This is a genomic window from Rhodococcus sp. JCM 9793 (assembly GCF_055380405.1).
In genome coordinates this window covers 2,296,868-2,407,728 of sequence record NZ_AP043721.1, presented here as the reverse complement: position 1 = coordinate 2,407,728, position 110,861 = coordinate 2,296,868, and the positions used below count along the sequence as shown (strand labels likewise).

Annotated in this window: 128 protein-coding genes and 1 pseudogene (2 of these 129 running past the window's edge); 59 read left to right on the top strand and 70 right to left on the bottom strand. The window is 66.1% G+C overall.

Features of this window, described 5'->3' with window-relative positions; genetic code table 11:
• On the top strand, window positions 1-92 hold the end of the coding sequence (locus tag ACZ46K_RS13410; RefSeq protein WP_054805061.1) for a hypothetical protein. It extends 865 nt beyond the left edge of the window; only the last 92 of its 957 coding nucleotides appear in the window; its start codon lies beyond the left edge, outside the window; it ends in the stop codon at window positions 90-92.
• Window positions 85-576, top strand: a complete 492-nt coding sequence (locus ACZ46K_RS13405; RefSeq protein ID WP_054805060.1) for a YajQ family cyclic di-GMP-binding protein — start codon at window positions 85-87, stop codon at window positions 574-576. Before ACZ46K_RS13410 ends, ACZ46K_RS13405 begins: the two co-directional genes overlap by 8 nt.
• Window positions 577-666: 90 nt before the next feature.
• Here the strand turns inward: ACZ46K_RS13405 and htpX are convergent, their stop codons facing one another.
• Both htpX and ACZ46K_RS13395 read right to left on the bottom strand, forming a co-directional pair.
• Window positions 667-1,551: a zinc metalloprotease HtpX gene (gene htpX, locus ACZ46K_RS13400; protein ID WP_464748692.1), complete on the bottom strand. Its 885-nt coding sequence runs from the start codon at window positions 1,549-1,551 to the stop codon at window positions 667-669.
• A gap of 98 nt (window positions 1,552-1,649) precedes the next feature.
• Entirely contained in the window at window positions 1,650-2,699 is a 1,050-nt protein-coding gene (locus ACZ46K_RS13395) for a polyprenyl synthetase family protein (RefSeq protein WP_464748690.1), read from the bottom strand.
• Between the two features lie 144 nt (window positions 2,700-2,843).
• Between ACZ46K_RS13395 and ACZ46K_RS13390 the strand changes: the two genes are divergently transcribed.
• A complete protein-coding gene (locus tag ACZ46K_RS13390; RefSeq protein WP_054805077.1) occupies window positions 2,844-4,067 on the top strand; it encodes a geranylgeranyl reductase family protein in 1,224 nt (407 codons plus the stop codon).
• An 11-nt stretch (window positions 4,068-4,078) separates the two neighbouring features.
• Here the strand turns inward: ACZ46K_RS13390 and ACZ46K_RS13385 are convergent, their stop codons facing one another.
• The 4 genes from ACZ46K_RS13385 to menD form a co-directional block, all read right to left on the bottom strand.
• Complete coding sequence (locus ACZ46K_RS13385; protein ID WP_464748687.1) at window positions 4,079-4,777, bottom strand: demethylmenaquinone methyltransferase; 699 nt, start codon at window positions 4,775-4,777, stop codon at window positions 4,079-4,081.
• Window positions 4,778-4,842: 65 nt separating this feature from the next.
• Window positions 4,843-5,985 carry a glycosyltransferase family 4 protein gene (locus ACZ46K_RS13380; protein WP_464749309.1) on the bottom strand — a complete coding sequence of 381 codons (1,143 nt, stop codon included), beginning with the start codon at window positions 5,983-5,985 and terminating at the stop codon, window positions 4,843-4,845.
• A gap of 97 nt (window positions 5,986-6,082) precedes the next feature.
• Window positions 6,083-6,511 carry a DUF3592 domain-containing protein gene (locus tag ACZ46K_RS13375; RefSeq protein WP_054809500.1) on the bottom strand — a complete coding sequence of 143 codons (429 nt, stop codon included), beginning with the start codon at window positions 6,509-6,511 and terminating at the stop codon, window positions 6,083-6,085.
• A 107-nt stretch (window positions 6,512-6,618) separates the two neighbouring features.
• Complete coding sequence (gene menD, locus ACZ46K_RS13370) at window positions 6,619-8,238, bottom strand: 2-succinyl-5-enolpyruvyl-6-hydroxy-3-cyclohexene-1-carboxylic-acid synthase (RefSeq protein WP_464748684.1); 1,620 nt, start codon at window positions 8,236-8,238, stop codon at window positions 6,619-6,621.
• 85 nt (window positions 8,239-8,323) lie between these two features.
• Between menD and ACZ46K_RS13365 the strand changes: the two genes are divergently transcribed.
• On the top strand, window positions 8,324-8,914 hold the full coding sequence (locus ACZ46K_RS13365; protein ID WP_054805673.1) for a flavin reductase family protein: 591 nt from the start codon (window positions 8,324-8,326) through the stop codon (window positions 8,912-8,914).
• A gap of 25 nt (window positions 8,915-8,939) precedes the next feature.
• Here the strand turns inward: ACZ46K_RS13365 and ACZ46K_RS13360 are convergent, their stop codons facing one another.
• From ACZ46K_RS13360 to ACZ46K_RS13345, 4 genes are all read right to left on the bottom strand, one after another.
• On the bottom strand, window positions 8,940-9,470 hold the full coding sequence (locus ACZ46K_RS13360; RefSeq protein WP_464748682.1) for a nuclear transport factor 2 family protein: 531 nt from the start codon (window positions 9,468-9,470) through the stop codon (window positions 8,940-8,942).
• 153 nt (window positions 9,471-9,623) lie between these two features.
• Complete coding sequence (locus tag ACZ46K_RS13355) at window positions 9,624-10,064, bottom strand: DUF6918 family protein (RefSeq protein WP_464749308.1); 441 nt, start codon at window positions 10,062-10,064, stop codon at window positions 9,624-9,626.
• Window positions 10,065-10,148: 84 nt separating this feature from the next.
• Window positions 10,149-11,135, bottom strand: a complete 987-nt coding sequence (locus ACZ46K_RS13350; RefSeq protein WP_464749307.1) for an o-succinylbenzoate synthase — start codon at window positions 11,133-11,135, stop codon at window positions 10,149-10,151.
• Window positions 11,135-11,773, bottom strand: coding sequence for a PaaI family thioesterase (locus tag ACZ46K_RS13345; RefSeq protein WP_464748680.1), 639 nt, complete (start codon window positions 11,771-11,773; stop codon window positions 11,135-11,137). The genes ACZ46K_RS13350 and ACZ46K_RS13345 overlap by 1 nt, the downstream gene beginning before the upstream one ends.
• Window positions 11,774-11,835: 62 nt before the next feature.
• On the opposite strand from ACZ46K_RS13345, the gene ACZ46K_RS13340 reads away from it, so the two are divergent.
• Window positions 11,836-12,729, top strand: a complete 894-nt coding sequence (locus ACZ46K_RS13340) for a 1,4-dihydroxy-2-naphthoyl-CoA synthase (RefSeq protein WP_464748678.1) — start codon at window positions 11,836-11,838, stop codon at window positions 12,727-12,729.
• A gap of 63 nt (window positions 12,730-12,792) precedes the next feature.
• Here the strand turns inward: ACZ46K_RS13340 and ACZ46K_RS13335 are convergent, their stop codons facing one another.
• Window positions 12,793-13,077 carry a DUF4193 family protein gene (locus ACZ46K_RS13335; protein WP_054805663.1) on the bottom strand — a complete coding sequence of 95 codons (285 nt, stop codon included), beginning with the start codon at window positions 13,075-13,077 and terminating at the stop codon, window positions 12,793-12,795.
• A gap of 248 nt (window positions 13,078-13,325) precedes the next feature.
• Between ACZ46K_RS13335 and ACZ46K_RS13330 the strand changes: the two genes are divergently transcribed.
• The 9 genes from ACZ46K_RS13330 (at window position 13,326) to ACZ46K_RS13290 (ending at window position 19,763) form a co-directional block, all read left to right on the top strand.
• Entirely contained in the window at window positions 13,326-14,522 is a 1,197-nt protein-coding gene (locus ACZ46K_RS13330) for a DUF418 domain-containing protein (protein WP_464748676.1), read from the top strand.
• Complete coding sequence (locus ACZ46K_RS13325; protein ID WP_054805665.1) at window positions 14,519-14,965, top strand: hypothetical protein; 447 nt, start codon at window positions 14,519-14,521, stop codon at window positions 14,963-14,965. The genes ACZ46K_RS13330 and ACZ46K_RS13325 overlap by 4 nt, the downstream gene beginning before the upstream one ends.
• Before the next feature lie 34 nt (window positions 14,966-14,999).
• Entirely contained in the window at window positions 15,000-15,380 is a 381-nt protein-coding gene (locus tag ACZ46K_RS13320) for a VOC family protein (protein WP_464748674.1), read from the top strand.
• Between the two features lie 133 nt (window positions 15,381-15,513).
• Entirely contained in the window at window positions 15,514-16,716 is a 1,203-nt protein-coding gene (locus ACZ46K_RS13315) for an anion permease (protein WP_464748672.1), read from the top strand.
• The gene (locus ACZ46K_RS13310) at window positions 16,713-16,985 is read left to right on the top strand and encodes a hypothetical protein (RefSeq protein ID WP_054805666.1); all 273 of its coding nucleotides are present in this window, start codon (window positions 16,713-16,715) and stop codon (window positions 16,983-16,985) included. Before ACZ46K_RS13315 ends, ACZ46K_RS13310 begins: the two co-directional genes overlap by 4 nt.
• 31 nt (window positions 16,986-17,016) lie before the next feature.
• Window positions 17,017-17,388 (top strand): DUF3349 domain-containing protein, encoded by a 372-nt coding sequence (locus tag ACZ46K_RS13305; RefSeq protein WP_054809501.1) that lies wholly within the window; start codon window positions 17,017-17,019, stop codon window positions 17,386-17,388.
• 12 nt (window positions 17,389-17,400) lie between these two features.
• Window positions 17,401-17,697, top strand: coding sequence for a DUF3349 domain-containing protein (locus ACZ46K_RS13300; protein ID WP_054809502.1), 297 nt, complete (start codon window positions 17,401-17,403; stop codon window positions 17,695-17,697).
• Window positions 17,694-18,842 carry an o-succinylbenzoate--CoA ligase gene (menE, locus tag ACZ46K_RS13295; RefSeq protein WP_464748670.1) on the top strand — a complete coding sequence of 383 codons (1,149 nt, stop codon included), beginning with the start codon at window positions 17,694-17,696 and terminating at the stop codon, window positions 18,840-18,842. Before ACZ46K_RS13300 ends, menE begins: the two co-directional genes overlap by 4 nt.
• A gap of 51 nt (window positions 18,843-18,893) precedes the next feature.
• The gene (locus ACZ46K_RS13290; RefSeq protein WP_464748668.1) at window positions 18,894-19,763 is read left to right on the top strand and encodes a 1,4-dihydroxy-2-naphthoate polyprenyltransferase; all 870 of its coding nucleotides are present in this window, start codon (window positions 18,894-18,896) and stop codon (window positions 19,761-19,763) included.
• A gap of 22 nt (window positions 19,764-19,785) precedes the next feature.
• On the opposite strand, the gene ACZ46K_RS13285 is transcribed toward ACZ46K_RS13290, so the two are convergent.
• The 5 genes from ACZ46K_RS13285 to ACZ46K_RS13265 form a co-directional block, all read right to left on the bottom strand.
• The gene (locus tag ACZ46K_RS13285) at window positions 19,786-20,175 is read right to left on the bottom strand and encodes a phage holin family protein (RefSeq protein WP_054805668.1); all 390 of its coding nucleotides are present in this window, start codon (window positions 20,173-20,175) and stop codon (window positions 19,786-19,788) included.
• A 42-nt stretch (window positions 20,176-20,217) separates the two neighbouring features.
• A complete protein-coding gene (locus tag ACZ46K_RS13280) occupies window positions 20,218-20,799 on the bottom strand; it encodes a Clp protease N-terminal domain-containing protein (RefSeq protein ID WP_054810323.1) in 582 nt (193 codons plus the stop codon).
• A gap of 4 nt (window positions 20,800-20,803) precedes the next feature.
• Complete coding sequence (locus tag ACZ46K_RS13275) at window positions 20,804-21,022, bottom strand: hypothetical protein (RefSeq protein WP_054805669.1); 219 nt, start codon at window positions 21,020-21,022, stop codon at window positions 20,804-20,806.
• 78 nt (window positions 21,023-21,100) lie between these two features.
• Window positions 21,101-22,213 carry an L-cysteine desulfhydrase Cds1 gene (cds1, locus tag ACZ46K_RS13270; RefSeq protein WP_464748666.1) on the bottom strand — a complete coding sequence of 371 codons (1,113 nt, stop codon included), beginning with the start codon at window positions 22,211-22,213 and terminating at the stop codon, window positions 21,101-21,103.
• Window positions 22,210-22,572 carry a DUF4229 domain-containing protein gene (locus ACZ46K_RS13265; RefSeq protein WP_054805674.1) on the bottom strand — a complete coding sequence of 121 codons (363 nt, stop codon included), beginning with the start codon at window positions 22,570-22,572 and terminating at the stop codon, window positions 22,210-22,212. The genes cds1 and ACZ46K_RS13265 overlap by 4 nt, the downstream gene beginning before the upstream one ends.
• Window positions 22,573-22,772: 200 nt before the next feature.
• Here ACZ46K_RS13265 and ACZ46K_RS13260 point away from each other — a divergent pair, with 200 nt between their 5' ends.
• Together ACZ46K_RS13260 and ACZ46K_RS13255 are read left to right on the top strand one after the other, a co-directional pair.
• Window positions 22,773-22,982: a BldC family transcriptional regulator gene (locus ACZ46K_RS13260; protein WP_006552323.1), complete on the top strand. Its 210-nt coding sequence runs from the start codon at window positions 22,773-22,775 to the stop codon at window positions 22,980-22,982.
• Between the two features lie 200 nt (window positions 22,983-23,182).
• Entirely contained in the window at window positions 23,183-23,392 is a 210-nt protein-coding gene (locus ACZ46K_RS13255; RefSeq protein WP_054810324.1) for a hypothetical protein, read from the top strand.
• Here the strand turns inward: ACZ46K_RS13255 and ACZ46K_RS13250 are convergent.
• The 7 genes from ACZ46K_RS13250 to hemL form a co-directional block, all read right to left on the bottom strand.
• Window positions 23,374-24,384: a MinD/ParA family ATP-binding protein gene (locus ACZ46K_RS13250; protein WP_464748664.1), complete on the bottom strand. Its 1,011-nt coding sequence runs from the start codon at window positions 24,382-24,384 to the stop codon at window positions 23,374-23,376. The genes ACZ46K_RS13255 and ACZ46K_RS13250 overlap by 19 nt on opposite strands.
• A gap of 51 nt (window positions 24,385-24,435) precedes the next feature.
• On the bottom strand, window positions 24,436-25,407 hold the full coding sequence (gene ccsB, locus ACZ46K_RS13245; protein WP_464748662.1) for a c-type cytochrome biogenesis protein CcsB: 972 nt from the start codon (window positions 25,405-25,407) through the stop codon (window positions 24,436-24,438).
• Window positions 25,404-27,080 carry a cytochrome c biogenesis protein ResB gene (resB, locus tag ACZ46K_RS13240; protein ID WP_464748661.1) on the bottom strand — a complete coding sequence of 559 codons (1,677 nt, stop codon included), beginning with the start codon at window positions 27,078-27,080 and terminating at the stop codon, window positions 25,404-25,406. Before resB ends, ccsB begins: the two co-directional genes overlap by 4 nt.
• A 238-nt stretch (window positions 27,081-27,318) precedes the next feature.
• Window positions 27,319-28,140, bottom strand: a complete 822-nt coding sequence (locus tag ACZ46K_RS13235; protein ID WP_464748660.1) for a cytochrome c biogenesis CcdA family protein — start codon at window positions 28,138-28,140, stop codon at window positions 27,319-27,321.
• Window positions 28,141-28,142: 2 nt separating this feature from the next.
• Window positions 28,143-28,748, bottom strand: coding sequence for a TlpA disulfide reductase family protein (locus ACZ46K_RS13230; RefSeq protein WP_054805671.1), 606 nt, complete (start codon window positions 28,746-28,748; stop codon window positions 28,143-28,145).
• On the bottom strand, window positions 28,745-29,395 hold the full coding sequence (locus ACZ46K_RS13225) for a histidine phosphatase family protein (RefSeq protein ID WP_054805672.1): 651 nt from the start codon (window positions 29,393-29,395) through the stop codon (window positions 28,745-28,747). The genes ACZ46K_RS13230 and ACZ46K_RS13225 overlap by 4 nt, the downstream gene beginning before the upstream one ends.
• Before the next feature lie 53 nt (window positions 29,396-29,448).
• Window positions 29,449-30,774, bottom strand: coding sequence for a glutamate-1-semialdehyde 2,1-aminomutase (gene hemL / locus ACZ46K_RS13220; RefSeq protein ID WP_464748658.1), 1,326 nt, complete (start codon window positions 30,772-30,774; stop codon window positions 29,449-29,451).
• A 148-nt stretch (window positions 30,775-30,922) separates the two neighbouring features.
• Here hemL and ACZ46K_RS13215 point away from each other — a divergent pair, with 148 nt between their 5' ends.
• Window positions 30,923-32,851 (top strand): acyl-CoA dehydrogenase family protein, encoded by a 1,929-nt coding sequence (locus ACZ46K_RS13215; protein ID WP_464748656.1) that lies wholly within the window; start codon window positions 30,923-30,925, stop codon window positions 32,849-32,851.
• 14 nt (window positions 32,852-32,865) lie between these two features.
• Here the strand turns inward: ACZ46K_RS13215 and ACZ46K_RS13210 are convergent, their stop codons facing one another.
• The 8 genes from ACZ46K_RS13210 to ACZ46K_RS13175 form a co-directional block, all read right to left on the bottom strand.
• Window positions 32,866-33,330 carry a hypothetical protein gene (locus ACZ46K_RS13210; RefSeq protein ID WP_464748655.1) on the bottom strand — a complete coding sequence of 155 codons (465 nt, stop codon included), beginning with the start codon at window positions 33,328-33,330 and terminating at the stop codon, window positions 32,866-32,868.
• 235 nt (window positions 33,331-33,565) lie between these two features.
• Entirely contained in the window at window positions 33,566-34,102 is a 537-nt protein-coding gene (locus ACZ46K_RS13205) for a hypothetical protein (RefSeq protein ID WP_464748653.1), read from the bottom strand.
• Window positions 34,099-35,076, bottom strand: a complete 978-nt coding sequence (hemB, locus tag ACZ46K_RS13200) for a porphobilinogen synthase (RefSeq protein ID WP_464748651.1) — start codon at window positions 35,074-35,076, stop codon at window positions 34,099-34,101. Before hemB ends, ACZ46K_RS13205 begins: the two co-directional genes overlap by 4 nt.
• A gap of 78 nt (window positions 35,077-35,154) precedes the next feature.
• On the bottom strand, window positions 35,155-36,720 hold the full coding sequence (locus ACZ46K_RS13195) for a bifunctional uroporphyrinogen-III C-methyltransferase/uroporphyrinogen-III synthase (protein ID WP_464748649.1): 1,566 nt from the start codon (window positions 36,718-36,720) through the stop codon (window positions 35,155-35,157).
• 60 nt (window positions 36,721-36,780) lie between these two features.
• Window positions 36,781-37,770, bottom strand: coding sequence for a hydroxymethylbilane synthase (hemC, locus tag ACZ46K_RS13190; RefSeq protein ID WP_054810973.1), 990 nt, complete (start codon window positions 37,768-37,770; stop codon window positions 36,781-36,783).
• The gene (locus ACZ46K_RS13185; protein WP_464748647.1) at window positions 37,767-39,191 is read right to left on the bottom strand and encodes a glutamyl-tRNA reductase; all 1,425 of its coding nucleotides are present in this window, start codon (window positions 39,189-39,191) and stop codon (window positions 37,767-37,769) included. Before ACZ46K_RS13185 ends, hemC begins: the two co-directional genes overlap by 4 nt.
• Window positions 39,188-40,078 (bottom strand): redox-sensing transcriptional repressor Rex, encoded by an 891-nt coding sequence (locus ACZ46K_RS13180; RefSeq protein WP_054806829.1) that lies wholly within the window; start codon window positions 40,076-40,078, stop codon window positions 39,188-39,190. Before ACZ46K_RS13180 ends, ACZ46K_RS13185 begins: the two co-directional genes overlap by 4 nt.
• Before the next feature lie 156 nt (window positions 40,079-40,234).
• Complete coding sequence (locus ACZ46K_RS13175) at window positions 40,235-40,525, bottom strand: glutaredoxin family protein (protein ID WP_464748645.1); 291 nt, start codon at window positions 40,523-40,525, stop codon at window positions 40,235-40,237.
• Between the two features lie 196 nt (window positions 40,526-40,721).
• On the opposite strand from ACZ46K_RS13175, the gene ACZ46K_RS13170 reads away from it, so the two are divergent.
• Complete coding sequence (locus ACZ46K_RS13170; RefSeq protein WP_054806831.1) at window positions 40,722-41,693, top strand: HAD-IB family hydrolase; 972 nt, start codon at window positions 40,722-40,724, stop codon at window positions 41,691-41,693.
• Between the two features lie 9 nt (window positions 41,694-41,702).
• Here the strand turns inward: ACZ46K_RS13170 and ACZ46K_RS13165 are convergent, their stop codons facing one another.
• From ACZ46K_RS13165 to ACZ46K_RS13135, 7 genes are all read right to left on the bottom strand, one after another.
• A complete protein-coding gene (locus ACZ46K_RS13165) occupies window positions 41,703-42,710 on the bottom strand; it encodes a lysophospholipid acyltransferase family protein (RefSeq protein WP_464748643.1) in 1,008 nt (335 codons plus the stop codon).
• Window positions 42,707-43,777: an NAD-dependent epimerase/dehydratase family protein gene (locus ACZ46K_RS13160; protein ID WP_464748642.1), complete on the bottom strand. Its 1,071-nt coding sequence runs from the start codon at window positions 43,775-43,777 to the stop codon at window positions 42,707-42,709. The genes ACZ46K_RS13165 and ACZ46K_RS13160 overlap by 4 nt, the downstream gene beginning before the upstream one ends.
• 226 nt (window positions 43,778-44,003) lie before the next feature.
• On the bottom strand, window positions 44,004-44,105 hold the full coding sequence (locus ACZ46K_RS13155; protein WP_003402602.1) for a 30S ribosomal protein bS22: 102 nt from the start codon (window positions 44,103-44,105) through the stop codon (window positions 44,004-44,006).
• A 204-nt stretch (window positions 44,106-44,309) separates the two neighbouring features.
• On the bottom strand, window positions 44,310-44,546 hold the full coding sequence (locus ACZ46K_RS13150) for a helix-turn-helix domain-containing protein (RefSeq protein WP_054719598.1): 237 nt from the start codon (window positions 44,544-44,546) through the stop codon (window positions 44,310-44,312).
• Window positions 44,547-44,717: 171 nt separating this feature from the next.
• Window positions 44,718-45,536 carry a pyrroline-5-carboxylate reductase gene (gene proC / locus ACZ46K_RS13145; protein ID WP_054806833.1) on the bottom strand — a complete coding sequence of 273 codons (819 nt, stop codon included), beginning with the start codon at window positions 45,534-45,536 and terminating at the stop codon, window positions 44,718-44,720.
• A gap of 79 nt (window positions 45,537-45,615) precedes the next feature.
• Window positions 45,616-46,455 carry a thioesterase family protein gene (locus tag ACZ46K_RS13140; RefSeq protein WP_464748640.1) on the bottom strand — a complete coding sequence of 280 codons (840 nt, stop codon included), beginning with the start codon at window positions 46,453-46,455 and terminating at the stop codon, window positions 45,616-45,618.
• The gene (locus ACZ46K_RS13135; RefSeq protein ID WP_464748638.1) at window positions 46,452-47,120 is read right to left on the bottom strand and encodes a MerR family transcriptional regulator; all 669 of its coding nucleotides are present in this window, start codon (window positions 47,118-47,120) and stop codon (window positions 46,452-46,454) included. The genes ACZ46K_RS13140 and ACZ46K_RS13135 overlap by 4 nt, the downstream gene beginning before the upstream one ends.
• A gap of 90 nt (window positions 47,121-47,210) precedes the next feature.
• Here ACZ46K_RS13135 and ACZ46K_RS13130 point away from each other — a divergent pair, with 90 nt between their 5' ends.
• Window positions 47,211-47,627, top strand: a complete 417-nt coding sequence (locus ACZ46K_RS13130) for a hypothetical protein (RefSeq protein WP_054810616.1) — start codon at window positions 47,211-47,213, stop codon at window positions 47,625-47,627.
• Here the strand turns inward: ACZ46K_RS13130 and ACZ46K_RS13125 are convergent.
• From ACZ46K_RS13125 to ACZ46K_RS13115, 3 genes are read right to left on the bottom strand one after another with little or no spacing between them, the layout of a single operon-like run.
• A complete protein-coding gene (locus ACZ46K_RS13125; RefSeq protein WP_054810615.1) occupies window positions 47,586-48,551 on the bottom strand; it encodes a sugar phosphate isomerase/epimerase family protein in 966 nt (321 codons plus the stop codon). The genes ACZ46K_RS13130 and ACZ46K_RS13125 overlap by 42 nt on opposite strands.
• A 10-nt stretch (window positions 48,552-48,561) precedes the next feature.
• Window positions 48,562-49,812: a hypothetical protein gene (locus ACZ46K_RS13120; protein WP_464748636.1), complete on the bottom strand. Its 1,251-nt coding sequence runs from the start codon at window positions 49,810-49,812 to the stop codon at window positions 48,562-48,564.
• Entirely contained in the window at window positions 49,809-50,762 is a 954-nt protein-coding gene (locus ACZ46K_RS13115) for a Ppx/GppA family phosphatase (protein ID WP_464748634.1), read from the bottom strand. Before ACZ46K_RS13115 ends, ACZ46K_RS13120 begins: the two co-directional genes overlap by 4 nt.
• A gap of 45 nt (window positions 50,763-50,807) precedes the next feature.
• Here ACZ46K_RS13115 and ACZ46K_RS13110 point away from each other — a divergent pair, with 45 nt between their 5' ends.
• Window positions 50,808-51,608 carry a DUF3109 family protein gene (locus ACZ46K_RS13110; protein WP_464749306.1) on the top strand — a complete coding sequence of 267 codons (801 nt, stop codon included), beginning with the start codon at window positions 50,808-50,810 and terminating at the stop codon, window positions 51,606-51,608.
• Between the two features lie 85 nt (window positions 51,609-51,693).
• On the opposite strand, the gene ACZ46K_RS13105 is transcribed toward ACZ46K_RS13110, so the two are convergent.
• From ACZ46K_RS13105 to ACZ46K_RS13095, 3 genes are all read right to left on the bottom strand, one after another.
• Window positions 51,694-52,383, bottom strand: a complete 690-nt coding sequence (locus tag ACZ46K_RS13105) for a winged helix-turn-helix domain-containing protein (RefSeq protein ID WP_464749305.1) — start codon at window positions 52,381-52,383, stop codon at window positions 51,694-51,696.
• A gap of 65 nt (window positions 52,384-52,448) precedes the next feature.
• Complete coding sequence (locus tag ACZ46K_RS13100) at window positions 52,449-53,621, bottom strand: sensor histidine kinase (RefSeq protein WP_464748632.1); 1,173 nt, start codon at window positions 53,619-53,621, stop codon at window positions 52,449-52,451.
• A gap of 160 nt (window positions 53,622-53,781) precedes the next feature.
• The gene (locus ACZ46K_RS13095; protein WP_464749304.1) at window positions 53,782-54,537 is read right to left on the bottom strand and encodes a phosphoglyceromutase; all 756 of its coding nucleotides are present in this window, start codon (window positions 54,535-54,537) and stop codon (window positions 53,782-53,784) included.
• Between the two features lie 145 nt (window positions 54,538-54,682).
• On the opposite strand from ACZ46K_RS13095, the gene ACZ46K_RS13090 reads away from it, so the two are divergent.
• Complete coding sequence (locus ACZ46K_RS13090; protein ID WP_464748630.1) at window positions 54,683-56,452, top strand: hydroxysqualene dehydroxylase; 1,770 nt, start codon at window positions 54,683-54,685, stop codon at window positions 56,450-56,452.
• Window positions 56,453-56,543: 91 nt separating this feature from the next.
• On the opposite strand, the pseudogene ACZ46K_RS13085 reads toward ACZ46K_RS13090, so the two are convergent.
• The 5 genes and pseudogenes from ACZ46K_RS13085 to ACZ46K_RS13065 form a co-directional block, all read right to left on the bottom strand.
• A pseudogene (locus tag ACZ46K_RS13085) lies at window positions 56,544-56,870 on the bottom strand (transglycosylase family protein); the annotation flags it as partial.
• Between the two features lie 416 nt (window positions 56,871-57,286).
• On the bottom strand, window positions 57,287-57,814 hold the full coding sequence (locus ACZ46K_RS13080) for a type III secretion system chaperone family protein (RefSeq protein ID WP_464748628.1): 528 nt from the start codon (window positions 57,812-57,814) through the stop codon (window positions 57,287-57,289).
• Entirely contained in the window at window positions 57,811-59,145 is a 1,335-nt protein-coding gene (gene mshA / locus ACZ46K_RS13075; protein WP_464748626.1) for a D-inositol-3-phosphate glycosyltransferase, read from the bottom strand. Before mshA ends, ACZ46K_RS13080 begins: the two co-directional genes overlap by 4 nt.
• A gap of 49 nt (window positions 59,146-59,194) precedes the next feature.
• Window positions 59,195-60,037: an alpha/beta fold hydrolase gene (locus tag ACZ46K_RS13070; RefSeq protein WP_054807005.1), complete on the bottom strand. Its 843-nt coding sequence runs from the start codon at window positions 60,035-60,037 to the stop codon at window positions 59,195-59,197.
• Between the two features lie 5 nt (window positions 60,038-60,042).
• The gene (locus ACZ46K_RS13065) at window positions 60,043-61,236 is read right to left on the bottom strand and encodes an MFS transporter (RefSeq protein WP_054807003.1); all 1,194 of its coding nucleotides are present in this window, start codon (window positions 61,234-61,236) and stop codon (window positions 60,043-60,045) included.
• A gap of 59 nt (window positions 61,237-61,295) precedes the next feature.
• On the opposite strand from ACZ46K_RS13065, the gene ACZ46K_RS13060 reads away from it, so the two are divergent.
• From ACZ46K_RS13060 to ACZ46K_RS13045, 4 genes are all read left to right on the top strand, one after another.
• Window positions 61,296-62,069: a PIG-L deacetylase family protein gene (locus ACZ46K_RS13060; RefSeq protein ID WP_464748624.1), complete on the top strand. Its 774-nt coding sequence runs from the start codon at window positions 61,296-61,298 to the stop codon at window positions 62,067-62,069.
• Window positions 62,070-62,110: 41 nt separating this feature from the next.
• A complete protein-coding gene (locus ACZ46K_RS13055) occupies window positions 62,111-62,572 on the top strand; it encodes an SRPBCC family protein (protein ID WP_054807004.1) in 462 nt (153 codons plus the stop codon).
• Window positions 62,573-62,575: 3 nt separating this feature from the next.
• A complete protein-coding gene (locus tag ACZ46K_RS13050; RefSeq protein ID WP_464748622.1) occupies window positions 62,576-63,607 on the top strand; it encodes a tocopherol cyclase family protein in 1,032 nt (343 codons plus the stop codon).
• A gap of 87 nt (window positions 63,608-63,694) precedes the next feature.
• Window positions 63,695-64,426 carry an LppP/LprE family lipoprotein gene (locus tag ACZ46K_RS13045; protein WP_464748620.1) on the top strand — a complete coding sequence of 244 codons (732 nt, stop codon included), beginning with the start codon at window positions 63,695-63,697 and terminating at the stop codon, window positions 64,424-64,426.
• A 30-nt stretch (window positions 64,427-64,456) separates the two neighbouring features.
• Here ACZ46K_RS13045 and ACZ46K_RS13040 read toward each other — a convergent pair whose 3' ends face one another.
• Window positions 64,457-65,740: an ROK family protein gene (locus tag ACZ46K_RS13040; RefSeq protein WP_464748618.1), complete on the bottom strand. Its 1,284-nt coding sequence runs from the start codon at window positions 65,738-65,740 to the stop codon at window positions 64,457-64,459.
• A gap of 378 nt (window positions 65,741-66,118) precedes the next feature.
• Between ACZ46K_RS13040 and ACZ46K_RS13035 the strand changes: the two genes are divergently transcribed.
• Window positions 66,119-68,119, top strand: a complete 2,001-nt coding sequence (locus tag ACZ46K_RS13035) for an APC family permease (protein WP_464748616.1) — start codon at window positions 66,119-66,121, stop codon at window positions 68,117-68,119.
• Window positions 68,120-68,124: 5 nt separating this feature from the next.
• Here the strand turns inward: ACZ46K_RS13035 and ACZ46K_RS13030 are convergent, their stop codons facing one another.
• Window positions 68,125-68,772: a TetR/AcrR family transcriptional regulator gene (locus ACZ46K_RS13030; RefSeq protein ID WP_464748615.1), complete on the bottom strand. Its 648-nt coding sequence runs from the start codon at window positions 68,770-68,772 to the stop codon at window positions 68,125-68,127.
• A gap of 113 nt (window positions 68,773-68,885) precedes the next feature.
• On the opposite strand from ACZ46K_RS13030, the gene ACZ46K_RS13025 reads away from it, so the two are divergent.
• A complete protein-coding gene (locus ACZ46K_RS13025; protein WP_464748613.1) occupies window positions 68,886-69,635 on the top strand; it encodes an SDR family NAD(P)-dependent oxidoreductase in 750 nt (249 codons plus the stop codon).
• Window positions 69,636-69,666: 31 nt separating this feature from the next.
• On the top strand, window positions 69,667-70,701 hold the full coding sequence (locus ACZ46K_RS13020; RefSeq protein WP_054806775.1) for a DUF2804 domain-containing protein: 1,035 nt from the start codon (window positions 69,667-69,669) through the stop codon (window positions 70,699-70,701).
• Window positions 70,702-70,704: 3 nt separating this feature from the next.
• Here ACZ46K_RS13020 and ACZ46K_RS13015 read toward each other — a convergent pair whose 3' ends face one another.
• Complete coding sequence (locus ACZ46K_RS13015) at window positions 70,705-71,799, bottom strand: UDP-N-acetylmuramate dehydrogenase (RefSeq protein ID WP_464748611.1); 1,095 nt, start codon at window positions 71,797-71,799, stop codon at window positions 70,705-70,707.
• A gap of 23 nt (window positions 71,800-71,822) precedes the next feature.
• Here ACZ46K_RS13015 and ACZ46K_RS13010 point away from each other — a divergent pair, with 23 nt between their 5' ends.
• From ACZ46K_RS13010 to ACZ46K_RS13000, 3 genes are all read left to right on the top strand, one after another.
• Window positions 71,823-72,332: a DUF2505 domain-containing protein gene (locus ACZ46K_RS13010; RefSeq protein ID WP_054806770.1), complete on the top strand. Its 510-nt coding sequence runs from the start codon at window positions 71,823-71,825 to the stop codon at window positions 72,330-72,332.
• Between the two features lie 79 nt (window positions 72,333-72,411).
• Complete coding sequence (locus ACZ46K_RS13005; protein ID WP_054806776.1) at window positions 72,412-72,912, top strand: DUF2505 family protein; 501 nt, start codon at window positions 72,412-72,414, stop codon at window positions 72,910-72,912.
• Between the two features lie 4 nt (window positions 72,913-72,916).
• Window positions 72,917-73,726, top strand: coding sequence for an O-methyltransferase (locus ACZ46K_RS13000; protein ID WP_464748609.1), 810 nt, complete (start codon window positions 72,917-72,919; stop codon window positions 73,724-73,726).
• A gap of 15 nt (window positions 73,727-73,741) precedes the next feature.
• Here ACZ46K_RS13000 and ACZ46K_RS12995 read toward each other — a convergent pair whose 3' ends face one another.
• Complete coding sequence (locus ACZ46K_RS12995) at window positions 73,742-74,359, bottom strand: type IV toxin-antitoxin system AbiEi family antitoxin (RefSeq protein WP_054806771.1); 618 nt, start codon at window positions 74,357-74,359, stop codon at window positions 73,742-73,744.
• Between the two features lie 103 nt (window positions 74,360-74,462).
• On the opposite strand from ACZ46K_RS12995, the gene ACZ46K_RS12990 reads away from it, so the two are divergent.
• From ACZ46K_RS12990 to ACZ46K_RS12930, 13 genes are all read left to right on the top strand, one after another.
• Window positions 74,463-75,212: an LmeA family phospholipid-binding protein gene (locus ACZ46K_RS12990; RefSeq protein WP_054806772.1), complete on the top strand. Its 750-nt coding sequence runs from the start codon at window positions 74,463-74,465 to the stop codon at window positions 75,210-75,212.
• 121 nt (window positions 75,213-75,333) lie between these two features.
• The gene (locus ACZ46K_RS12985) at window positions 75,334-76,413 is read left to right on the top strand and encodes a phosphotransferase (RefSeq protein WP_464748607.1); all 1,080 of its coding nucleotides are present in this window, start codon (window positions 75,334-75,336) and stop codon (window positions 76,411-76,413) included.
• A gap of 149 nt (window positions 76,414-76,562) precedes the next feature.
• Window positions 76,563-78,164, top strand: coding sequence for an AMP-binding protein (locus ACZ46K_RS12980; RefSeq protein ID WP_464748605.1), 1,602 nt, complete (start codon window positions 76,563-76,565; stop codon window positions 78,162-78,164).
• A complete protein-coding gene (locus ACZ46K_RS12975) occupies window positions 78,157-78,384 on the top strand; it encodes a ferredoxin (protein ID WP_054806773.1) in 228 nt (75 codons plus the stop codon). The genes ACZ46K_RS12980 and ACZ46K_RS12975 overlap by 8 nt, the downstream gene beginning before the upstream one ends.
• On the top strand, window positions 78,377-79,609 hold the full coding sequence (locus ACZ46K_RS12970) for a CaiB/BaiF CoA transferase family protein (RefSeq protein ID WP_464748603.1): 1,233 nt from the start codon (window positions 78,377-78,379) through the stop codon (window positions 79,607-79,609). The genes ACZ46K_RS12975 and ACZ46K_RS12970 overlap by 8 nt, the downstream gene beginning before the upstream one ends.
• Window positions 79,606-80,040: a Zn-ribbon domain-containing OB-fold protein gene (locus ACZ46K_RS12965; RefSeq protein ID WP_054810803.1), complete on the top strand. Its 435-nt coding sequence runs from the start codon at window positions 79,606-79,608 to the stop codon at window positions 80,038-80,040. Before ACZ46K_RS12970 ends, ACZ46K_RS12965 begins: the two co-directional genes overlap by 4 nt.
• Window positions 80,037-81,233, top strand: a complete 1,197-nt coding sequence (locus ACZ46K_RS12960) for a thiolase C-terminal domain-containing protein (RefSeq protein WP_054807692.1) — start codon at window positions 80,037-80,039, stop codon at window positions 81,231-81,233. The genes ACZ46K_RS12965 and ACZ46K_RS12960 overlap by 4 nt, the downstream gene beginning before the upstream one ends.
• A gap of 84 nt (window positions 81,234-81,317) precedes the next feature.
• Window positions 81,318-82,787 (top strand): aldehyde dehydrogenase family protein, encoded by a 1,470-nt coding sequence (locus ACZ46K_RS12955; RefSeq protein ID WP_464748601.1) that lies wholly within the window; start codon window positions 81,318-81,320, stop codon window positions 82,785-82,787.
• Window positions 82,784-84,010: an amidohydrolase family protein gene (locus ACZ46K_RS12950; RefSeq protein ID WP_054807080.1), complete on the top strand. Its 1,227-nt coding sequence runs from the start codon at window positions 82,784-82,786 to the stop codon at window positions 84,008-84,010. Before ACZ46K_RS12955 ends, ACZ46K_RS12950 begins: the two co-directional genes overlap by 4 nt.
• 28 nt (window positions 84,011-84,038) lie before the next feature.
• Window positions 84,039-84,824 (top strand): SDR family NAD(P)-dependent oxidoreductase, encoded by a 786-nt coding sequence (locus tag ACZ46K_RS12945; protein ID WP_054807083.1) that lies wholly within the window; start codon window positions 84,039-84,041, stop codon window positions 84,822-84,824.
• The gene (locus ACZ46K_RS12940) at window positions 84,821-86,077 is read left to right on the top strand and encodes a cytochrome P450 (RefSeq protein WP_054807079.1); all 1,257 of its coding nucleotides are present in this window, start codon (window positions 84,821-84,823) and stop codon (window positions 86,075-86,077) included. The genes ACZ46K_RS12945 and ACZ46K_RS12940 overlap by 4 nt, the downstream gene beginning before the upstream one ends.
• Before the next feature lie 7 nt (window positions 86,078-86,084).
• Window positions 86,085-86,519, top strand: coding sequence for a nitroreductase family deazaflavin-dependent oxidoreductase (locus ACZ46K_RS12935; RefSeq protein WP_054807082.1), 435 nt, complete (start codon window positions 86,085-86,087; stop codon window positions 86,517-86,519).
• A 63-nt stretch (window positions 86,520-86,582) separates the two neighbouring features.
• Window positions 86,583-87,182: a TetR/AcrR family transcriptional regulator gene (locus tag ACZ46K_RS12930; RefSeq protein WP_054807081.1), complete on the top strand. Its 600-nt coding sequence runs from the start codon at window positions 86,583-86,585 to the stop codon at window positions 87,180-87,182.
• 88 nt (window positions 87,183-87,270) lie between these two features.
• Here ACZ46K_RS12930 and ACZ46K_RS12925 read toward each other — a convergent pair whose 3' ends face one another.
• Window positions 87,271-87,420: a hypothetical protein gene (locus ACZ46K_RS12925; RefSeq protein WP_464748599.1), complete on the bottom strand. Its 150-nt coding sequence runs from the start codon at window positions 87,418-87,420 to the stop codon at window positions 87,271-87,273.
• Window position 87,421: 1 nt separating this feature from the next.
• Here ACZ46K_RS12925 and ACZ46K_RS12920 point away from each other — a divergent pair, with 1 nt between their 5' ends.
• Window positions 87,422-88,942, top strand: coding sequence for an ABC transporter substrate-binding protein (locus tag ACZ46K_RS12920; RefSeq protein WP_464748597.1), 1,521 nt, complete (start codon window positions 87,422-87,424; stop codon window positions 88,940-88,942).
• A gap of 9 nt (window positions 88,943-88,951) precedes the next feature.
• Here ACZ46K_RS12920 and deoC read toward each other — a convergent pair whose 3' ends face one another.
• Window positions 88,952-89,617: a deoxyribose-phosphate aldolase gene (gene deoC / locus ACZ46K_RS12915; protein WP_054810444.1), complete on the bottom strand. Its 666-nt coding sequence runs from the start codon at window positions 89,615-89,617 to the stop codon at window positions 88,952-88,954.
• 65 nt (window positions 89,618-89,682) lie between these two features.
• Here deoC and ACZ46K_RS12910 point away from each other — a divergent pair, with 65 nt between their 5' ends.
• Genes ACZ46K_RS12910 through purU form a run of 3 tightly spaced genes read left to right on the top strand, consistent with a single transcriptional unit; the run spans window position 89,683 to window position 91,982 of the window.
• Window positions 89,683-90,210 carry a GNAT family N-acetyltransferase gene (locus tag ACZ46K_RS12910; RefSeq protein ID WP_464748595.1) on the top strand — a complete coding sequence of 176 codons (528 nt, stop codon included), beginning with the start codon at window positions 89,683-89,685 and terminating at the stop codon, window positions 90,208-90,210.
• Between the two features lie 9 nt (window positions 90,211-90,219).
• The gene (locus ACZ46K_RS12905; RefSeq protein WP_464748593.1) at window positions 90,220-91,098 is read left to right on the top strand and encodes a class I SAM-dependent methyltransferase; all 879 of its coding nucleotides are present in this window, start codon (window positions 90,220-90,222) and stop codon (window positions 91,096-91,098) included.
• Window positions 91,095-91,982 (top strand): formyltetrahydrofolate deformylase, encoded by an 888-nt coding sequence (purU, locus tag ACZ46K_RS12900; RefSeq protein WP_054805395.1) that lies wholly within the window; start codon window positions 91,095-91,097, stop codon window positions 91,980-91,982. The genes ACZ46K_RS12905 and purU overlap by 4 nt, the downstream gene beginning before the upstream one ends.
• A gap of 2 nt (window positions 91,983-91,984) precedes the next feature.
• Here purU and ACZ46K_RS12895 read toward each other — a convergent pair whose 3' ends face one another.
• The 6 genes from ACZ46K_RS12895 to ACZ46K_RS12870 form a co-directional block, all read right to left on the bottom strand.
• Entirely contained in the window at window positions 91,985-93,028 is a 1,044-nt protein-coding gene (locus ACZ46K_RS12895) for an alpha/beta fold hydrolase (RefSeq protein ID WP_464748591.1), read from the bottom strand.
• A gap of 63 nt (window positions 93,029-93,091) precedes the next feature.
• Window positions 93,092-94,036, bottom strand: a complete 945-nt coding sequence (locus ACZ46K_RS12890) for an AurF N-oxygenase family protein (protein WP_054805396.1) — start codon at window positions 94,034-94,036, stop codon at window positions 93,092-93,094.
• A gap of 107 nt (window positions 94,037-94,143) precedes the next feature.
• Window positions 94,144-94,434, bottom strand: coding sequence for a DUF2516 family protein (locus ACZ46K_RS12885; protein WP_464748588.1), 291 nt, complete (start codon window positions 94,432-94,434; stop codon window positions 94,144-94,146).
• Between the two features lie 87 nt (window positions 94,435-94,521).
• Complete coding sequence (locus ACZ46K_RS12880; protein ID WP_464748585.1) at window positions 94,522-95,400, bottom strand: heparin-binding hemagglutinin; 879 nt, start codon at window positions 95,398-95,400, stop codon at window positions 94,522-94,524.
• Window position 95,401: 1 nt separating this feature from the next.
• On the bottom strand, window positions 95,402-95,947 hold the full coding sequence (locus tag ACZ46K_RS12875) for a helix-turn-helix domain-containing protein (protein WP_464748583.1): 546 nt from the start codon (window positions 95,945-95,947) through the stop codon (window positions 95,402-95,404).
• Between the two features lie 61 nt (window positions 95,948-96,008).
• The gene (locus tag ACZ46K_RS12870; protein WP_464748581.1) at window positions 96,009-97,262 is read right to left on the bottom strand and encodes a DUF445 domain-containing protein; all 1,254 of its coding nucleotides are present in this window, start codon (window positions 97,260-97,262) and stop codon (window positions 96,009-96,011) included.
• A gap of 173 nt (window positions 97,263-97,435) precedes the next feature.
• Between ACZ46K_RS12870 and ACZ46K_RS12865 the strand changes: the two genes are divergently transcribed.
• From ACZ46K_RS12865 to ACZ46K_RS12855, 3 genes are read left to right on the top strand one after another with little or no spacing between them, the layout of a single operon-like run.
• Entirely contained in the window at window positions 97,436-98,143 is a 708-nt protein-coding gene (locus tag ACZ46K_RS12865) for a TetR/AcrR family transcriptional regulator (protein WP_054805397.1), read from the top strand.
• Between the two features lie 40 nt (window positions 98,144-98,183).
• Window positions 98,184-98,540: a DUF4873 domain-containing protein gene (locus ACZ46K_RS12860; RefSeq protein ID WP_054805398.1), complete on the top strand. Its 357-nt coding sequence runs from the start codon at window positions 98,184-98,186 to the stop codon at window positions 98,538-98,540.
• Between the two features lie 29 nt (window positions 98,541-98,569).
• Window positions 98,570-99,427, top strand: coding sequence for a polyphosphate kinase 2 family protein (locus ACZ46K_RS12855; RefSeq protein WP_464748579.1), 858 nt, complete (start codon window positions 98,570-98,572; stop codon window positions 99,425-99,427).
• A gap of 3 nt (window positions 99,428-99,430) precedes the next feature.
• On the opposite strand, the gene ACZ46K_RS12850 is transcribed toward ACZ46K_RS12855, so the two are convergent.
• The 3 genes from ACZ46K_RS12850 to ACZ46K_RS12840 form a co-directional block, all read right to left on the bottom strand.
• On the bottom strand, window positions 99,431-99,652 hold the full coding sequence (locus ACZ46K_RS12850; RefSeq protein ID WP_054805400.1) for a hypothetical protein: 222 nt from the start codon (window positions 99,650-99,652) through the stop codon (window positions 99,431-99,433).
• Window positions 99,653-99,726: 74 nt separating this feature from the next.
• Window positions 99,727-100,290: a dihydrofolate reductase family protein gene (locus ACZ46K_RS12845; protein WP_464748577.1), complete on the bottom strand. Its 564-nt coding sequence runs from the start codon at window positions 100,288-100,290 to the stop codon at window positions 99,727-99,729.
• On the bottom strand, window positions 100,287-101,264 hold the full coding sequence (locus ACZ46K_RS12840; protein ID WP_464748575.1) for a helix-turn-helix domain-containing protein: 978 nt from the start codon (window positions 101,262-101,264) through the stop codon (window positions 100,287-100,289). Before ACZ46K_RS12840 ends, ACZ46K_RS12845 begins: the two co-directional genes overlap by 4 nt.
• Window positions 101,265-101,369: 105 nt before the next feature.
• On the opposite strand from ACZ46K_RS12840, the gene ACZ46K_RS12835 reads away from it, so the two are divergent.
• From ACZ46K_RS12835 to ACZ46K_RS12820, 4 genes are all read left to right on the top strand, one after another.
• Window positions 101,370-101,984, top strand: coding sequence for a flavodoxin family protein (locus tag ACZ46K_RS12835; protein ID WP_054809734.1), 615 nt, complete (start codon window positions 101,370-101,372; stop codon window positions 101,982-101,984).
• A 105-nt stretch (window positions 101,985-102,089) separates the two neighbouring features.
• Window positions 102,090-102,719, top strand: a complete 630-nt coding sequence (locus tag ACZ46K_RS12830) for an FUSC family protein (protein ID WP_464748573.1) — start codon at window positions 102,090-102,092, stop codon at window positions 102,717-102,719.
• Window positions 102,716-103,096 carry a hypothetical protein gene (locus tag ACZ46K_RS12825; RefSeq protein ID WP_464748571.1) on the top strand — a complete coding sequence of 127 codons (381 nt, stop codon included), beginning with the start codon at window positions 102,716-102,718 and terminating at the stop codon, window positions 103,094-103,096. The genes ACZ46K_RS12830 and ACZ46K_RS12825 overlap by 4 nt, the downstream gene beginning before the upstream one ends.
• Window positions 103,093-104,109, top strand: a complete 1,017-nt coding sequence (locus ACZ46K_RS12820) for an iron-containing redox enzyme family protein (RefSeq protein ID WP_464748569.1) — start codon at window positions 103,093-103,095, stop codon at window positions 104,107-104,109. The genes ACZ46K_RS12825 and ACZ46K_RS12820 overlap by 4 nt, the downstream gene beginning before the upstream one ends.
• A gap of 14 nt (window positions 104,110-104,123) precedes the next feature.
• Here the strand turns inward: ACZ46K_RS12820 and ACZ46K_RS12815 are convergent, their stop codons facing one another.
• Complete coding sequence (locus ACZ46K_RS12815; RefSeq protein WP_054805402.1) at window positions 104,124-104,348, bottom strand: hypothetical protein; 225 nt, start codon at window positions 104,346-104,348, stop codon at window positions 104,124-104,126.
• Between the two features lie 85 nt (window positions 104,349-104,433).
• Window positions 104,434-104,973, bottom strand: a complete 540-nt coding sequence (locus ACZ46K_RS12810; protein WP_054805403.1) for a Dps family protein — start codon at window positions 104,971-104,973, stop codon at window positions 104,434-104,436.
• A 147-nt stretch (window positions 104,974-105,120) separates the two neighbouring features.
• Here ACZ46K_RS12810 and ACZ46K_RS12805 point away from each other — a divergent pair, with 147 nt between their 5' ends.
• Complete coding sequence (locus tag ACZ46K_RS12805; protein ID WP_464748567.1) at window positions 105,121-105,798, top strand: DsbA family oxidoreductase; 678 nt, start codon at window positions 105,121-105,123, stop codon at window positions 105,796-105,798.
• A gap of 27 nt (window positions 105,799-105,825) precedes the next feature.
• Here ACZ46K_RS12805 and ACZ46K_RS12800 read toward each other — a convergent pair whose 3' ends face one another.
• Window positions 105,826-106,251, bottom strand: coding sequence for a DUF5709 domain-containing protein (locus ACZ46K_RS12800; protein ID WP_464748565.1), 426 nt, complete (start codon window positions 106,249-106,251; stop codon window positions 105,826-105,828).
• Window positions 106,252-106,404: 153 nt separating this feature from the next.
• Here ACZ46K_RS12800 and ACZ46K_RS12795 point away from each other — a divergent pair, with 153 nt between their 5' ends.
• Complete coding sequence (locus ACZ46K_RS12795) at window positions 106,405-106,560, top strand: DUF6131 family protein (RefSeq protein WP_330134561.1); 156 nt, start codon at window positions 106,405-106,407, stop codon at window positions 106,558-106,560.
• A gap of 34 nt (window positions 106,561-106,594) precedes the next feature.
• Here the strand turns inward: ACZ46K_RS12795 and ACZ46K_RS12790 are convergent, their stop codons facing one another.
• From ACZ46K_RS12790 to ACZ46K_RS12780, 3 genes are all read right to left on the bottom strand, one after another.
• Window positions 106,595-106,813 carry a CDGSH iron-sulfur domain-containing protein gene (locus ACZ46K_RS12790; protein WP_054805405.1) on the bottom strand — a complete coding sequence of 73 codons (219 nt, stop codon included), beginning with the start codon at window positions 106,811-106,813 and terminating at the stop codon, window positions 106,595-106,597.
• Entirely contained in the window at window positions 106,797-107,507 is a 711-nt protein-coding gene (locus ACZ46K_RS12785; RefSeq protein WP_464748562.1) for a HemK2/MTQ2 family protein methyltransferase, read from the bottom strand. The genes ACZ46K_RS12790 and ACZ46K_RS12785 overlap by 17 nt, the downstream gene beginning before the upstream one ends.
• Before the next feature lie 100 nt (window positions 107,508-107,607).
• A complete protein-coding gene (locus tag ACZ46K_RS12780) occupies window positions 107,608-109,227 on the bottom strand; it encodes a phytoene desaturase family protein (RefSeq protein WP_464748561.1) in 1,620 nt (539 codons plus the stop codon).
• Between the two features lie 217 nt (window positions 109,228-109,444).
• On the opposite strand from ACZ46K_RS12780, the gene ACZ46K_RS12775 reads away from it, so the two are divergent.
• A complete protein-coding gene (locus ACZ46K_RS12775) occupies window positions 109,445-110,335 on the top strand; it encodes a PfkB family carbohydrate kinase (protein WP_464748559.1) in 891 nt (296 codons plus the stop codon).
• On the top strand, window positions 110,332-110,861 hold the 5' portion of the coding sequence (surE, locus tag ACZ46K_RS12770; RefSeq protein WP_054805407.1) for a 5'/3'-nucleotidase SurE. 244 nt of this gene lie beyond the right edge of the window; only the first 530 of its 774 coding nucleotides appear in the window; the start codon lies at window positions 110,332-110,334; the stop codon falls past the right edge of the window. Before ACZ46K_RS12775 ends, surE begins: the two co-directional genes overlap by 4 nt.

Genomic DNA, 110,861 nt, shown 5'->3' with positions numbered 1-110,861 from the left:
TGCTCACCAGAAGGCAACGGTTGCGCGAAGCGATACCGTCGGCTGGAAACCCCCTACCGACTGATCCGAAGTGGAGACAACAACGTGGCTGATTCGTCTTTCGATGTGGTGAGCAAGGTCGATCGTCAGGAGGTGGACAACGCCCTGAACCAGGCCGCGAAGGAGATCTCGAATCGCTTCGACTTCCGGAACACCGGTGCATCCATCGTCTGGGCAGGCGAGGAATCCATCACCATCACTGCAGACACCGAAGACCGCGTCATCGCAGCACTCGATGTGTTCAAGGAGAAGCTGATCCGACGCGACCTGTCGCTCAAAGCCTTCGACGCGGGTGAGCCGTCCCAGTCCGGAAAGTCGTACAAGCTCACCGGCTCGCTGGTGGAAGGTATCTCGCAGGAGAACGCGAAGAAGATCTCCAAGCTGATCCGGGATGAGGGCCCCAAGGGCGTCAAGGCCCAGATTCAGGGCGAGGAGCTGCGGGTGAGCAGCAAGAAGCGGGACGATCTGCAGGCAGTGATCTCGCTGCTCAAGAACGCAGATCTCGACATCGCCCTGCAGTTCGTCAACTACCGCTAGGACGTCGATCCGGAACCGAGTCCGGCTTCGTACCGGCAGGGGTGCCGTCCGTGAGAGCTCACGGATGGCACCCCTGTCCGGTCGGCACGCTCAGAACAGGCCCGCCATGCGTTCGAGTCGCTCGATCCGGTCTGCCATGGGCGGGTGGGTCGAGAACAGGCGACCGACCTTCTCACCGGCCCGGAACGGGTTCGCGATCATCATGTGCGACTGAGCGGCCAGCTTGGGTTCGGGAGGCAGCGGCGCGGCCTGAGTGCCGCTTTCGAGCTTGCGCAGCGCCGACGCCAGAGCCAGCGGGTCGCCGGTGAGCTCGGCCCCCGATTGATCGGCCTGGTACTCCCGCGAGCGCGACACGGCCAGTTTGACGACCGAGGCTGCGATAGGCCCGAGCAGCGACACCAGCAGCAACGCGAGGGGGTTGGCACCTCCCCCACGGTTGCCGCCGAACGCGCTCGCGAAGAAGGCGAAGTTCGCCAGGCCGGAGATCACGGCGGCCATTGCACCCGCGACGGACGAGATCAGGATGTCGCGGTTGTACACATGCGACAGCTCGTGACCGAGTACCGCGCGGAGTTCGCGTTCATCGAGTATCTGCAGGATGCCGGAGGTGCAGCAGACAGCGGCATGGCGGGGACTTCGCCCGGTCGCGAACGCGTTGGGCGCGTTCGTCGGGCTGATGTACAGACGCGGCATGGGCTGGTGCGCAGTCGTCGCGAGCTCACGCACGATGCGGTAGATCTGCGGCGCCTGTACCTCGGTGATCGGCTGAGCGTGCATCGCCCGCAGTGCGAGCTTGTCGCTGTTGAAGTACGCGTAGGCGTTCATACCGACCGCCATGACAACCGAGATCACGAGGATCGTGGTGTTCTGGAACAACGCACCGATGAACACGATCAGCGCGGACATCCCGATCAGCAACGCTGCCGTCTTCAGGCGGTTGGCATTTCCGTGCACGTCACGCCTCTTCCCGAACATCGCTCGGGCGGGACAACGTTTCCACTGCCCGACCCTGCGATATCTGTCCCATCTACTTGTCCGTTCAACGGACGAGCAGATCCGGAGGTTCCCGGTGCCTACCCGACGCGAGCGACCGTGAAATCGACCAGCCGTCGGAGTGCCTCGTTGGCAGGGCCCTGTGGCAACGCCTCGAGCTCGGCGTGCGCGTGATCGACGTAGGTCTGCAGGGTCTTCTTGGCTGCATCCATTCCCGACGATCGCTTGAGGAGCTCGAGCGCTTCCGCGACCAGCGCCTCCTCCTCGAGAGGACCGACGAGGAGTTCACGGAGCCGTTCGCCGTCGGGTCCCTCGTCCATCAGTGCGTACAACACCGGCAGGGTGTGGACGCCCTCGCGCAGGTCGGTGCCGGGAGTCTTGCCCGAGTCGGTGGCATCCGAAGCGATGTCGATGATGTCGTCGACGATCTGGAAGGCGACGCCCACCGCATCTCCGAGGCGTTCCAACCGCTCGATCTGCTCGTCGTCGGCACCCGAGAAAGTGCCGCCGAACCGGCCGGCAGCGGCGATCAGCGACCCGGTCTTCTCCCACACCACACGCAGATAGTGCTCGACCGGGTCTTTCTTCTCGCTCGCGCCGATGGTTTCGCGCATCTGGCCGGTGACCAGCTCGGCGAACGTCTTCGCGATGACCTCCACCGCGGACGGCCCGAGTGTGGACGTGAGCCGCGACGCGTGCGCGAACAGGTAGTCGCCGGCGAGGATCGCCACGCTGTTGCCCCATCGCACGTTCGCGCTGGGTGCTCCGCGTCGGACGGTCGCCTCGTCCATGACGTCGTCGTGGTAGAGCGTGGCGAGGTGGACGAGCTCCACCACTGTTGCGGCTGTCACGATCGACGGATCGTTCGGTTGGGGCCCCAACTGCCCGGTGAGCACCGCGAACAGCGGCCGGAATCGCTTCCCTCCGGCCTTCGCGAGGTGCAGTGCCGCTTCGGTCAGGAAGTCCTCACCGTCGGACAGTTCCTCGACCATCAGCGTCTCGACCGCAGCCAACCCGTCCCGCACGTTCTCGGCCAGGACCGGGTCGCCGAGCTCCACACCTGCGACCATGGTGTTCGACACCGTGCCGGCGGCCGGCGCCGTCCCCTCAGTGCTCACAGAAGTACCCATCCTGTCTGTCGGCTCGGCTCCACGGTAGTGAACCTAGCCGCTCGTTTCGTCGCCCACCTCGTCGAGGCGCCGATCCGCGCCTGAGAAGATGGACACGTGGTGGCCGACAATTCCGCGGGAGAACCGCACCGATCCCAGTCCTACATGCCCGACAGTACCGACGTGCTCGTCATCGGCGCTGGTCCGGCCGGGTCATCGGCCGCGACTTGGGCCGCCCGATCCGGACGCGAGGTGCTTCTCGTCGACGCGGCCACGTTCCCGCGCGACAAGACGTGTGGCGACGGTCTGACTCCGCGGGCAGTCGCCGAGCTCGATCGGCTCGGTCTGGGCGAGTGGGTGCGCACCCGCACCGTCAACCGTGGTTTGCGGCTCGAGGGGTTCGGAGGCAGCTTCGAACTTCCGTGGCCGTCCGGGTCGTTCCCGTCGTCGGGCAGTGCGGTCCCCCGTACCGAACTCGACGATCGGATCCGCCGCACCGCAGTGGAGGCCGGCGCACACATGGTCGAGGGCGCGAAAGCTGTCGGCGTGGAGCGCGACGGCGATCGAGTGACCGCTGTGACGTTCCGGACCGACGCCGGTCCGCGCACTGTCTCCTGCCGGCGTCTCGTCGTCGCCGACGGTGTCCGTTCCCCACTCGGCAAGGTGCTCGGCCGGCAGTGGCATCGCGACACCGTCTACGGCGTCGCTGCCCGCGCCTACGCGACCTCCCCCCGCAGCGACGACCCGTGGATCACGTCACACCTCGAGCTTCGGGACGATGCCGGGACCCTCCAAGCCGGATACGGGTGGGTGTTCCCGCTCGGGACAGGCGAGGTCAACCTCGGTGTAGGAACCCTGGCGACCGCCGCGCGCCCCGCGAACGGGTCACTGCGTCCGTTGATCGAGCTGTACGCGACGAAGCGCCGCTCCGAATGGGAACTCGGCGAAGTGACGCGCGTCGCATCCGCGTTGCTCCCGATGGGCGGTGCTGTCTCCGGTGTCGCCGGACGCAACTGGGCACTGATCGGGGATGCCGCGGCCTGTGTGAATCCGCTCAACGGCGAAGGAATCGACTACGGGCTCGAGGGTGGCCGGCTGATCGCCGAGGTCCTCGACCGCGACGACCTCACCGAGATGTGGCCGGCATTACTGCGCGAGCACTACGGCCGGGCGTTCTCCACAGCCCGGCGACTCGCGGGCCTGCTCACGCGACCGAAGTTTCTTCCCTCGACCGGCCCGGTGGGAATGCGCTCACGCACCTTGATGACGGTCGCAGTCCGCGTGATGGGAAATCTCGTCACCGATGAGGACGACGACCTGGTCGCCCGCGTGTGGCGGACCAGTGGACGCGTGTCGATGCGATGGGATCGACAGCCGCTCTTCTCCTGAGAGGTCGGCCGCTACCGGACCGCGTGGTGCAGCACGGTGATACCGCCCGTGAGGTTGCGCCACCGCACGTCGCTCCACCCGGCGGCCTCGATGCGCGCCGCCAGATCTCCCTGCGCGGGCCACGCGCGGATCGATTCGGCCAGGTAGACGTACGCGTCGGGGTTGCTGCTCACCACCCGGGCCACACCCGGAAGCGCCCGCATGACCACTTCCATGTAGACCGAGCGCAACGGCTCGTGCACGGGCGTGGAGAACTCGCACACCACGAGTCGACCACCCGGCTTCGTCACGCGCGCGATCTCGCGCAGTGCCGCATCGGTGTCGGCGACGTTGCGCAGACCGAACGAGATGGTGGCAGCGTCGAACACGGCGTCGGCGAACGGCAGGCGCATCGCATCACCCGCAACCATGGGCACCGTCCGGAACTCACCGGCGTGGAGCATGCCCTTGGAGAAGTCCGTCGCAACGACCCATGCACCGGACCGGCCGAGTTCGACCGTCGAGACGCCTGTTCCGGCGGCGAGGTCGAGTACGCGCTCCCCCGGCTCGAGGTCGAGCGCAGCTCGGGTGGCGCGACGCCACTCCCTGTCGAGCCCGAACGTCAGCACCGTGTTCGTCAGGTCGTAACGCGCGGCGACCCCGTCGAACATGGACGCGACCTCGCGCGGTTCCTTGTCGAGAAATGCGCGCGATCCGTGAGTTTTTGCCACGGTCGAAACGTTACCTTCCCCCGAGACCTTCCCCCGTGCACACCCTTCCCCGACGTCACCCACGGCTAAGCAGTGCGAGGCAGCCTGGAGAGAGCGCCGCCCTGCACATCCGCGTAGTGGTCGAGGAGCTGATCACAGATCACGGGCCAGGTACGACCGAGCACACTGCGACGGGCCGCACGACCGAACTCCGACCGCAGTGGCGCGTCGGCGAGCGCACTGAGCGCACCCGGTAACAGTTCGGCGAAGCGGTCGGTGGGCAGCCGGTACCCATTGCGACAGTGCGCGACCAGATCCCGGGGGCCGCCCGCGTCGGGCACAACGGTCGGCAGGCCGCTGGCCTGTGCTTCCTGAACCGCCTGGCAGAACGTCTCGTGCTCGCCCGGATGGACGAAGACATCGAGGCTCGCATAGGCCCTGGCAAGATCGTCGCCACCCAGCTGCCCGGTGAACACCGCCTCCGGCATCAACGCTTCGAGTCGAGCGCGCTCGGGGCCGTCCCCCACCACGACGAGGCGGAACGCACTGTCCTGTGCCACGCGGACGAGTCGCTCGACGTGCTTCTCCGGCGCGAGGCGACCGACGAATCCGAGGATCGGGCGCCCGTCCGGCGACCACTGTGCGCGAAGTGCGACATCCCTCTTCGAGGGCGCGAACCGGTCGATGTCGACACCGCGACCCCACCGGTGGACACGGGGGATGCCGTGGGCGACCAGCGCGTCGACCGCCGACGACGAAGGTGCGAGAGTTCGGTCACATCCGTTGTGGAGTCGGCGCGTCCACCGCCACGACACGCGCGACGCGAGGCCGAGTCCGTAACTTTCCGCGAACCCTGCAACGTCGGTCTGATAGATCGCGACCGTCGGCACGAGCAACCTCTTCGCCACCGCGAGGCCACCGGCGCCGAGGAAGAACGGCGACGCGAGGTGGATCACGTCGGGACCGAATGCACGCAATACGGTGACCATGTCGAGTTGAGGCACCCCGACGGGCAGCGAACTGACCTTCGGCACCCGCACCGCAGGGACCCTGTGCACAGGAACACCGAGATGCTCCGTCGGCGCGGGAGCACACCCCGCAACGGTGTCCGGTGCCACGATGATCGCTTCGTGACCTGCCCGATCGAGGTGCTCGAGAACCCGCAACACCGAGTTGGTGACGCCGTTGACGTTCGGGAGGAAGGATTCCGCGACGATGGCTACTCGCACCACGCCACCATGAACGCCCCACTGGTCGGTGAGGTGCGCAGGAGTTGACAGGTCGACGAAGACGAAGCGAACGTTTCGCACTCGAGCGGTGTCGCACTCAGTCGAGAGGAGTCGGCTCCGACTCGTTTCGGGAGAGTCTCCGCAGGTACACGAGAAGCCCCCCGGCGATCACCCACGTGGCAACGATCACCGATCCGGCCGGCACGATCGCGATACGCGCATCCCGACCGGTGACCCGGACCAGATCCGGATCGTTGCGCGCGTACTCGACGGCAATGCGCTGCCCTGTGGTGAGGTCCGTGGGGTAGAGCACACCGAGTTCGGGATTGTGCGTCACCCCGTCGGGAGTAACGAAACTCACCGCAGATCGGAGCGACCCCGCAGACAACACTTCGGCTGTGGCGGTGCCCATGTCGGATCGGATCGTGTGATCGTTGCGCCACGCGCCGAGCACCAGGATCACCGACAGCGCGGAGACACCGATGGCGATGACCAGAACGACCCGCCGCGCACGCGCAACTGTCACCGTCCGCCTACCCGCTGCGCGCCCACCTGACCCGTTCCCACCCGCTGCGCGCCCACCTGACCCGTTCCCACCCGCTGCGCGCCCACCTGGGACGCCGGACTCCGTCTTCACAGCTGCGACCGCACCGCCGCGTGAAGTTCGCGCAGCCCCGCACGATCGGTGGTGACCTCGACCACCCGGATGCCCCCGGCCGGCGACGTGACATCGGCGAGCGCGATCGCGAGTCCGTGGAGATCCACGCGGCTGTGCGGAACGCGATACGCCGCGCACAGCGCTGCGAGATCCATCCCGTGAGGAGTACCGAAGACACGTTCGAAGACGCCTGCGTACTGGGGATCACCTTGCTCGAGGAGCTCGAAGATGCCTCCACCGTCGTCGTTGGCGACGACGATCGTCAGGTCGCGTGGGCGGGGTTCCGGTGTACCGACCAGCAGGCCCGACGCGTCGTGCAGGAAGGTGAGGTCGCCCATCAACGCGATGGTGCGGCCCTCTTCGTAGGCGAGCGCTGCACCGACCGCCGTCGACACCGTCCCGTCGATCCCTGCGACGCCCCGGTTGGACATCACCTTCACGCCCGGCTTCGGATAGCTCACGAGCGCCGCGTCGCGCACCGGGTTGGAGGCGCCGAACAACATCTGGTCGCCCTCGCGCAGCGCATCGGTCACGACCGCCGCGACGTGCAGGCCGGTCGCCTCCGGATGCGCGTCGAGTTGGGTTCGCACCGCCTTGTCGGTGTCTGCGGACAATTGGCGGCACCGCTCGAGCCACACCTCGTCCGGTGTACCGGAGATCACGGCGCGGGTCCCGGTGGCAAGAACGTTTCCGGAGACGTCGGGCCAGCGTGGACCGGTCGTCAGCGCGTACACCGCGACATTCGGGTCGGCGAGCAGACGCGACACCGGCCGGTGCAGAGTCGGCCTGCCCGTGATGATGGCCTGCTTCGGTGCTATCTGCGTCAAGGCCAGGGGGTGGAGCGGGAGGCCGTGCAACGGCGCGGTGGGCTCGGCGACAGTCGGCAGGCCCGCAAGTTCGGGCCGGAATGCCGAGCCGTGCCCGGACACCACGACGGTGTCGGGCGTGATGTCGATCTCCACGGGCACATCGAGCGTCGCGTGCACCGTCGTGGTCCAGGCCCGTTCGTCGGGCCGTCCCTCGGGAGCGGCACCCTGCGGGCCCACATCGGGTACCAGCGGTTCACGGAGAGGAATGTCGAAGTGCACGGGCCCGGCGTTTCCGGAACGAGTGCCGCGCGCGGCTGCCAGCACCCGGCAGACGGCCGAGCGCCACTGACTGTTCTGCTCGATGCCTTCGGCGAGGCCGAGGCTGATGGTCGCACGGACCTGGCTACCGAACAATCCGAGTTGCTCGATCGTCTGATTGGCTCCGGAGCCGAGGAGTTCGTACGGCCGGTTGGCGGAGAGCACGACGAGCGGAATCCGCGCGTAGTTCGCTTCGAGTACAGCGGGGCCGAGATTCGCCACGGCCGTGCCCGAGGTCATGACCACGGGCACCGGACGACCGGAGGCGAGCGACAGTCCGATCGCGAGGAATCCGGCGGTCCGTTCGTCGATCCGCATGTGCAGACGTAAACGGCCGACGTTGTCCGCGGCCTGGAGAGCGAAGGCGAGCGGTGCGTTCCGCGAACCGGGGCACAGCACCACGTCCCGTACACCGCCCCGCGCAAGTTCGTCGACGACAGCGGTGGCCTGGGCGATGGACGGGTTCACGGCGTCCAGGGTAGTGCTGCCCGGGCGGGTCACAGATCGCAACCCGGTCGGAGACATCCCGGAGAATGCAGCCGAGAATGGTGCGATGCGCACCGTCTTCGATCCCGCCGACCTCAGTACCGGCAGATTCTATCGCCTGCTCACAGCCACGATCGTGCCTCGCCCCATCGCCTGGGTGTCGACAGTGTCGGCGGACGGTGTCGCCAATGTGGCTCCGTACAGCTTCTTCACTGTGGCGAGCACCTCACCTCCTGTCGTGCAGTTCACGTCGGTGGGGCGGAAGGACAGCCTGCGCAACATCGAGGAGACCGGCGAGTTCGTCATCAACGTCGCGTCGGTGCCTCTGATGGACCAGGTGAATGCCTCGTCGGCCGCGTTTTCGCACGACGTCGACGAGTTCGCGGCGGTCGGGCTTCGTTCCGAGCCGAGCGAACGAGTGCGCCCTCCGAGGGTGGCCCGGTCCCCTGCCTCCATCGAGTGCGTGCTGCACCGCGTGATCGAGGTGGGTGACTGCTTCGTCGTCATGGGCGACGTGCTGGCGATCACCGTGCGTACCGATGTGCTTGCCGGCGACGGTGCTCCGGACTTCGGCCTCCTCGCACCCGCGAGCCGTCTGGGCAGGGCGGAGTGGGGACTGACTCCACAGGTGAGGGAGATCGAGCGACCGGCTCTCTGACGCCGCATCAGTTCGAGATCGGCATTCAGGCGTCCATCTCCGTCGCGCGTACCCACTGCTGGAGCCGGTACAGCGGGTCATCGCGGTCACGGGTGCCGGTCGGTCCCTGTCCTTCCTTGGCCATCAACCGGCCCGCATCGGACCTGGTCCACTCTCGTACGGCCCACCGCTCGGTGATCGCCCACCGGCCGTCCCGGCGTGTCATGTGGTCGACGAACCGGACGCCGCTGGTGAAGTTGACCCGCGGCTCGTCGGCGGGTTCTCCCCAGTGGACCGATGTCCCGTACGTCTCGCTGACGGCGGTGTCGCCGTGTAGTTCGACGAGATGGTTGGCAACGATGTGCATCGTCCCGCCGCGCCTGGCCCGCAGTTTGGGCTCGACCCACGCAAGGTACTCGTCGACAGTTCCGTCGAATCCGGTGTGGTGGTCTACTGCGTCCGGGTGATACGCCGACCTGACGAGGTCGAAATCCAGTCGGTCGATTCCACGGCAATATCTCAGCACGACATCGTGGATCTCTCGGCGATCGGCCCACTCGGCGCTCTGGTCATCCATAGGTCGCGAGTGTGCAGCAATTCACACCGAATCTGCGTCGAGTTCCGCTGTGCGAGACAAGTTGTCGTGATCGATCGATCGTGCGACCCAGGAAACGACGGTGCCGCCGCAGGCTCGAAGCCCGCGGCGGCACCGTCGGTGAAGAATCAGATCCTAACCGGCGTGCTTCTGGATGAGCGCACCCAGACGCGGCAGGGCTTCGACCACGTGCTTCTTCGCCGACGGGCGAAGCGAGTCGTAGACCTTCTTGACGGCGGCCTTGTCGGTTCCCGCGATCTTGTCGTCGGTCACGCCGAGCAGCGCGTCGGCGACCTGCTCACCGCGAGCGGTGAGGTAATCGGCGAACGAGCCGTTGCCCGCGAAGTCGGCCCAGAACGGCTGGAGCCGCGCGACGAAATCGGGCAGGAGGCCTTCGACGGCACCCGGCACGATCGACGGCCCGACCTTCTTCACCGCGGCGTATCCGCCCTTGAGAGCGAGGCCCGACGCGCCCTTCTTGTCCGACACCTCGGCGTCGATGAGAGCTAGGACGTCACTCTGGACCGCCGGGAGTTTATCGGCGCCGAGCAGGGCATCACCGAGAGCTGCAACCACTTCCACTGCCTCCGTTTTGTGAAGAATGTGACTGTTGGGACGCCCGAACGATATACGACGGCACGAACCGCGCCTATTCTGCCGTCATGCAAGTAGCGCGTGGCACCGGCGCAGGCGCTCGCGCCACCATCGCCGACGATCCCCGTCGACGCGGACAGCGTCGAATGCGGCCCGCTCCGGCGCCACCCTACCGACCGCCAGTGCGCCGTTCGACATCTCACGTGCCGTCGCCACATCCGCGGTGAAGAAACCACCCGTGCCGAGCCCGCACGCATAGGGCAGATCCGGCAACGCTGCTGCCGCAGCAAGACCGGCACCCATCCCCACCGCCGAATCGAGAGCACTCGACACCACCACCGGCACATCGTGCTCGGCAAGTTCCTCGGCCAACGTCAGCAATCGTCGTATCCCACCGAGGGGCGCGACCTTGACGATCGCGACATCGGCTCCACCCGCACGAACGACGCGCAGTGGGTCCTCGGCCCGCCGGATGCTCTCGTCCGCTGCGATCCGAATTCCGGGTAACCGTCGTCGGACGTCCACGAGTTCCGGCACGGAGGCACACGGTTGCTCGGCATATTCGAGTGGAGCGTCGGTGGTGAGAGCGGTGAGAGCCGTCACCGCTTCTTCGACACTCCACCCGCCGTTGGCATCGACCCGGACATGCGGCACATGCTCACGCACCGCCCGTACCCGCGCCAGGTCCTGCGCGAGGTCCTGTCCTCGTTCGGCCACCTTCACCTTCGCGGTGCGCGCACCCGGAAACCTCGCCAGCACACCGGGAACCTGCTCCGGATCGACGGCGGGGACCGTCGCGTTGACGGGGACGGTGTCGCGGAGGGCCGGAGGATCGTCGTGCCACGCCGATTCGAGTGCGGAGCGGAGCCATTCGGCCGCTTCGATGTCGGCGTACTCCGGGAACGCACCGAACTCCCCCCACCCGGCCGGACCTTCGACGAGGACGACCTCACGCTCGGTGATACCCCGGAACCGCACCCGCATCGGCAGCGAGACGACGACTGCGCCGGCCAGCACCTCGTCGAGCGGGGGGATTCGACCCCCGTTCTCCATCACGGTTGGCCCGGCAGCAATTCGATCATCAGAGCCTCACAGTCGACGAGCACCGTGCCGTCCAGGTCACGCAGCTCGGCGCTGCAGAACGCCTTTCGCCCGTCGATGCTGTCCACGCGCCCCTCGATGACGAGCTCGGCCTCGATCGGCGTGATCTTGCGATAGTTGATGTGCAGATATCCGGTGCGGGCAATAGGCCGCCCTGATGCGTGGATGACCATCCCGAACAGATCGTCGAACAGCAGCGGCAAGGTGCCGCCGTGCACTGCGCCGTTGCCACCGAGGTGGTAGCGGCGGAACAGACCCCGTTCGCGCACACCTTCCCTGTCGAACTTCTCGATCATGAACGGCGGCAACAGCAGACTTCCGCGCCCGGGGATGTCCACGTTGAAGCCGGCCGGCGACTTACCCTCCCTGACCTTGTACGGCTCGAGCAGGTCCCCGAGCGCTTCTGCCTTCGCAATCGCCTCGTCGACGACATCGTCGGGGGCATGAGTGGAGACCGCGAGATCCTGAAGCCGCCGGAACGCTTCGACGAGACGGCCGAAGTTCGGCCCCGCCTTCACCGGTTCGTACACGGGGAATCCGCCGTGATGCTCGTATGCGTCGTCGCCGGTGCGATCGTTCTGCTCGCTCATGATCCTGCACGTTATCCGGCCGAGACGCGCACGGTGACCGGACCCGGCCTTAAGGTGACGACGTGACCTTCAATCCTGAACTGTGGCGCCCCGTTGCGGGGTTCGAGAACCTCACCGACATCACCTACCACCGTCATGTCACGCAAGGCACCGTCCGCGTCGCATTCGACCGGCCCGAGGTGCGCAATGCGTTCCGCCCGCACACCGTCGACGAGCTGTATGCCGTGCTCGACCACGCGCGGACGACCTCCGACGTGGGTGTGGTGCTGTTGACAGGTAACGGCCCGAGCGCGAAGGACGGCGGCTGGGCATTCTGCTCGGGCGGCGACCAGCGCATCCGCGGACGCAGCGGCTACCAATACGCCAGCGGCGATACCGCTGACACCGTCGACAAGGCCCGCGCGGGGCGTCTGCACATCCTCGAGGTGCAGCGCCTGATCCGATTCATGCCGAAGGTCGTGATCGCGCTCGTCAACGGCTGGGCCGCAGGCGGTGGGCACAGCCTGCACGTGACCTGCGATCTGACGCTCGCGTCGCGCGAGCACGCCCGTTTCAAGCAGACCGACGCCGATGTGGGCAGCTTCGACGGTGGCTACGGCAGCGCCTACCTCGCGAAGATGGTCGGACAGAAGTTCGCCCGCGAGATCTTCTTCCTCGGCGACACGTACACCGCCGAAGACATGCACCACATGGGCGCGGTGAACCGCGTCGTCGACCACGAGGAGCTCGAAAATGTCGCGCTCGAGTGGGCCGAGAAGATCAACGGCAAGTCGCCGCAGGCCCAGCGGATGCTCAAGTACGCGTTCAATCTGCAGGACGACGGCCTCGTCGGCCAACAGCTTTTCGCGGGTGAAGCCACCCGCCTGGCATACATGACCGACGAAGCGGTCGAGGGGCGCGACTCGTTCCTCGAGAAGCGCGACCCCGATTGGTCCCCCTACCCGCATTACTACTGATATTCGGATCGGGCCGAGGGAATCCTCGGCCCGATCGTCACATCCGGGTGGTCGTGCGAACCGTCAGGCGCAGTCGCGACAGTACGGGTCCTCGGTCGGCGCGGAGGCCTTCCTGCTGTGATGCTGAACGAGGAAGCAGCGGTGACAGGTGAACTCGTCCTCCTGGACGGGCACGACGTTCACGCGGAGCTCTTCACCCGACAGATCCGCGCCGGGCAGATCCGGCGATTCGACGACCTCGGCTTCGTCGGCGTCGGCGAGTCCCGTCGGCTTCAGTGCGAGTTCGTCGATCGCAGTGCCGCTGCCGGCGAACTCGTTGGTGCGGCGGACGTCGTAGTCGGTGCTCATCGTGGTCTCCTGGTCTGTGCGGGGCATCGATGTCCCGCCCCTAGGCCGGGGCGTCGGTGCGCGACGGCACCTCGCCGGTAGTCATGTCCAGAAGTGTCCGGTTCCAAACATCGGGATATCGGACATCGGCCCCATCCGACGTGAAGCTCGTCCCGATTCGTTTCGGGCCCGGGTCCTCCGATGTGATGACCCGCAGGTCGTCCCTTTGCCCGACGCACGGACAGCGGCGGTGCAGGAGGGTCGACGGCATGACCACCGTCGGCACCCCCAGGTCGCGCACCCGGATCGCTGCACTCGATGTAGCGCGGGGTATCGCGATCCTGGGCACGCTCGGAACGAACATCTGGATCATCACCGACCCTGCCGGGATCGTCGGCTATCTCGAGACCGCGGGATCGGATCCGTGGCCGCAGCGCATCCTGATGCAGCTCGCACAGGGCAAGTTCCTCGGCCTTCTCAGCCTGATGTTCGGTATCGGGCTGGCGATCCAAGCGGCGTCCGCCCGGCGCGCGGGGCGCGCGTGGCCCGGAAACTACCGAACCCGCGGGTTCCTGCTGTTCGTCGACGGACTCGTGCACTACTTCCTGGTCGCCGAGTTCGATGTGCTGATGGGCTATGCGGTGGTCTCGATGCTCGTATGCGGCGTGGTGGTGACCTCGCGTCGCACACGGATGTGGGTTGCCGGCACCGCGGCCCTCGTGCACATGCTGCTCGTGACAGCCCTCGTGGTCGCGCTCGCGGCAACCCCGGCCTCGGGCAGCTCCTCGGGCGAGCCGACAGACGTCTTCGCGACCGGCAGCTGGTGGGACCTGGTGGTGTTCCGAGCCGAGAATCTCCTCGCCTTCCGCGCCGAAGTGATCTTCCTGGTGCCACTGACGATCGTGATGTTCCTCGTCGGGGCAGCGCTGTTCGATGCGGGCGTCTTCGACGAGCGAGGTGCTCGGCTGCGCCGTCGACTGTTGCTGATCGGCGCTGTCTCTGCACCCGTCGACCTAGCGGTAGGCCTGTTCGGCGGAACCGCGGGACTGTTCGCGGCGCGCTACGCGATCGCGCCGTTCGTCGCCGTAGGGTTGCTGGCGCTGATCGCGCAGTGGTACGAGACCCGCGACCACGTCGGCACCGTCGGCGGGTGGATGCAGGGCATCGGTCGCGCGGCGCTGAGCTGCTACATCCTGCAGAACGTCATCGCGTCCGCGATCTGCTACGGCTGGGGATTCGGCCTCGCCGCCAAGATCGACCCCACGTACCGAACGCAGTTCACCGTCGCCGTGTACATCACCGTGTGTGCGATCCTCGTCGTCGCGGCCCGGCTGTGGCTCCGCCGTTTCCCACAGGGGCCGGTCGAGTGGCTGTGGAAAGCGTCGTTCGAACTGCTCACCCGTGACGGTTCCGACCGTCCGGAGACGAACCGGCAGCGGGTCGGGTCGGGCACACTCGACACATGACCGATCGCGAGCGTCCCGATTCCTCGCACACCCGACCGGACGGCGTCACCGATTCGACGGTCGCGGCGGTGGGGAAGCTGTCCGAGGCACTCGAAACCGTCGAGCGGGCACGCGGGCATCTGTACGGATTCCATCAGCTGATGGGCCACGCCGATCTTCAGGTCGAGCAGGCTGCGACGATGCTTCGGGCCGCGGGCCACTCCGAACTCGCGGCCCGGATCGAGAGCGAACTCGTCGGCCGCAACGTCGCTGAAGGACGCTGGACGTTCCAGCTCGTCGAAGAGTTCGACGACGGTTACTGGACCGAGCTGCGCACCCTCGAGACGGAGGTGCGCGACACTTTGGTCGTCGGCCGCCGACACCTGTTCGAGGCAGAATCGAAAGAGGCGCGCCGCACCCGAGGGCGGCGTGGGCACGAGGCTCGTCCTGTACAGGACGGATAGACGCGGTGAACATGGAGTCGGACAAGATGCAGGTATGGAGATCCTGAGCAGCCGGACGATTCTGCGTCCCCGCGACTACGACACCACACTGCTGTTCTACGGCGAGACGCTCGGCCTCGCCATTGCTCGGGAGTATCCGGGCGGCACCGTGTTCTTCGCAGGTCAAGGATTGATCGAGATCGCCGCGCACGGCGAACGCGACGGCGCTCAACGCTTCCATGGAGCGTTGTGGCTTCAGGTCCGAGACGTGTACGCAGCGCAAACGGAACTCGTGCTGGCGGGTGTCCCGATCACCCAGGCAGCGCAGCAGGAGCCGTGGGGGCTGCACGAGATGTGGATCGACGATCCGGACGGCATCCCCGTGGTTCTGGTGCAGATTCCGGCAGATCACCCGATCCGCCGAGATCTCCGCTGAACCCACCGGCGTGACGTTGCACACGGTCGGATCCGCCGACCTCCCGCTCGAGCGCGAATCCCACTCCGCGCACCCGTGGGAAACCTCCCATTAGCTGTACATTCACTGCCCGTTTACCCCACAATCGGAAGACGTGACCGCAGAGTTCGTTGTCCTATTGGTAGTGGTCGTCACTGCCCTCGCATTCGATTTCACGAACGGCTTCCACGACACGGGCAACGCGATGGCCACATCCATCGCCACCGGGGCGTTGAAGCCGAAGGTGGCTGTCGGCCTGTCGGCCGTACTCAACCTCGTCGGCGCCTTCCTGTCGGTCGAGGTGGCCGCGACCGTCGCCAAAGGTGTGGTGAATCTCGACAACACCGGCGGCTCGGCGCTGTTACTGATCGTGTTCGCCGGACTCGTCGGCGGCATCCTCTGGAACCTCGCGACCTGGCTGTTCGGCCTGCCGTCGAGTTCTTCTCACGCATTGTTCGGCGGCCTGATCGGCGCCGCCATCGCCGCTCTCGGCATGAGTGGCGTGGTGTGGGACGGCGTCCTCGGCAAGGTCATCATCCCCGCGTTGCTCGCACCTGTCGTCGCTGCACTGGTTGCGACGGTCGGCACGTGGTCGGTGCATCGCATGACCCACGACATTCCTGAAGAGACCCGCGGCAAGGGCTTCCGGATCGGCCAGATCGGCACCGCCTCGTTGGTGTCGCTGGCACACGGCACCAACGATGCGCAGAAGACGATGGGCGTGATCTTCCTGGCGCTCGTGGCGTACGGCACCATCACTCCCGACACCGAGATGCCGTTCTGGGTGAAGTTCACGTGCGCCGCCGCGATCGCATTGGGCACGTATCTCGGTGGCTGGCGGATCATCCGCACCCTCGGCAAGGGCCTGGTCGAGATCACACCTCCGCAGGGCATGGCGGCGGAGTCGTCGTCGGCCGCGATCATCCTCACGTCCAGCCATTTCGGGCTGCCGCTGTCGACCACACATGTGGCCACCGGCTCGATCCTCGGCACCGGACTGGGTACGAAGGGCGCCGAGGTGCGCTGGGGCATCGCCGGCCGAATGGCCGTCGCATGGCTCATCACCTTGCCGTGTGCCGGTGTGGTCGGCGCCGTGTGCTGGCTGATCGCCCACCTGATCGGCGGCCTTCCCGGTGTCCTCGTCGTATTCGCGATTCTGTGTGCACTGTCGAGCGTGATGTACCTGCGGTCCCGCTTGCAACCGGTCGATGCCTCCAACGTCAATTCCGAGTGGGAGGGCAGCCCCGATGTCGTTGCCGAGTCCGACGACGTCGACACCATTTCTCAGGGATCCATGTCTCCGGAAGGACGCGCGTGAACCTGTTGGTCTCCACACTCGATTCGCTATGGCAGGTCGTCCTTGTCGGACTCGTCCTTGGCGCAGGTCTGCCGGCCGTCTTCGCGCTGGGAATGCGTTCGCTGTCGCTCGGCCACGATGGAGCCGTCACCGTCGACCCCGGCCGCCGGACACTGGGCCGCATCGGGGCCGTGACGTGTTTCACGATCGTGGTCGTCGCGATCTTTGCTGGGATACTGCTGTTGACTGCCGACTTCCTGTCGAGCAGCCTCGGTATCCACCTGTTCTGATCATCACCGCAGAGAAGGACCAACGATAACCTTGCCTCGGTATTCCCTTCGGTCGGTCTTGGACTGGTTGCGCGCAGGTTACCCGGAGGGAATCCCTCCCAAGGACCATTTCGCGCTTCTGTCCGTGCTCCGGCGCAGGCTGACGGACGAGGACATCTCCGAGATCCTCGACCTGTCGATTGCCACCGCCCACGAGCACCCGCAGCGACACGTCGACTACGACACGCTCCGTGAGATCATCGCCGGGGTACTCCACGAGGAACCGACCGAAGCGGACCTCGAGCGGGTCACCGAGCAGCTCGTCTCAGGAGGCTGGCCGGTGGTCGCCGGGGACGACGAGACCCTCGACGACGAGGATTCCGTCGGCGCGGCACGCGACGATCACGCCACCGAATCGCGCTGAGGCTCATCGGCGATGCTTCCTCCTCTCCTCGCTTCGATCATCGAATGGTTGCGCGCCGGATATCCGGAAGGCGTACCCGAACAGGACTACGTGCCGCTGTTGGCACTCCTGAAACGGCAACTGTCCGACGACGAGGTCGATCAGGTTGCCGATACCCTCATCGAGGAGGGCGACCTGCCGGTCAGCAAGACCGATATCGCCGTCCTCATCACCAAGATCACCAACGAGATGCCGCTCGCGCGCGACATCGACCGAGTCCGCGTGCATCTCGAGGCCGGTGGTTGGCCGCTCATGGGGCACGATCAGTGAGCACGAACCTCACTGTTCTCGAAGTTCCGGCGGGCAACCGGATCCACGACATCGTCCCGGTCCTGCAGCGCATGATCGACGGCCAGGGGCCTCCCCTGCTCCCGGTCCCCGCAGGCGACGACCGGGAGATCCGCCGGCTCACCGATGCACTGCACCCCGGCGAATCGATCGACGACACCGTCGGTCTCGTCCTCGCGACCTCGGGCACCACCGGCACTCCCAAGGGCGCTCAACTCACCCCGGCAGCACTACGCGCCGGCGGAAACGCCACACACGAACGGATCGGCGGCACCGGCACATGGCTCCTCGCGCTGCCGGCGCACCACATCGCCGGGATGCAGGTACTGCTGCGGAGCATCCTGTCGGGTACCGAGCCCGTGATCGTGGATGTGTCGGACGGGTTCGACCCCGCCACCCTGCCTGCCGCGGTCGAGGCGATGCGCGGGCCGCGACGCTACTCGTCGATGGTGCCGACCCAGCTCATCAAGACCCTCGACCATCCGGATGCGCTCGCTGCGCTCGCGGAACTCGACGCGATCCTGCTCGGCGGTGCAGCCACCCCGGAACCGGTGCTGCGTCGGGCACGTGAGGCCGGCGTGAACGTCGTACGCACCTATGGGATGAGCGAGACGTGCGGCGGTTGCGTCTACGACGGTGTGCCGCTGACCGGCGTCGATGTACAGATCGATGCGGACACCCGTGTGTGGCTCGGCGGCTCGGTGCTCGCATCCGGCTACCGCGGACTCCCCGACCATCCGGCGTTCGCCGAACCGGGCTGGTTCCGCACCGACGACGCCGGGCTGGTCGACGACGGCGTCCTCCGCATCCTCGGCCGGCTCGACGAGGCCATCTCGTCCGGCGGGCTCACCGTGGTTCCGCAGGTGGTCGAAGCCGTCCTCATCGAGCACCCCGCAGTCCGGGAGGTCGCGGTGATCGGACTACCCGACGACCGGCTCGGCCGACGAGTGGCAGCGGTGGTCGTCGCAGAGAACGGCATGTCCCCCACACTCGACGAACTACGCGAATGGACAGCCGCCGCTCTGGACGCGACCGCGGCTCCCCGCGAGATGCACCTCCTGGACGCACTGCCCCTGCGGGGACCGGGCAAGATCGATCGTCGCGCTCTGGTCACCAGGTTTTCCTGAGCGTCGGGTCCCACCCCGGACGGCTGCACGCCGAAGTGCGAAGATCGACGAATGGCAACCGCTGGTCAATGGCTCGAAGGGGCTCGTCCCCGCACCCTCCCGAACGCGATCTCTCCCGTCATCGTGGGTACGGGTGCCGCTGCGGCACTCGGTGAGGCAGTGTGGTGGAAAGCGCTGCTGGCCCTGGTGGTGTCGCTCTCGCTCAACATCGGGGTGAACCTTGCCAACGACTACTCCGACGGGATCCGCGGCACCGACGACGAGCGCGTCGGTCCGATGCGACTGGTCGGTTCCGGTGCGGCGTCACCCGCCGCCGTCAAGCGCGCCGCCTTCGCATGTTTCGGGGTCGCCGCAGTCGCGGGCCTCGCACTTGCCCTGACCAGCGCGTGGTGGCTGATCCTAGTGGGCCTCGTGTGCATCGTCGGCGCGTGGTACTACACCGGCGGCCGCACGCCGTACGGCTACAGCGGCCTCGGTGAAGTGGCCGTGTTCGTATTCTTCGGTCTCGTCGCAGTGCTCGGCACATTGTTCGTGCAGGCCGAGCAGGTCACCCTGGCGGGGTTGGCGGGCGCCGTGGCGATGGGCTGTTTCTCGAGCGCAGTGATGGTGACGAACAACCTGCGTGACATCCCGACCGACACCGAGAGCGGTAAGCGCACGCTGGCCGTCCGGTTGGGCGACCCACGCACCCGCACACTGCATCTCGGATTGCTTGCGACGCCGTTCGTCATGTCGCTCGCTCTGGTTGCGGCAACGCCGTGGGCTTTGGTCGGCTTGCTCGCCGCACCTCTCGCGGTGCGCGCGCACGCGCCGGTTCGGTCAGGTGGGCTCGGGCTCGAGCTCCTACCGGCCTTGCGCGACACCGCGCTCGCAATGCTGGTGTGGGCAGTAACGACGGGTATCGCGCTCGCCTTCGGCTGAGCCCCCACGTTCGACCGGTTCGTCAGTCGCCGTCGGGAACGACCAGTCCGAGAACGAAGTTGACGAGCGCGATGATGAGGCCGCCCCAGAACGCCGCCCAGAATCCCGAGATCGTGAGTCCGCCGTCGAAGAAGTCGGCCACCCACGACGTCAGCCACAGCATCAGAGCGTTGATGACGAGCAGGAACAGTCCGAGGCTCAGGATCACCAGCGGGAGCGACAGCAGCTTCACGAGCGGCTTCACCAGAGCGTTGACGACGGTGAAGATCACGGCGAGGATCAGCAACTTGATCGCCGTGTCGGTAGTGAACTCACCCCCGTCGACGCCGACGATGTCGACGCCGGTGACGAGCCGGGCCGCGAGCCACAATCCGATCGCGTTGATGATCAGTCGCAGGATCAGTGAAATCATGCAGCCACTGTGACATACGAGCCCTCGAGAGTCGGGCGTGGCTCAGGCAGCAGCGTCGAGTTGCTCCCTCAGCACCTGCCGGAGGCGGTCGCGAGTGACGTGCGCCTCGATCAGCGAGGTGGTCTCCGCGTCGTCGCTGCGAATCACTCCCAGCATGATGTGTTCTGAGCCGATCGAGCGGTCGCGGTGAGCGATCGCCTCGCGCAGCGACAGTTCGAGAATCTTCTTGGCACTGCGGTCGAACGGGATGTGCCCGCCGAACAGATCCGAGAATCTTCCGCGCCGCTCCTTGCCCGCGTTCTCCGCCGGACTGTCGAGCACACCTTCACCGAAGGTCTCCTCGAGCCGGGCTCGTACGGCGTCGAGGTCGATGCCGATCGCTTCGAGCGCGGCAGCATCGTCCGGCCCCAGCGGATCATCCCGGTTCATCGCTGCGAGATCGGTGCGAACGCCGTCGATGGTCAGGCCGACGTCCGCGAGTGACACACGGAGACGTTCCTCCGCGGTGACGAGCACGCCGAGCAGCACGTGTGCGGGGGTGATCCGATCGGCGTGCAGACCGAGAGCTTCCGCCTGAGCGGCGACGACGGCGGAGCGAGCACTGTCGGAGAAACGTTCGAACATGGATCTACCTGCGCTTCCGGTTGTACTTCTGATGGACGGCCTGTCGGCTCACCTCGAGCGAGTCCGCGATTGCCTGCCATGACCAGCCCTGCCGGCGCGCGCTCTCGACCTGGATGGATTCGAGCCGCTCGAGCAGGCGCCGCAGGGCGACGACAGCGCGCAGCCCCTCTGCGGGATCAGGACTCGCGGCAGATGCGGCGAGCGTGGTGGCTTCGTTGCTCATGATGTCAATATAGGTTGACACCCTGAGTATGTCAACAAAAATTGACAGACCGGTCAGTCAGGCAACTCCGGTGTGCGGTCAGCCGTCTTCGCGCGGCTCCCAGCGACCGGTCGCGGCGAACTTCTCCAGCACCGCGACCCACCCCGACGCCTCGAGCCCTTCCGCGGCCAGCCAGTCGTCGGAATAGTAGGTACCGGCGTAGCGTTCACCGCCGTCACACAACAGAGTCACCACACTGCCTTGACGGCCGGTGGCGAGCATGTCGCCGATCAGACCGAACGCACCCCACAGGTTGGTTCCGGTCGATCCGCCGACACGCCTACCCAGCGCGGCACTGCCGTGGCGCATCGCTGCGATCGACGCAGCGTCGGGTACCCGAACCATCCGGTCGACGACCTGAGGCACGAACGAGGGTTCGACGCGCGGCCGGCCGATTCCCTCGATCCGCGACGGCATTCCCGTCGCATAGTCGGCGACACCGGTTTCGTACGCTCCGAAGAACGCCGAGTTCTCCGGATCTACCACCGCGAGCCGAGTGCTGTGACGGCGGTATCGGATGTAGCGGCCGATCGTCGCACTGGTGCCGCCGGTGCCCGCGCCCACGACGATCCAGTCGGGAACCGGATGCCGTTCGAGTCGCATCTGCTCGAAGATCGATTCGGCGATGTTGTTGTTTCCTCGCCAATCCGTTGCGCGTTCGGCATTGGTGAACTGATCGAGATAACACCCGCCGAGTTCGTCAGCGAGACGTTCGGCCTCGGTGTAGATCTCCGGAGGCAGATCGACGTAATGACATCTCCCCCCATGCGCCTCGATCAACGCAACCTTGGCGGGCGAGGTCCGTCGCGGCACCACCGCGACGAAATCGAGCCCCAGCAGTTGCGCGAAGTACGCCTCGCTCACCGCTGTCGAACCGGATGAGGCCTCGATCACGGTGGTGTTCTCACCGATCGATCCGTTGCACAGCCCGTACAGGAACAGCGATCGGGCGAGCCGATGCTTGAGACTGCCGGTGACGTGGGTCGATTCGTCCTTCAGATAGAGATCGATCCCCCAATTCGCAGGCAATGGATACCGCAGGAGATGCGTATCGGCACTTCGCTGCGCATCCGCCTCGATCAACCGGATCGCGTTGTCGACCCAGGCGCGGGATGCACTGCGATCGACCGCCCCCGGGCCGACATCCGTCACGTCCGTCCTTCGCCACGTAGACGTTCTTCGAGGTCGGCGCGTGTGTTGCGCCGCCGCTCGTCGACCGCAGCGATGCGCTCGTTGACCCGTCGACGCAGGGGCGCGAAGAGGACCAGAGAGAGTGGCAAGGCGATGAGCACCGCGAACAGCACCGCGATGAGCAATGGGATCTCCACGCCGAAAGCCTGCGGGATGTAGAGAACCGCGACCGCAAGGATCACAACGAGAGCAAGCCTGGCCAGCGAGTACAACGCGACATCACGCACGAGCGGGCCGGTGCCCGAATTGGTCGCATTCGGTGTGTTTCGACCCGGTTCGTCCGGGGTATTCGCTGATTCGGTGCGGCGTTCGTCGGTCACTCCACCAGGGTAACCGGCGCTACCGATCTCGCCGCCTCCGGAAGCCTTGACACAAACCGGAAATCCGTCCGTTTTGTCCATTACTTCCGCTTTACCAAACAGTGACCGTTCGAGCAACCGGGGGTCCCAGTGTCAACATGGCGGGGGACAACCCGATCGAACAACCCGATCAAGACAAATCACCCGGGAGGACATTCGCAATGAGCGCACCCACCTTCAACGGCGCCAAGGAATCCCTGCTCACCCCCGGCCAGGTCGCCGCCCTCTTCCATGTCGACCCCAAAACCGTGACCCGCTGGGCACACGCCGGTCGACTCGGTTCGTTGCGCACGCCGGGCGGCCACCGCCGATTCCGCGAATCCGAGGTCCTCGCACTGCTCCGCTCCCTGACCACCGAAGCCACCCGCTGAGGCAATCCGCGCGGCCTCGAACCCCGAGGCCGGGCGGCCCCTTCCGGTACCCGGATCATTCGGACGAAATGCGCACCCGCAAATTTCCCTCCGATGCACCCGCGCCGGTGTCACACTCGGCCAGGCCGCATAGACTGGTGAAAATCGGACAGTACGACGTCGGAGCCGGCGCGACGTCCGCCACGGCCAGGAGGTGCATCGTGCTCTATCTACTCGCACTCATCGGTGTGGTGACGCTCGTCTTCCTGCTGTGGAAGGCATTCGGACCCGATCCGAGCCGCACCCCCACTCGGGGCCTCGGCCCCGACGACGACCCCGAGTTCCTCTGGAAGGTCGACAGAGAGGTTCGCCGGAGGCACACCGACGAATCCGGCCGAGCCGACGGTCCGGGTCAGGACGGCAACGACTGATATCCCGCCCCTGTCGGGTGTCCGAAATCCGACGCCACCTCGGCAGCGAGCAGGAGCAAAGCACGGCGCGTGCGAGGGTTCAGTTGCTCGAGGTCCACTTCGGCCCCCTCCTCCAGGTGAGGGTCGAACGGCAACAGGTGCACGGCGCGGCACCGCTGCTCGAAATGCCCGACCACACGATCGAGGTCCACCTTGCCCGATTTCGGGCGAACGGAATTGACCACCGCGACCGAGCTGCTCACCAGATCGCGATAGCCGTGCGCATCGAGCCAGTCGAGGGTCGCCGACGCACTCCGCGCACCGTCCACCGAACCCGAGCTGATCACCACCAGCGCATCCGTGTTCTCGAGGATCGCGCGCATCGCCGAGTGCATCAGTCCCGTGCCGCAATCGGTGAGGACGATGCTGTAGTAGCGCTCGAGTAGCGCGAGGGTTCGTTCGTAGTCCTGCGCGCTGAACGCTTCGGAGACCGCCGGGTCGCTGTCGGAGGCGAGCACCTCGAGCCGGTGCGTGTTCTGCGAGGTGTAGGCCCGCGCATCGCTGTAACGCTCGATGTGTTCCTCGTCGCGCAGGAGCGTCCGCACAGTGGCCGACGTTTCCGTCGGAACCTTCTGGCTCAGCGTGCCGCGATCGGGATTCGCGTCCACCGCGACGACGCGGTCACCCCTCAGCTCCGCGAACGTCGAACCGAGGGTCACCGTCGTGGTCGTCTTGCCGACACCACCCTTGAGGCTGAGCAGCGCGATGCGATAGCACCCGCGCAGTGGTTGTGCCACCTGGTCGACGAGTTCCCTGCGCCGCTGATCGCGCGCGCTGTCGCCCACGTCGATCCGTCCACCGGTCGCCTGGAAGAGCGCACGACGCCACCCCCGTTCGGGCGCCGGTGTGGCCTTACTGACCAGAAGTGACGAATCGAGATCCCGAGCCGACAGGCTCCCGGTGCCACGGCCCGCCGGGTTCGCCGCCGATTGCTGCCCCGATCCTGCCGTCATCCGCGTTCCCCCCGATCGCAGTTCTACACACCGCCGAGGACGATAGCAGGGTCAGTTCAGGCCGGCGTACGAGTGCAGGCCGGACACCACCATGTTGATGATGAACAGGTTGAACAACATCGCGACGAAGCCCGCGACATTGATCCACGCGGCGCGTGTATTGCGCCAGCCCGACGTCGCGCGGGCGTGGAGGTAGGCGGCATAGATCACCCAGGTGATGAACGAGACGGTTTCCTTCGGGTCCCATCCCCAGAATCGACCCCATGCCGCCTCTGCCCAGATGGCGCCGAGAATGATACCGATGCCGAACAGTGGGAAGCCGACGATCGTGGTCCGGTAGGCGAGGCGGTCGAGCACCTGGGCGTCGGGCAGTCGTGCTGCGATAGCACCGAGCACGCCCTTCTCGGAACCCTTGGGCTGATGGATCCGCAGCAGGAACAGCACGCTCGCGGCCCCGGCGAGCAGGAAGATGCCGCTGCCCACGCTGATGATCGTGACGTGGATCGGCAGCCAGAACGAGCGCAGGGCCGGCACAACGGGTGCGGCGTCGGCGTAGAGCACGGTCGCAGCCACGAACATCAACACCGCTACAGGGGCGAGCACGTACACCCACAGGATGCGGTACGCGGGCTTGCGCAACATCACCAGGCTGAACACGATCGCCGCGGTGCACGCCATGGCCACGAACTCGTACATGTTCCCGAGGGGGAATCGTTCGGTGGCCAGGCCACGCAGCACGATCGAGGCGATCATCAACGCCGCGGCCACCACGACGAGGGCGCGTCCCATGTTGCCGAACCGCTCCGACAGGGTCCTTCCGGTGGTGTTCTCCACGCGCCCCGGAACCGTCTCGGCAGGCGACGATCCGACACCACCGGCAGCAACGAGCTCGCGTTCGGCGACCAGCTTGGAGCGGTAGGTCGCGTACTCGATCACGAGCAGGAGCATGGCCAGCACCACCACGGCGAACGCCGCTTCGAAGCTCCAGTCGCTGTACTTCGCGAGGGTGTCGTTCAACGTCATGCCTTCTCCTCCTGTGCCCCATCGTCGAGCACACGATCGCCTGCCGGGTTCTCACCGAGAAGCCGGGAGACCAACCGATCGAATTCGTCGCCCCACCCGGCCTGATCGGTGCGAGCGAGGCCACCGAGTTCTACTACAGTTCGTCGTTCACCGTCCGATACTGTACCCGCCCGATAGACGCGCACCCATACCCTTCGCCGTTTGATCAGCAGGGACAGCAACAGCCCCGCCATCATCGCGACCGCAGACACCAGCACCCACGACTGGAACGGATCGTGCGAGACCTGCAGGTTGACGAAGTCGACGGCGCCGTCGAACCGCACCTCGGTGCCGTCTTGCAACGTGACGCTCTCCCCCGGCTTCAGATTGACGCGCTCCTGCTTGACCAGGCGGCCCTGGTTGATCAGTTCGGTGTTGAGCGAGAACAGCGACTGCGGGCTCCCGGTGTCGAGGCCGGAGTCGCCCTTGTAGATGTCGACGGCGACGGCGGGATCCATCATTGCCGGGAACGCCGACGACAACAAGGTGCCGTGGAACGCCGCGGTAGGCGCGAAGAGCCCTTCGAGCGCGATCTGGTTCTTTCGTCGTTCGTCGCCGTCGGGGAACATCCCGCCGGGCGGATCGAATCGCATCGCGCCGCTGCTCAGGAACGTCGTCGCGTCCTCGGGTGCCCACTGCATCGTCTCGGTGCGTGTCTCTCCGTTGGGCCAGGTGACCGTGAAGGTCGGCGCGTATCCATGGCCCTGCAGGTAGACACGGTCGCCACCGACCCGCAGCGGGTGGTTGACCTTCAGCTGGGCGTCGCTCCAGATGTTCGCCGCGACGTCATCCCCGTACTGGTACTCGATGTTGGAGGTGAACATCTCGGCCTGACCGTTGTCGAGGTAGTCGGCCGTGAAATCGTGCACCCGCACGCAGATCGGTCGCAGTCCTGTGCCGTCGAGCTCGATGCCCGCAATGAACGAGTCGAACGAGGCGGGCGACGTGGTGCAGAACTCTTCGCCGTTCGCGACCAGGATGCGCTGGCCTTCGTAACCGAAGAGCTTGCCCAGGGCGACGGTGGCGAGCAATGCGACCAACGAGATGTGGAAGACGAGATTGCCCGCCTCGCGCAGGTATCCCTTCTCGGCCGAGAGCGTGAGCTCGCCGTCCCGGCCCTTCGTCGTTCCCTCGCGACGCTCGACGCGCCATCCTCGCAGCTCGCCGCTGATCCGGTCGATGACCACATCGGGTTCGTCGTCGAAGGTGGTCTCGACATGATGTGGCAGGCGAGAGAGGTTGCGTGGTGCATCGACCGGTCGGGCACGCAGAGCGCGGTAGTACTCGGCGCAGCGCGGCAGGATGCAGCCGATGAGCGAGATGAACAGCAGGGCGTAGATCGCGGTGAACCAGAAGCTGCCGAAGACGTCGAACAGCTCGAGCCGGTCCATGAACGGCCCGAGCGTCGGGCGCGCGGCGATGTACTCGTCGACCTTGCCGACGTTGAGACTGCGTTGCGGCAGCAGGGCGCCGGGAATCGCGGCGAGCGCCAGGAGGAACAACAGCACCAACGCGGTGCGCATCGATGTCAGTCCGCGCCACGTGTTGCGCACGAACGCCACGGCGCGCCCGACCGGGCTCTGCTTCGGGGCGCCCGGCCGAGGTGCGGAGGTCTGCGTGTCGGTGGCCGTCATCTATTGTCCGGCGCGAATACGCTCTCGTTCACGAGAGGAAGCGCCGACCTCCTTCCAAAGGGGTGAGGCTGCGTGGAGCAACCGAATCGGGCCGAGTAGGCCTGTCGGTGGGTCTGGCTGTGACAGAGCGTGGCCACACCGGTGTCGACGACGTAGGTCACAGGGATCCGCCTTCTTCGGGTGGTGGTTCGGGTGCGGTCTGAGCTGGGAGTCTCCTGCGTTTTCTGCAGGAGAGACGTTAAATGGGCAGGGTCACTTCCGAGATGAACGAGTCACGCACCCAGGACACGAACAGGTCCCATGCGCCGGTGACGAGGGCGATACCGACGGCCATCAGCATGATGCCGCCGAACAACTGGATGGTGCGGGTATGTTTCCTCAGCCATCCGACTCCCCGCAGCGCCCGGGCCGAGCCGAACGCGAGGACGACGAAGGGCAACCCGAGTCCGATGCAGTACGCCACGATCAGGGTGACCCCACGGGCAGCCGTGGCGCCTTCGGTACCGGCGGCGAGCGAAATCACCCCAGCGAGCGTCGGTCCGAGACACGGGGTCCATCCGAGCGCGAAGACCGCACCGAGCAGCGGTGCACCGGCCAGGCTCGAGATCTGCTTCGGCGCGGTGCGGGTGTCGCGTTGCAGAGCAGGAATCAGGCCGATGAACACCATGCCCATGACGATGGTGACGACACCGCCGATTCGCATCAGCAGTTCACGGTTGACCGACAACACGGAGATCGCCCCGAACACCGAGGCCGTGGCCAGCACGAACACGACGGTGAATCCCGCGACGAACAGCGCTGCCGCCCCCGCGACACGGAGTCGGCCGTCGTCACGAACCGTGGTGGTGCGTGAACCGGCCTGCGCTGCGGTGACCGCCGGTGTCTCGGCTCCGACCACGCCCGCGAGATACGACAGGTATCCGGGCACAAGCGGAACCACGCACGGCGAAGCGAACGACACCAGCCCCGCGAGGAGGCACACGCCGATCCCGAGAAGGAGCGGGCCGGACGCCGCGGCGTTCTGGAAGGTATCGCCGATCCCGGATGCGAGAACTGTCATTGCTACTGGTCCTCGACCGGTTCTGCCGCGACGCGCTCGACCACCGGCTGCAGGTCGCTCGCGAGAAGCTCGGTCAGATAGACCGCCGCGACCCGATGCTCACGGTCGAGGACGACGGTGGTCGGCACCACGGAGGTCGGGTAGCTGCGGCCGAGGGCGAGCAGCGAGCGCATCGCCGGGTCGTAGATCGACGGGTAGCCGATCTGCTGATCCGTCACGAAGTCCTGTGCCTTGTCGCGCTGGTTGTCGCGCACGTTGATGCCCAGGAACGCAACCCCGAGGTCCTTGGTCTCCTCGTAGACCTGTTCGAGGTCGTCTGCTTCGCTACGGCACGGCGCGCACCATTGGCCCCACACGTTGAGGACCACGACCTCGCCCGCGAAGTCATCGAGGGAGATCGTCTCCCCCTCGTTCATGAGGTCCTCCCCCGTCAGTGTGCCGAGGGTGCCGCGATCCGCAGGCGGATCGTAGAAGATTCGAGTCTGACCTCCGGGTGAGACGAAGTCGAACGTACCGCCGGTCGCGACCGCATCGGTGCCCGTCGCGCACGAGGACAGGAGCACGATGCCGCACAGCAACCCGGCGATCGCGTGAAGTGTCTTTCTCATGCGCCGTGGACGTTCGGGTCGGATGCGCCCGCCGGCTCGGAGTAGACCAGGTCGACGAGGGTGTCGCCCTCGTAGACCAGAGACGTGAGGGAGGCGAGGCTGCACTGCCGGTGACGCGGGTCGTGCCACAGGCGTTCGCCTTCGAGGAATCGGCGCAGCGTCCACACCGGCAGCTGATGACTCACGCACACGGCCTCGCGACCGGCCGCAGCGACACGCGCGGCATTGACTGCGGCCAGCATGCGATGTGCGATCTGCAGGTACGGCTCGCCCCAGGACGGAGTGAACGGGTCGCGCAGCTTCCACCAGTGACGCGGCCGGCCGAGTGCACCGTCGCCGACAGCGACCTTGAGCCCCTCGAAATCGTTGCCCGCCTCGATGAGGTTCTCGTCGGTGCGGATCTCGAGGCCGTGCTTCTGCGCGATCGGCGACGCGGTCTGCTGGGCGCGCTCGAGCGGCGAGGCGACGACGTGCGCGATGTCGTGGTCGGCGAGGGAGGCCGCAACGGCGCGTGCCTGTGCTTCGCCGGTGACCGACAACCGGAAACCGGGCAGACGGCCGTAGAGGATGCCGGACGGGTTGTGCACCTCACCGTGCCGCAGCACGTGCACGATGGTGCGGGTCTCGGACGGGGCGGCTTCGGTCACGTGCGTGTTCCTCAGGTCGATGAAAGCGGGTGAGTGTCGGTGGCTCTCGCTGATCAGGGTGCGGTAGCGGCAGCGGCGGCCTTTGCCGCGTGTGGGAGGGCGTCGGCGATCCGGGAGAACGCGGTGTCGTCCAGAACCGCCGAGACGAACCACGTTTCGAATGCGCTCGGAGGTGCGTAGACGCCGTGTTCGAGCAGGGCGTGGAAGAACGCGGGGAATCGCCAGGTCTGTGCGGCTTTCGCCTCGTCGTAGTTCGTGACGGGGTCCTCGGTGAAGAACACGCTGAGCATCGTCCCTGCGTTCTGGATCCGGTTCGGGACACCTTCTGCGGTCAGCGCGTCGCCGAGGAGCCGGCCGAGGGTCGTGGCGTTGCGTTCGAGCGCGGTGTACACGTCGGCGTCGGCCGCGCGCAGGCTCGCGAGACCCGCAGCGACGGCGACGGGATTACCGGACAACGTGCCGGCCTGGTAGACGGCTCCGGACGGCGCGAGGTGCGCCATGACGTCGGCACGACCACCGAACGCGGCGGCGGGCAGGCCACCGCTCATGACCTTTCCGAAGGTCATGAGGTCGCCCGCGACACCGTCGATGCCGTACCAGCCCGCGGCACTCGCGCGGAACCCGGTCATGACCTCGTCCATGATCAGCAGGGCGCCGTGCTCACGGGTCAATGCGCGCAGTCCCTCGTTGAAACCGGGGACGGGCGGGACGGTGCCCATGTTGCCGGCGGCGGCTTCGGTGATCACTGCGGCGATCGCGCCGGGGTGCGCGTCGAATGCCCCGCGCACGGCGTCGAGATCGTTGTAGGGCACGACCAGAGTGTCCTCGGCTTGCGCCCCGGTCACCCCGGGCGAGGTGGGCAGCCCGAATGTCGCGAGTCCGGAACCGGCGTCGGCGAGCAGCGCGTCGACGTGACCGTGATAACAACCCGCAAACTTGATGATCTTCGTGCGTCCGGTGAATCCGCGCGCGAGGCGCACGGCGCTCATCGTGGCCTCGGTACCGGAGTTCACCAGCCGGACCTGCTCGACCGGAGCGATGCGGGCGACGATCTCCTCCGCGAGTTCGACCTCACCGGCGGTCGGTGCGCCGAAGGACAGACCCGATGACGCGGTGGTGCGCACTGCCTCGACGACGGCGGGATGCGCGTGCCCGAGGATCAACGGCCCCCACGAACACACCAGGTCGACGTAGGAATTTCCGTCGACGTCGGTGAGCGTGTATCCGGATCCCGAGGCGATGAAGCGCGGCGTCCCGCCTACCGAACCGAACGCGCGGACCGGGGAATTGACCCCGCCGGGAGTCACCTTCGACGCCCGGGTGAACAGTGCCGCCGAATCGGCGTCGTGGACGGAGGAAGCAGCGGGAGTCGCAGTCACGACGTCCAGTGTCCCAGTTTCCCCCGATTTGCCAAAAAGCCGATCGGTGTGCGATAAGCGCTGTGACGCGGATCTCACAGGGGATTCTAATGTGCCGAGCGGTCGTGAAGCCGCCACCGGACGGCTCTGCGGTCATAGGGTCGGAGCCATGGCGACTACAGGTGAACATCTGAGCAAGGCCCTCGACGGCGCATGGCACAGCGCACGCGAGCGCGCCCGGACGAACATGGCCGACCCGGCATTTGCACCGCACTACACCCCCGACCTCGAACAGGCCCGCGAGATCACTCTGAAGCAGATGCGACTGCTCGCAGAGCACGGTTACGCCGCGTCCGGTTTCTCCGTCGAATCCGGTGGCACCGGCGACGCGGGTGGAGCCGTCGCGTCGATCGAGATGTTGGCGATGTCCGACCTGTCCCTGATGGTCAAGGCCGGGGTGCAGTGGGGATTGTTCGGTGGAGCCATCGAGAACCTCGGCACGAAACGTCATCACGACAAGTACGTCTCGCCCCTGATCGACCTGGATCTGCTCGGCTGTTTCGCCATGACCGAGACCGGTCACGGCAGCGATGTGCAGGCACTCGAAACCACCGCGACGTTCGACCCGGTCACAGACGAGTTCGTCATCCACTCCCCCACGGCATCGGCACGCAAGGACTACATCGGTGGCGCCGCGCAGCACGCGAAGGTCGCCGCGGTGTTCGCTCAGCTGGTGACGAACGGGGAATCGTACGGCGTGCACTGTTTCGTCGTTCCGATCCGCGACGCCGACGGCAACGACCTTCCCGGTGTCACGACCTCCGATTGCGGATACAAGGGCGGGCTGCCGGGTGTAGACAACGGCAGGATCGTCTTCGACAACGTGCGGGTCCCTCGTGAGAACCTGCTCAACCGGTACGCGGACGTCGACGCGGACGGCACCTACGTCTCCGACATCGAGAGCGCGAGCCGCCGCTTCTTCACCATGGTCGGCACCCTGGTACGAGGACGAGTCACGGTCGGCGGATCGGCCGGGGCCGCGGCCCGTGTCGCCCTGTCGATCGCGACGCGGTACGCGCTGCTGCGCCGCCAGTTCGACGCACCGGGCAGCGACGACGAGGTGCTTCTGATGGACTACCTCGTCCACCAGCGGCGACTGCTGCCGCACATCGCGAAGTCGTACGCGCTGGGTTTCGCTCAGAACGAGCTGATCTCGGCGATGCACCGCATCCAGTCGATGCCGGCCACCGAAGTGGATCCGCAGGAACAGCGCGAGCTCGAAGGTCGCGCAGCCGGCCTCAAGGTGGTCAACACCTGGCACGCGGCTCGGGCCATCCAGGAATCGCGCGAAGCGTGCGGCGGCGCCGGTTACATGGCCGAGAACCGGTTGACCTCCCTGCGCGCCGACGTCGACGTGTTCACCACGTTCGAGGGCGACAACCACGTCCTCACACAGCTCGTCGCGAAGGAACTGCTCACGGCGTATGCCGACGAGGTCCGCGGGATGAGCCCGGTCGAGTGGATGCGGTTCGCCGCCGACACGATCTCCGATGTCGTGAAGAAGCGCACCGCGGCGCAGCAGATCATCCAGACGATCCTCGACACGCGTCAGGACAACGAGGAGGACGGCAGCCTCTTCAACCGGGGCACGCAGCTGACGATGTTCGAGGACCGCGAGCAGTATCTGCTTTCGACCGCGGCGAGGCGGCTCCAAGCCGCCACCAAGCGCGAGGACAATCCGTTCGACGCGTTCAACTTCGTGCAGGACCACGTGCTGCACGCCGCGCGGGCCCACATCGACCGTGTCGTCCTGGAGGCGTTCGTCGCCGCCATCGACGACTGCACGGACGAGGCCACGTGCGATCTGCTCTCGGACCTGTGCGATCTGTTCGCGCTCACCGTCATCGACGAGGACAAAGCGTGGTTCATGGAACACCGGCACCTGTCGGTCGAACGCTCCAAGGCGGTGCTTCGCGGGATCAACGAGCGCTGCCGCACATTGCGGCCGCACGTGATGACTCTCGTCGAGGGCCTCGGTGTGCCCGAGTATCTGCTCGGATCGGCCATGCTCGACCGCGAGGGCGCCGCAGGCTCCTGAGCGTGATCAGGCTTTCAGGCGCCGACCAGTTCGTCGAGACTCGCACGGAGCCGGTCGGCGTCCTTGGCCCACGCTCGCACGAACGTCCCTCCCCGTAGCCGCAGCCCGATGGCGGTCCGCCCACGGGGGGTGTTGGCGAGTTCTCCGAGGATGCGGGCTGTCTCCCAGCGCTGCGGTTCGTCCCACGAATCCATCGCGGGTGGCAGCACCGCCTCGATGTCACTGACGTCGAGTTCCTCGGTGCCCTGACGCAACACCGTGCGGGTCAGTTCGACACTGACGTGGCGGCGTGCCGCGGTCACCATGAGATAGGCGAATCCCGCGAGGACGATCGCGACCACCGGCAACGCGACCCAGTGCACGACGGGGCCCGTCGCGAGTTCGACGATCAGGGCCACCGCGCAGAACACGGGTCCGAACGCCACCGTGCGCCACCGGGCGCCCGGTTCGTGGAACAGCGGTTCGCCCTGGCCGGTCAAGCGGTGAGTGCCCCGGGAATCACGATCAGCAGCGTCGTCACGACACCGAGTACGGCAATCAGACCGATCAGCACAAGTTCGCGACGACGGCCGTAGGGCCGGGGTTCCACCTGCATGACGTCCTTACGCTCGACGGAGTGCGGCCAGCGGGCCGACGATGGTGAGCCCACCGTACTCTGTGCTGGACGGTGCACAAATCCGGGCAGGTCGGTGCGTAAATCCGAGTGCTGAGTGGTCAGTTCTCCGGCAGCCGTAGAAAATACGCGTTGGACTCACGCCGATGCATGAGCACGATCGCACCCACTGTCAGCACGGCCTGGACGATGGAGATGATGCCGAGCGCTAGTCCGGATCCACCGGCGCCGGCACCCACACCGAACACCGTCGGTAGCGTCGAGAGGGTCATGAACACGCCGATCATGGTCAGTGCCATGCGCGCCCAGTTCTTCCCCTTGCACATCTTCCGGACGGCGAGATAGAGCAGACCGACGATTGCCAGCCCGAAGACCACGGTGAGGATCACGACCAGTGGGATCACGGCATCGAGGTCCGAGCGGGAGAGTTCCTGCGTCCCCGTGTCGGCCGTCATCTCGGTCATCATGTCGACGAGGTCGGTCCGACCGTTCCAGAGATCGAAGGCTCCGAACAGCAGGGTGACCACGGTGAGCACCAGAACTCCGCACCACAATTGGTAGGCGGTGACGATGTCGTGCGGGATCGGCCGGTCGGCAGGGGTGGACCGGTCCGGGATCGGCGGCAGCGGGAAGCTCACGACAACGTACCCGCCACTTCGGCGGCCCAGTAGGTCAGCACGATGTCGGCTCCCGCGCGCCTGATTCCGAGCAGCGATTCGACGATCGCGGCGTCACGATCGATCCAGCCGTTCGCCGCCGCGGCCGTGATCATCGAGTACTCACCCGAAATCTGGTATGCGGCAACGGGGACCGGCGAGCGGTCCGCCACCTCCCGCAGAATGTCCAGATACGACATGGCCGGCTTGACCATCACCATGTCGGCTCCCTCGGCGAGATCGAGGTCGAGTTCGTACAGTGCCTCACGCCGATTCGCCGGATCCTGCTGATAGGTACGTCGATCGCCTTCGAGCGACGAGCCGACCGCTTGGCGGAAGGGCCCGTAGAACGCGGACGAGTACTTCGCCGTGTACGCGAGCTGCGAGACGTCGACGTGACCGGCCGCGTCGAGCGCCGCCCGGATCGAGGCCACCTGCCCGTCCATCATGCCGCTGGGGCCGAGCACATGGGCGCCCGATTCCGCCTGCGCCACGGCCATTTCCGCGTACCGTTCGAGCGTCGCGTCGTTGTCGACGACACCCGACGCCGTCAGCACCCCGCAGTGCCCGTGATCGGTGAACTCGTCGAGACACGTGTCGGCCATGATCACCGTCGAGTCACCGAGTTCACCGCGCAGGGCAGCGAGGGAGCGGTTGAGCACCCCGTCGGGATCCGTTGCACCCGAACCGCGCGCATCCTTGTCTTCCGGTCGCGGTACACCGAACAGCATGAGGCCACCTACGCCGGCCTCGACGGCAGCGGTCGCGGCAGCGAGCAGCGAGTCGTCGGTGTGCTGGTACACGCCGGGCATCGACGGGATCTCCCACGGCTCGGTGCGGCCGTCTGCGACGAACATCGGAAGCACCAGATGCCGGGGCTCGAGCGAGGTCTCCCCGACCAGGCGACGCATCGCCGCGGTGGTGCGCAATCTGCGGGGACGGATATCGGGGAACATGTCGTCAGGACCCTCATCAGTTCGGGGAGTCGTACGCAGTTCCGGCAGCGGTTACTACCGGAACCACGCACGAGTGGGTCAGCGGCGGGCGCGAGACTTCTTCCGCGGCGGAGGCAGAGCGCCCTCGGCACGCAGTCGCGCTGCGTGCTCGGCGAGTGCCTCCACCAGTGGACCGACCTGCGCGGTCTCGGGTCGCACGTCCACCCGCAGTCCGAATTCGATCGCGGTCTCCGCGGTCTTCGGACCGATACACGCGACGATGGTGCGCGCGTGCGGCTTGCCTGCGATACCGACGAGATTTCGGACCGTCGACGACGAAGTGAAGCACACCGCATCGAAACCACCGGTCTTGATCATCTCGCGGGTCTCCGCCGGCGGCGGCGCGGCCCGGACGGTGCGGTAGGCGGTGACGTCGTCGATCTCCCAGCCGCGCTCACGCAACCCCTCGGCGAGAGTCTCGGTCGCGATGTCCGCGCGGGGCAACAGCACCCGGTTGACCGGGTCGAACACGTCGTCGTACGGCGCGAACTCGGCGAGGAGGCCCTCCGAGGACTGTTCGCCGGTCGGAACGAGTTCGGGAGTGATCCCGAACGAGCGCACCTTCTCGGCGGTCGCCTGACCGACACACGCGATCTTCACGCCGGAGAATGCGCGGGCGTCGAGTCCGAACTCCTCGAACTTCTCCCACACGGCGCGCACCGCATTCGTCGAGGTGAACACCACCCACTGGTAGCGACCGTCGACCAGGCCCTTGACCGCCCGCTCCATCTGGGCGGGACTGCGAGGAGGCTCGACGGAGATCGTCGGCACCTCCATCGGGATGGCGCCGTGTGAGACGAGCCGATCGCTCATCTCACCGGCCTGCTCCTTCGTCCGCGGAACCAGCACGGTCCAGCCGTACAGGGCACGCGATTCCCACCACGACATCTTGTTGCGCTGTGAGACGACCTTGCCGACAGTCACGACCAGCGGCCCGACGAATTCGGAGCCGGCGTCGTTGAGGGTCGCCAGCGTGGCCTCGACGGTGCGCTGCTGACGCGTCGTGCCGCGCACGGTGATGGCGGCGGGGGTCTGCGGCGCGACACCGTGCTCGACGAGCGCGCTCGCGGTCTCGGCGAGATGCCCGGACGTCGCGTGCAGGACCAGTGGGCCGGGGGCAGCGGCCAGCGCTGCCCAGTCGACCTCACCGCGGACATCGGCCTCGGTGTGGGACGAACCGAGCGCCATGCCCGCGTAGCTGGGCACTGCGGAACCGGCGGGCAGTCCGGGCAGCACCTCGAACACCACTTGGGTGCGCGCCACGGCGTTGACCTCGGCGATCACCGAGTCGGTGGTCAGTGGATCGCCCGCAACGAGGCGCACCACGTCGTGGCCGTTCTTCGCTTCCGCGACCAAGGTCTTGGCCACCTCTGCGGGCTCACCCAGGGCGGGACGCACGTCGGCGATCGGCTCGCCCGTTTCGGGGTCGGTGCCGAGGCCCGTTCCGGCCAGAGCGACGACATCCCTGTCGACATCGGGGTCGGTGAAGGCGATCGTGGCACCGGTCAGGACGTCGCGCGCCCGGACGGTGAGCAATGCCGGGTCGCCCGGACCCGACCCCACGAACAGGATCCGTCCGGGAGTGTTCTTACGGACTCGGCTCATCGGTTGTTCTCCAGTGCAATCAAATCTGCGGTAAGGGAAATTCGGGGCTGAATGGAAGTGTCAATCATCGGCGGCCCACTGTTCGTCGTCGACGATCAGTTCTTTCGCACCGAGGTCGAGCAGTTCTCGGGCAAGTGCCCTTCCGAGCTCCTCTGCGTGATCGGGCGAACCGACGATGCTCGCACGGAGCACGTCCGATCCGTCGTGCGCGGCCGCACACCCGCGTACGGACAGTTCCTCGAAGACACGACCGTCGTCGTCGAGCGACTCGACGACCTCTGCGAGCGCACCGACCGGCGCGGTGCACCCCGCTTCCAGCTCGGCGAGCAGTGCACGCTCCGCGACAACTGCCGCGCGACTTGCCGGATCGTCGAGTTCCGCGAGTATCTCGATCAGGGCGGTGTCCTCGGCACGGCACTCGACTGCGAGCGCGCCCTGGGACGGCGCCGGCAGCATCTGTACCGGTTCGAGTGCTTCGGTGACGCGGTCGAGTCGCCCGATCCGCGACAGTCCCGCACGGGCGATGACGATCGCGTCGAGCTCACCGGAATCGACCTTGCCGATGCGGGTGTCGATGTTGCCTCGCAGTGGCTCGAGCTGCAAACCGAGCCCCAGCGCAGCCAGCTGTGCACGACGCCGCGGCGCAGACGTGCCGACCTTCGATCCGGCGGGCAGCTCGCCGAGTACCAGCCCGTCGCGAGCGACGAGAGCATCGCGTGGATCCTCACGGGGAGGAACAGCCGCGATGACCATGCGCGGATCCTGCTGTGTGGGCAGGTCCTTGTACGAATGCACCGCCACGTCCACTTCGTCGGCCAACAGGGCCTCGCGGAGTTCTGCGGTGAACACACCTACACCGATGCGCTGCACGGGCCCGGGCGTGACGTCGCCCTTGGTCGTGATGACCACGAGTTCTGCCGGATGCCCGGCCGCGATCAGAGCGTCGCGAACAGTGCCTGCCTGGGTGGTGGCGAGCACACTGCCGCGGGTACCGATGCGCAATGTGCGCTGTTCGCGCGGTGCGTCGATCCGGGTGGCTTCGGCGCTCATACCTTGCCGTCCTTTCGTGGAGCACGAAGCTCCGTGGTGATGACCGGATCAAGTGCGGCGGACAGATCCGCCGACGTGGTCGGGTCGGTCAGTGACCCCAGTTCTTTCGTGGGGGTCGCAACAGCTTCGACTGCCCCCGGTCGCAGCTCGAACAACTCCCTCAGTGCCTCGGCATACTGGTCGCCGCCGGGTGTCGAGGCAAGCTGCTTCACCCGCACGGTCGGTGCATGCAGCAACTTGTCGACGACACGGCGCACGGTACGCGCGACCTCGTCGCGCTGGCCGTCTCCGAGGTCGGGAAGCCGGGAGTCGAGGCGCATGAGTTCGCCCTCGACGACCTCCGCTGCACGCTGACGCAGTGCGGTGACGGTGGGTGTCACCTCTGCGAGCCGTTGCGTGGTGAGGTAGCCGGCGAGTTCCGAGGCCACGATCGCGCGCGCTGCCTCGGCATCGTCGGAGGCGGCACCCGCGGCGGGGTCGCGCTGCAACGCTTCCATGTCGAACACCGTCACACCGGGAAGTCCCGACACGGCAGGTTCGACGTCACGGGGCAGTCCGAGATCGCAGATCGCCAGCGGGCGTTCACCGCGGTCCGACTGTGCGAGAGCGCGGTGGGCGTCGGCGAGGGTGACGACCGTCCCCACGGCTCCGGTGCAGGTGACGGCGACATCGGCCTGCGCCAGCGCGGCGGCCAGGTCACCGAAATCGACAACCTCGGCGGCGACACCGTTTCCACGGGCCGTTGTGGCGAGGCGCTCGGCACGGTCGCGGGTGCGGTTCGTGAGGATGATCTTGGCGACACCCGACCGGGTCAGATGCGCTACCGCGAGACCGCCCATCGCACCTGCGCCGATGACTGCGGCAGTCCGTCCCTGCAGGCCTTCACCGCCGAACAGCGCCCCTGCCTTGTCGAGTGCAACCGACACGACGGATGCACCGGCCGAGTCGATCCCGGTTTCCGAGTGCACGCGCTTGCCGACACGCAATGCCTGCTGGGCGAGTTCGTGCAGTGCACGACCCGCAGCCTGTTGAGCGTCGGCGGTCGCGTAGGCGGTGCGGATCTGCCCGAGGATCTGCTGCTCACCGACCACCATGGAATCGAGACCACTGGCCACCGAGAACAGATGCTCTGCAGCGGCCTCGCTGTAGCGCACGTAGGCGTGCTTGTGCAGATCCGCGAGGGTGAGTCCGGCGTGTTCCGACAGTAATTCGCTGACCTCGGTGAGCGCACCGTGGAAGGCATCGACGACGGCGTAGATCTCGACCCGGTTGCACGTCGACACGATCATCGCCTCGGAGATGTGATCCGACGCCATCATCTTGTCGGTCAACTTCGGCCGGTCGGTGTCTGCGACAGCCACCTTCTCGAGAATCGACACCGGGGCGCTCCGGTGCGAAATACCAACGAGGAGAACACTCACGGCGCAATCACCGATCCGTTTCTGGTCACGGTCGAACCCAGCGGGCCCGCCTTACCTGTTCTGGATCGCCGAGCCGGACTCGGCGTGGACACCGCAGACCCGAGCGGGCCGCGGGTGGACGGGATACCCGCGGTACTTGTACCCCCGGCTTCCCGGAGAAGTTCGTCGTTTCGCGCGCTGTTGAACGAGAGCACCTGCATCTCGACCGCAAGGTCGACGCGGCGCACCTCGACATGCTCGGGCACGTCGAGCTCGATCGGCGCGAAGCTCAGGACACTGCGAACACCGGAACGCACGAGCAGATCGCAGACGTTCTGCGCGGCGTCCTCGGGTGTGGCCACGACCCCGATGGTGGCGCCCAGTTCACGAGCGTCGGACTCCAACCGGTCGACGCCTCGGACCACGAGGTCGCCCACGGTTGTCCCGACCAGGGCGGGGTCGGCGTCGAACAGTCCCGCGACGGTGAAGCCGCGACGATCGAATCCGGGGTAGCAGGCGAGAGCGCGGCCGAGATTACCCACTCCGACGAGAACCACGCGGTGACCGCGATCGAGCCCGAGTGCATTCTCGATGCGTGACTGAAGGCGCAGGACGTCGTAGCCGACGCCGCGCACTCCGTTGGGTCCGAGGAAGGAGAGGTCCTTGCGGAGCTTCGCCGAACCGACTCCGGCCGCGTTCGCCAATTCCTCGCTCGAGACGATGAGTGTGCCGGCCTCGGAGAGACCTCCGAGGACCCGCAGATAGTTCGCGAGACGCGTCACAGTAGCCTGTGGGATATCCCGATACTGAGCACTCGGAGCAACACCCCCAGAACTGGGAGTGGCACCCTCGCCGGTCCCGGCGGTGCCGCGGGCATCGTTGCCCTGCGGTGGGTGCGGTTGCGTCACGTTCGTGGCTCCTCGTCCGGCCGGTGGACACGTCCGGCCTCACGGTGATCCGGGATTTCGTCCTCACCACGGTAACCGCTTGTGAAGCCATGCACAAAGTTGCTCGAAGGCCGTCGAATGTGCTTCCCACCTGCACCACGGCCGGGTGCCACAGGGTCACCTGGCGAGATCTGCACGCAATCGCGGCTCGTCGACCTCCCAGTAGCTGTGCTCCTTACCGTCGAGGAGCACCACCGGGAGGCGGTCTCCGAACTCTGCCCGCAATTCAGGGTCGGTGGCGGCGGCTTCGTCCACATCGATGCAGGTGACCCGCAACCCGAAGTCGGCGCACACCGCTTCGAGAACGGTGTGTGCAGGTCCGCAACTACCGCACCCTGCACGAACCAGGAGCGTCACCTCGTGAACGGATGCAGGGGTCCCGGCCGGGCCGGAGTGTCGATCGGTCATGACGTCCACTCTGCGACATCGACCCCGGAGACGAAGGTCACACCCATGGATCGGCTGAACGCCGAACCCTGATAACGCGTCCACCACGGGCTACGCTTGCGGCGGGTCGTGCATAGGGGTGTGACGATGGGTCGGCACGACCGTCATGACACGGGAGGTGCGGGTGCCTGAACGTTCGTTGCCATACGGGCGGGGTATGGGTGAGACGTGGGCGCGCATCATTCGCCCCGGCAGACGCCCGTTGTCGCGCAAATTCGGTCCGAGCGAAGAAGAGGTCCGCGCAAATCTCGCCGGTCAGGCGAGCGCCGACGCAGCTCTCGCACTGCACGACGCACGAAGCGAACCGGAAGCGGGAATCGAACCCGATGCCGAAACCGGCGCCCTCGGCGCGACAGACCTGACCGCGGCTGCGTTCTTCGACGTCGACAACACAATGGTGCAGGGCGCGTCGATCATCCACTTCGCCCGCGGCCTCGTTGCACGGAACTACTTCCGCAAGACCGACCTCTTCGAGTTCGCATGGCAGCAGGTGAAGTTCCGGATCACCGGCAAGGAGAACAGCGACGACGTCGCAAGCGGTCGCGACAAGGCCCTCTCGTTCGTACAGGGCAGGTCCACCGCGGAACTCCGCCGACTCGGCGAAGAGGTCTACGACGACATCATCGCCGACAAGATCTGGCCCGGCACCCGCATGCTTGCGCAGATGCATCTCGACGCAGGTCAGCAAGTGTGGCTCGTTACGGCCACCCCGGTCGAACTCGCCGACGTCATCGCCAAACGCCTGGGCCTGACCGGCGCCTTGGGCACCGTCGCGGAGTCGGAGGACGGGGTGTTCACCGGCCGGCTCGTCGGCGACATCCTGCACGGGCTCGGCAAGGCCCACGCGGTGCGCGCCCTCGCGATCCGCGAGGGCCTGAACCTCAAGCGGTGTACCGCATACTCCGACAGCCACAACGACGTGCCGATGTTGTCGCTGGTGGGCACGGCGGTCGCGATCAATCCCGATCCCGATCTGCGGCAGGTCGCGCGCACCCGGGGCTGGGAAGTACGAGACTTCCGCACCGCACGTAGAGCGGCGAAGGTCGGGGTGCCGACGGCGCTCGGACTCGGAGCGGCCGGCGGCGCGGTCGCCATCGTGCTCGGACGACGACGCGACAAGGCCGCCTGACCCGGGCCGTCAGCCGAGGAAGACGTTCCGGCGGCGCGTGAGCAGCTTGTAGAGGGTCTGCTGGATCACCTCACGTACGTGATCGGTGACCTCGAACAGCACCATCGGGTCGTCGGCCTCCACATCGTCGTAGACGTCGGTGGTGATGGGCTTGCCGAACTCGATGTACCACTTCGACGGTAGTGGCACCGCACCGAGCGGGCCGAGCGCAGGGAAGAGCGGCGTGATCGGAAAGTAGGGCAGGCCGAGCAACCGCGCAAGCGAGGAGAAGTCGGCGATGTTCGGGTAGATCTCCTCGGATCCCACGATCGAGCACGGGATGATCGGTGAGTGGGTCTTCAGGGCAGCGGAGACGAAACCGCCACGACCGAAACGCTGCAGCTTGTACCGCTCCTTGAACGGCTTGCCGAGCCCCTTGTACCCCTCTGGGAACACTGCGACGACCTGGTCTTCGGCGAGAAGTCGTTCGGCATCGGGATGGCACGCGAGGGTGTGTCCGGCCTTGCGCGCCACGGTGCCCACGACCGGCATGTCGAAGGCGAGATCGGCCGCGAGCATCCGCAGCGGCCGGTGCGCGCGGTCGTGCACGGCCACGGAGGTCATCAGGGCGTCGACGGGCAAGGTACCCGCGTGATTCGCGACGATGAGTGCGCGACCGTCTGCCGGAATGTTCTCGATCCCCCGAACTTCGACGCGGAACCACGTGTCGAACAGGGGACGCAGCGCGGGCATGAGGATGTTGTCGTTGAAGTGCGGGTCGAAGCCGAAGTCGTCGACCTCGTAGTCCCCGGTGATCCGGCGTCTGAGGAACTCGGCCCCACCGGTGACGTGTCCGATCAGGGCGGTGCGCAGATCGTCGAGGAAACCGTCGACGGCCGTGTGCTGCGGTGGCAGCGGTGCTGCTCCCCCGGCCGAAGGCTCCTGCGACGGGTGCGTGGCGAAAGATTCCGCGGGCCGACCCGCAGCTGTGCGCCGGCCTCCCCCGTGCAGCGGTATGACCTTGGCAACCTGAGTCATCGCACCTCCGTCCGCTCCCCGAGGGCGGAAAGCAGCATCGATTCGGCTTTGTCGACCCATTCGGACTTCACGACGCGGGACATCCCGATTCCACGCGCGAAGTCGTCGAGGGCTTCCTTGGTGGTCCAGCGCGGTTCGAATCCGAGTTCTTCGCGCATGCGTCTCGTGTCGAGGCCGCATCCGAAGTGGAAGTAGTCGAGTTCTTCCTTCGTGAACGACTTCATGACCGATCCCACGAGAGCATGGCCCACATTGCGGAACAGGCTGTAGGGCATCGGCACCGTTAGGCCACCGGCCCGGCGCACGGCCTGCGTCATCGTCACGATGCCGTCGCCGGCCACGTTGTAGGTACCGGACGGCCCGCCGAGCGTCGCGCATTCGAGGGCACCGAGCGCATCTTCCTCGTGCAGCAACTGCAACCGTGCGTCGCGGCCGAGGACGTTGGGCACCAGCGGGGAGGTGAGATAGTTCGAGACCGATCCCGGCAGACGATTACCGACCGTGGGCGCGAGTCGCAGGATCGTGGTGGCCATGTCGCTGCGCCTCCGCCCGAGACCCCGCAGGTAGCCCTCGATCTCGATCATGTCGCGGGCGAACGCACCGGTGGGACGGCGACGCGCGCTCATCTCCTCCGTGAACTTCGCGGGGTCCTTGGCGCTCGAGCCGTAGACGACCGACGACGACCGCAGTACCACCTTGCGTACCGACGGCGACTTCTGGCACACCGCGAACAGCTGCATCGCGCCGAGGACGTTCATGTCTTTCATTGCGGCGCGTGTCCCGGATTTCGGTGCCTTGGTGACCGCCGACGCGTGCACGACAGTGTCGACGTTCATGTTTCTGATGACCTTGCCGATCAGTGGGTTCCTGATGTCGGCGAGAACGAATTCGGCGCGCCCCATGCGGCGGTGCATGTCTTTGGTGGGCGACTGGGTATCGACGGCGATGACGCGTTCGACGTCGGGGTTCTGAGCCAACCGGGTGACCAGGAAGCCACCGAGGAATCGGCTCGCACCCGTCACCAACACGACACGTGGAGGCGCGGTCGGTCGCCCATGTGAAGTCACAGCACCCCCTGCTTTGCAGAACACTCCGTCGTCGGTCCCACCTCGGCCTCAGGACGGTATGCGCTACAACAATACGGTGACATCGGCAACATCGCATGACACCTGGGTAAACGTCGAGTTGCCCGCTGTGCAGAGACGGCGAATGCCCGCCACCATGGGTGACGGGCATTCGCTCGGCAGTACTGCTACCGACAGTGGCTCACTTACCGATACCGGTAGAAGAGTCCTACTTGCCGAGTTTCCTACGCTGCACGCGAGTGCGGCGGAGCAGCTTGCGGTGCTTCTTCTTCGACATGCGCTTGCGGCGCTTCTTGATCACAGACCCCATGTGGGCATCCCTCGCGTTCTTATAGCGTTCCTGCGCACGCCGGTGACGTACGCCTTCTTCTGTCGGACGCTGGGCCCCGTGTTGACGAGTTCAGCGCCTCACGACACCGGCTGACCGGTACGACGAAATGCAATCGTACCGGTGCAGGAACGACCGGATGAAATCGAGGTCCGCTCCGTGCTTCGACAGCCCTTCCGAGTCGGGTTATCCGACGTCGAAATACGATGTCTCGAGATAGTCGTGAACCGCCTTTGCGTGCACGCGGAACGAGCGTCCGACGCGCACAGCGGGCAGTTCACCGCTGTGTACAAGTCTGTACACGGTCATCTTCGACACCCTCATCAACGACGCCACTTCGGCGACCGTCAGGAATTGGGTACCTGCGAGGACCGACTGTCCGTCTTGGGGTTGACCCTTCGACGGTGTATTTCCTGAAACCATTACACACCTCCGGCACGTCCGCGCCGCCGGCTTCCCCTCCGGCGGAACAGACACGCACGTGCTCATTCGAGCTTAGCGTGACGAATGGTTCCTGTGCGACGATGGCGGCCACCAATTTCACTTCCGCCACATTGCTGCGGCGTGTCGCGGGCGCAACGCCGACATGTTCGACTACTCGGAACGAGCGCCGAGCTGCACCGATCGCTGCCGTGCGGCCTCGAGCGCGTCGTAGAACGCCGTGCGAACGCCGCCCCGCTCGAATTCTTTGATCGCTGCAGCCGTCGTGCCCCCCGGCGACGTCACGGCCGCGCGCAGGTCCGCCGCGTTCTCCCCGGACTGCGCAAGCATCGCCGCAGAGCCGGTCATGGTCTGCACCACGAGATCCGTGGCGACTACACGGCTCAGCCCGAGCGCAACACCGGCGTCGATCATCGCCTCGGCGACGAGGAAGAAGTACGCGGGACCGGAGCCCGAGACCGCGGTGACCGCATCCATCTGGGTTTCGGGCACGACCGAGACGGTACCCACCGATCCGAGCATCTCGCGCACGAGACCGAGGTGTTCCCCCTTCGCGTGACGTCCTGCGGCAAGCACACTCGCGCCCTGCCCGACGAGCATCGGAGTATTGGGCATCACTCGGACGACAGGAGAGCCCGCGGGGAGCTTGTTCTCGTAATGGGCGGTCGTGACGCCCGCGACGAGCGAGACGACGATCTGCTCGGTGTCGCTGTCGATATCGGCCGAGGCCACGTCGGCGATCACCGTGTCGACATCGCCGGGCTTGACCGCGACGACGATCACGTCGGCGCCCTCGACCGCATCGGCCGTTCCGTCGGTGACGCGGATCGCATACGCGCGCGCCAGTTCGTCTGCTCGCTCGGGCAGCTTCTCGACCACCACGAGGTCCTTGGTCGCGTAGCCGTTCTGCAGCAGCCCCGAGATCAGTGCCTCACCGATCCTGCCGCCACCGATCACCGCAATTCTCGTCATGGGTGACAGCGTGCCACGGCTCCCGCTGTGGCACGCATCGCAGTCCCGTGGTCGATCGGGTCGCCGGCCGATCGGATCGTCAGCGCGGGATCATCGCGAGTTGACGCGACTGCACCACGACAGCTCCCGTCGAATCGACCACGGTGTGATCCGACTCGAACCAGGTCTGCCCGAGCACGATGCTCTCGTTCGTCAGGCGCAGCCAGCCCGGCGAGGGAAGCGCGCGCAGGTAGGCGGTCAGCTGCACGGTAGGCGCCCACCCGAACATGCCGCGATTCATCGTCACAGGCGCCGAGATGTCCCCCGCCATGAGCGCGAACAGTGCCACCGTGTCGAGGTCCGACTCGTCGGCGGGACGCAGTTTCGTCCACATCGCGATGCGCGGATCGCCCTCCTGGTCGCCGCGCAGGAATCCCGCGGTCGACTCGTCGACTCGCATGTCGACGGAGCCGCACAGGTTCACGATCTGCCCCATCGGGTGAGCAGGGGTGATCACCACCGCGTCCTCGGGCGGCAGTGCGGGCAGCTCGGTGGCCGGATGCGGCACGGCACAGCGCGGCTCGCCGCCGTCGGGCACGCCCAACGTGACGCTCGCGCGCACTGCGACACGGCCGCCCTGCCCGAGTTCGGTCTCCACCACCGAGACCTGCTTGCCCAGCTTTCGAACCACGGTGGTGATCTCGACGTCGCCCGGGTCGGGCGCGGACACGAAGGACGCGCTCACCGCGAGAGGCTGGACCACGGGATCGGCTCCGGCGTCGATCCCGGCGCGGCGGGCTGCAGCGGCGCTCACCGCGAGCATGCATCCACCGTGCACCTTGGGCCCGATGGTCCAGGTGGGCGCGATCTGCGCCGACCAGGCGCCCTCGCCGGTGGCCGTGAGTGCGGTCAGGTCACGGAACGGATGGTCGGTGGTCACTGGGTCTCCTGCGTGTGTCGATCGGGTTCGGTGGGGTCCGGATGGTCGGGGTCGGCTGCATCCGAGAAGATACTGGCGGCGCGGTGCTGGTGCGCGAGGCGACGCATCGCGGCGAGGACGGGTTCGTACAGCGCGGTGCCGAGGACGGCGGCTTCGACGGTCTCCTGCCGGGAGGTCGTCGGGAGTAGGTCGACGTCGAGGTCGGCGATCTCGCGGATGTTCTCGCCGTAGACGTCGATGCGTTGGTCGGACATCGCGAGGCCCGCCGATTCGAGTGCGGCGAGCGCATGTTCGAGCTGGGCGACCGCGGTGAATCGCGGGTCGTACATCTGTCCGAGCCGCGCGAGCAGCGCGCGAGTGCGCGGGTAGTCGGCGTCGGGCGGCTTGTCGACATAGGGCGGGAGCGCCATCACTGCCTTACCCAGGGCGACGAACAGATCCTCGCCCGGATCCTCGGCGAGCATCACGACTGCCTTGATCTTGTCGAGCGGGAGCCCCTGAGCTGCGAGCGCGCGGACCAGTCCGAGTCGCCGCACGTGCGAGTCGTCGTATTGCGCCTGCGTCGCGCTCGTTGCGTGACCGGGCATCAACAGTCCTTCGCGCAGGTAGTACTTCACGGTGGCCAGCGGCACGCCGGTGCGCGCCGCCAATTCCGAGATCCGCATGTTCACCTCCGATTCACCTCTTGACATCAGATACTACAACTATCCAGTATTGGTTACTTGCACTATCCAATCTAGAGACAGGGCCATTCCATGTATCCCGTGCTGGTCATCGTTCTCGGAGCGACCCTGCTGACAGTCGCAGGTATCGCCTTCGGGGGAACCTTTCTACTGCGCGTCGCGAACGGCGGCGTGCCCACCAACGACCTTCAGAAGTCGTTCTTCCGCGCCGGCCATGCACACGCCGGAGTCCTCGTGACGCTCGGGATCCTCGTTGCCGTGACCACCCACGTCACCGGCGTATCACCGGGATGGGCGGCCGCCGGTTCGATCGCCGTCTTGGCCTCCGCGATCCTCATTCCGGCCGGGTTCTTCCTCTCGGTACTGGGCGTGAATCCCACACGACCGAGCCGGATGATGGCATCGGTGTGGCTCGGTGCCGCATCGCTGACCGTCGGCGTCGTGATCTCAGGTGTCGCGGTTCTCGCTGCCGGAATCAGCGCCCTCTGACGCGGGCGCCTCGGAGCCGGGGATTCGGGCGACACCCGCTGCGCGCGGATGCTCGGGACCTGGAGTGATCGCACTCCGCGCTGGGCGATCGAGATGCTTTCGTGCGAACGAGAGCGCACGACCGAGCATCACCGACCGCTCGGATCTGGTCCGCGCGCTCTGTGTACTCACTTCGAGCACGACCTGGCCCGCGAAGTCGCTGTCGGCGAGTTGGCGGCACACCTCGGCGCACGGCTGGTCCCCTGCCCCCGGGATCATGTGTTCGTCCACCGACGACCCTCGACCGTCTGCGAGGTGCAGGTGGTTGAGGCCCTCCCCCATCCGTTCGGCGAGCGCGAGCGCATCCATCCCCGCGGTGGCGGTGTGCGACAGGTCGAGGGTGTAGTGATCGAAGCCTGTGTCGGTGGGATCGAGCGACGGGCTGTAGGCCGACACCGCGGGCCCGGGGCCGCCACGACGCCGCAATCGGTCGGCGCCACGGTCGCGGAACAGCACGTCCGCACGCATCGGATACATGTTCTCGACCGACACCGACACGTGACTGTCCTGCTCGAGGGTCTTCACCTGCTCGACGAAACCCTCGGCGTATCTGCGCTGCCACCGGAAGGGCGGATGCACTACCACGGTCGACGCGCCGAGGATCTCGGCAGCCTCGACCGACCGTGCGAGCTTCGCCACCGGATCCGCGCCCCAGACCCGCTGGGAGATGAGCAGGCATGGCACGTGCACCGCGAGCACGGGAATCCCGTACTTGCGCACGAGCCGCTGAACCGCACCGGGATCTTGGCTCGTGGGGTCGGCCCACACCATGAGTTCGACCCCGTCGTAGTCGAGGTCGGCGGCGAACCGGAAGGCTGCCTCCGTGTTCTCGGGATACACCGAGGCCGTCGACAACCCCACCGGTATACGCCGCGCTGTCACCATGACCGCAGCCTCATCGGTTGGGTAGTAGGAACAGCAGCGGACCGAACGCCACGAACGCGCCCACCCCGACAGCGATCAGCTGGCTGGTGATGTCGTCCGTGCGGCGCAGAACTCTCACCAGCGCCACGAGGCCGACGATCACCAGCAACGCCAGGCCGAACGCCACCCACGGCATCATGTCCCACAGCTTCTCGAAGCCCTTGAACAACAGGCCGCCGACGACGATCGCAGCGATGCTCTCGCCGATGAGCAGCACCCACTGCTTCACGCCGCCCTCGGACCTGCCGGCACCGTCGTCCTCGGTGGTGTCGGGCTTGCCCTTGCCGGAGTTGCTCTTCGACGAAGCACTCGACGACCCGGCCTCGTCCTTCGACGCGGACCTACCGCCCGCGGTGGCCTTGCTCTTCGAGAAGGGCTTGCTCTTCGAGGTCCCCTTACCGCCGTCCTCGTCCTTCGTCACACCGATCGTGTCGGTGTCGTCGCCGTCGTCGTCTGCTCCGGTTCCCTGAAGATCACTTGCGGGTCCGGAGAGCAACCGTGGCTCAGGAACATCCGCTGCCCGCGGCGTCGGTGACGCCGACTGGACCACAGGTACGGACCCGGTCACGTTGCCCAGGTGCGCCCTCGCTCGACGCGGCAGGGCCTCCGGTCGGATGATCTCGGTCGGCGATTCGACCTTGGCGCTGTCCGACACCGTGGTCGGATGGTCCTCCCCGGCGCCTTTGCCGAACGCAGCCTTGGCGATGTCCGGCCTTCCGGCAGCCGGCTTCCGCACTGCCTGGGGCTTGACCGTGGCGGGCTTGACGGTGGCCGGCTCGACGACAGCGGGGGTCACGGTCGTCGCGTCCGCGTAGACCCCCTTCGGGGTGATCGTCGTCAGGTCGTTGGCGGACGGTGGTGCAGGAGTCGACAACGTCGGTATCGCAACTTTGGGGGTCTCGGGAACGACCGGCTCCACCTGCGGGGTCTCGGGAACCGCCGGTTCTACCTTCGGGGTCCTGGGCGTCGCCACCGCGGGCGCCTGCGGACTGCGATCGTCGACGGGCGAACTCCCGGGCTCCGACTTCGCGGCCGGCTCCGGTTCTGCAGGCACCCGAGTGATCGGAATCTCGCCGGTCAGTTCCGCAACCGAGATCCCACCGGTGGTGCCACGACGTCGGCGACCACCGCTGCTGCTGCGCGAACCCACCTTCTTGCCGTTCCGCGCGAGCAGTTCCGCTACCGAAATCTGTCCGGTATCCGTGCCCTTACTGTCGGTCACTTGGATGCCACCACCAGTTCCCCGCCCATCTCAGTGTCGAGCTTCCGAAGAATCAAACCCTCACGCAGCGCCCACGGGCAGATCTCCAGGGTTTCCACCCCGAGCGCCCGCATGCTCGCTTCGGCCACCAATGCACCCGCTACCAGCTGCTGGGACCGATCCGAGCTCACGCCTTCGAGCTCCGCACGGTCCGACGTCGTCATTCGCGAGATGAACGCGATCAGCTGCCTCAAGCCGCTCGCGGTCAGCGTTCGTCGCACACGGATACCCGCCGACGACGGCGCTGCACCCGTCAATCGTGCCAGTGTGCGGAACGTCTTGGAAGTCGCGACGGAAAGGTCGGGGTCACCGGCATGACGCAGATGCTTCGTCGGCTCCGCGAGCTCGGCATCGAGCCAGTCGCGCAACGCCGCGATACGACGCTTGCCGGGAGGGTCCTCCCGGAACCAGTCGCGGGTCAGACGCCCGGCACCGAGCTGCAGTGAGTACGCCAATTCCGGGTCCTCGTCACCGCCGAAGGTCAGCTCGAGCGAGCCACCACCGATGTCGACATTGAGGATGCGGCCGGCGCTCCACCCGTACCAGCGACGCACCGCCAGGAACGTCAGTCGGGCCTCGTCGACGCCTGACAGGACGTCGAGGTTGACCCCTGCCTCGTTCCGGACCCGGGCGAGGACATCCTCCGAGTTCCCGGCGTCGCGGACCGCGGAGGTGGCGAAGGCCATGAGCTCACCGCACCCGGAGGTCGTGGCGATGCTGGCGAACTCCCCTGCCGTCTCCACGAGCCGATCGGCACCGGCCACCGTGAGGTTCCCGTCGTCATCGATGTTCTCGGACAACCGCAAGGTTGCCTTGGTCGAACTCATGGGTGTGGGGTGGCCGCCACGATGGGCGTCCACCACCAGCAGATGAACGGTGTTGCTTCCGACGTCGAGTACCCCTAGGCGCACATGAATACGGTACTGGGTCTACCGTCGGGGGTTGTGACAGCAGGTATGTCCGGAGCTCAGCCCAAGATCGTTCCGGCCCCAGAAGTTTCTCTCGACTTTCCACGCGAGTGGGTCGAGTTCGCCGACCCCGACAACGCCGAACACATCATCACCGCAGACATGACTTGGCTGCTCTCCCGGTGGACTTGCGTGTTCGGGACACCCGCATGCCAAGGCATCATCGCCGAGCGACCCGACGACGGATGCTGCTCGCACGGAGCCTTCCTGACCGACAGCGACGACCGGAAGAAGCTGGCCGGCGCAGTGAAGCATCTCACTTCCGACGACTGGCAATTCATGGAGAAGGGTCTCGGAAAGAAGGGATACCTCGAGGAGGACGAACTCGAGGACGAACCCGCGCTGCGCACCCGCCGGCACAAGGGTGCATGCATCTTCCTGAACCGTCCGGGCTTCGAGGGCGGTGTGGGCTGCGCACTGCACAAGATGGCATTGCGTCGCGGTATCGAGCCGCTCGAGATGAAGCCTGACGTGTGCTGGCAGCTCCCCATCCGCCGCACCCAGGATTGGGTGGAACGACCGGACGGCACCGAGATCCTGCGCACCACGATCACGGAGTACGACCGGCGCGGCTGGGGCGAAGGCGGTCACGACCTCGATTGGTACTGCTCCGGTTCCCCCGATGCGCATGTCGGCACGAGACCGGTGTGGCAGTCGTACGCACCCGAACTGCGCGAGCTCATCGGGAAGCCCGCATACGACGAACTCGCCCGCCTGTGCAGGCGGCGCGAGGGTCTCGGACTGATCGCGATCCATCCCGCGACCGTGGCGTCCGAACACCAGCACTGACCCGTGCGCGGTTCCGGTAGCGCGCTACCGGAACCGGGCGCCTCGCGCGTCAGCCCTCCGGCTTGTATCAGCCCTCCAGCTTGTATCAGCCCTCCAGCTTGTATCCCAGGCCCCGCACCGTCACGAGGTGCCGCGGCTTCGCGGGATCGGCCTCGATCTTCGACCGCAGCCGCTTGACGTGGACATCGAGCGTCTTCGTGTCGCCGACGTAATCGGCTCCCCACACACGGTCGATGAGCTGCCCCCGAGTCAGGACTCGACCCGAATTGCGCAGCAGGTACTCGAGCAGATCGAACTCTTTGAGCGGGAGCGCGACATCCTCGCCGTTGACCTGCACCACATGCCGATCGACATCCATGCGCACCGGACCCGCCGCGAGCACGGCGTCGTCCTGGCCGATCTCGACGTCCGGGTCGGCGCCACGCCGCAGGACCGCGCGGATCCGGGCGATGAGCTCCCGCGCCGAGTACGGCTTGGTGACGTAGTCGTCGGCACCGAGTTCGAGACCGACGACCTTGTCGATTTCGCTGTCACGCGCGGTCACCATGATGACCGGCACACCCGAGCGGCTCCGTAGCTGCTTGCACACGTCGGTGCCGCTCATCCCCGGCAGCATCAGGTCGAGGAGGACGATATCCGCCCCGCCCCGGTCGAACTCTGCAAGCGCCGTGGGTCCGTCGCCCGCGATCGTGGTCTCGAAACCCTCCTTGCGCAGCAGGAATGCGAGCGGATCCGCCAGCGACTCCTCGTCCTCCACGATCAACACACGCGTCACCGTTGCGTCCTCCGTTGCCTTCTCGGTCCAATGCCACCCGAGTGCGGGTGCAGTTCCGGTCGGACTCATTGTCCGACCGCCGTATCGTGCCGCGGTGCGGCAGGGTCGTCGTTCTTCTTCTCGAAATGAACCGGGATGAGCAGGGTGAACGTCGACCCGGTTCCCGGCTTGCTCCACAGCACGATGTCGCCGTGGTGGTTCGCGGCGACGTGCTTGACGATCGCCAGACCCAGGCCTGTACCTCCCGTTGCCCGCGACCGCGCTTTGTCGACGCGGAAGAAACGTTCGAACACACGCTCCTGATCCTGTCGCTCGATCCCGATTCCCCGATCGGTGACCGCGATCGCGACACACCCGTCACGAATGGATCTGCTCACCGTCACCGGGCTGCCCGGCGGGGAGTAGGCGATCGCGTTCTCGATGAGGTTGGTCAGCGCGGTGACCAGCAGAAGATGGTCACCGAGCATCTGGTATCCGGTCTCGCGATCGGTGTTGATCTCGATGTTCGCGTTCTCGGCGGTGAGCCGGGTGCGATCGAGAGCATCCTCGATCACCGTGTCGACGTCGACGTCCTCGAGGTCCGGGAGCTTCTCCGCACCCTGGAGCCGCGACAACGCGATCAACTCGGTGACCATGTTGCCGAGCCGCGTCGCTTCGCTCTGGACCCGTTGCCCGAAGTGCCGCACGCTTTCGGGGTCGTCGATGGATTCGAGCAGGGCCTCCGCGAGCAACGCCATCGCCCCGACCGGTGTCTTGAGTTCGTGGCTGACGTTGGCGACGAAGTCGCGGCGTGTGGCTTCCATACGGACCTGCTCGGAGTCGTCGTAGGCGTAGAGCACCACGAACCGCGGATCGTCCTCGAGCAGTTTCTTGGCTACGCAGCGCACCGCGACACGGTCGCGGCCGTGCGGCATCTTCCGGCTGAGGTCCAGCTCGACGGTGGTGTCGTCCTCGAGAACCCGGGTTGCCGCGATCCACGCGCGTTCGTCGAGGAGCCGGCGGCTGACAAGGCCCAGTTCCTCCGCGCGCGGGTTGTAGAGGATGACGTCGTGGAACTTGTCGACGACGGCGATACCGGTGGACGCGCCGTACACGACACGGTCCAGCACGGTCGCCATCGTGAGCTCGTCGTCGTCGTGACGGTCTCGACGACGACGGGACCCCAACCATGAGGCGGCGAGCAGTGCGCCCAGGATTGCGGCGACTACAGCCACCAGGACGACCTGCAGAACATTCACAATTCGAATCGTAATGACACCCGACCATGCAGCGACAGCGGGTCGCCAACACTCTCTGCACGTCACGAGCCATTTTTCAACGGTTGGCTCGGTGTTCACCCGAAGTTTGCCGGACCCCGCGCGACGACGTGCCGCGCGGGGTCCGGTTTGTCCGATCGAACTACTTGGCGCCCTGGTTCGCGACGGCAGCAGCACCTGCCGCAGCAGCCTCGGGGTCGAGGTAGGTTCCGCCGGGGTTGAGCGGACGCAGATTCTCGTCGAGGTCGTACCGCAGCGGGATGCCGGTCGGGATGTTCAGGCCGGCGATGTCGTCGTCGGAGATCCCGTCGAGGTGCTTGACCAGTGCCCGCAGCGAGTTGCCGTGCGCGGTGACCAGCACGGTCCTACCTGCCAGGAGGTCCTTCGAGATGGTCTCCTCCCAGTACGGGATCAGACGATCGACGACGTCTTTCAAGCACTCGGTCAGCGGCACATCGTCGACGTCCGCGTAACGCGCGTCCTGGTCCTGGCTGTACTTGGTACCGGGCTCGATCGCGGGCGGAGGGGTGTCGTAGCTCCGACGCCAGAGCATGAACTGCTCCTCGCCGAACTCGTCCTTGATCTCGGCCTTGTTCTTTCCCTGCAGAGCACCGTAGTGACGTTCGTTGAGTCGCCAGTCGCGCACGACCGGGATCCAGTGACGGTCGGCGGCGTCGAGAGCGAAGTTCGCGGTGCTGATCGCACGACGCAGCAGCGAGGTGTAGAGGACATCGGGAAGGACGTTCTGCTCGGCGAGCAGGGCGCCTGCGCGCTTGCCCTCGGCGACACCCTTGTCGGTGAGGTGCACGTCCACCCAACCGGTGAACAGGTTCATCGCGTTCCATTCGCTCTCGCCGTGGCGGAGCAGAACAAGTGTTCCGATACTCATGGCTCCAATCCTGACACGATCGCGTTGCCGATTCCCCCACGGGCGCGTCAAATGTCCGCTATATCTGACAACACGCGTTGCCATATATGCCGGGCGCCGCCCGACATCACGAAGCGACCATCGCGAACCGGGGGATGAAGTGACCGAATTCCGCATGACCAGACGTACCGTCCTGACCGCGTTCGGCGCTCTCGGGGCAGCAGCCGCACTACCCGGTACCGCCGGAGCCCGGCCACACTCCCAGTCGGCTCCGCGGTCTCCCGCACTGCGCTCGAACGGCCGCGGCGTCGCGGTCCTCGGTGGCGGGATGGCCGGTCTCACGGCTGCGCACGAACTCATCGAGCGTGGATTCGACGTGACGGTGTACGAACCGACCGCACTCGGCGGCAAGGCCCGCAGCATGCCGTCGCCCGGCACCGCGGCCGGTGGTCGCCTCGACCTTCCGGGCGAGCACGGATTCCGCTTCTTCCCCGGTTTCTATCAGCACATTCCGGATACGATGCGTCGAATCCCCTTCCCGCACAATCCGAACGGAGTGTTCGACAACCTCGTCTCCGGGCCGGCGTTCCGCATGTCGATACCGGGCGGACCGGACCTGACGGCACCGAGTTCGATCGACCGACTCGACGTGTACGACGCCGAGTCGCTGCAACGATCACTCGCCGCTGCATTCTCGCTCGGAGGCGCCATCCCGCCACACGAACTGTCCGTCTTCCTCCGGAAGCTCACGATGTTCCTGACCAGCAGCATCGAGCGCCGAGACAACGAGTGGGAACATCAGACCTGGTCACAAACATTGGAAGCCGACGGAAAGTCCAAGGGATACCACGACATTCTGGTCTCGGCACTGACCCGGCAGCTCGTCGCCGCACGTCCCGACAGGGTCTCGACCCGCACGATCGGCATCATGGGCCAGGCATTCGTCTGGAATGCGATGGGCGTCGTGCCGTCCTACGGACACCTCGATCGACTGCTGTCGGCACCGACCAACGAAGCGTGGATCGATCCGTGGGCGCAGTTACTGCGAGACCGTGGAGTTCGATTCGAAATGGGTTGGGCTGCCGAATCCTTCGACATGTCCGGTGGGAAGATCAGTGGCGTCCGCGTCGTGGATGCGGCAGGCAACCGCGCACAGGTCGACGCCGACTGGTTCGTCGCCGCGATGCCCGTCGAACGTGCGGTGCCGTTGTGGTCACGCGAGATGCTCGTCGCCGAACCACGCCTGGATCTCATGCGCAACCTCGTCACCGATTGGATGGTGGGCATCCAGTACTTCATGCGCAGGCCCACCGAACTCGCCGCCGGGCACGTGGCATATCTCGGAACGCCGTGGGCGCTCACGTCGATCAGCCAGGCACAGTTCTGGCGCGGATCGTTCGCCGACCGGTACGGCGACGGCAGCGCGGTCGACTGCCTCTCGGTCGACATCTCCGATTGGGACACCCCCGGAATCCTCTACGGCAAGACCGCGAAGGAATGCACGGCCGAGGAGATCTCTCGCGAGACATGGGCCCAGATGAAAGCATGTCTCGACGACACCGGCGAGCAGAACCTTCGCGAGGAGGATCTCGTGTCGTGGTTCATCGATCCCGGGGTGCGCTGGAATGCCGCGACGGGTCGCAACACCAACGACACTCCGCTGCTGATCAACACGATGGGATCACACGCGAATCGGCCCGATGCCCGCACCTCGATCCCGAACCTGTTCCTGGCGGGAGACTATGTGCGGACCGACATCGATCTGGCGACCATGGAGTCGGCGAACGAGTCCGCCCGCGCCGCGGTGAGTGCAGTGCTCGACGCCGCCGACTCCCCCGAACCGGCTCCGGCGATGTTCACGCTGCACGAGCCACCCGAGCTGCAGCCGCTCAGGCAGATCGACGCCGATCGCTTTCGCTCCGGTCTACCGCACATGCTGGCGTAACCGGGCCGAGGGACCGTCACGATGCGCGTGTCCCGCGTGCATGGGTATGCACGCGGGACACGTCACGGATTCCGCAGGTGCGGTCGGATCAGAGGTACTGACCGCAGACCGGCCACGCACCGGCGCCCTGGCCGGCGAGGACGTTCTCGGCGACGCGGATCTGCTCTGCCTTCGAAGCGCCGCTGGCGACACCGGTGCCGCCGTAGGCCTCCCAGGTGCTCTGGCTGAACTGGAGACCACCGTAGTAGCCGTTACCGGTGTTGATGGCCCAGTTTCCGCCGCTCTCGCACTGCGCGACGGCATCCCAGTTGCCGGACGCTGCGCTCGCGGTGCCGGTCCCCAGGGCGAAGGGGGTGACGATGAGGGCGGCCGCAGTTGCGACGGTACCCAGGGTGCGCTTGATGTTGAACTGTGCCATGTCTGATGAATCCTCTCGGCTGCTTTGCGGGACCCGGGCCGAAATGTCGGTCGGATGTCGATCGCCGATTGTCGGCGACTCGATTTGTCTCGCACTGCCCCTCGGGTGTGGTTTATCCGGATTTTCCGCGGGGCAGATTCAGCGGCTGCGGGTCCGGCGTAACGACCTGTTCGTTGTCGGTCGGTAACAACGCTAAATGCCAATCACGAAAAGGTCACGGACCTGTTTATTGGCACATTCGTGCAGAAAACACCTTGATCAACAGGGGTTTGACCAGGTGGCGGGATCGAAAGAGGCACATCGAAACGATGAATTACACGCACGTAATGTGGGAATGGTCACAAAACAACCTGATGAAGGCCTCGCAAATCGGACGAAACAAAGCGTCCGAAACTCACTGAACCCGAAGCGTGACGTTATTTGTCGTCGTCGTTCGGCGGTTCGAAATCGGTTCCGGTCTCCTGCTCGATGAGGTGCCGGAACGGCTCGAGATTACGCAGCGATTCACCTCGTGACACGCGCCACTCCCATTCGCGCTTGATCGACGTGATGAATCCGATTCCGAGAATGATGTTGAAATCGTAGTCGGCGGCTTCGAGAACCTGGCCGAGCACGACATCGAGTTCCTCCGCGGTGACGGAGTGCTCCGAGATCCGGCCGACGAGATAGATGTCGCCGATCTTGTCGAGGGTGTACGCCACTCCGTACAGCCGGCGATTACGCCGCAACAGATACTTGTAGACGCCTTCGAAGTTCTCGTCGGGCTTGCGGCACACGAACGCCTCGACGCGGAGTCCGTGCGTGCCGACCGTCAGCAGAGTGGTGGTCTTCAGCTTGTTCTCGCCGGGCAGTTCGACCACGAAGTGGCCGCCCTCCTTACGCGAGAACTCCAACTCCCGATCGCGTAGCGTCGCCTCGATCAGTTCGCTCAGCCGTTCGCTCACGCCTTCACTCCGCTCGTACGACGCAACTTCCACAATCCGCGCTGTCTGCGCAGCGAATGCTCCGTCGAACCGAACGCGCGGTTCCGGCGCATCCCCGCCCGCCGATAGCTCTCGAGCAGCCCCTCCGCGGTGTGCTCCCACGAGAAGTTCTCGGCATGCTTCGGCGCAGCCTCCGCATATGCGGCGAGCCTGCCCGGGTCGGACACGAGCGATCCCAACGCGGCCGCCCAATCATCGATGCGATGCCCGGCGACGAGCACACCGGTCTCGCCGCCCCGAACCGCAACACCGAGCCCGCCGACGTCGGCGGCGACAACAGGTGTCCCGCAGGCCTGCGCTTCGATCGCCACCAGCCCGAAGGACTCCGAATAGCTCGGCACAGCAACAAGATCCGAGGCCCGATACACCTGAGCGAGACGGTCGGACGGCTGCGGAGGCATGAAGGTCACCTGCGCGGCGATCCCGAGATCGCGGGTGAGTTCGATCAGCGAATCCGGCTGTTCGAGACCACTCCCCGACGGCCCGCCGACGACGAGCACCCGCAGCGGAACGTCGGGTGCATCGGCAATCGCCTTCGCTGCAGCGCGCAGCAGCACATCGGGCGCCTTCAACGGTTGGATCCGGCCGACGAACGTCACGATGGTCTCGCGGGGATCGAGCCCCAGCTCGGCCCGCGCGGCGTCCCGGTCGCCCGGGCGGTAGCGCGACAGATCCGCGCCCGGTGCGACGACGTCGATCCGTGACGGATCTGCGCCGTAGATACGTTCGAGCGCGGCAGCCTCGTCGGTGGTGTTCGCGACCATCCGGTCCGACTCCGCGACCACTTGTTGTTCCCCGATCTGCCGCGCGGCAGGTTCGGGCTTGTCGCCTGCTGCGAGCGAGGCGTTCTTCACTGCGGCGAGCGTGTGTGCGGTGTGGACCAGCGGCACCCCCCAGCGATCCCGAGCAAGCCATCCGACCTGACCCGACAGCCAATAGTGCGAGTGCACCAGGTCGTAGTAGCCCTGGGGATGCCGCGCCTCCTCACGCAGCACGCCCGCCGCGAAGGCGCACAGCTGCGTGGGCAGGTCGTGTTTGTCCAGTCCTTCGAACGGTCCTGCTTCGATGTTGCGAACCAGAACACCGGGAGCGGCATGCTGCACGGCCGGATCGGCCGACGACGTCGCGCGCGTGAAGATCTCCACTTCCACGCCGCGACGTGCCAGCTGGATCGCGGTCTGCAGGACGTACACATTCATGCCACCGGCGTCACCGGTTCCGGGCTGCGCCAGCGGCGAGGTGTGAACCGATATCACGGCCACGCGGTGCGGGCGACTGGTCTGGGACGTCACCCCTCCATACTGCCTTGCCCGTTCTTCTCGCGAGGAATCGACCTCCTGCCTATGTCCCCGCCGCCGATGCGTCCACCGACTCGACGAACTTGGTCACCTCGACCACGAACCGCGCAGGATCCTCGACGAACGGACCGTGATCGACACCGTCCCAATAGGAGGTCGACGCGTTGGGCAGCAGCGACTCCGCATGTCGCGCTGCGGAGATGTCGACCACCGAATCCGCGGTGCCGTGCAGGAGCAGGACCGGGATGTCGAGGCCGCGAAGCAGGTCGTCGTTGCCTGCAGCACGGTCGAACAGGGCGCCCCGCACGTGCGGGGCGGTGCTCAGGGAAGCCCCGAACAGCGCCTGCGATACCGCCCCCTTTCCTTCCGGCGGCCCGGTCAACGCGGTACCGAACGAACTGAGCGCCGCGATCGCCTCACGCGGCTTCTCCGACATTGCCGCGGGAATCGCGGCACGCATCGCAGCGCCGACCTTTCCACCCTTCTCGCCGCGTCCGATGCTCGTGATGGCCCCGACGAGCACGACACCGGCCACGTTCGCCGACCCGTGCACCGCGAGATAGTCGCAGATCACCAGGCCGCCGTAGGACCATCCGAGCAGTACCGCGTTGTCGGCGTGTTCGGCGTCCAGCACCGCGTGCACGTCGGCCGCCCAGTTCTCGGAGTTGTCGTAGCCATCTTGCGGGACCCCGCTGTATCCGTGTCCGCGCAGATCCACCGCGATCACCCGGAAGGTGCGAGCGAGATCGCCCAGAACTCCGTCGCCCCAGCACCGCGACGACTGCGCCCAACCGTGCAGGAGGACGAGCGGGCGTGCAGATTCCGGCCCGAACGTGCGGTAGACGATCGGGGTGCCATCACTGCTGAGGACTTCACGCACAGTCATGGCGGTCACTGTAGCCGCGCGCGTAGGTGGATCCCGGCCGCGCACGCGACCGCGATCACCCCGGCCGCGACACCCACTCCGTATCCCGCGACTGCGTCGACCCGGTCGATGACCTGCCCCACGAGAGCGGACCCTGCGGCCACGCCCACGCCGAGACCTGCGACGGTCCAGGTGATGGCCTCGGTGAGCTGACCGGACGGCACGATCTGCTGGGTGAGCGAGGTGGCGACGATCATCGTCGGCGAGATCGCCGAACCGGCGAGCAGGTACAGCACTGCAAGCACGGGTACGGATCCGGCGAGTAACAGAGGCCACAGCAGGAGTGCGACCAGCGCCGTTGCGATCAGCAACTGACGGGTCAACGACGACGTCGTCACCCGGGCGCCGAAGACGATGCCGCTCATCGCCGAAGCGAAGGCGAACAACGCCACCACCACGGTCGCGGCGCCGGGAGCACCGTGTTCCGCGGTGAACGCGACCCCGACGACGTCGATGACCCCGAAGATCACGCCCATCGCGAACATGACGGCGATCAGCGCCACGAGCACCGGCAAGCGCAGCAGGTCGACGTTCGGCGTCTCTGCCGTGCGGGACCGCACCGGCGGCTCCGTTCCGCGCAGTCCGGCGAGAACGAGGGTGCCTACGAGAAGCAGAATCGCGCCCAGCAAGGGGCCTGCCTCGGGGAACAGGGCGATGCTGAGTCCGACGGACAGCACCGGTCCGACGATGAAGCACATCTCGTCGATCACGGCTTCGAGTGCGAACGCGGTGCGTAATTGCGGTGTTCCGCCGTACAGCTGGTTCCAGCGGGAGCGCACCATCGCCCCGATCGTCGGCATCAGGCCGGCCGGGATCGCACACAGGAACAGCAGCGGCACGGGCCACTCGAACCGCACGCCCAGGAGCATCGTGAGGGTCGCGGCTGCACTGATCGCGGCCGCCGCGGGCAACACACGGTACTGACCGAGCCGGTCGACGGCCCGCGACACCAGGGGCGTCAGAAGCGCGTACGACAGCGCGAACACCGCGGACAGTGCGCCGCCGAGCGCGTAGTCGCCGCGGAGCTGCGAGAACATCGTGACGATGCCGATCCCGATCATGGCGATCGGCAAGCGCGCGACGAAACCCGCCGCACAGAACGCGACCGAGCCCGGCGCGATGAAAAGTTCGCGGTAGGAACCGCCCGGTCGCTGGGACACCTCGGTGGGATTTCCTCTCTCGGTACCGCGCGCTGCCGTACCGTGCCAGCATCGAGCGTATGAGCGTTCTGGTCTGCTTTCACGCGCACCCCGACGACGAGGTCTTCACGACGGGTGGAGTCATGCGGCTCGCTGCCGACGCCGGACACCGCGTGGTCCTCGTCGTCGCAACGGACGGCGCCGCCGGCGAACACCCGGCCGGGCTGCTGGGGGCGGGTGAATTGCTCGCGGATCGTCGGATGCGGGAGCTCGAACGATCAGCGGCGGCGCTCGGGGTAGCGCGACTCGTACCGCTCGGATATCCGGATTCCGGGATGGCCGGGACCCCGGAGAACGCCAACCCGGCGGCATTCGCGAATGTGGACGTGGACGCGGCGGCCGCCCGGTTGGCCGCGATCATCGAGTTCGAACGCGCCGACTCGGTCACCATCTACGACGCCAACGGCGGCTACGGCCACCCCGATCACGTGCAGGTCCACCGCGTCGGAGTGCGGGCGGCAGAAGCGACGGGACACGACGCGGTCTACGAATCGGCCATGAACCGCGATCACCTGCGTCGCCTGCTCGCTGCGAATCCCGAGGTGACGAGCGATGCACAACCGCCCGACCTCGACACGTTCGGCCTACCCGAATCCGAACTCACCACCGCGGTCGACGTCACAGGCACCATCGCCGCGAAGGTCGCGGCCATGCGTGCCCACGAGTCTCAGATCGGCGATTTCGGTCCGATGCTCGAAATGCCGGAGGACCAGTTGCGAGCCGCGTTCGGAATCGAATGGTTCCGGCGGCGCGGCGGAGTGCCCGGCCTACAGGAGACGTCGCTGCGATTGTGAACGGGGAATCACCCGATCTGCCCTACGAGAGGCGAGAACCTGTGGAACAACGAATCACCGTCACCCGATCGACCGTTGCGCCGCCGAGCGCGGTGTGGGCGGTCCTGACCGACCTCGACGCCGCAGCGGACGTCCTCCGCGGCGTCACCGCCGTCGAACGCCTCGACGACGGCGAGTACCGGGTCGGAACCCGGTGGCGCGAGACGCGGGTGATGTTCGGCAAGTCCGCGACCGAGGAGTTGCAGGTGACGGAGTCCGTGCCCGAGCAACGCACCGTCGTCACGGCCGAATCCGGCCGCGCGCACTACCGGACGGTCTTCGAGCTCACACCCACCTCGACGGGGACGGATCTGGCGATGGAATTCTCGGGCGACTCCGGCCCCCTCGGTGCCGCAGCGCAACTGCTGATGACGCTCACCGGACCACTTGTGAAGCGCGCGACGGCGAAATCGATGCGACAGGACCTCGAGGACATCGCTGCCGCCGCGGAACGACTGGGATAGGGGATGTCCCTGCTCCGGCGTTACCGCGAAGGTGGTGCGACCCCGCCGTTCGGTGATCTGCTCACCGCGCACGGCGGGGCGATGGAGGGATATTTCTGGAGGTTCACGCAGCCCGATTCCGGGCGGGTGGTCATCGCGCTGTGCGGAATCAACCGGGCTCCCGACGGGAACTGGGCGACACTCGGGCTGGCAGCGCATCCGGGCGGATTCCTCCGCACCGAGGCGCACCCGGAGGGCACCGCACATCCGGGCAGGTTGGGTGCCCTCGCCGGGAGCGCTTTCAGCGGCGGCGCGGACCGCGTGCAGATGGATCTCGGGCGCGACGCACAGCTCGACGTCCGCATCACTCCGATCCTGCCCTGGCCGCGACGCCGATTCGGTGGTTCGAGCGTGTTCCAGTCGGTTCCCGAATTGAATCAGTACTGGCATCCGTGGCTGCTCGGCGGGCGCGCGGAGGGTCGCGCCGTTCTGGGCGATGAGGTGTGGGAGCTCGACGGCGCCCAGGTGTACGGCGAGAAGAATTGGGGACGAGGCGGTTTCCCTGACTCCTGGTGGTGGGGGCAGGCGCAGGGATTCGAGGATCCGTCGACGTGCGTCGCCTTCGCCGGCGGCGAGATCCACACCGGGCCCCTGCGCACGACCGTGACCGCGGTCGTGGTGGCACTGCCCGGTGGCCGCGTCATCCGGCTCGGCAATCCGGTGACGTCCCCGATCCGCGCCCACGTCACCGACGAATCGTGGTCACTGCGCGGCGGCAACCGGCGGTGGAGCGTCGAGATCGAGGGGAACTCCCCACTCGGGCGTGCGCATGTGCTGCCGGTGCCGATTCCCGCGGAACGCCGCAACGTGGCCGGGTCGATCGAGCACCTGGCCGGGACACTGCGCGTGACAGTCCGGGCGCGGGGCACCGTGGTGTGGGAGGACGAATCCGCGCTCGCCGCACTCGAACACGGAGGCCTCGATCGAGCGCAGGCCGAACTTCGCCGCCGCGGTTCGAAACCGGACGCAACGGACGCATCCCCCTTGCAGCAGTAACGAATCCGTAACTGTCGCTAACGGATACATGCGCGGCGACGACGATCTCCATGAACCCACGACACCGTGTCGTTCAAGGAAGGTGAGATGTTGACGAACCGCCGAATCGGCGCATCGATCGCTCTCGTTGCCGCCGCAGCCCTGCTCACCGCGTGCGGTGGCAGCGACACCACGACGACCGCCCCCACGACGACTGCCGCACCGATCACGACTCCCGCCGATGCCGACCAACTGCAGAAACCCGAGCCCGCCGAGCGAACACCGGAGTCCGGAGCAACCGAGATCGTCCCGGTGCCTGCACCGGCCGAGGGCACAGCCCAGCCCCAGGCCTCCCCCGTACCCGACGACACCCCGGTCGCCGCACCGGAAGCGTCGCCGGCACCGGAGGAGAATGCGGGCCCCTGCCTCGACCCGGCCTCCCCTATGGTCACGGACGCGCTTGCCTCCCTCGGCAATACGACGCCGGGCGGGAATCCCTGGATCGCGGGCGCCTACTCCGACGTCACCGATTCCTGCGGGCAGCTGCTGTGGCTGATGGCGGAAACACCGGGCGGGACGGCAAGTTCACCGTCGCACGTGCTGTTCTTCCACGACGACACCTACCTCGGTACCGCCACCTCGGATTCCTACTCGTACACCCGAGTGGTGGGCGCCGGCGGGTCGACGGTGTCGGTGCAGTACCGCTGGCTCGCGCCGGAGGACGCGAATTGCTGCCCGTCGGGTGGGCCCGCCGTCATCGACTACACGTGGGACGGGTCGCAGGTGGTGATGGGGCAGCCGCTGCCGCAGGAGATGCTCGATTCCTACGGACCGCGGTAGCGGTGGCCTCATTGTCGGTCGATTCGACCCTCATGCCGCGACTCGCCGCATGACACCGAGCGGATCGGAATACAGCGAACTCAACGACACCACACCCGCGGCGTGAGCCTGTACCCGGTTGCCGAATCCGGTGATGTGAACATCCTTGTGCGGCAAAGAGGATGCACGCTCGAATGCTTTCGCCACGTACGCGATTCCTTCCGGGTACTCGGTGAACGCCTGTCCGCCGAGAACCACACGGTCGGGGTTGAACAGGTCGCGGAGGATCGCAACGGTCCGTCCGAGCGTGGACGCGCGGTCGACGAGGATGGCGCGTGCCGCTTCCGACCCTTCGCGTGCCACTCCGTACAGCGCCCGGATCGACTGGTCGCTGCCCGTGAGCACCCCTTCACTGCGGGCACGCGCGAGCACCGCCCGGTCGCTGATCGTCGCTTCGAGGCATCCTGTACCGCCGCAGGTGCACTGCGCCGACGAACCCGTGGGTAGGTGCGAGATCGACCCGGGGCCGGTCGTCGGCGTATGGACCTTGCCGTCGAATGTGATGGCGATACCTGCTGTTTCGCGAGCGTAGATGTAGAGACCGGCACCGGTCGTGTCTCCGGCAGCCTTGTTCGGGGCCAGCAGGAGTTCGGCCGCGGCCATCGCCTCGACGTGCGCCGCCACCGACACCGGCAGACGCAGGCCGATGCCCACGGCCTCGCCGACGCGGGCCTGCGACCAGCCGAGCCTCGGATGGTCGACGATTCCGGTCACGGAGTCGACGCGCCCGCCGATCGCGACACCCGCCCACAGTGCAGTGCGGCGGTGCCACCGTGAGACGAAAGCCTTGGCACTGGCGGTGATCGAGGCGAGTGCGAGGTCCTGGTCCCCGCTGGGCGTGGGGATCTCGACCGCACTGATGATCCGGCCGCGCAGGTCGGCGGCGACGATCCCGGTGGTGACGGCACCGATATGGATTCCGACCGTGAGGAACTGCTCGTGATCGGCCTCCACCGGAATCCTCGGACGGCCGATGGCGCCCGATTCGGTGAGGTCCGCGCGTTCGCGCAGCAGTCCGGCGGCGAGGAGCGCCGTCACCTGCCGATTGACTGTGGCGATACTCAGTCCGGTGGCCTTGGCGATGACATCGCGGGAGATGGGGCCGCGGTCTGCCGCGACACGGAACACCGATCCCGCGGCGCCGTCGGCGATCCGCAGGTCGGGGGCGACGATCCGCGCTCGCACCTGACCCCGTCGGGAGGCCGAAGCGAGCGATGCGGGTCGGGAAGTAGCGGTGCGGGACGTAGCAGGTCGGGACAGGGTGGGAGCTGACACGTGTGGGTTCCTTGCGACTCGGTCCCGGGTGGCTCGACGCGAGCGCGATGCTCGAACACGAGTGAATTGACCCGGAGTGGCACGATACGGACGTCGACGCGCCTGACCTCGACGTGCTCTGGGCACGCAGGTGAAGGGATTCCGAAGTGGAATCCGAAGGTCGGCGCGGATCTACCTACCGCAGGAACGACAACAGAGTTCGCGAGCCAGAGGAAGCCGGGAACCCAGAGCGGCGGTCACGTATGTGACGCGCGGGGCGGCGACTCGGCTGGACGACATGTCGGGAAGGTTATGTCACAGTTCGGATTCTCCACAACCCGAAGGTAAATACCTCCGTGATTCGGCGGCGGTCGTCCCGGAAAGGACTACGCTTCGCTGGTGTCCCGTGCACCCTCCGCGGTGAAACGGCTGCTGCTTGGCAGACCGTTTCGGAGCGATGCGCTGGGCCATACCCTGCTCTCCAAACGCATCGCGCTTCCCGTGTTCGCCTCCGACGCGTTGTCCTCGGTCGCGTACGCACCGGAGGAGATCTTCCTGGTCCTGTCGGTTGCCGGCCTGTCCGCCTACGCGTTCGCCCCGTGGATCGGGATCCTCGTCGCCGTCGTCCTCACTGTGGTCGTCGCGAGCTACCGCCAGAACGTCCATGCGTACCCGTCCGGTGGTGGGGACTACGAAGTAGCAACGAAGAACCTCGGCGCTACCGCAGGTCTGACGGTCGGCAGCGCCCTGCTCGTCGATTACGTGCTCACGGTGGCGGTCTCGATCTCCGCTGCCGCCTCCAACATCGGCTCGGCGGTGCCGTTCGTGGCGCACCACAAGGTGTTGTTCGCCGTGGGCGCCATCGTGATCCTCACCGCCATCAACCTCCGTGGCCTGCGAGAAGCCGGGGTCGCGTTCGCTGCACCGACATATGCGTTCATGATGTCGATCGCCGTGATGATCGGCTGGGGGCTGGTTCAGATCTTCGTTCTCGGGCACGATCTTCGCGCGGAATCGTCGTCCTTCCAACTCGTCGCCGAGCACTCCCCCGCAACAGCGCTCGCCTTCACGTTCCTGCTGGCACGGGCGTTCTCGTCGGGATGCGCGGCATTGACCGGTGTCGAAGCGATCAGCAACGGAGTGCCGGCGTTCCGGAAACCGAAATCCCGCAACGCCGCTACGACGCTGCTCCTGCTCGGCGGACTCGCGGTCACCCTGTTGCTGGGGATCATCGTTCTCGCCGAGAGGATCGGCGTCGTGATCGCCGAGGATCCCGCCATCCAGTTACTGGGAGCTCCGGAGAACTACCATCAGAAAACACTGATCGTGCAGATGGCGGAGACCGTCTTTCCCGGATTCCCGCCCGCGTACTACCTGATCACCGCACTGACTGCCCTCATCCTGGTGCTGGCGGCCAACACCGCGTTCAACGGTTTTCCCGTACTCGGATCGATCCTCGCGCAGGACCGCTATCTGCCGCATCAGCTCCACACCCGCGGTGATCGGCTCGCATTCAGCAACGGCATCGTGTTCCTGGCAGCGGCAGCCGGGGTGTTCATCGTGGCGTTCCACGCCGAGGTCACGCACCTGATCCAGCTCTACATCGTGGGGGTCTTCGTCTCCTTCACACTGAGCCAGACGGGGATGGTCCGGCATTGGTCGCGGCACCTGTCCACCGAGACCGACCCCCGAACGCGAGCGCACATGCGACGCTCACGCGTGGTGAATTCAGTGGGTGCGGCGATGACCGCTTCCGTCCTGGTGATCGTGCTGTTGACGAAGTTCGTGGCAGGCGCGTGGATCGCCATCGTGGCGATGGCGGCGGTGTTCATCACGATGAAGGCGATCCGGCGCCACTACGACAGCGTCGCCGAAGAACTCGAGTCGGCCGAGTGGGACGGTGTCCTGCCGAGCCGCACCTATTCGATCGTCCTCGTCTCGACGCTCCACACACCCGCGCTGCGCGCCCTGGCCTACGCGCGCGCCACCCGGCCGGACATCCTCGAAGCCGTCACCGTCGACGTCGACACCGACGACACCCGGGCGTTGGTGCGCGCGTGGGACCGCAGCGACATCACCGTTCCGCTGAAAGTGATCGACTCCCCCTATCGGGAGGTCACCCGTCCCGTGCTCGACTACGTCCGACGCATCCGACGGACCTCACCTCGTGACGTCGTGACGGTGTTCATCCCCGAGTACGTCGTCGGGCATTGGTGGGAGCAGATCCTGCACAACCAGAGCGCGCTGCGCCTGAAGAGCCGCTTGCTGTTCCAGCGCGGCGTGATGGTGACCAGCGTTCCGTGGCAACTGCACTCCTCCGCGCGCACGAAAGAACACGACGCGCGACCTGCGCCCGGCGCAGTGCGCCGCGGATTGGGACCCGACGACCGCCCGGAATGAGCCGCTCAGCGCGCCGCTCGGGCCGCCTCCGTCTCCTCGGACAGCGGCGCCACCAGCGCGGCCTCCCACGCGTCGACCATCGCCGACAGCTCGGCATGCTCCGGAGGTCTGCCCACCGCATCGCACCGCGACAGCGCTCGGACGATGCTTTCGTACACGAGTTCGAGACGCTGGTCGACCACATCGGGCGGGAGGTGCCCGGCCGAAGTTCTCAACGTGCTGTCGACGAGATGACCGTTCGACGTCGACATCGCGGCCGCCACATGCTCGGCGAGCCTGCCTTCGTCGAGCAACCGGTAGAGCATGGCGACATAGTGATTGTTCCGACCGACTGTGTTCGCGAGCGGCTCCGCGACGGCCCACAGGGCCTCGCGCGTGGACAGTACGTGCCCATCCTGAAGGAATCGCCGAACGAGCGCGCCACGCTCCGCGTCGACCGCGGGGAAGCGATGGTCGGCCACCGCGTCGAGCAATCCGTCCTTCGTGCCGAAGTAGTAACCGATGACCGACGAATTGTGCTGACCGGCCGCCTTCCGGATATCGGCGAGGGTGACACCGTCGTATCCGCGCCGCGCGAACAGTTTCTCGGCGGTTTCGATCAGACGAATGCGGGTTCGCTCTCCTGAGTGGTAACGCCCGCGGCTCATCGTCATGAAAACCGACGGTAGCGCTGGTTACGGCGATCCGCACGGCAAGCGCATCGCCGGCCCGGGCAGCCGGAGAATCGGTCGGGCACGTCAGCACTGTCGGCACTACGATTCGGCGTATGACCATTTCTGCCGATTCCCGCATTGCCGTCGTCACCGGAGCGTCCTCCGGCATCGGAGAGGCCACCGCACGCACCCTCGCGGCGCAGGGTTACCACGTCGTCGTCGGTGCGCGGCGCCTCGAACGGCTGCAGGAACTGGCCGACGAGATCGGCGGCACGGCCCTCGAACTGGACGTCACCGACGAGGATTCCGTAGACGCGTTCACTACCGTCCTGCCGCGGGTGGACGTGCTGGTCAACAACGCCGGTGGTGCGAAGGGCCTCGCCACGGTGCTCGACGCCGTCGAGGACGACTGGCGGTGGATGTGGGAGACCAACGTCATCGGCACGCTTCGCGTCACCAAGGCGCTGCTTCCCAAGCTCATCGATTCGGGCGACGGACTGATCGTCACGATCACCTCGGTCGCCGCGTTCGAGGCGTACGACAACGGATCGGGATACACGACGGCCAAGCATGCGCAGGCGGTCCTGCACCGCACCTTGCGCGGGGAACTGCTCGGCAAGCCGGTCCGCCTCACGGAGATCGCGCCCGGCGCCGTGGAGACGGAGTTCTCGCTGGTCCGCTTCGAGGGCGATCAGGAACGCGCCGGCAAGGTGTACGAGGGCATCACCCCGCTCGTCGCGCAGGACATCGCGGAGATCATCGGGTTCGTCGCGTCGCGTCCGTCGCACGTGAACCTCGACCAGATCATCGTCAAGCCCCGCGATCAGGCAAGTGCGGGGCGGTTCGATCGCACCACCGGCTGACAGTCGTCCCGCGGCAGTAGTCTCGCGAGGTATGCAGCAACAACGCCTCTCGCCCGGTCCCCTGCTCGACGAGAACGGCACGCTCGCAGAAGCCGGCTGGGCTGCGAGCGAAGTCCGCACATACGAGCGGACACGTGTCGCGGCGTCGAAGCTGCGAATCAAGGAGTGGGACTACTACTGCGTCCTGTCGGACGGCGACGCGGGCCCGTACGGCATCGCGCTGACGGTCGCCGACAACGGATACATCGGCCTGCTCGGCATCAGCTGGCTCGATCTCGCGGGCCACACGGAGGTGACCGAGAACAAGCTGGTCCCGTTTCCACTCGGACGTATGGGCATGCCGAGCAGCGCCGACACCGGCGACGTCGTCATCCACCGCGGCGCGATGCGGATCGAGTACCGGAACGAGGGGCCGGCGCGGCGCCTGATCGTCGACCACCCGGGGTTCGACGGTGGTCGCGGGCTGTCGGGTGAGTTGTTGTTGTCGCAGCCACCGATGGATCGCATGGCGATCGCCACGCCGTTCCCGCGCGCACCGAAGGCCTTCTACTACAACCAGAAGATCAACTGCCTGCCCGCGTGGGGTTCGATCAGGGTCGACCGCGTGACCCACGAGTTCGACACAACCAGCGCATTCGGAGTCTTCGACTGGGGTCGCGGGGTGTGGACGTACGACAACACCTGGCACTGGGGTTCGGCTTCCGGGCTCATCGACGCCGTTCCGTTCGGGTTCAACATCGGCTACGGCTTCGGCGACACCACCGCGGCAAGCGAGAACATGGTGTTCCACGACGGCGTCGCCCACAAGCTCGACCGTGTACATTTCCATCGCCCGGCCGGCACGTACGACGCCGCACCGTGGCGGTTCACGAGTAGCGACGACCGCTTCGAGATGGAGTTCGCTCCCATCCTCGACCGCGCCGCAGACGTCAATGCCATCGCCATCCGCTCGACGCAACACCAGGTGTTCGGCCGCTACACCGGATTCGTGGTGCTCGACGACGGCACTCGTGTCGAGGTCGAGAACCTCCTCGGATTCGCCGAAGAGGTCCGCAACCGCTGGTGACCCTCAGATCACGCAGTTGACGGTCACTGGCTCGGGGTGCAGCCGCACGCCGAACACGTCCTCGACTCCGTCGCGGACCTCGCGGGCGAGTGCGACGAGATCCGTGGTGGTCGCCGACCCTCGGTTGGTCAGCGCCAAGGTGTGTTTCGTCGACAAGCGCGCGGCTGCTTCGTCTCCGGGGAAACCCTTCACGAACCCGGCACGTTCGATGAGCCATCCCGCGGACAGTTTCGTTCCGCCGACCGCGTCGTACCGGGGAATGCGGTCGTCCACGCCGACGCGCTCCGTGATCGCCGCGAGGACTCCGGGTAACCGGTCGTCGGGTACGACGGGGTTGGTGAAGAACGAGCCCGCGCTCCACGTGTCGTGGTCGTCGGGGTCGAGCACCATGCCTTTGCTCCGACGCAGCGCGAGCACCTTGTCGCGAACCTGCGCGGAGGGAAGCCGCTCCCCCTCTCCGGAGCCGAGCGAGGTCGCGAGTTCGCGGTAGCCGAGGGGGGCGCTGGATCCGTCGGGACGCACATCGAGTTCGATCTCGAGGACGAGCGCGTCGTCGGAATGCTTGAGGACACTCGTGCGGTAGCCGAGTCCGAGTGCCTCCGGGCCGACCCATTCGTCGACGCCGCTGCGGCGGTCCAGCAGTCGCACGCGCCGCAGCACCGACCCGACCTCCACGCCGTACGCCCCGACATTCTGCACAGGGGTAGCGCCGGCGGAGCCAGGGATGCCGGAGAGGCATTCGAGGCCTCCGTATCCGGCCGCGACGGTGCGTGCCACGACATCGTCCCATTCGGCGCCGGCCTCGGCGCGGACCGCGCTGTCGCCGACGTCGACACCCGAGTTCGAGACCTTGACGACCACTCCGTCGAATCCGTCGTCGCCGATCACCAGATTCGACCCACCGGCGAGAACGAGGACGGGGATGGTCTCGGCGTCGAGGCACCGCATCACCTCGATCAAGGTGTCGGTCGAGGCGCAGTCGGCGAGGTAGCGGGCGGGGCCGCCGAGCCGCAAGGTCGTCAATGTCGACAGCGGCACGGATTCGGTGACTGCGGCTCCCGCGTCGACGAGCCGGGCCCTGATACGTGGATCAAGCACCTGCAAACGGTAGCGTGCCGGATATGGGCAGCCCTATCGACCACTCGACGCACTACTCGTTTCCGCCTGCGGCGGTGCATGCGGCCTTCGTCGACCCGCAGTACTGGGACAACCGCCTCGCGGAGGCCGGTGGCCCGGGCGCTGCCGTCGAGAAGGCGACGACCGGCGACGGCACGATCGAACTCGACCTCCGTCAGGCGATTCCCGCCGAGCATCTCCCCGCCATGGTGACGAACATCCGTCCGGGCGACCTCGTCATCCGCCGCCACGAAGCGTGGGAGCGCCTCGACGGCGATCGTGCCCAGGGCAAGTTCTCCGCCGGCGTCGAAGGAATGCCCGGCAAGGTCGAGGGAACACTGAGCCTCATTCCCGACGACACCGGATCGATGGTGCTCATCGAGGGCACGGTCGAAGTGAAGATCCCGTTCCTCGGGCCCAAGATCGAGAGCATGATCGTCGACGAGCTCGTCGGGCTCTTCGACGCGGAGAAGAACTTCACCGCCGAGTGGCTGGGCCGCGCGACCCAGTCCTGAAGTATCTGCATACGATCGACCGGTCTGCGCCCGGGGACGATTTTCCCGCACCATGTGCCGGCCGGTACGCTGGCCTGCCGTGGCACGGCGTAGCGATTACTCTGCCCGCTTTCCGTATTCCCCGGAGCGGGTCTATTCGGCGCTGTCCGACCCTGATCATTGGGAAGCCCGTATGTCGGAGATGCGGAAGTACTCGGACAACCGTGTCGAGGAATTCACCGTCACCGACAGCGGTATCGATCTCGTCCTCCACCACGTGATTCCTCGCTCGGAACTACCGGAGATCGCGCGGACGGTGATCAAGAAGGACATGATCATCACCCGCACGGAGTCGTACGGCCCGTTCGACGGCACAACGACGGGTCGCTACGAAGCATCGATCCCCGCGGGCCCGGGGAGCCTCTCCGGCACCATGACGCTGTTCGAGAGCGCCCCCGGCTGCACGCTGCGGACCTCGTCGGAGGCGAAGGTCAATCTGCCGTTCGTCGGCGGCAAGCTCGAAGAGATGATCCTCGCCAATCTTGTCGAGGTGTTCCGCACCGAGTCGGCGATCACCGCCGACTGGCTCGCGCGGCACTAGGACCGTGCGTTCGCAGAACACGGCAGTCGGACGAAACCCCGAGGGCCGAAACCCGGAAGGCGTCGTCACCCGCGGCACCACCGGGATCAACCGGCTGCGGCGCAGCGATCGTTGGACGGTGCACGAGGCCGTCACCACACGCATGCTGATGCAGACTCCGAACGCATTGGCCGTCGACCTCGGCTACGGCGCGATGCCCGTCACCACTCTCGAATGGGCTGCGCGTCTGCGCACGGTACGACCCGATCTACGGGTGGTCGGCCTCGAGATCGACCCCGATCGCGTGGTTCCGGGACGGAACGGAGTGGAGTTCGCCCGCGGAGGCTTCGAACTGGCAGGCCTGAGTCCGACACTGATCCGTGCGTTCAACGTTCTGCGCCAGTATCCGGAAGCGGCGGTTGCACCGGCGTGGGAGCGACTGCGTTCGGGATTGGCGCCGGGCGGGTTGATCATCGACGGCACATGTGACGAACTGGGTCGACGCTGCGCGTGGGTGTTGCTCGACGAGCGCGGTCCTCGCACCCTGACCCTGGCGTGGAGCCCGTTCCACGTCGATCGTCCATCGGACCTCGCAGAGCGGCTCCCCAAAGCCCTGATCCACCACAATGTGCCGGGTGAGCCGATCCACGAGCTGCTGACGGCTGCGGACCGCGCGTGGGCGACCTCCGCACCACACTCGGCGTTCGGTCCCCGGTTCCGGTGGCGCGCGACGCTGGATCTGCTCCGGGATCAGGGATTCGAGGTACAGGGGCACCGACGCCGGACTCGCGATTGCATTCTCACCGTGCCGTGGAGCACGGTGGCACCGCGCTGAAATCGCGATCGGCTGTCAGCCCGCCGAGAGCAACGCCAGTTCGATGCGATCGGCGACGGCCGTCGGCTGGCCCGCGACGGCGGCGTGCAACTCGTCGACGTCTGCCCGGCCGAGGGCGATCGCATCTCCGACGAGTTCGTCGAGAACCTCCTGAGACACTCCGCCTGCGGCGAGATCCACTGCGGTGCGAGCGGGCGTGGTGACCCGGAAACACCCCACCAGTTCACAGTCGGCAGCGGCGAGTTCGCGGTGATGCAAGGCCAATCGGTTGCTCGGAACCGTCCGCTGGTCGACCGTCGACAGGTGCAGGAATCGGGGCTGCAGGTGTCCCATTCCATGGAGGTCCGCAGCGCTCTGATGCGAGACCACCGCGGTGCCCTCGTACCACGCACACCATTGCGCGAACTCGTCGAACTTCGTCGGCGGGCTGTCGCGGAGGCGGAAAAGTTCGTTCTCGACCCGCAGCCACTGCCCTGCCTCGATCCGTGCGGAGAACAGCTCGGTCGTGATGCCGTGCCCCACGGCTTGGCGGGCGGTGAAGAAGCCGGCCTGCGTCACCGCCAGGCGCCGAAGCAGCTCGTCTGCATCCGCCCGCCCGGATGCACCGTACTCTGAATCCGTCCACCCAGTCATGGCGCCCACAGTACCCAACGAATGTGTCAAAGCTCACATTATTCATCCAGTTGGTACGTGTCTGCTCATGGGATTTTCAGACTCGTCCGGAACAATCGGCCACATGACGCAACCGAAGCGCAGTCGCCTCACCACGATCGCCGTCATCGTCATCGCCGCGCTTGTCGCGGTCCTGGTGGGAGCCGAGGTCTACGTGCGCAATCGCGCAACGACGTGCCTCGCCCAGTCCTTCGAAAGCGAGCTCGGCACAGGGGTCGATGTCGACCTGAGCTGGAAGCCGGTGCTCCTGCAACTCCTCGATCGTCAGGTGCCGTCGGTGAATTTCGACAGCGACGATACCGCGTTCGGCCCCGCCCAGCAGATGCAGGTGCACGCAGAGGTCAAGGACGTCGACCTGCGCGATTCCGCCGAGGGCGCCGGAACGATCGGTAGCTCGCGCGCCGAGATCGACTGGCCCACGAGCGGGATCCTCGCGACGGTACAGAGCCAGTCGGTGGGCGGACTCGTCACCGATGTCACCACCGACGAGTCCGCGGGCACCCTGACCTTCACCGTCGGCGGCCAGGGACTCGCCGAGTTCACCGCACGGCCGGTGGTCGATGGCGGCATGGTGACGGTGGAGACCACCGACGCGTCGCTCTTCGGGATCGGGTTGCCGACAGCGCTCGTCGACGGCGTCGTCGAGATCCTCACGTCCGGCCTGCAGCAATATCCGTTGGGTATGCAGGCCACCGAGGTGAACGTGTCCGACTCCGGTGTGCAGTTGGCGCTCGAGGGCGGGTACTTCGTGATGCCGGAGGCGCCGGAAGGTCAGCAACCTCAGCAGCAGGGAAGCTGCGGCCTCCTCGCGTAGGAAGCGCCCGGAACAGGGCTTTCAAAAAAGAGTGTGACTCTCACCATAAGAAGTACTACATTCTTGCCATGGCGAAATCACATTCTACTTTTTGCAGGCGTTATGGACTGAGGTGCGCCTCATGACCGTCGCTGTTCCGGACACCCTGGATGAAGCCCTGTCACCCGGATGGCTCACTTCCGCCCTGCAGCCCCGGTTCCCGGGCATCGAGGTGACATCTGCAACGCTCGGTCCGGTCGTGGACCGCGTATCCACCAACGCGCGCTTCACGATCGAGTGCGCCGAAGGCGTTCCCGAGGGCCTGTCTCCCAATCTCTGTGTCAAGGGCTACTTCAACGCCGAAGGCCGGACCACCCGCGCTGCCGGCGAGCCCGAAGCATTGTTCTACCGCGACCTCCGCGACCACATCGGAGCGCGCACCCTCCGGAGCGTCTACGCCGATCTGGATCCGGACACCCACCACGGCGTGGTGATCACCGAGGACATCGTCCCTCAGAACTGTGCTTTCCTGGACGCCGGCAGCGACTACACCCCCGACCAGGTCGCCGACAGCCTCGCCGAGTACGCGAAACTGCACGCCGCCACATGGGGCAATTCCCGGTGGGGTCACCAGCCATGGCTGGCACCGCGACTCACCGGAGCCATTCGCGCAATGGGTATCGAGGAGATCACCGCACGTGTCGACCGAAACTTCCACGGACCGAACGGCATACGGGTTCCCGACGAACTGAAGGATGCACCCCGGCTGGTCTCCGCCTACCTGGGGCTGGTCGAGGCCCTCGCGTCCGAGTACGAGACGTCCGACTGGTGCGTGATCCACGGCGACGCGCATGTCGGCAACATCTACCTCGACGGGCAGAGCCGACCGAGCCTCGTCGACTGGCAACTCGTCCAACGTGGCATGTGGTACATGGACGTCGGCACCCACATCGCGACTGCATTGCCGCCGGAGGAACGGCGCCGCACCGAGGACGACCTGCTCGCGCACTACCTGGATTGCCTTGCTTCCCAAGGCATCGAACCGCCGCAGATCGACCCCGCACGACGCGCACTCCGACGCGGGATGGTGCGCGGCCTCTACCTCTGGGGCATCACCGTCAAGGTGGAGCCACGACTGATCGAGATCCTGCTGCACCGGCTGAGCACCGCGGTTGCCGATCACGACGCTCTCTCTCCCGAGTTGTTCTCGGCCCCCTGCTGACAAACAGATCCGGGTATTGAATCCGGAGGGGAATCATGGCAGGCTGAGCGAGAATCACGTTCTACCTCGACATGCATCTATTGCGCACTGCGGCACCAGCCCTCTCCGAGCCGCGCGCTGATATCGACCATGCATCTGCGAAAGGTGTTGTGAAAACGTTGGTTACGAATCGACTCAGTTCGATTGTCCGCGAAGTCCCCCCGTCCCTGCGCAGCCACTACGAAGCAAAGGGATGGTGGACCCGCGAGACGCTCGGAGAAATACTCGCAGACGGGCTGAAGAAGCACCCCGACATGGGATTCCACGTGCACTCCGCCGTCCGCCCGTACGAGGGAACCTTCGCCGACGTCGAACTCGTCGCACGCAGGCTCGCCGCAGGCCTGAAGGCGCGGGGAATCGGTCCCGGCGACGTCATCGCAATGCAATTGCCGAACTGGATGGAAGCCGCCGCGACCTTCTGGGCATCCGCCCTCCTCGGTGCGGTGACGGTTCCGATCGTCCACTTCTACGGTCCGAAGGAACTCGGCTTCATTCTCGAGGACTCCGGGCCGCAAGTGTTCATCACGGCGGCACAGTTCGGGCGCATGACGTACACGCCGGAAACCAGCTCACATGTGCCGATCGTCGGCGTGGTAGGACATGATTTCGACGTTCTGCTCGCCGACGAGCCGTTGCACGGCGTCGTCGAGGTGGACGCCGCCGCCCCCGCACTCATCGCATATACATCGGGAACGACACGAAATCCCAAGGGCGTCATCCACACCCATCAGACACTCATCTGCGAGACGCGGCAACTGATGTCGAACTACGAACCCGATCGCGGGCGTCAGCTCACCGCCCTGCCGGTCGGGCATTTCATCGGGATGCTGGGCGCAGTGCTGTTCCCCGTCCTCGATGCAATCCCCGCCGACATGTGCGACGAGTGGAACCCCACCCGGGTCATCTCACTCATGGATTCCGACGGCGTCGCGATCGGTGGTGGCCCACCGTATTTCGTCACCAGCCTGCTCGACCATCCCGATTTCCGACCCGATCATCTGCGTTTCTTCGGCCCGATCGGCCTCGGCGGATCCACCGTGCCGGCCTCCGTTCCGCGCCGCCTGGACGATCTCGGTCTCGTCGTCACACGCTCGTACGGGAGCACCGAACACCCCTCCGTCACCGGATCCGCCACCACCGCACCGAAAGACAAGCGGCTTCTCACCGACGGCTGCCCACGGCCGGGCGTCGAGATCCGCCTGACCGAGGACGGTGAGATCGTCAGCCGAGGCCCCGATCTGTGCCTCGGCTACACCGACGAATCCCTGACCGCACGCGCATTCGACGACGAGGGCTGGTACCGCACCGGCGATGTCGGAACGCTCGACGACGACGGGTATCTGACCATCACCGACCGCATGTCCGACCTCATCATTCGAGCTGGTGAGAACATCGGCGCCGCAGCAGTCGAAGACACGCTGCTCACCATGGAACCGATCGCCGAGGCCATCGTCGTCGCGGCGCCGGATCCTCGCCTCGGCGAGCGTGTGGCAGCGGTCCTGCGTCTCAAGGACGGACACTCGATGCCCACCCTCGACGAGGTCAAGGATCACTTCGCGACCGCCGGCGTGGCGCGGCAGAAGTGGCCGGAACAACTGCACCGGGTGGACGACTTCCCGCGCACCGCGTCGGGAAAGGTTCAGAAGAACCGAATTCGCAAACTGGTCGCGGATAGTGCACCCCGACATGCACCGGAGACGACACATGCCTGAGGAACAGTACGTGGTCGAGCTCGATCGTGAGATCTGCATGGGGTCGGGCGTCTGCGTGTCCTATGCCGCCGACACCTTCGCCATGGGTAGCGATGCCGCGGCCGAGGTGACCACCCCGATCGTGACGGATGTATCGGAGGTCGAGGTCGCCGCCTCCGGTTGCCCCACCGGCGCCATCACCGTCACACGTCGCACGGTAGGAGCGGGAAACGATGATTGAGCAGGAAACGAACACCGCGCCGCGTGCGTTCGACGGCGTCCGCGTGGTCGAGCTCGCGCAATGGGTGTTCGTGCCCGTTGCCGCGGCACTGCTCGCCGACTGGGGTGCCGACGTCGTCCGCATCGAGCCGCCCGAGGGCGATCCGTACCGCGGCCTCGCGACCCAGGGCATCGGCGCCGACCGTGGCGGCCCCAACCTCTCGATGGCCCTGGCCAACCGCGGCAAACGCTCGATCGCCCTCGATGTCCGGACCGACGAGGGCATCACTGTGCTGCACGAGCTTCTCTCCTCTGCGGACGTGTTCATCACCAGCCTCCGCCCGGGCGCACTGGAGAGACTCGGACTGGACGCCGAGACACTGCGCCTGCGCTATCCGCGCCTGATCTACGCGCGCGGACACGGGTTCGGCGCTCGCGGCCCCGATTCCGACAAGCCCGGGTACGACAGCTCCGCATTCTGGGCGCGGGGCGGAGTCGGCCACACACTCACTCCCACTGAACGCGACTACCCCATCAGCCAGCGTGGTGCGATGGGCGACCGCAACGGCGCGATGGCTCTGGCATTCGGAATCTCGACTGCGCTGCACGAACGGGAGAAGACCGACGCAGGCACCGTCGTCGACGTGTCGCTACTCGCCACCGCGATGTGGATGCTGTCGTCCGACCTGCTCGTCGCGCTCAACGGCGGCGACGTGACCTCGGTGACGGGCCGTGGGCCGCAGGTCAATCCACTCACGGGGACATACCGGACCCGCGACCTTCGGCACATCCAGCTGATGTTCCTCCAGGGGGATCGCTACTGGCCGGCCTTCGCCCGCCTCATCGGGCGTGACGATCTCGTCGACGACCCCCGATTCGTGGATATGGCCGCGCGTCGGGAGAACAGTGCTGCGTGCGTCGAGGAACTCGACGGGATCTTCGCGAAGCACACGTTGGACGAGTGGAAGCAGATTCTCGGCGAACTCGACGCGCCCTGGGCCCCGGTGCAGTCGGTGCACGATGTGATCGACGATCCGCAGGTAGCGGCAAACGGGTACATCGGCGAAGTTCGTCTCGATGACGGGCACAGCTACCGGTTGCCCGCGGTGCCGGTGCAATTGGGTCAGGAGCCTCCCGCCCTGCGACGGGCGCCCGAGCACGGTGAGCACACCGAGGCCGTGCTGCTCGAACTCGGTTACGACTGGGAACGGATCGGCTCGCTCGCAGACAAGGGTGTGATCCCGTGAGGGCACGCGAAGCGAAGACCCACCGGCCTCTGCCGGTACCCGACTCCGTCTCGGCTCCGTACTGGACTGCCGCAGCGGAACATCGACTCGAATTGGCACGCTGCGGGCAGTGCCGTAACTTCGCCCACCCGCCCGACAGTGTGTGCCCGAATTGCGGATCCACCGATCCCGGTTTCGAATTCGTTCCGGTGAGCGGGCGCGGCACCGTGCGGTCCTGGACGACCGTGCGGCAATCGTTCCTCCCCGGGTTCGACGACCTCCTCCCGTTCGTGCTGGTCGACGTCGAGCTGACCGAGCAATCCGACCTCCGTTTGATCGGCCGGTTGCTCGACGGTCCCGACGTCGAACTCCGGATCGGGATACCGGTCGTCGCAGCGTTCGAGCAGCTGACCACCGAGGTATCGGTACCGGCCTTCGAGATCGCATCATGAGCGGCTTCGCGCGCAACAAGGTCGCGATCGTCGGCTACGCGCAGAGCGACATTCGACGCACTGCCGGTCGCACGCTCGGCGCCCTGACCGTGGACGTGGCCCGCGCAGCCGTCGCAGATGCCGGACTCGAACTCGCACAGATCGACGGCTATGTCAGTTCGAGCCTGATGCCGAGCGCGAGCGGTCGTGTCGCAGAGGACGGTGTCAGCACGGTGTCGTCCGCGTGGCTGGCGGGGCGCCTCGGCGGCACCCCACGCTATGTCGCGGGGTTCGACGGGATCGGCCAGCTGACCGGCTCGGTGTCGATGGCCGTCAACGCAATTGCCAGCGGTGCCGCCGAGTACGTCATCGTGCATCGCGCGCTGCACAACCCTACGGGGAGCTATCACGGAAATCCGATGCAGGAGGTACACGGCCCGCAACAATGGACCGCGCCCCAGGGATTCTTCGGTCCGCTGGCCATGATCGCCTTGCCGTACAACGAGTATCTGCAGCGATACGGAGCCAAGCCCGAGTCGATGGCGGCCGTGGTGACCGAAGCTCGGAAGAACGGTGCGCGGATCCCGTGGTCGTATTGGTACGACCGTCCGCTCGAAAGGGACGAATATCTGTCCGCACCGACGTTGTTCGACCCGGTGTGCAGGTACGACTGCGACATCCCGGTCGACGGCGCCGCCGCGTTCGTGCTCACGAGTGCCGAGCGCGCGCAAGATCTCCCCCACCCGCCGGTGTACATCGCCGGATACGCGAACGGGACACCGACCCGACGACGACTCCCCCTCCACTGGCCGCTCGACGACATCCTCGGCGCCGGCAGCGATCTGGTGCGCCGACTCGAGGAATCCTCCGGGATCAGCATGAGCCGGATCGATCTGCCCCAGGTCTACGACGGTTTCTCCCCGTTCGTGTGGTTCTGGCTCGAATCCCTGGGTCTGTGCCCACCGGGCGAGGCGCACCGATTCGTCGAGGAGGGCGGCATCGACAGCGACCGCCCGGGTGCGATTCCGGCCCTGTCCGGGGGCGGAGCGCTCGGAAACGGCCGGATGCACGGTGTCCCTCAAATGCTCGAGTGCTATCTCCAACTCTCCGGACGCGCAGGCGTTCGGGGACGCGACGGCGTGACGACCGCCGTTGCGTGCCATTCGTCGCCGCACTACGGCGGTGCGGTCGTGTATTCCGCCGAACGCTTCTGACGCATCATTTTTCAGCAAATCGCAATCTTGCTGTTGTCCTAACGAGAACTATGTTCTACTACTAACAGGGAAAAGGGGGACGACTTGAGTATCCTCACCGAACGTCGTACCTATGTTGCCGGCGAATGGGTCACCGGCGACCAGGTCATCGCAGTCGAGAATCCGGCCGACGAAACCCACGTGGCCGATGTCAGCGCGACGCCCGTCGCCGAAGTCGAACGCGCCATCCTCGCCGCCCGGACCGCCTTCGACGACGGAGTGTGGACGCAGCGCGCACCCCGCGACCGGGCCCAGGTGCTGCACACACTGATCGACCACCTCCAGGCGAACCACGAGACCTTGGTCGACACCCTGGTCGCCGAGGCCGGACAGCCCGCACGGTTCGCCGACGAAACCCAGTGCCGCACCGGTATATCCATCGCCCGGCAGACGATCGACCTCTACCTGTCGATGCGACACGAAGAGGCCACCTCGGTTCCGGTCGACGATCTGACACGGGGCCGGGTCGCGCTGAGCATCCTGCGACACGAACCGGTCGGAGTGGTCACCGCTATCACTCCGTACAACGCTGCTCTGATCATGGCCTTGCAGAAGCTGATTCCGGCACTCATGGCGGGCAACTCGGTGATCCTGCGGCCGAGTCCGTTGACCCCGCTGTCGTCGTTGATCTTCGGGCAGGCAGCCGACGCCGCAGGCCTGCCGCCCGGCGTATTGAGTGTGGTTGCCGAGGAAGGCACCGAGGGCGCGCAGTTGCTGACGACCCATCCCGCGGTCGACATGGTCTCGTTCACCGGATCCACCGTCGCCGGACGCAATATCATCGCGCAGGCGGCCCCGACGGTGAAACGCCTCTCCCTCGAGCTCGGCGGCAAATCGGCGCAGATCTACCTGCCCGACGCGCTCGAGCGGGTCGGCATCGGCGCCATGGGCGTCGTGGCCCGCACCGCAGGGCAGGCGTGCGTCGCGGCGACACGCATGCTCGTCCCGGAGGAGCACAAGGAAGAGGTACTCGAGCGCGTTGCCGCCGCGTACAACTCGATCAAGGTCGGATCCCCCACCGATCCGACCGCACTGATGGGTCCGGTGATCAGCGCGGCACAGCGATCCAAGTGCGAGCGGTTCGTGCAACTCGCGGAGGAGCAGGGCGCAAAGGTCCGGGCCGGCGGCAAGCGACCGGAAGGCCTCGACCGGGGTTACTACTTCGAGCCGACCGTCCTCGATCTGCCGAACAACGCCAACCCGGCAGCGCAGGAGGAGATCTTCGGACCCGTTCTCGGGGTGATCGGCTACCGCGACGTCGACGATGCGGTGCGGATCGCCAACGACAGCGTCTACGGGCTGTCCGGTCAGGTCTACGGCGCCGATACCGCCGCCGCAGTCGCGGTCGCCCGGCGGATCCGTTCAGGTGCCGTCAACGTCAACACCACCGTATTCAGCGCACTCGCACCCAGCGGGGGCTACAAGCAGAGCGGACTCGGACGCGAACGCGGCCCCGAGGGCATCCGCGAATTCCAGGAAGTCAAGCACATGTCGATTGGAGAACTCCCGAAATGACAGCTGCATCGAACGACACCACGAACCTCAACCTGGACTGGCTCGTCTCGGTCGACGACCACATCCTCGAACCGCCCAACCTGTGGGTCGATCGCGTCGCGAAGAAGGACCGCGATCGTGCACCCCACATGATCAAGGACGACAAGACCGGGATGGACGTCTGGGTCTACGACGGCAAGAAGTTCCCGAGCAGCGGTCTGAGCGCCGTCGCCGGCAAGTCCAAGGAGGAGTTCAGCCCCGAACCCCTCAACTACGACGAGATGCGCCCGGGTTGCTACGACCCGCTCGCCCGAGTGGAGGACATGAACCAGGCCGGCATCCTTGCGTCACTGTCGTTCCCGACGGTGACTCGCTTCTGCGGGCAGATGTTCATGGAGGCCAGCGACCGCGAGTTCGGATTCACCTGCCTGCAGGCCTACAACGACTGGCATCTCGAAGAGTGGGCGGGCGCCGCTCCGGGCCGCTTCATTCCGCTGATCCTCATCCCGCTGTGGGATCCCGCCCTCGCGGCGAAGGAGATGGAACGCTGCGCAGCCAAGGGCGCCACGACATTCGCCTTCTCGGAAAACCCCGAACCGCTCGGTCTGCCGACCATCCACGACAAGGATCGCTACTGGGATCCGGTCATGGCCGCCGCGAACGATCTCGACATGGTGGTCTCGATGCACGTCGGCTCGTCGTCGACTGTACCGCGGATCTCGAAGGATTCGCCGTTCCTGGCCAACCTGGCGTGGGGCGCGACACGGACGTCCGGAGCAATGCTGACGTGGCTGTTCAGCAGCATGTTCCAGCGCTACCCCAATCTCAAGATCGCATTGTCCGAGGGTGAGATCGGCTGGGTGCCGTACTTCCTCGAACGTGCCGAGCAGGTGCTCGACAAGCAGCGCTACTGGATCCAGCGCGGTGCGCAGTGGAGCGACCACGGCAACAACGACCTGGATCTGGACAACCTGGATGTCCGGGAAGTGTTCCGCAAGCATATCTTCGGTTGCTTCATCGAGGACCACCACGGAATCGCCAGCATCGACGAGATCGGCGAGGACAACATCATGTGCGAGACCGACTACCCGCACTCGGATTCCACCTGGCCCAACTGCATCTCGGTGGTCAAGAAGCAGATCGAGCATCTGACGTCCGAACAGCAGTACAAGATTCTGCGCGGAAACGCCGAGCGTCTGTACCGCTTCACTCCGGCACAGCCCCCGGTCCTGGCCGGTGTCTGACGTTGCTGCGGCCGAACAGGAATATGTCATGAATCGATTACTCGAGGACAAATCCGCCATCGTGACGGGCGCGGGCTCAGGAGTGGGCCGCGCAACCGCCCTGCGCCTCGCCGAAGAAGGTGCACAGGTCGTGTGCGCCGACATAAATGTGGATCAGGCGAAGGAGACTGTCCGCCTCGTCGAGGCCGCCGGTGGCGCCGCGACGGCCGTCGTGGCGGATGTGTCCGACGAAGACCAGGTCGAAGCGATGGTGAACGCGGCGGTCGAGCAGTACGGCAAGCTCGACATCCTCGTCAACAATGTCGGCATCCCCACCCCGCGATTGGGAGCAACCTTCGAGGAACACACCCGCGAAGACTTCGAACGGCTGGTAGGGGTGAACCTGGGTGGCGTCTTCTTCGGGAGCAAGCATGCCGTCCTGCAGTTCAAGAAGCAGGGTTCGGGCGGTGCGATCGTCAACACCGGGTCGGTCGCGGGGCTCGTCGCGTGGGGCGGCTCCGTGTACGGCGCCACGAAGGGCGCCGTACACCAGTTGACACGCGCGGTGGCGATCGAGGGCGCACCGCACGGCATCCGGGTCAACGCCATCGCTCCCGCAGGGATGCCGCTCACCGGGTTCATGACTGCCGGCGGGCTGGATCCGGAGATGGGTGCACGACCCGAGGTCACCGATCGCATCGCCACCCAGCATCCCCTCGGCCGTTTCATCACGGCCGAGGACTGCGCGGAGGCGATCCTGTATCTGGCATCCGACATGTCGAAGAACGTGACCGGTGTGGTCCTGCCCGTCGACGGAGGGTACGTCGCACGATGAAAACGACATCGCTCGATCGAGAGCGGGTACGGGAGCTGTTCGATCTGCGCGGCTCGTACAACGAGGCCACCGGCGGTAGCTTCTCCGAGGATCCGTACCCGATCTGGCATCGGCTCCGCAGCGAGAAGCCGGTGCATCCGGGCACGGTGCACGAGCTCACCGGGATATCGGAGCCGCTGATGTTCCAGGGACTCCCGTACCCCGACCGCGAGCACTTCTCGGTGTTCAGTTTCGAGGCCTGCAACGAAGCCTTCCGGAATCCGAGGGTGTTCGCGTCGTCTCCCGAAGCTGTGGACATCGACCCCGAGTCGGGTTCGCTCGTCCACAACAGCATGTTGTCGATGGGCGGAGTGCAACACCGGCAGTACCGCAGCCTGGTCCAGCCGTCGTTCCTTCCGTCGAACGCACAATGGTGGATCCAGAACTGGATCGAGGAAGCGGTCCACCTCCTGATCGACGGGTTCGTCGACGACGGACATGCCGAACTCAACGTCGACTTCTGCGCTGCCATACCGATTCTCACCATCACAGGAAGTTTCGGTGTGCCGATCGAGCAGGCGCTCGACATTCGTGAGGCCCTGATCCGCGACAAGCAGAAGATCATCGACATCCTCGCTCCGATCGTCGCGGCACGGCGAGAGGAACCGCAGGACGACCTGATCAGCGTTCTGGTGCAGGCCGAGCGGACCGACGAATCCGGTACCACACAGCGCCTTTCGGATGAGGAGATCTACACCTTCTCGCTGTTGCTCCTCGCCGCGGGATCGGGCACGACCTGGAAGCAGATGGGAACCACGATCACCGCACTGCTTCAGCGTCCGGACGTGCTCGACCAGGTACGCGAGGACCGGTCCCTGTTGCGCGCGGCAATCGAGGAGACCCTGCGCTGGATGCCTACCGACCCGATGTTCTCGCGGTGGGTCACCGAAGACATCGAGTTCTACGGTCAGGACATCCCGAAGGGTTCGGTCGTTCACCTGTGCGTCGCTGCCGCGAACCGTGATCCCGAGCGATGGGAACGACCCGACGAGTACGACATCACCCGGTCTACGAAGTCGACGCTCGCATTCGGCCAGGGAGCTCACATCTGCCTGGGCATGCACGTAGCACGCGGTGAGATGACCGTAGGAATCAACGCCCTGCTCGACCGGCTCCCCGGGCTTCGGCTCGACCCGGCTGCCGAACCGCCGCGGCTCGTCGGGATGTACGAACGCGGGGCCACCGCGATTCCCGTCCTCTTCGATACCAAGTGAGGTGACCATGGCAGAGACCGAGTACACGCAGACGGACATCAGCCTCCGAGGCGATGAGCACATCCGCGTCTATCGGGAAAGCGGAGGGAAGGAGGGGTACATCTGGAACGGTGTGCCGACGCTCCTCCTCACCGTGACCGGCCGGCGTTCGGGCGAGCCGAAGACATCCGCACTGATCTTCGCCCAGGACGGTGACGACTATCTCGTCGTAGCGTCGAAGGGCGGCGCACCGAAGCATCCACTCTGGTATGTGAACCTGCAGGCAGATCCACACGCGGAGGTGCAGGTACAGGACAGGACGATGTCGGTGGTGGCACGAACCGCCACCTCCGAGGAGAAGTCCCGGCTCTGGAAGATCGTCACGGACGCGTGGCCGAATTACGACCTCTACCAGTCCCGAACCGATCGGGATATCCCGGTCGTGGTCCTGTCACCGGCGTGACGACGTCTAGAATCAGACACCATGTCCCGGGCTGAGGAACGAGCGGTCGAACGATCGGTGGCTGTGCAGCGGTCACGGTCGCGCGTCGAGAATCAGATTCGGGCGATTCTCGACGCGGCGCACCGTCTGGTCGAGGCGAAGGGCGACGCGTTCACCACCCAGGAACTCGCGAAGGAAGCCGGAGTGGCCCTCCAGACCTTCTATCGCTATTTCGCGAGCAAGGACGAGTTGCTCCTCGCCGTCATCAGCGACGGGCTCAGCGACGCATGCCGACAGATGACTGCCGCTGCCGATCATCTCACCGACCCGCTGCAGCGACTTCGGTTCTTCATCACCGCCTCACTGGGAGGCCGGTCGAGGGACCCGGAACGCTACACCCTGGCCCAGTTCATCGTGGCGACCCATTGGCGGTTGCATCGAGTCTTTCCGAAGGAGCTCGCCGAGGCCGACCGACCACTGGTCGACCTCCTCCACACGGAGATCCGGGCCGCCGCGGCTGCCGGCCTGGTCACCTCCACCGACACAGAGCAGGACGCCTGGTTCATCGTCGAGCTCACCCGCTCGGTGTACCACCACTACGCGTACGCGGCGGGCACTGTCGCCGAGGTCCAGGAGCAGCTGTGGCAGTTCTGCCTGCGGGCTCTCGGCGGCACGGTGCGCTGATCTCACCACTTCACCGGATCCGATGGGTGTGTACCCAGTCGAATTCGTGCCTTTCACTGCCATAACCCTTTTCGCTCGAACGTTCTCGTCACGTACGTCCATGGTCGACCTGCCATGCCGTCACGAGGATCATCGAGCAGCGCTCACCGAAATCTCCCAACCACAACCCGATCGAGAGGTCGTCGATGTTCCGCCGCAGACGAATACGGAAGCTACCGGCCGCATTACTGTCCCTCACGTTGTTCACGTTCGTCGCCGCGTGCGGTGGCGGCGACACCTCCACCTCGACTGCCTCCGAGAACGGCGGTGAGCCCGTCGCCGGCGGCTCCGCCACGATCCTGGAGGTCGCAGAACCACCCACTCTCGATCCGGCGAAGCTTTCCAACACCTGGGCCCACATGGCGCCCTTGGGGAATGCGCTCTACGGCACCCTGATGGTCAACAGCACCGAAGACTTCGAAATCGAATACAAGATGGCCACCGACTTCACCACGACGGACGGCGGGACCACCTTCGATCTGAAGCTGCGGCCCGGTCTGACCTTCACGGACGGCACGCCCCTCGATGCCGCAGCTGTGAAGTACAACTGGGACCGTCTGAAGGAACCGGCGACCGGTTCCACCGCGATCCGGGTCGCCAGTTCGATCGCGAACACCGACGCGGTCGACGCCGAGACCCTCCGCGTCACCCTGGTTGCACCGAATCTCCAATTCGCACAGGGTATCGCAGCGACATCGTTGAACTGGATCGCCTCCCCCACCGCACTGGAGAAGGGTGCCACAGCATTCGACGAGGACCCTGCGGGGGCCGGACCGTTCAAGGTGGTGCGCTGGACACGCCAGGGTGAGATCGACATGGAGAAGAACCCCGACTACTGGGACGCACCCAAGCCGTATCTCGACACGCTGACGATCCGCACAGCCCATGAGGCGACTCAGCGCATGAACGCAATGACCACCGGTGCAGCGGATCTCGCGTCAGAATCCAGCGCCAACAACATCACCGCCGCCGAAGCGCAGGGACTGAACACCGAGGTCGTCCCTACCGGCGGAGGCCAGATCATCGCAATGAACAATCGGCGGGCGCCGTTCGACGACATCCGCGCGCGGAAGGCCGTGCAACTCGCGTTGGACACGGACAATCTGAACCTCATCGTCTACAACGGCGAGGGCATCGTGCCGAAAACCCTGTTCGCCGAGGAATCCCCGTACTACCAGGACAAGCCCTTCCCCGAGACGAACTCCGAGGAAGCACAGAAGCTGTTCGACGAGCTCGCCGCCGACGGCACACCACTGTCGTTCACGTTCATGTCCTATCCGTCCAGTGAGAGCAAGACGCTCGCCGAGGCGGTCCAGGCGCAGCTCAGCGCCTACGACAACGTCGATGTGAAGGTCGAGATCCACGACATCGCCAACGCACAGGCGCGCACCGCAGCACGCGACTTCGACATGTCGATCACGTCGGCGATCATCCAGGATCCCGACTACGGCCTGTGGTCTGCGTTCCACTCCACATCGCCCGGAAATTTCATGGGAGTCAACGACCCGGAACTCGACGAGGCACTCGATCGCGGGCGCGAGTCCGCGTCACACGACGAACGCGTCGAGGCCTACAACGCAGTCGAGAATCGACTTGCGGATCTGACCGTCGGCGTCTTCTACACGAAGGCGACACCCGCCATCATCTACGGCAAGGACGTCCACGGCGTGGAGCTCTACACGCTCGGTTCGCCTCTGGTGGAGGAGATCTGGATCAATTGAGTCGACGGGTCAATCCGGGAGCCCGTCGAGCACCGCACGGCTACCGGACAGACCCAGCCGAGTGGCTCCGGCTTCGAGCATCCGCACCGCGGCCTCCGCGGTGCGGATGCCGCCGCTCGCCTTGACCCCGAGCCTGCCACCGACCGTCTCCGCCATGATCTTCACTGCGTGCTCCGAAGCGCCGCCGGCGGGATGGAACCCGGTGGAGGTCTTGACGAAGTTCGCGCCGGCCTTCTCCGCGACACGGCACACCTCGACGATCGCCTCGTCCGAGAGCACTGCCGATTCGATGATCACCTTGAGTACCGCATCGAACCCGATCGCCTCGCGGACGGTGAGAATGTCGGCGAGCACGGCGTTGTACTCACCCGCGACCGCAGCTCCGAGGTCGATGACCATGTCCACCTCGCGGGCGCCCTGGTCGACGGCGAGGCGCGCTTCGGCCCCTTTGACGAGTGAGTGATGCTTACCGGACGGGAAGCCCACCACTGTCGCGACGACCACACCGTCCGCGCGGACCGGCAGCATCGACGGCGAGACACACACCGCGTACACACCGAGATCCCGGGCTTCGTCGACGAGTGTCCGCACATCCGCGGCGGACGCTTCGGGCTTGAGCAGGGTGTGGTCGATCATCGAGGCGACCTGTGAGCGGGAGAACGTGGAATCCGGCATACCGTCAGCTTTCCACACGCGAAAATCGTTTGCCGGGCTCGACGACGTCGGCGCACACTGCGAGCGTGCTGATCCGCAGAGAACTCCCCTCCGACGCCGACACCATAACGGCGATCCATCACGACGCGTTCCGGGCGTCCACACCGGCCGGTCACGAGCCCGTCGAACCCGGCCTGGTCGTGGCACTGCGCGCCGGTCCCGCCTGGATACCGCAATTGTCACTCGTCGCGGAGGACTCCACCGGAACCGTCATCGGGCACGTGTGCGTGACACGCGCGAGCATCGACGGCTCCGCTGCACTCGCGCTCGGCCCGATCGGGGTCCGCCCCGACCAGCAGGGCACAGGCGCCGGTGCCGCGCTGATGCACGCGGTTCTCGGCGCGGCCGATGCACTCGATGAAAGCATCGTGGTCCTGCTCGGCCACCTCGAGTACTACCCTCGATTCGGCTTCGTCCCGGCCGTCGAGCTGGGAATCACTCCCGACGTCGAGGCATGGGCGACAGCGCATTTCCAAGCCCGTGCGCTGAGCTCGTACGATTCCGACACGACGGGGACATTCCGCTACGCTCCACCGTTCTACGAGCTCGGCTAGATTCACCGCATGGGCGACGATACGGCGGACACGGCCCGGACGTTCGACGACGCGAGCGACACCTTCGATCTCCTCACCGAGACGGTGTGGGGTCCTGCCGGGAGGGCGTTGGCTTTCCAGCTCGGACTCCGCCCCGGCGACACGGTGCTGGACGCGTGTTGCGGCGCCGGTGCGTCCGCACTCCCGGCCGCGGCGGCGGTGGGCCCGTCCGGGCGCGTGCACGGCGTCGACATCTCCGCTGATCTCCTGGAGAAGGCCCGGCTGATCGCCGAAGCACGGGCACTGCAGAACATCGACTTCGTGTGTGCGGACGTCACGACATGGGAGGCGCCGTCGGACATTCCTGCCGAGGGGTACGACGCGCTCGCGATCTCCTACGGCGTGTTCTTCCTTCCCGACATGCATCGGGCGTTCGCACGCCTCGTAGGCCTCGTACGCCACGGCGGCCGTGTCGGAGTGACAGTGTGGCAGGACGGATCCATGGAGGAGTACGGGCAGGTGGTGTTCGACGTCGCATCGCACTTCAACGCCGACCTCGCCGAGCGCGGGTCGCTCCGTGCGCGGACTCCACTCCACGAGATCGACACTCCCGACACGTTCGAAGCGTGGCTCGCCGACGCCGGCACCCACTCCGTCGACGTGCGTGTCCTGTCGAACCTGCTGCCCGCGACCGACGAGCTCTGCTGGAATCTCGTGACCGGTACCGGGTACCGGGCGGCGCTGAACGGTCTCGACGACGAACAGATCGCGGCGGTGCGACGCGGCATCGCGGACGAGGTGACGGCGCGCGGTCTCCACACGATCGACTTCACCACGCTCGTGGGCACCGCGACCGTGCGACGTCCGCCGACCGCTGCTTCGGGGCACCTGACACAATCGCGAGTATGACTCGTTCCACCTCGACCGACGACCGCCGTTACGTGTTGACCCTGGGCTGCCCCGACAGCACCGGGATCGTCGCGAAGATCTCCACGTTCCTCGCGGAGGTCGGAGGTTCGATCGTCGAGGCCGCCTATCATGCCGATCAGGACAGCGGCTGGTTCTTCACCCGGCAGGCGGTGCGGGCCTCGTCCATCCCGTTCGGCATCGATGAGCTGCGGGAGAAGTTCGCCGTGGTGGCGGACGGGATCGGCCCGGACACCGAGTGGACGCTGTCCGACACCGGCCAGCGCAAGCGTGTGGTGCTGCTCGTCAGCAAGGAAGCGCACTGCCTGCACGACCTGCTCGGCCGGGTCGCGGCCGGTGAGCTCCAGGCCGAGGTGTGCGCTGTCGTCGGCAACCACCGCGACCTCGAGAAGGTCGCGCGTCGCCACGGCATCGACTACCACTACGTCTCGTTCCCGTCCGATCCCGCCGAACGCGGCCCGGCGTTCGAACAGGTTCGCAAGATCGTCGACTCGCACAATCCACACGCCGTCGTCCTCGCACGGTTCATGCAGGTCCTGCCTGCCGACCTGTGCGACCACTGGGCTGGCCGCGCCATCAACATCCATCACAGCTTCCTGCCGTCGTTCGTGGGTGCCCGGCCGTACCATCAGGCCTTCACTCGCGGTGTGAAGCTCATCGGCGCGACGTGCCACTACGTGACGGCAGAACTCGACGCGGGTCCGATCATCGAGCAGGACGTCATCCGGGTGAGCCACAACGACAGCGTCGCCGACATGGTGCGGCAGGGACGCGACGTGGAGAAACTCGTCCTGTCCCGTGGTCTGCGCTGGCACCTCGAGGATCGGGTCCTCGTGCACGGCCGGAAGACCGTGATCTTCAACTAGAGCTAGGAGACGGTGATTCCGACGCGCTCCACCAGGTGCAGCACTTCGTCGTCGAACGCGTCGATGGCTTCGACGGAACTCATGTGGCCGACGCCGTCCAGAACGACGAGCCGCTCGAGATTTCCGGCCTGCTCGAGGCCGGCCGCGAGCCGTCGCGCATGTACCGGAGGTGTGAGCCGGTCGGCAGAGCCGACAAGCACGGTCGTGGGTACGTCGAGGTTCCCGAGGCCCTCGTGGATGTCGAGCGTGCTCAGTGCAACACCCCAGCCACCGCGTGTGCGCGGAGGGCAGCCGAGCACGATCTTCTGACAGAAGTCGACCTCGGCATCGGTTGCGGACGGTGAGAGGGCCACGTATTTGAGAGCTCGAGTCGTCAACTTCGAGTCGTAGAACGGCACCGTCGCACCTAGCAACGGACGCGCCGCCTTCACCGGAACCCGCGGAAATCGCTCGGGGAGCGCGAGCAACGCCGTGTCCGCGACGAGGTTGTCCATTCCGGTGCTGGCCAGGAGCACACCCGCGACCTTCTGCGAGACCTGCTCGGGGAATCTCTCGGCCCACGCGATGATGCTCATCCCGCCCATGCTGTGCCCGGCGAGGACCGCTTTGCGTCCGGCCGGGACCACTGCGTCGAGGACCGCGGACAGGTCCTCGGCGAGAACGTCGGGCCCGAGCCGACGCGTGCCCACCTCGCTGGCGCCGTGTCCGCGCTGGTCGTAGACGACGACGCGGTATCGGTCGGCGAATGCGTTGATCTGCGGAGTCCAGTACATTCCGCTGCACGTCCACCCGTGGCTGAACACGAGTAACTGCGCATCGGGATCACCGTAGGCGAGCACGCGAAGCCTGGCCCCGTCGTCGGTCCGGACTTCGATCTCCTCTGCCTCCAGGGTCGGAGTGGAGAGCAATGCGTGGGGAGCCACATCCTTCGTCCGCACCACCGTGGACCGGGCACGACGAGCCGCCACCGCGGCCACTGCGGCACCAGCGAGGGCGCTCGCCCCTGCAGCGAGCAGCACGGTCCGACTGCGGGTGAACTTCTTCACTGGTGTTCTCCTGAGTGCCTGCCGGGTGCCCGGCAATCGATTTCGTTCGTATCCGGTCTGAATTCAGAGGACGTGCGCCCTGCGGAGCAACCGCGCCGAGGGACCACCGACGAGACCTACGGAGTCGAGGAACTCGACCGTTCGCCGCGTGCCCTGTCGCAACTTGTCGTGGTAATGCGTATTCGCACGCGCCGCGGCCTTCGCTTCGGCGATGTCGAGTCCGGCGGCTGCGTACACCTGGTCGTTGACCAGATTCGTGACGATCAGATATCCGGACACGCCCAGGTGCATGCGTACGTACGCCCGCTGAATTCGCGTGGCGTTGCGCATCCTGCGCTCGGTTTCCTCGCGTGCATATCTGATGTGCCGTGACTCTTCGACAACATGGATGTGACTGACCGTCCGGGTGAGCGGCTGGACCCGGTCGTCGCGCATGAAATCGCGCTGCATCATGTCCAGGATCTCTTCGGCGAACAATGTGGCGCCGAACGCGAGCGCACCCGACGCGACGGCCTTGAACCCTCGTCCGCTCGTGCGGATCCACCGCTTCGGCCGGTACGACGGAACTCCGAGTCGCTGCGCCGAGCGCGCGAACATGATCGAGTGCCGGCATTCGTCGGCGATTTCGGTGAGACCGAACTGGACGTACGCGCTGGAAGGGTCTTGCCGGTACAGGTCCCGGATGAGCATCTGCATGAGGATCATCTCGAACCAGATGCCGGTGCCTGCGATGCTGGCTGCTTCGTGCGTGGTGAGGGTGATCCGCTGCTGCTCGGACATCCGCTCCCACAGGTCGGTGCCGTACAGGCTCGACCATTCGGGGGTCATGCCGTATTTGTCGTCCGGGATCGGGGCGTCCCAGTCGATTTCCAGCGCGGGATCGTAGGATTTACGCGCCGAGGAATCCAGGAGTCGTTGCGCCGTGCCCTGCTTTCCATCGGCTGCGGACGACCCACGCACCCGACCGGGCGCACGCTCGATCGACCCGTGGGTTCGAGTGGAAGACATCGCGAACCACCTCGCCTCGTTCGTTACCCGTTACTCGAAGTGTCATTATCTGGATCACACTTGTCAAGTAGTCGGCCGAGACGCTCGCCGATCGGTGCAGTTCGCCGCTACCAGCGCGGTTTCTGGACTTCTTCGACGCGCGGGCGCACATCCACCAGATACACGCAGACCGCAACCACGGCGATGATGCCGAGCATCCCGACCGCCCCGAAGAGCAGGAGGACGAGCAGCGCCGCCGCGAGAATTCCGAGCCACACGGGTTTGGTGAGCTTGTCGACCGCAGGAAATGCCTCGGAGGGCTGGCGAACCGCGTGGAACAACGCGAACCCCGCCCCTACGAGTGCAATGACCTGTAGAGCGAGCATGATCAGACCGGCAAGAGAATCGACATTCGGCACAAAGCCAGTCTACGAGAAACGGCTCCCGCGCAAACCTGCGCGCGGGAGCCGTTCGACATCGATCCCGGCCGAACCGGGTTGCAGAGGTCAGGCGCCGGTGGTCTTGCGGGGCGCAGCCTTCTTGGCGGGGGCCTTTGCAGCAGCCTTGGCGGGAGCCGCAACAGTCTTTGCCGGCGCCTTCTTGGCGGGGGCCTTCGCGGGAGACGGCTGCGATGCCGTTGCACCGGCCGGAGCAGCCTCCGTCTTCGCGGCCTCCTCGACCTTCGTGGTCGCTGCCGCCGCGGCCTCGTCCACGTCTTCCTTCACGGATTCGACGCGCGCTGCCGCATCGCCACCGACCTCCTCGGCCTGATCGCCGAGCTCGAGGATGCGCAGAGCCGCGTCGTCCGCGGCTTCTGTGATTGCGTGTCCGACCTCGCCGGCCGTGTCGGTGATGCGGTCCGCAGTGAGTCCGGCGAACTTGGCGGCCTGCTCACCGACAGCGCGCGTCTGCCGGGCGACTGTGCCGAGAGCATCCTCGGTGAGATCTACGACGTCACCGAAGGCCGCCTCGGCGCGACCGAGACGCTCTTCGACAGCGGGCTGCTGACGCAGGCGCTCGATGGTTTCCTCGCCGCGCTCTGCGAATGCCGTGTAGAGGTCGGATGCGACCTTCAGGTAAGCCTCGGCGACCTTGCGCAGTTCCTCGGCGCTGAAGCGTTCGCGCAGGTCGGCGAGCTCCTCGGGAAGCTCGGCGGGCAGCTCGCCCAGCCGGGACCGCAGGGACTCGATGGTCTCGGTCAGATCGGCCGGGACCGAGGCGATGCGCTCGCGTGCGGTCTCGACGCGGTCATTGACGTCGGACTGGGTGAATTCGGCGCGCTCACGCACCTGAGCAACGACGTCAGCGACGGCCTGAACGACGGCGTCGCCGGCACCTACAGCAGCGTAGAGCGATGTACGAAGTGCAACGTTGGGATCTGTCATGTCAGTTCTCCTCGTCGAAGTCTGTGGGATTCACGCGGTCTGTGGGATTCACGCGGTCTGTGGGATTCACGCGGTCGGCGGCGTTTCGGGACACCTGTTCCGCCGGGACCCCCTCGCTCTCGCGACAGAACGAGTCGTAGATGTCGAGCAGGACCTGCTTCTGCCGCTCCGAGAGCGCGAGGTCGGCGAGCAGCGCGTCGCGCACCGCACTACGAGGTCGCTCCTCGAGGATTCCTGCTCGTACGTAGAGGACCTCGGCGGACAGCCGCAGTCCTTTCGCGATCTGTGCAAGCACTTCCGCGGACGGTTTGCGCAGTCCACGTTCGATCTGGCTGAGGTACGGGTTGCTCACCCCGGCCAACTGCGACAGCTGCCGCAGCGACACCTGGGCGCCTTCACGCTGAGCACGTATGAAGCTTCCGATGTCCTGGGCCGCATTGTTGACTACCCGGGCCGCGATATCGGTGGGCCCCGCGTCGCCTGCAGGCCCTATGTTCCCGTCCCGCTCGCCGCCGACCTGTTCGGCCGATTCTCGATTCGTGGACATGGGACCCAGCGTACGGAGAGGTGCTAGCTACAGCAAGCACTCTGCTAGCAAGTGGTGCATATCACGCGAACAACAACTCGGAGATCGTGTAGATGGCCAGCCCGGCCAGTGCGCCCACGACGGTGCCGTTGATACGGATGAACTGCAGATCCCGCCCGACGGCGAGCTCGATCTTGCGACTCGCCTCTTCAGCATCCCAGCGCTCGACGGTCTCGCGGATCACCGAGGTGATCTCGTCCGCATAGTTCGCCGCGATGAATCGGACGCCTGCGAGCAGCCACTGATCGACCTTGCCGCGCATCTCCGCATCTTCATTCAGCCGAACACCCAGACGCTCGACGTTCTCGGCCACCTTCCGGCGCAGCGTGCTGTCGGGGTCGTCGACGGATTCGAGGATCATGCGCTTTGCGACCTTCCACGTCGCGGATGCCAGCTGTGTGATCTCCTCGCGCCCCATGATCTCGGCCTTGAGCTTCTCGGCCTTCGCAATGGTCACCGGGTCGTACTGCAGATCCCGCGCATAGTCGACGAGGAACTTCTCGACAGCCAACCGGACCTCGTGTTCGGGGTTGGAACGGATCTTCCAGGTGAAATCGACCAGTTCCCGATGGATCTTCTCGCCCAGCATCAGGTCGACGAACTTCGGGGACCACGACGGCGAATCCTTGGTGATGATGCGGTCGATGGTCTCCTGGCTCCCGAGCGCCCACTGATGGGCTCGTTCCGCGAGCATGTCGATCAGCGGACGCTGCCGGCCCTCGGCAAGGAGTTCGGTGAGGATTCTGCCGAGGGGCGGCCCCCATTCCGGCTCGGCGATCCGCTTGACGATGGTGTGGTCGATGATCTGCGAAATATCCTCCTCACGCAGGACGCCCACCACGCCGCGCAGGATCGTCGACGTCTCTTTCGCAACCCGCTCGGCATGTTGCGGCTGCGCCATCCAGCCACCCAGCCTCAGCGGAATCCGCGCGGATTCGACCTTCGCCGACACCACCTCCGGAGCGAGGAAGTTGGTTCCGACGAACGAACTCAGACTCGCGCCCAGTTGGTCCTTCTTCCGCTTGATGATCGCGGTGTGAGGTATCGGAATTCCCAGTGGATGACGGAAGAGGGCGGTGACAGCGAACCAGTCTGCGAGAGCACCGACCATGCCCGCCTCCGACGCCGCGCGGACGTACCCGACCCAGGCGCCGGCGCCGCGGCTCTCCTGCCACCGGCAGAACAGGTACACAGCAGCCGCCACGATCAGAAAGCCCGTCGCGAGCGCCTTCATCCGACGCAGTTCGCGACGCTTGGTGTCATCTTCGAGATTCATGGACTGCACCGGACCATTGTGCCGACTTTCGACCGCAGACACCGCGCTCTGCGCCCGTCGACACCGCGCTCTGCGCCCGTCGACACCGCGCTGTGCGCCCACCATTACCGTTCGGGACGAGCCCCTCATCGTAGGATGAGCCGGACGATCTACCGAATGGATGTACCGAACAGATGCCTTCACCCACACCCGACGCGACGGACTCCCCGCCCACGAAGCAGGACGGTCGCAAACGCCGTTGGCACGAGCACAAGATCGCCCGACGCGAAGAACTCGTCGAGGGCACGATCAACGCGATCCGAACCCGAGGACACGACATCGGGATGGACGAGATCGCGGCGGAGATCGGCGTCTCCAAGACCGTGCTGTACCGGTACTTCACCGACAAGAACGATCTGACGACGGCGACCATGATGCGGTATGTCGAGACGGTTCTCGCCCCTCGCATCTACTCCGCGGTATCCGAGGACCTCGACGAGTACGACCTCACTCGGGTCGCGATCTCGACGTACGTCGAGACGGTTGCCGAGGATCCCGAGGTCTACCTCTATGTCATGTCGAACAGTTCGTCGGCGAGCCGCGATGTCGTCGCCGACTCCGAGCGCATGATCGCCGAACTGGTTTCGGCGGTGCTCGGTGAGCGTCTGCGCCTGCTCGAGATGGATTCGGGCGGATCGGTGCCGTGGGCGTACGGCATCGTGGGCGCGATCCAGCTGGCCACGCACTGGTGGATTTCGAACAAGTCCATGACCGCGGAGGATCTCGTCGACTACCTGACGATGATGGTGTGGGGTGGGATGACCGGGATCGCCGGGGCCGGGGGCTCGCCCGCCCGCTTCAAGTCGCAGCCCCATCCACTGATCCCCACCGAGGAAGAGTGACACTGTTCACGTAACCTCCGGTTACGTGTAACCTCGGGGCATGTCCGATGCGACGCCCCCACACCACGACGAGGACGACGACTCCGGCGGCTACCGGGGGCCCGCCGAGGTCACCGTCGGATCGCAGCACGCCACCATCGACGTCGAGCTGTCCGGGCATTTCGATCCCATCGTGGGACGCCACCGCTGGCGCGGCCGGTTGCGCGGGCTCGGTGCCACACTCGCGCCCGACACGCCGTTGGGTGCGGGCACCGAGGTGACGATCCGAATCCCGGCAAGCAAGGGGAGCACGACCACAGCCATTGGACGTATCACCGAGGTCGACCTGTGGGGCAGCCACATGATCGACGGCGTTTCACCGCCTCCCTACCGGACACAGATCGAAGAAGCGGACTGAGCCGACGCGCGTGTGGCACGCTCGTCGCCATGGGACACGACAGTGACGGATGGCATACCCCGGCCGTGGAGGCCCTGCGCGCGGGACCGCACAACATGGTCGCCGACCTCGACTCGAACGGCACACCCGGCTTCGAGGGCGACAAGGAACTCGGGACAAAGCTGATCGAGGAGCGCGGCGCTGCACTGTCGGACCTGCAGGAGATGCTCTTCGCGAACGGCCGCGTCGGCGACGAGCGCTCGGTGCTGCTGGTCCTTCAGGGCATGGACACCGCAGGCAAGGGCGGGATGGTCCGCAATGTCATCGGACACGTGGACCCACAAGGTGTCGATCACACGGCGTTCGGCGTACCGACCGCGGAGGAGAAGCGCCACCATTTCCTCTGGCGCATTCACAAGGCTCTCCCCCGCGACGGCCAGCTTGGTGTGTTCGACCGATCTCATTACGAAGACGTCCTCGTCGCCCGCGTGCGCAACCTCGTGCCCGAAGATGTCTGGCGCCGCCGCTACGACGAGATCAACCGATTCGAACGCGAATTGGCCGACAACGGCACGACCATCGTCAAGGTCGCGATGTTCGTCTCGCTCGACGAACAGAAGGAACGTCTCGCCGAGCGACTCGAGCGCCGCGACAAGCACTGGAAATACAACCCGAGCGACGTCGACGAGCGTGCACTGTGGCCCGAATACCAGCAGGCGTATCAGGACATGCTCGACAAGACGAACACCGACCACGCACCGTGGTACGTGGTGCCGTGCGACCGCAAATGGTACAGCCGCATTGCCGTGATGGAACTACTCATCGACGCATTCGAGCGTCTCGACCTCGACTGGCCGAAACCGAATTACGACGTCGAGGCCGAGAAGAAACGGCTGGCAGAATCCTGACCGTCAGAACAGATGCGGTGTCTCGATATGACGATGATGATCGCGCCTGACCGTACCGCTCACCATGCCGATCGCGAGTACGACGGCCACAGCTGCGGCAATCCCGCTGGCGAACGCGAACCCACCATGCCCGGATCCGGCGGCAACCAGGGTGAATGCAATCGTGATCACTCCGATGAGGGCGAGTGCAAATGCCGACCACGCGACGAAGAGGTTGAGCTTCATAGCCTTGTCTCCTTCCCCGAGGACTGCGCTTCGGTTGACCCCGACGGTACCCGCAGGTGACGGGCGTCACAAGGTCAGCGCTCGGGCGTGACCGGCGGCTTCACACGGTAGGTTGCGATCGCGAATTCCCGGTTGCGTGCGAGATCGGTCAGTTCGAGTTCGACGTGTCGCGGCAGTAGCGGTGCGCCGGCTCCGATCGTCACCGGAGCGAACGACACGATCAGCTCGTCGAGCAGGCCCGCGTCGGCGAACTGCCCGGCGAGGTCTCCCCCACCGATCATCCACAGGTCGCGATCGCCTGCGGCGGCTGCCATCTCGTCATACACCGTGTGCACGTCGTCCTGCGTGAACCGGATATCGCCGGGTCCGTCGGGCCCCTGCGCAACCGGCATGCCGTCGCGGTGGGTGAAGACCCAGCAGGGGAATTCGTACTCCCACTTGTCGACCCCGGCGTAGTCCAGGACCCACTGATATGTCGAGGCACCCATCGCGGCCGCACCGATTCGCGACATGAATGCTGCGCCGCCGCCGGGGCCATCGTGGTCGATGTCGCGCGACAGCAACCAGTCGAGGCTGTGGTTCTCCGTCGCGATGAATCCGTCGAGTGTGCTCGCGGTGTAGAAGATCATCCGGCTCATGTCGGGTTTCCTTCCGGCTCGTCTCCGAGCATGTGTGATGAGGCGCCGCGCTGCCATTCCAGCGGGTCCCCGTTGTCGATGCTGCGGCCGGCGGCGCGCAGCATGTGGCGCACGAGCTGTCGCCGGTGCGCCGCGAATGTGAGTACGTGTGAGACAACGCCACCGAGCACGAAGCTCTCAGGCGGGTCGCACAACGCGTCGATCAGGCGATCACCCCACGCATTGCGTCGGTCGATGTCCCGTACGGCTTCCGCCCACTGCGGGGCGATCACGTCGAACTGCTTGCACAACGATGCCGCATCGTTGTCCGCACGCACGGGCTCGTCGGCGCCGATCATCGATGCGAGCCAAATCTGTTTCGACCATACGAGATTGCCGAGTACCTGTGCGATCGACTCTTCGCGACCGTCCCACTCGAGCACCACGAGTCCCGGGAACCTCACGCGCTCGAACTCGTCCCCGCTCAGCTCCGATGCGGCATTCAGCAGTGCCCGCGTGTCGTCGAGATCGTGGTGGACCATCTGCGCGGTCACCTGGCCGACCGAGGCACCGCGGCCGTATCCGCCGGCGCCGTCCTCCACCCACAGGTGCATGGGCGGATGGAAGTGGACTCCGTTGGGAGCGGGCAGCCAGTGCGAATATCCCGACGGCGCGAGGGCGTGACCTCCGGTCGCGCTCGGTGGATAGCCGTATGCTCGGGAGAACGCGCGGCTGAATCCTTCCACCGAGCTGTACCCCGCGGCGAAGGCGGTCTCCGTGACACCTCGGCCGTCGCGCAACTGCCACGCCGCCCTCTCGAGCATCACCCGGCGCCGCAGCGCCACCGGGGATTCCCCTGTGCCGAGCGAGAATTGACGACTGAAATGCCACGGTGACGCGAATGCGCCGCGTGCCATGTCGTCGAGGTTCGCGTGGTCCTCGTCGAGGACGGCATCGAGCAGTTCGCGCAGTCGGTCGCGCCCGGATCCGGTCATGAACCCAGTGTCGCGCAGTGAACGACAAGCGTGCTTGACCGTTCTTGCTCAGATCCTTCTCGTTCCACCGGGTTGAGAGCACTCGAGGCGGGTACCCGACCACACATGACATCCCTGACCGCACTCGCCTTGACCTGCTCGCTCAAACCGTCACCGGCACCATCGAGCAGCGACCTGATCGCCGAGCAGGTGCTCACCGAGCTGCGCAAGCACGACGTGGCCGGCGACAAGATACGTCTGGTCGACTTCGACATCCGGCCGGGAGTCGAATCCGATATGGGTGACGGTGACCAATGGCCGCAGATCCGCGAGCGCATCCTGGCCGCCGACATCCTCCTGATCTCGACCCCGACCTGGCTCGGTCAGATGTCCAGCGTCGCCAAACGCGCGCTCGAACGACTCGATGCCGAGCTGTCCGAAACCGACGACCGCGGACGCCCCGCCCTGTTCGACAAGGTGGCGATCGCCGCGGTCGTGGGCAACGAAGATGGAGCTCACGCCATCGTCGCTTCCCTGTTCCAGGCGCTCGATGACTGCGGACTCACCATTCCCGCGCAGGGCTGCACCTACTGGAACGGCGAGGCGATGACTCCGGGCGATTACAACGATCTCGACGGCATACCCGATGCCGTCGCCTCCACCAACGCCACCGTTGCCCGCACCGCCGCGCACCTGGCCCGCGCACTCCGAACACAGCCGTATCCCGGTGAGGAGGAATGACAGCACAAGAAAGGGGCCACCCTGTTGCGATTCGAAATGCCTCGCCGACCAGGTGCCCGGGGTCGAGGCATTCGGCTACGTAGGACGCTGTTACGCCCCGGCGTCGTGTCGGTCGTCAAATGCACTGTCGCAGTGTTGATCGCGTGGTTGCTTGCCGATCGGGGTCTGAACAGTCCGGAAGCCTTCCTCGCGCCCTACGCCGCCCTGTTCATCATCGGCACCACGGTCCGAAGCTCGGTGACCGCTGCTGTACGGCAGGTTACGGTCGTCGTGCTCGGCGTGTTCGTGGCCGCGTTGGCAGCGAGCACGTTGCCCGAACTCGCGGCACTGGCCGCTGCAGTCGCGGCCGGCACTGCCCTGGGCCGCAGCCGATGGCTGGCACCGGACGGAATCTGGGTAGCAATCACCGCGCTGCTCGTCCTGCTGTACGGCACGGCCACCGATGCCGTCGTGGTGTTCCATCGTGTCCTCGATGTCACGCTGGGAGTGCTCGTCGGCGTCCTGGTCAACGCCCTGGTCCTGCCTCCCGACCGACTGTCCCCCGCCCGCGACCTCATCCTGCACCGTGCACATGAGCTGTCCTCGCTGCTTGCCGACCTTGCGGACGGGCTGCGGGACGGCAAGCACGACGGCGACCGGAAGCAGCAATGGGTGTGGGAACTCTACAAGTCGACCGGCGCCCGGGCTGCACTCCACGAAGGCAGGGAAAGCAGTCCCTGCTACACGTCTCGATGATCGAGGTCGCAGTCGAGACGATCGTCGCCTCTGATGCTTCGGTGGAAGGTTCCGCTACCCCCGGCTGCGAACAACTCCATCAGGACGGAGCAGAGCTGCTCGAGACTTTCTCGACCGCGTTCGACGAACTCACGTGGGATCCCGCTCACCATCGAGAGCCCTACCTCCGTGTCGTGGACAACGCTCTTCCCGATGCACGTTCGCGCCTCGTGTCGTTCAAGGAGACAGTTCGACGCGAGCAGCCGTTGCCCGGTGCGTGGTCCGCCATCACCGTGGCCGCCGAGGGCCTGTGGAATGCACTCGCTGCCCTCGATACCTACGAGGAACACCCGCGCGACGGTTCCACACAGGCCGAAACGGGTACTCGCCATCCATGACATCTCACATCCGTACCTGTGACGTGCATTCAGCGGCTCTACCCAGACCGCGGGGGCCGATATCCGACGAGGTCATCTCGCGGTTGCGCTCACCCGCCGATATCGGGCCGTGGTCGATCCACGTAACTGGCGAACCGTACGGCGAAGACGTACAGCTCGCGCTTACGGTGCTGTACGAAATGCACTACCGCGGATTCGACGGCGTCGACGCCGAATGGGAATGGATGCCCGGTCCACTCGGCGTGCGCGCACAACTGGAACAGCTCTTCCTCCAGGCGTTGCATCACGATGTCCCCGAATGTGACGATCCGAACGCGGTCCTCGACGCCTTGTGCCACGAGCCTCACGACGCATGGGGTCTCTCGCACCAGCTGTCTGCCTACGGAACGTGGGAGCAAGTCCGCGAATTCTTCGTGCACCGGTCCATCTATCACCTCAAAGAAGCCGACCCGAACGCGTGGGCGATTCCACGACTCACCGGACGCTCGAAAGCCGCACTCGTCGCGGTCGAGTTCGACGAGTACGGCGGCGGTCGTGCCGAACGAGTGCACTCTCGGCTGTTCGCAGACCTGTTGGTTGCGGCCGATCTGAGCGACGACTATCTCGGCTATCTCGAGTGTGTGCCTGCGGAGACCCTCGCGACCGTGAACTTCATGTCCCTGTGCGGTCTGCACAGGGTACGGACACCGATGCTGATCGGTATGTTCGCAGCAACCGAGGTCACCTCGACACCGAGCTCCCGACGGATGGTCTCCGCCCTGGAGCGTCACGAGGCCCCGCCTGCATGCATCACCTTCTATTCGGAGCACGTCGAGGCGGACGCCGTACATGAACTGGTCCTGCGCTTCGATGTGGTCGGTGATCTGCTCGCGAAGGATCCCGGGTGTGCTGCAGACATCTCGTTCGGTGCAAACGCCACCGAATTTCTGGAAGGTCGCCTCGCGCAACATCTGCTCACCGCGTGGAGGGAGGGCCGGTCGTCGCTCGAGGGCCCGGCTGGTCCGGCCGTATGACCGACGCAACGACGCTAGAGTCTGCGACGTCGGAAGTTGATGGTGATCAGTACAGCTCCCAGCAGGAACACGACGACGCCTCCAATGATCCCCACTGTCACCCAACCTTCGAATCCGCCACCCGCAGCGACAAGTATCAGCGCGATGACCACGATCCCGACGAGGACACAGGCGTAGCCGGCCCACCCGGCAAGACGGCTGCTCGGGGTGGGCCGGTCGCTGTGAGGTGAATTCGTCATATCTTGGGGTTACCCACCTCACGTCCGGGGTCAAACCCACTTCCTACAAAAGGAATTCGAGGTCTCGAAGCCCCGTCCATGTAGATCAGCGAGCCGATTTCGCCGCCTTCTTCTCGGTGTGGGCGTCGGCGTTGGCCAGCGTTCCGGATGCGTTCTCGAGGTGCGCACGGACGAACCATTGGAACTTTTCGAGTTGGCCGGTCTGCCCGATGAGAAGGTCTTCGGTGATCGCATCGATCTTCCCGACCTTCGATATCGCCTTGCGATTGTCGGTGATAAGTCCGTCATAAACCAGATCGAGCGCCGCAAGATGCGCCTGCGCCGTATCGCGAGCGACCGAATAATCGTCCCAGGTCCGATACTTCTCGATGGCACCAGGCGTTCCGAGCGGAGAGTCGCCGAGGGCCGCGATACGCTCCGCCACCTCGTCGGCGTAGCCACGGACGAGTTCCACTTGCGGATCGATCATCTCGTGCACACCGATGAAATTCGGTCCCACGACGTTCCAGTGGATGTGCTTCAACGTCAGGTGCAGGTCGTTGTAGGCACTGAGCCGTTCCTGCAGTACGCGAGCCACTCCCGCGCCGTCCTTGTCGCTCAATCCGGGCACCGTGTACTTCGCCATGTTCCGTCTCCTTGATGTGTCGGGTGTGACGACCGCATACCCTGCAGTGGACCACTCCGAAACCTCAGGGCTCCGCGCCGTGTTTCCTCATCCTCCTACGGGGCACCCGGTGGGTGAACGAGAACGCCACCGCAAAGGAGGACTTCTGTGATATCAGTCGAACCCGGCACCGTCGTGGTCTACACCGATGTGGTGTGCGGCTGGTCGACCATCGCGCTCGCCCGTTTCATTCGGGAGCGCGACACTGCGGGCCTATCGGATCGTCTCCGCCTCGACCACCGGCTCTTCGCCCTCGAAGACGTGAACAGGTTTCCGGTTCCGAAACGCTACCTCGACGCCGAGCTTTCCGCCTTGGGCGCATGTGAGCCGGATTTCGGCTGGAAGCCGTGGCAGGAAGATGCCGCAACATGGCCGTGCACGTCACTGCCGGCGAACGAGGCCGTCCACGCTGCGAAGCTCCAGTCTTCGAGGGCTGCTGAGGAACTCGACATGGCGATCCGGCTCGCGTTCTTCCGCGACAGCCGCACCATCTCACTGCATCACGTGCTCGTCGAGATCGCCTCGCGCTGCCCACACGTCGATGCCGAGGTCCTCGCCGAAACCCTCGACGCAGGCACGGCGAGGGCAGCGATGATGCGTGACTACCGTACGCACGCATCCGAAGTGCAGGGCAGTCCGCATTTCTTCCTCCCGGACGGGACGGACATCCACAATCCGGGGATATCGCTGCACTGGGTAGGCGAACCGGGCGCCGGATTTCCCGTCGTCGACCACGATGATCCACAGGCCATCAGAACTCTCGTGGAGCACGCAGCGCAAAGCTGAGAACCACGCAAGAACCCGGCACCGGGTTCAAGCGTCCGGGCCGATCTCGTCCTCGTCCAGGCTGTGTACGGCCGCCTCCTCCGCGGACGCAGCGCCGCCGTCTATCCCGACGTCACTGCCGATGAGGTCCGAATCGACGTCCTCCCCCGTTCCCTCGTCCGGCGCTACGAGCCGACCGGATCGCTCGTCTCCGACTTGGTCTTCTCGGGACGGATAATCCGCACGGTCTTCCTCCGGCCCGTCGGCCGCGGTATCCGGGATCTCTTCTTCGAGACGCGACTCGAGGCTGTCGTGCGGTTCCATCGCGAGCGGTCGCTCCGGTGGTGAGTAACCCTCGTCCAGAACGTCGTCTTCACCACGATCGAGGAGCGTGTCCTCGGGCTGCAGTTGGTCCTCGTCATCAACGCTGTATTCGCCAGGGACACTCGCCCCGGGGTTCTCCGATGTAGGCATGTCACCGACGATGCCACTCCGCGAGAGCTTCCGCCATCGTTTGACGTTTCGGGAAATTGCGAACGGGACCCGGTTTCGCGGACGAGCCGTGCGGGTACCTGAGAACAAGATTCCGAAGCCGTCCGGCGGCGGAGAACACAGCGAGGTGACGTGATGATCATTCTGGGCTTGGTTCTGTTGGTGGTCGGATTACTGACGGGAATCTCGATCCTCACCACGATCGGGGTGATCCTTCTCGTCGTCGGGGCCGTACTTGCAATCCTGGGTGCTACGGGTCGCGCGATCGGTGGCCGTTCTCATTGGTATTGAGATCCACTCGGTATCGACATCCACGCAGACCTGGTCACCCGCGAGGGTGACCAGGTCTGCGATGGCTGGTGTCGCACAACGGGTACAGAGCACTTCGTCGGCACCGGCACACTGCCACGACGAAACGGTCGGATTCGGTTTCGCTGCCGTCCTCCGCGACAACGCGGATCGGCCCCTCGACGAGCGCGGGCCCGCCCTTCACGAGCCGCACCACCCGCACGTCGCGGTCATCGCGATCATGCGTCGGCCGCACCGTCTGTCTCGTCTCCCGTCCTGGTTCTTTCTGCACGGATCACCACCACCTCTTCCTGCGCTGCATCCTCGTCGGCGAGGCGCACCTCCCGAAGGTATCGGACTCTGCTCCGCAGCACGGGCCCGAACGGGATGCTCTGCCGAGCGACCACTGCTGCCTTCAGTCCCCGGAATTGCAGCCGGTCGAGAGTGGCGTCCACCCCACTGAATTCGGACTGGACGATCAGCGCGAACCCCTTCGACGACAACAACGTCGGCAGTTCGTCGCACAGCGGATCGAGGATGCTCCGCCCGTCCGGGCCGGCATCCCATCGCGGATCGGCGTCCCCATTCCCGTGTGGGACATAGGGCGGATTGGACAAGACGACATCGAATGGCCCCGACCTCGCTGCGACACCCAGGTCACCGCGCACTACGCGCACACTCAGGCCGCGCGCGCGAACATTGATTCGTGCAGTGAGCACAGCGCGCGACGAGATGTCGACGGCCGTCACCGACGCGGCACCCAGTTCTGCTGCTGTCGCCGCCAGAAAACCTGTGCCAGTGCAGAAATCCAACACTCGAGCGTCAGCTGTACCCCACGATTCTGCCATGGCCTGCGCGAGTAGGAACGAATCTTCTTGCGGCCGGTAGACTCCGGGCAACCGCCACACTCGGGCCGGCTGCTTACGAATGTACAGCAGTGGAACTGTCACGACGCCATCACCTCGAATCCTGAACGTGCTGGTGATTACCCCCGTACCGACGCGATCAAACCGCGTCGCGCCGATACCCCGGACTGCGAGGCCTTTCCTGTCAGGTCAGGATCCGCCGTGTCAGGCCGTGGAGCCCACGTCGCACTGCTCCGGAGGGCTTCGAGTCCCCGAGCGCCGCGTGTGCCGCATTCCATCCGCACATTCCGTGCACGCCACCACCCGGATGAGCGCCCGCACTCGCGAGGAACACCCCGTCCACCGGAGTGCGCGGACCTCCGTATCCGGGAAGGGGACGCAGGAACAACTGCTGGTGGATCTGTGCTGTACCGCCGTTCACGGCACCTCCGACCAGGTTGGCGTCTGCGGCTTCCAATTCGCGGGGGCGCTGCACCGTGCGTCCGAGAATCGATTCGTGGAACCCCGGTGCATACGCCTCGAGTTGCGCGTCCACCCGCCCGGCGAGTTGGTCGGCGGAAGCGTCGTCGACGATGCCCCGGGGAAGATGCGTGTAGGCCCAGCAGCTTTCGGTGCCGACCGGCGACCGGGACGGGTCGGTGGTTGTCATCTGCCCGACCAGCAAGAACGGAGACTCGGGGACTACACCTGTCTCGAGATCTGCCGCCCACCGCACCATCGCACCCGTATCGGCACCGACGTGCACCGTCCCCGCTCCGGCCAACGACTGCGAGCGCCAGGGAATGGGGCGGTCGAGTGCGTAGTTCACCTTCACGACGGGCGTATCCCATTGGAATCCACGAAGATCCGAGCGGATCTGGTCTCCGACGACCTCGACGGGAAACAGCTGTCCGTAGAGTGCAGGCGCAGACACGTCTGCGAGCACCGCCCGACGAACTCGAATTCGTTCGCCGGTGGCCGTCCGGACGGCCGTCGCCCGACCCTTCTCGACTTCGATGTGGGTGACCTTGTGCCCGCACAGGACGCGCACACCCGCACTCTCCCCGCGCCGCACCAGCGCTTCGGTCAGCGCACCCGCACCGCCCGTCGGCGCCGGGAATCCCACATCCTGCGCAAGCATGGTGAGGATGTACCCCATGACGCCGCTTCCGGGAGCATTCGGTGGAACATCCGTATGCATGGCATTGCCGAGCATCAGCAGACGTGCGGATTCCCCACCGAAGAGTTCCTCGGACAGACGGAGCACTGGTAACGCGAGCATTCTCGCGAGGCGCAGCGACTCTCCCGTTCCCAATTCACGAATCAGGGATCCCGCCCCTCGCACCGGCGGAAACGGCCGGAGGAGCGCCTGCATGAACGGCTCACGGATCCGCGTCCACTGTTCGACCAACGCCAGCCAGGTCTTCCCGTCGCCCGCGCATCGGCGTTCGAGGTCTGCGGCAGTGTCGTCCGGATCTGGCCGCACCACCACGGCATCGTCGTCGTCCGGCCCAGAAGGATGACCGAACGCCGCAGCGGAACGACTCCAGCGCAAGCCGTGTGATCCCAGATCCAGGGAGCGAAACGCAGGCGATGCGGCCGCGAGCGGATGAAACGCGCTGAACAGATCGGCGGTGAATCCGGGATGGAGTTCCGCGCTGCGGACTGCACCGCCAGGAACCGGTTGTTCCTCGAGGACGACCACGTCCCAGCCCGCATCAGCGAGCACCGCCGCCGCCGTCAGTCCGTTGGGACCGGCACCGACGACAACCGCATCCACCGTGCCCAGCCCCGTGTGGCGGGGAGCGCCGTTTTCGGAGCTCATGCCGTCGCCTCCTCGAGTGTCTCGGAGTGCACGGACCGCCGTGCGAGCCGTACACGATGTCCTTCGCCTGTGTCTTACGCTACGGGAGACAGGTGTGGCGCCACGCCGGTGTGGGTACCAACCACTCATGGTGTCCCTCACCGACAGTACGGCCGATTCCGACACACGCGAAGCATTCCCATCTGCTTTCGTGTTCGCCCCCTCACCGTTGTTGACGGTGACTATCGAGGAGGCTCCTCATGACGGACACGAGTTGCACATCCATGCCGGCGGGCAGGGATTCTGGATCGGGCGGATGGCAGCGATCCTGGGCATGGATGTCCACCTCTGTGGGCCGTTCGGCGGCGAAGCGGGCCGCATCCTCGTCGACCTCATGACCCGCGAAAACGTAGCCGTCCACCCTGTGGAAACGGCATGTGAGAACGGTTCGTATGTCCACGACCGTCGAGGCGGAGCACGCACCGTGGTGGTCGAAGTTCCTCCGCCTGCTCTCACACGGCACGAGACGGATGACCTGTTCAGCACATCGCTTGCTGCTGCACTGGCCGCCGATATCGCGATACTGGGCGGGCCACATTGCGATCACGCCGTTCCGACCGAGGTCTATCGGCGGTTGTGCGCCGATCTGACCGCGCTGGCGATTCCGGTCGTAGCGGATCTGTCGGGATCCGCCCTCACAGCCGCGCTGAGCGGTGGTGTCACGGTGCTCAAGGTCAGCCACGAAGATCTCATCGAAGACGGCAGAGCGCAGTCGGACGATATCGGCGAGCTCGTCACCACCATGCACCGACTGCACGAGGAAGGCGCGGACACGGTGATCGTCTCCCGCGCGGGGGACCCTGCGATCGCGCTGTGTGACGGCGAGGTGTGGGAGGTCGAGACGCCACCGGTCCAGATCGTCGACCATCACGGTGCCGGCGACTCCATGACCGCCGGATTCGCGGCAGCCTTCGCGACCGGAAAGTCCCTCCTCGAAGCATTACGGCTGGGAGCCGCGGCCGGCGCCGTCAATGTGACCCGTCGAGGTCTGGCGACCGGACACAGTCTGGCGGTCGCGCGCATGACGGAGAAGATCCAGGTGCGCCGGATGCACGGAGTACGGAAGTGAAAGCGCTCATCGTCAACGACGACGGCATCGACAGTCCCGGCCTCGCGTCGCTGGCACGAGTTGCAGTCGACGCCGGGCTCGACGTGAGCGTGGCCGCGCCACACCTCGAGCGCAGCGGCGCAAGCGCCTCGTTGTCCGCGCTCCAGGAGGATGGCACGTTGTCGATGTCGCGGCGGACGCTTCCCGGCCTCCCGGATCTCGAGGTCTTCTCTGTCGAGTGCTCCCCCGCGCTGATTTCGTTCCTCGCCGCGGAAGGCGTATTCGGCCCGCCGCCGGACATCGTGCTTTCAGGCATCAATCTCGGCCCCAACACCGGCCATGCCATCCTGCACTCGGGTACGGTGGGCGCGGCGCTGACCGCCGCAAGTCACGGAGCCCGCGCAGTCGCACTTTCGTTGAATGGGACAGCGCCATCCCTCTGGGAGACAGCGGAATCGGTCGCTTCTCGCGCAGTGCGCTGGGCGACCGTGCATGCGCCCTCAGGGCAGGTACTCAATGTGAATATTCCGAATGTCCCTCTCACAGA

Coding starts and splice junctions, on each gene's coding strand:
- ACZ46K_RS12940 (WP_054807079.1), top strand. CDS start 84,821: ATGAAAACGACATCGCTCGATCGAGAGCGGGTACGGGAGCTGTTCGAT.
- hemB (WP_464748651.1), bottom strand. CDS start 35,076: ATGTTCCCCGATATCCGTCCCCGCAGATTGCGCACCACCGCGGCGATG.
- ACZ46K_RS13020 (WP_054806775.1), top strand. CDS start 69,667: ATGCAGCAACAACGCCTCTCGCCCGGTCCCCTGCTCGACGAGAACGGC.
- ACZ46K_RS13030 (WP_464748615.1), bottom strand. CDS start 68,772: ATGACGATGAGCCGCGGGCGTTACCACTCAGGAGAGCGAACCCGCATT.
- ACZ46K_RS12850 (WP_054805400.1), bottom strand. CDS start 99,652: ATGAAGCTCAACCTCTTCGTCGCGTGGTCGGCATTTGCACTCGCCCTC.
- ACZ46K_RS13070 (WP_054807005.1), bottom strand. CDS start 60,037: ATGACTGTGCGTGAAGTCCTCAGCAGTGATGGCACCCCGATCGTCTAC.
- ACZ46K_RS13195 (WP_464748649.1), bottom strand. CDS start 36,720: ATGAGCCGAGTCCGTAAGAACACTCCCGGACGGATCCTGTTCGTGGGG.
- ACZ46K_RS12985 (WP_464748607.1), top strand. CDS start 75,334: ATGACCGTCGCTGTTCCGGACACCCTGGATGAAGCCCTGTCACCCGGA.
- ACZ46K_RS13215 (WP_464748656.1), top strand. CDS start 30,923: ATGGCGACTACAGGTGAACATCTGAGCAAGGCCCTCGACGGCGCATGG.
- proC (WP_054806833.1), bottom strand. CDS start 45,536: ATGACGAGAATTGCGGTGATCGGTGGCGGCAGGATCGGTGAGGCACTG.
- ACZ46K_RS13130 (WP_054810616.1), top strand. CDS start 47,211: ATGTATCCCGTGCTGGTCATCGTTCTCGGAGCGACCCTGCTGACAGTC.
- ACZ46K_RS13155 (WP_003402602.1), bottom strand. CDS start 44,105: ATGGGGTCTGTGATCAAGAAGCGCCGCAAGCGCATGTCGAAGAAGAAG.
- htpX (WP_464748692.1), bottom strand. CDS start 1,551: ATGTTCGGGAAGAGGCGTGACGTGCACGGAAATGCCAACCGCCTGAAG.
- ACZ46K_RS12795 (WP_330134561.1), top strand. CDS start 106,405: ATGATCATTCTGGGCTTGGTTCTGTTGGTGGTCGGATTACTGACGGGA.
- ACZ46K_RS13170 (WP_054806831.1), top strand. CDS start 40,722: ATGGGTGAGACGTGGGCGCGCATCATTCGCCCCGGCAGACGCCCGTTG.
- ACZ46K_RS13300 (WP_054809502.1), top strand. CDS start 17,401: ATGCTTCCTCCTCTCCTCGCTTCGATCATCGAATGGTTGCGCGCCGGA.
- ACZ46K_RS12860 (WP_054805398.1), top strand. CDS start 98,184: ATGTCCGATGCGACGCCCCCACACCACGACGAGGACGACGACTCCGGC.
- ACZ46K_RS13365 (WP_054805673.1), top strand. CDS start 8,324: ATGCGCACCGTCTTCGATCCCGCCGACCTCAGTACCGGCAGATTCTAT.
- purU (WP_054805395.1), top strand. CDS start 91,095: ATGACTCGTTCCACCTCGACCGACGACCGCCGTTACGTGTTGACCCTG.
- ACZ46K_RS13330 (WP_464748676.1), top strand. CDS start 13,326: ATGACCACCGTCGGCACCCCCAGGTCGCGCACCCGGATCGCTGCACTC.
- ACZ46K_RS12875 (WP_464748583.1), bottom strand. CDS start 95,947: ATGTCCACGAATCGAGAATCGGCCGAACAGGTCGGCGGCGAGCGGGAC.
- ACZ46K_RS13285 (WP_054805668.1), bottom strand. CDS start 20,175: ATGATTTCACTGATCCTGCGACTGATCATCAACGCGATCGGATTGTGG.
- ACZ46K_RS12815 (WP_054805402.1), bottom strand. CDS start 104,348: ATGACGAATTCACCTCACAGCGACCGGCCCACCCCGAGCAGCCGTCTT.
- ACZ46K_RS12990 (WP_054806772.1), top strand. CDS start 74,463: ATGACGCAACCGAAGCGCAGTCGCCTCACCACGATCGCCGTCATCGTC.
- ACZ46K_RS13290 (WP_464748668.1), top strand. CDS start 18,894: ATGGCAACCGCTGGTCAATGGCTCGAAGGGGCTCGTCCCCGCACCCTC.
- ACZ46K_RS12780 (WP_464748561.1), bottom strand. CDS start 109,227: ATGAGCTCCGAAAACGGCGCTCCCCGCCACACGGGGCTGGGCACGGTG.
- ACZ46K_RS12950 (WP_054807080.1), top strand. CDS start 82,784: ATGACAGCTGCATCGAACGACACCACGAACCTCAACCTGGACTGGCTC.
- ACZ46K_RS13235 (WP_464748660.1), bottom strand. CDS start 28,140: ATGACAGTTCTCGCATCCGGGATCGGCGATACCTTCCAGAACGCCGCG.
- ACZ46K_RS13280 (WP_054810323.1), bottom strand. CDS start 20,799: ATGTTCGAACGTTTCTCCGACAGTGCTCGCTCCGCCGTCGTCGCCGCT.
- ACZ46K_RS13050 (WP_464748622.1), top strand. CDS start 62,576: ATGTCCCTGCTCCGGCGTTACCGCGAAGGTGGTGCGACCCCGCCGTTC.
- ACZ46K_RS13320 (WP_464748674.1), top strand. CDS start 15,000: ATGGAGATCCTGAGCAGCCGGACGATTCTGCGTCCCCGCGACTACGAC.
- ACZ46K_RS12905 (WP_464748593.1), top strand. CDS start 90,220: ATGGGCGACGATACGGCGGACACGGCCCGGACGTTCGACGACGCGAGC.
- ACZ46K_RS13325 (WP_054805665.1), top strand. CDS start 14,519: ATGACCGATCGCGAGCGTCCCGATTCCTCGCACACCCGACCGGACGGC.
- ACZ46K_RS12845 (WP_464748577.1), bottom strand. CDS start 100,290: ATGAGCCGGATGATCTTCTACACCGCGAGCACACTCGACGGATTCATC.
- ACZ46K_RS12890 (WP_054805396.1), bottom strand. CDS start 94,036: ATGTCTTCCACTCGAACCCACGGGTCGATCGAGCGTGCGCCCGGTCGG.
- ACZ46K_RS13090 (WP_464748630.1), top strand. CDS start 54,683: ATGACCAGACGTACCGTCCTGACCGCGTTCGGCGCTCTCGGGGCAGCA.
- ACZ46K_RS12825 (WP_464748571.1), top strand. CDS start 102,716: ATGATCGAGGTCGCAGTCGAGACGATCGTCGCCTCTGATGCTTCGGTG.
- ACZ46K_RS12840 (WP_464748575.1), bottom strand. CDS start 101,264: ATGACCGGATCCGGGCGCGACCGACTGCGCGAACTGCTCGATGCCGTC.
- ACZ46K_RS12855 (WP_464748579.1), top strand. CDS start 98,570: ATGGGACACGACAGTGACGGATGGCATACCCCGGCCGTGGAGGCCCTG.
- ACZ46K_RS13360 (WP_464748682.1), bottom strand. CDS start 9,470: ATGGATGACCAGAGCGCCGAGTGGGCCGATCGCCGAGAGATCCACGAT.
- ACZ46K_RS13150 (WP_054719598.1), bottom strand. CDS start 44,546: ATGGTTTCAGGAAATACACCGTCGAAGGGTCAACCCCAAGACGGACAG.
- ACZ46K_RS13135 (WP_464748638.1), bottom strand. CDS start 47,120: ATGCGGATCTCGGAATTGGCGGCGCGCACCGGCGTGCCGCTGGCCACC.
- ACZ46K_RS12820 (WP_464748569.1), top strand. CDS start 103,093: ATGACATCTCACATCCGTACCTGTGACGTGCATTCAGCGGCTCTACCC.
- ACZ46K_RS13260 (WP_006552323.1), top strand. CDS start 22,773: ATGAGCGCACCCACCTTCAACGGCGCCAAGGAATCCCTGCTCACCCCC.
- ACZ46K_RS12970 (WP_464748603.1), top strand. CDS start 78,377: ATGATTGAGCAGGAAACGAACACCGCGCCGCGTGCGTTCGACGGCGTC.
- ACZ46K_RS13175 (WP_464748645.1), bottom strand. CDS start 40,525: ATGACCGATCGACACTCCGGCCCGGCCGGGACCCCTGCATCCGTTCAC.
- ACZ46K_RS13250 (WP_464748664.1), bottom strand. CDS start 24,384: ATGACGGCAGGATCGGGGCAGCAATCGGCGGCGAACCCGGCGGGCCGT.
- ACZ46K_RS13275 (WP_054805669.1), bottom strand. CDS start 21,022: ATGAGCAACGAAGCCACCACGCTCGCCGCATCTGCCGCGAGTCCTGAT.
- ACZ46K_RS13110 (WP_464749306.1), top strand. CDS start 50,808: ATGTCCGGAGCTCAGCCCAAGATCGTTCCGGCCCCAGAAGTTTCTCTC.
- ACZ46K_RS13230 (WP_054805671.1), bottom strand. CDS start 28,748: ATGAGAAAGACACTTCACGCGATCGCCGGGTTGCTGTGCGGCATCGTG.
- ACZ46K_RS12975 (WP_054806773.1), top strand. CDS start 78,157: ATGCCTGAGGAACAGTACGTGGTCGAGCTCGATCGTGAGATCTGCATG.
- ACZ46K_RS13060 (WP_464748624.1), top strand. CDS start 61,296: ATGAGCGTTCTGGTCTGCTTTCACGCGCACCCCGACGACGAGGTCTTC.
- ACZ46K_RS13395 (WP_464748690.1), bottom strand. CDS start 2,699: ATGGGTACTTCTGTGAGCACTGAGGGGACGGCGCCGGCCGCCGGCACG.
- ACZ46K_RS12880 (WP_464748585.1), bottom strand. CDS start 95,400: ATGACAGATCCCAACGTTGCACTTCGTACATCGCTCTACGCTGCTGTA.
- ACZ46K_RS13010 (WP_054806770.1), top strand. CDS start 71,823: ATGGGCAGCCCTATCGACCACTCGACGCACTACTCGTTTCCGCCTGCG.
- ACZ46K_RS12835 (WP_054809734.1), top strand. CDS start 101,370: ATGACATCCCTGACCGCACTCGCCTTGACCTGCTCGCTCAAACCGTCA.
- ACZ46K_RS12995 (WP_054806771.1), bottom strand. CDS start 74,359: ATGACTGGGTGGACGGATTCAGAGTACGGTGCATCCGGGCGGGCGGAT.
- ACZ46K_RS12800 (WP_464748565.1), bottom strand. CDS start 106,251: ATGCCTACATCGGAGAACCCCGGGGCGAGTGTCCCTGGCGAATACAGC.
- ACZ46K_RS12960 (WP_054807692.1), top strand. CDS start 80,037: ATGAGCGGCTTCGCGCGCAACAAGGTCGCGATCGTCGGCTACGCGCAG.
- ACZ46K_RS12870 (WP_464748581.1), bottom strand. CDS start 97,262: ATGAATCTCGAAGATGACACCAAGCGTCGCGAACTGCGTCGGATGAAG.
- ACZ46K_RS12945 (WP_054807083.1), top strand. CDS start 84,039: ATGAATCGATTACTCGAGGACAAATCCGCCATCGTGACGGGCGCGGGC.
- ACZ46K_RS13350 (WP_464749307.1), bottom strand. CDS start 11,135: ATGGAGAACGGGGGTCGAATCCCCCCGCTCGACGAGGTGCTGGCCGGC.
- ccsB (WP_464748662.1), bottom strand. CDS start 25,407: ATGACGTTGAACGACACCCTCGCGAAGTACAGCGACTGGAGCTTCGAA.
- ACZ46K_RS13165 (WP_464748643.1), bottom strand. CDS start 42,710: ATGACTCAGGTTGCCAAGGTCATACCGCTGCACGGGGGAGGCCGGCGC.
- ACZ46K_RS13335 (WP_054805663.1), bottom strand. CDS start 13,077: ATGAGCACCGACTACGACGTCCGCCGCACCAACGAGTTCGCCGGCAGC.
- ACZ46K_RS13345 (WP_464748680.1), bottom strand. CDS start 11,773: ATGAGCGAGCAGAACGATCGCACCGGCGACGACGCATACGAGCATCAC.
- deoC (WP_054810444.1), bottom strand. CDS start 89,617: ATGCCGGATTCCACGTTCTCCCGCTCACAGGTCGCCTCGATGATCGAC.
- resB (WP_464748661.1), bottom strand. CDS start 27,080: ATGACGGCCACCGACACGCAGACCTCCGCACCTCGGCCGGGCGCCCCG.
- ACZ46K_RS13125 (WP_054810615.1), bottom strand. CDS start 48,551: ATGGTGACAGCGCGGCGTATACCGGTGGGGTTGTCGACGGCCTCGGTG.
- ACZ46K_RS13390 (WP_054805077.1), top strand. CDS start 2,844: ATGCCCGACAGTACCGACGTGCTCGTCATCGGCGCTGGTCCGGCCGGG.
- ACZ46K_RS12865 (WP_054805397.1), top strand. CDS start 97,436: ATGCCTTCACCCACACCCGACGCGACGGACTCCCCGCCCACGAAGCAG.
- ACZ46K_RS12810 (WP_054805403.1), bottom strand. CDS start 104,973: ATGGCGAAGTACACGGTGCCCGGATTGAGCGACAAGGACGGCGCGGGA.
- hemC (WP_054810973.1), bottom strand. CDS start 37,770: ATGAGCGCCGAAGCCACCCGGATCGACGCACCGCGCGAACAGCGCACA.
- ACZ46K_RS13025 (WP_464748613.1), top strand. CDS start 68,886: ATGACCATTTCTGCCGATTCCCGCATTGCCGTCGTCACCGGAGCGTCC.
- ACZ46K_RS13045 (WP_464748620.1), top strand. CDS start 63,695: ATGTTGACGAACCGCCGAATCGGCGCATCGATCGCTCTCGTTGCCGCC.
- ACZ46K_RS12935 (WP_054807082.1), top strand. CDS start 86,085: ATGGCAGAGACCGAGTACACGCAGACGGACATCAGCCTCCGAGGCGAT.